Genomic DNA, 114391 nt, shown 5'->3' on the forward strand with positions numbered 1-114391 from the left:
GCCTGGGCGGGCTAACGCCCGCCGAGTTCCGTGATCAACATTAACCGCAGACCTCTAGTTTTGGCTGGCACTGAATTGCGGGGAGTCGACACACGTGCCTGCGCTACGCTAGATGTGGTCGCCACCCCGCTGCGGGGCGGCCTAACTCAGGCGGTGGGCCACATGACAGAATCCTCGACTTTGCCGCTCTCAACCTGGCTTCTCCAAGCCGTACCATCCAGCACTCCCGATGGAGTGGTGGCTTACAATTTCAATTTGGCGGAATGCGGCGACTGGATCGTGGAGTTGATCGGAGCCGGCACCTACGACCGAGATGATTCTGAGTGGGCTTGTCCGCCGGAGTTATGGTCATCTCAGCCACTTGAGCTCACACTTGAGCGCTCTGTTGCGGGCGCCGGGTGGGAACAAGCGCTGACGTACGTGACTGCAGAGGTAAGATCTTTTATCGAGAACTCACCTACCTTGCAGGCAAGTGTGCTTCGCGACGCTACGGCGGTATGTGTCGGCTTTGTCGACGGTGAATTGGTCGAAGTTTGGCCCGCAAATACGGCTGACAGGTAATTGGCGCAGAGCCATCTCACAGGTCGGCTTAGTTCAGGCCTTGGCGACCTGGAACGGTATGCGCGCACTCGTCATTCTTTGCCTTGCTTCGATCGTTGCTATGGCGGGATGCACCTCCATTCCGCTTGCAACGGCGCTTAGTCTTTCGTCGATGAGCCCGCGTTCGTTGGCCCAACTAGACCCAGCGCAGCTGTTGGTCCGCGTTTCCGTTCCGGTCGGCTTTGAGCTCAACGTCGCGGCAACGCGCCTCGACCTTCAACTGAAGGCCTCTGGCACCAGTAAAGCTGCCGCTATGGGTCTGACCGAAGTCGCGGTCTCGCACGCCGTGCGCTCAGGCGGCCTCTTCAACCGGGATGTACCGGTGTCGACGTATCTTCTGCGGCTGACGCCGGAGGGAAGCCGGCAGCTTCAGGAATTACAGCGCTTTATCCTCGCAAACGATGCGAAGCAGTTTGAATTTGTCCTGCATGTGCCCTTTGCTACCGTGCCCGCCTCGGCGCGCGAAGCGATCTTCTGGGCCGATCTCAAACGTTCACAGTCAGAGCCGTTCAAGCCTTTGGTCGATGGTACAACCATCAAGTTTACAATTGAGCAGGATGGTGGTTGAGAATGTCATTCAAAAGGTTCGCCGTCCGACGTCTACCCGTCAGTGCGTAAGCCCCCCACCTGCCCATCGACGTTGCAGAGCGAGTTTGCATAGCGACATCATCGAGAAGACATCCCGGTGTTGCAGAACTGCAGTTGCCTTCATCGAACCGCTACGCTTGGATCTTTAGGCTCACAGACTACGCACCAACGGTGTCGGCTCCTCCGATGTCCCGCGCCAGATGCGTTTGGCCACCCTGGCCCACGCCTGCATGCTTGGTTGCCTGCACCTGCGCCCCGAAGGCGAGCATCAAACATCGAGTTCGACGCGAATGCAGTAGGCCAATGAGCGCGTCGCCGGCTCCGTGACAGGTTGGCAAGACGATGCCGCGTCAGGCATGGTGAGCGCCCTGTGTCTGCGCGCCGCTCCATCACGCGTGCACTCGGCGCCCTGCCCTGCCACCCACACGTTGTTGCCAAGGACCGCATGTTCTCCATCTTCAAGAAGAAAGCCACAGCGTTGTTGATCGTTCGAGCCGATGGAAATGAGTTGTGTCGCGTGACAGAACAAGACCTCCCTTGTGAAATGACGCCTTCAGTGCGATTGAAGTCTGGCAGCGTGCTGGAATGTGTCGATTCGGCCGGAGCCGTGCGTACCCATGAGCTCGGTAGCGCGTCTGGATGGTTTCATTTTTCCGTGCGCGTCCATGCCAATCTGGGATGCCAGATGGATTGCGTCGTTTCCGAGGACCAGCAGCTCGCTTCGGATGCGTTTGCGACCGGCAAGGCATCCGGGATCAGGTTTCAGCCGTTCTTTTTGCCGGGCGCAGCCATCAGCAACTCCGCGCTTGCAGGCAAGGGGCTGTTTGCGCGCGGGCTGCACTATGGCGGTACGGTCACCAGTGGCAATGTGGTGCTGTCCTGTGTGTGCGACCATTGTCAGCGTTCATTCCTGATCCGCTCCTATCACGCAGGGTTTAGTAACGCGGGCTACTTCTATTCGGCATCCGGCGCGTACACCATGACGGTCGACAGCCATCTTCCTGGCAGCCCAGCAGCGCTATCCGAGCCCGATGCTGAGGCACTTGCTGCGTTGGAAAGCGCATTGCCTCTGGCGCCGGACGGGTCGAGCTACAGCTACCTCAACCCCTTCCGCTGCCCGCATTGCTCCGCGCCGTATATCGATTTCATCGCCAACCCCGGCTTGCGGAAGAGCGAGTACTACGGCAACTATTTTGATGGCTCCACGCTGCTGCGCTATGTCCCGGCAGATGCCTAGCGTTCGCCCTTGATGCGTGCAGGGCTGGATTGGTGCCGTTAGCCGGACGCGATGCCGTGACGCATAGTGCGCGCTGCGGCATGCGATGCCGATACCCGCACTATCTTGCAAGAGCGACGCTTCCGACCGTCTTGCACCATGAAGTGGGCCGAGCTCTTGATTGACTGTGGACAACCCTCGCCTGCATCGGCTGTTCTACCGGCTAACAGGGTGACGTCCTGCGTTACCATGCGGTCATGAACACTAAATTTCTTCTTGTTGCACTACTGCTGTGTGCCTCTGCTTCTGCACAAGGTGTTTCGCCCACCACCACACGTGAGGTGGGCCAGCTTTTCAAAGTACTTGAGCAATCCAACTGCGAATTTTCCCGCAACGGGTCGTGGTACGCAGCGCCGAAAGCCAGCGAACACCTGCAGCGTAAATACGAGTACCAGCAGAAAAAGGCATTGGTAACGTCTACCGAGTCTTTCATTGAACTCGCTGCGACCAAGAGCAGCATGTCGGGCAAGCCGTATCAGGTGCGCTGCGGGAACGCCGCGCCGGTATCGAGCCAGTCGTGGTTCATCGGCAAACTGCGGGAGTTGCGCAAGCGCGCTTCCAATAACGACGCCACGTCCGGCTAAACCGTGCGGGCGGATGTTGATCGGCCGATCAACATCCGGCGATCGATGAGCCTGAAGACGGCATGCGCCATCAGGCGACCAGCCGCTGCCTCGGCAACGTGGTGCCACGTGCCTGCGCATCGGCCACAAAGGCACTCACCGCATCTTCCAGCTGCGCGGCGTGATCGCCCATCGCGCGTGCGGCAGCACTGGCGTCCTGCATGCGGGTGACGCCGTCGCGCATGTCGGTATCCACGTCGTTAAGGGTGTGATGTACCTGCGCGATGCTGCCAGCTTCCTGTTGCGAGGCAACGGCAATCTTGCTGAGCGTGCTGCTGACCTGGCCGATGGTGGCCACAATGTGCTGCATGCCTTCGCCAGCGTCGCGCACCTGCTGCACGCCTGCCTGCATGTGCGTGACCGACTCGCCGATCAGCGTCTTGATCTGGCTGGCGGCGGTGGACGAGCGTAGCGCCAGCGCGCGCACTTCGCTGGCGACCACTGCAAAACCACGGCCTTCGTCGCCAGCGCGCGCGGCTTCGACTGCGGCGTTCAAGGCCAGGATATTGGTCTGGAACGCAAGGCCGTCGATCACCGAGATGATGTCCTGGATGCGACGCGATGCGTGCTCCATCTGCTGCATGGTGCCCATCGCCTGCTGCATGGTGTCGCCGCCACTGCGTGCGGCCTCCGATGCGGCGGCAGTGAGTTTGTCCGCATCCGCTGCCTGCGCGGTGTGTTGCTGCATGGTGCCGAGCACCGCCTGCATCTGGGCAGCGGTGTGGCCCAACGTGGCCGACTGGCGCTGCACCTGCTGCTCCAATGCATCGTTGCGGGTGAGGATGTGGCCGGCCGCATGATTGATCGCGCTGCTTGAGCTGCGGATCTGCGCAATGATGCGGGCCAGTTCATCGGCGGTGGCATTGGCATCGCGCTTCATCTGCTCGAACACGCCTTCGCACGGGCGATCGATGCGTTGCGACAGGTCGCCGCGCGACATCGCGGCCAGCATCTTGCGCATGTCCTGCAGGCTGCCGTCGGTGATGGCGAGGAAGCGGTTGACGCCGTCGGCCAGCTGGCCGAGCGTGCCGCCGTTGGCGTGCCCGTGCAGGCGCGCCCCCAGTTCGCCGCGCGTGGCCTGGGCGACGACCGTCGCCAGCTGCTCTTCCAGCATCAGATCCTGGGTGCGGTCCTGCCACTCCACCACCACGCCCAGCGAACTGCCGTCATGATCGTGCACAGGCGTGATGTTTTCCTGCAGCTGCAGCGCAGCGAGGGCGCGCGTTCTGCTGGTGCCGGTGGCATTCCCCAGCTGCACTGCATCGGCCAGCGCGGTCTCCAGCGCATCGGCATCGACATGCGTGCTCAGTTGCTGGAACGACTGATTGCGGTAGATGGCAGCGCCCTGCCCGTCGACGATGGCCACCGCCATCGCCGAGGCATCCAATGCCAGACGGATGCGGCGGTTTTCCAGCAGTAACTGTTGTTGCTGCGCGATGCGTTCTTCCACCTGTACGCTCATCCGCACCAGCGCTTGCGCCAGCGACCCGCTGCGGAAGGTCTGCTGCATGATCGCCGGCGGCAAGGTGGCACCGGTCGCCAGGGTGTCGGCCAGTTCCGCCAATGCGTCGGCTTCGTGATCCAACGCATCGACCTGACGTCGCAATTGAATGGCCATCACGCAGACGAAGGCGGTTTCCACGATCACGTAGCCGGCGTGCAACAGCACGATGCCGAAGCCGCTGCCGACAGTGAAGGCCTGCACCGGCATCCCGCGCGATTGCAGCCAATAGAACGCAAGATGGTGCACGGCGATGGCGCCGGCGGCGACCACCACCGGTAGCCAGTCGCGGTAATACAGCAGCAACGCCAGGATCACGAACACGCCGAAGTGCATTTCCACCAGGCCATGCGCTTGCTGGATGGTGGCGGCGACCAGTGCCATCAGCACCAGCGCGTTGGTGATGCGGGTCAGGCGCGTGCCGGGGTTTGCATGCACTTGCCAGGCCATCAATAGCACGCTGGGCAGCGTGACCGCAAGAAAGGTGGTCCATTGGCCCTGGCTCCAGGCCAACGCCAGCGAGCCGGCGCTCTGCAGCACCGCCAGCCACAGGAATAGCCGGTCGGCCTTGATGGCCAGACGCGTGGCGTAGTTGGAGGTCGGCGGCGCCGATGCGGACAGTTCCATCATGACATCGACTCCATGGCACACGGACAAGGGGACGCCACTGCGGCACTTGCCGCGCGGCTCAGGACATCGGGTAACCAACGCGACCACGCCGCTGCGCCGGCAGTGCCGCACACCGCGCCACCGTCTGCGGGGCCGGCATAGCGCGGCTGACCATCGGCGCCGAGCAGCCACACGGCGTAACCGCTGCCCTGCAGTGCCGGGCTGTCGAGCAGCCGCACCTGGCCGCCGCGGGCGCGCACGGCGGCGCTGAGCTCAGCCCAGGCGCGATCCGATGCGAGATCGGTGCAGGCGCAGGCGTCGACGACGCCGATCAACATCGGCGCCGGCTGCGCGGCCGGCAGGCTCGCCTGGACCTGTGCCCAGGCACTACCCAGATCACCTGCTTGCGCGCGTGGAGTTGTCCAGGCCACGGCAATCCAGCCGCACCACAGTGCGAGCAGGGCGATGCCCAGGGTACGTCGCGATGCACAAGACAGGCTGCCGAACACAGGCATAGAGGAGTGGCTTCGCGAGATAAGGTGAGCCCTTATCGGACGCGCTTGCGTGCGCTTGAGCCGGCTTGCGATTGAAGTTTGCGATGGGTGCGATAGCCAAAGGCATCGCCATTGCGCTGCAAGGGTTTGCTATCGAATTTGCCCATGCAGCGGCGATCAGGCATTTAGCTGAAGCGGGATTTTGTGAGCACGTGTTCACATCATTGCAGCTGCCCGCAGCAGCTCGTCAACGCCGCCGATTACGGGCGAGGCGGCATCGCCATGCCTCCGTGACTTGCCGGATCATCACAGCTCGGCCGTCGGGAGCGCATCGGCGCAACACTCCCGACCGCATCCTGCCGTGCGCCACCGGACGTCAGCGGTGGCAATACGGCGGGCAAATCGGAGCACGCCGGCGTGCCTGTGCAACCACACGGCCACTGGTGTGGTGGCAACCATCGTTTCCAAGCTGCGGACACCGCCCAGGCCGTCCGCGCTGGTTGACCGCGTTACGCCTGCGCCATCGCTTCGTCGGCATCCAGCGCGACCAGCGGCTGCTGCGCACGATCGAAGCGCTCGCGTGCGGCGCGGATACCGGCGTGGTTCTCGCCTGCCCAGTTGAGCAATTGCGAGACCGGGCCGAGCAGGGCGACACCGAGCTTGGACAGTGCGTATTCCACGCTGGGCGGCTTGGTGGCGTAGACCTTGCGGGTGATCATGCCGTTGCGCTCGAGGTTGCGCAGGGTCTGGGTCAGCATCCGCTTGGAGATGTCCGGCACGGCGCGCTGGATGGCGCTGAAGCGGGACGGGCCGGGGATCAGCGTCAACAGGATCAGCAAGGTCCACTTGTCGCCGATCTGATCGAGCACATCGCGCACGGGGCATTTAGTGGCATCGAAGGGGCCTTCCAGGGAGGGCGGCGGTGGGAACAAGGCAATCGCATTCACGGGGGTATCTCACAGTAACCAGGGGGAGTAAAACTGCCTCCTTGCGAAGGACCGGGCGGTCCTGACAATAGGCTCGCTGACCACAAGGTCTAGATACTAGACCAAACCTCTTCTCTAAACCTATTGGAGCACCACATGGCACATGCCTCCCCCCTGATCCTTGTCACCGGCGCCAGCGGGCAGCTGGGCGCGCTGGTCGTCGACGCACTGCTGAACCATGTGCCTGCCAGCCGCATCGTAGCAACGGCCCGTGATACTGCGTCACTCGCGGAGTTCGCAAAACGCGACATCACGGTGCGTCAGGCCGACTACGCCGACCCGCACAGCCTGGACCTGGCCTTTGCGGGCGTCGGCCGGGTGTTGCTGGTGTCGTCCAACGCGGTGGGCGCACGCGTGGAGCAGCACCGCAATGTGATCGACGCGGCCAAGCGCGCCGGGGTGGAGTTGCTCGCCTACACCAGCATCCTGCGCGCCGAGACCAGCACGCTGTCGCTGGCCGAAGAGCATCTGCTCACCGAGGCGCTGCTGCGCGAGAGCGGCCTACCGCATGTGCTGCTGCGCAATGGCTGGTACACCGAAAACTACACCGGCTCGATCGCGGCCGAAGTGGCGCACGGTGGGGCGATGGGCAGCTCGGGCGAGGGCAAGCTCAGCACCGCCACACGTGCCGACTATGCGGCGGCCGCCGCGGCGGTGCTGGCCTCGGATGCACCGCAGGCCGGGCAGGTCTATGAGCTGGCCGGCGATACCGCCTTCACGATGGCCGAGTACGCAGCCGCGCTATCGCAGTTGGCGGGCAAGCCGGTGGTGTACCACGACCTCCCGGAAGCCGACTACGCCGCAGCGCTGGTGCAGGTTGGCGTGCCGGCCGGGTTTGCGCAGGTGTTGGCGCAGTGCTCGGCGTCCTCGCGCGGCGGCAGTCTGTTCGACGACAGCCACACCCTGAGTCGTTTGATCGGCCGCCCCACCACGCCATGGCGCGACACCGTGGCGGCGGCGCTGGCGGCGGCACAGCCGGCAGCTTGAACCGGGCCGGCCGGTCGCAAGACGCAGCGATGCGTGTGGCGGCCGGTGGCCAAATCAAGCAACGCCATGCCCGGCGGGTGTGGCGTTTTAAGCGCTTACGCGGCATCCGTGCCGCGTCAGGTCCCGCGACGGTGCGCAGGCAAGGATCTGTGGAGAGTGTTGGTACGCATGGCTTTCAACACTACAGCCATCACACTGTCTGGCGCGGTGTTCTCGCCGATTGCGGGACCGTGTGGCGGCATGGATGCCATCACCGAGCCCCCAGGGACGCGTTCACGACGTGTCCCGCGAGCGGTGCGGCCACCGCACATTCGACCCTGCACTCACTGACAGGCGCTCGCTCGGTTCTGTTAGCCGCTGTCACTGGCGAGGTGCCACCAGCCCCGCTCGACGAGCGCATTCCTCAATCTGGCCGACTGTTCGACTGTTCGACTGTTCGACAGTCACGGTCAACGTGCGTGCCAGGCGTATCGCTGCACGTAGCGCCTGCTCAGGCGGGTGGGCCACGCAAGGATCAGTGCAGACGTTACGGCCGCCAGGGCCCCCGCCGTCGCAAGGCCACCACCGCTTCTCGACACAGCTCGCATCGCCGGACTGACATCTACCGGACACGTGGCTGACACAGTGGCCGGTCGGATAGCGGCGCGGATGTCACCAAACTGACATCAAACCTAAATATAACTGCACCCTACCGCTGCTACGGCAGCAGTGCGGAGCGCCATGACGGTACCCGGCGTCTGGCCGCACGCGCCCCTGCAAGGGCGCCCTGACTGGCCACGCCACCGCCGCCCAGTTTCCCTTGCCGAGCCGTGTCCATGAAAAAACGCAATCTCGCCACCGTCCTGTGCGCCCTCAGCGCGACCGCCAGCGGCAGCACGCTGGCCGCCGAGCTGGAGTTGTACGTCGACCGCAAGACCAAGCAGATCTTTGCCGAGCCGGCACCCGGGCGCGACAAGCTGGGCACCTTCGTGCAGGTGGACGAAAACGGCAAGCTGCCCGCCTCGGCGATGCCTGCCGCGCCGGCACAGGCCCTGCCACCGGCACCTGGCGCAACCGTGCCGGCCGACACCGCCATCGCACAGGCCGCCCCTGCACCGGCGCCAGCCGCCGCACCGGCCAAGGCCGGCGATGTCGGCAAGAAGTGGTACGACAAGCTGAGCCTGCGCGGCTACACCCAGATCCGCTACAACCAGGGCATTGGCGGCGATGCGCAAGACTTGCGTGCGCCGGGCGATCGCTTCATCGGCAACGACCAGAGCCTGGGCATCCGGCGTGCGCGCCTGGTGCTGAGCGGCGATCTCAACGAACACGTGTCGCTGTATTTCCAGCCGGATTTTGCGAGCACGCCGACCGGCTCCACCACCTCCAACTTCGCGCAGCTGCGCGATGCGTACGCCGATATCTTTTTCGACAAGAAGCGCGAATACCGCGTGCGTGTGGGCCAGTCGAAGATGCCGTACGGCTGGGAAAACCTGCAGTCCAGCCAGAACCGCCTCACCCTGGATCGCGCCGATGCGCTTAACTCCGGCCTGCGCGACGAACGCGATATCGGTGCGGTGTTTTATTACAGCCCCACCGTGGCCAAGGGCCGCTTCCAGGACCTGGTCAAATCCGGTCTGAAGGGCTCGGGCGATTACGGTGTATTGGGCGCAGGCGTGTACAACGGCCAGGGCGCCAACCGCGCCGAGCGTAACGACGGCATGCATGCGGTGGTGCATGCCACCTACCCGTTCAAGTTCGCCAACGGCCAGTATCTGGAAGTGGGTGCCGATGCCTACAGCGGGCGCTTCGTGCCGACCGCTGCGGCGGTGAATATCGGCGGCCGCAGTTTCACCCCGGCGATCACCGACCCCAATGGCTATACCGACCAGCGCGTTGCTGCGCACGTCATCTACTACCCGCAGCCGTTCGGCTTGCAGGCCGAGTGGACGGTGGGCCGCGGCCCGGAGCTGGATATGGCGCAGCGCCGCATCCGCACCCGCTCGCTGAGCGGCGGGTATGTGCAGGCGATGTTCAAGCACGACTTCACCTACGGCACCTTGCTGCCGTACCTGAAATGGCAGACCTACCGCGGCGGCTCCAAGTTCGACACCAATGCGCCGCGCATGCGTCTGGACGAAGTGGAAGCCGGCGTCGAATGGCAGCCGATGGACGCGCTGGAACTGGTGTTTGCTTATTCGAAGATGAAGCGCACCGACGTCACCACGGCGCCGTATCCGGTGGTGGAAGGCGATCTGCTGCGTCTGCAGTTACAGGTCAACTACTGAGGCACGCCACGCGGCCTGCATCGCGCGCAACACCGCAGCAGTGGGCGTGATGCAACGCTGCAGTACTACGACTGCAAACGCCCCGCCCTGTGCGGGGCGTTTGCATGACGACGCTGCGTGTTGTACGCCCCTGCAACGCGATGCCTGCACAACGTTGAGGGCAGTGGCGGTTGCTGCACGTCAAGGTATCGCGCTGCGCGCCCCTTCGTGCAGCAATGACAAGTCCATGCCACGGTGTAAGCCCTGTATTACTTTCGGCTGTCCGTTTCTGTCAGGCTGGTGCAAGCGCGGATCGTGCGCCATTGCATGCGCTGCGATGCCCGGCCGTCAAGGCATCGCGGCGTGCCTGTCTGCCACTGAGCTGCGCATCGCAGCCACGCCCTGTCGCCTATCGCCGGATTAGCAGCTACGCGGTCTCGCGGTCGAAGGTTTCCCGTGCTTTGGCGATGGCACGCTGATTGTCGAGCGTCCAGGCGCATAGCAATTGGATTGGCTCTTTCAGACGCAGGCCGAGCGGGGTGATGCGGTATTCCACCGCGATCGGCGAGCGCACGATCACCGTGCGCACGATGATGCCGTTGCGCTCCAGCCGACGCAGGCACTGGGTCAAGGCTTTTTGCGACACGCCTTCGAGATTGCGCTTGATCGCGTTGAAACGCAGCGGCGTCACCAGCAGGCAGGCCAACACCATCACCGACCATTTGTCCGCCAGTTGCTCCAACGTCTCACGGCCCGGGCAGTCGAATTTGAAGGCGGGTTGCGGCATCGCTGTGTGCATTGCAAGTGTCTCGCGGGATACCTAGTGGATGAGTGGTGCCTGATTGACATCAGGTTTACAGAATATACCTTGTGATGCGTCCCGCGACGACCGGCTGCACAGCCTCTCCCAGGGACAACATCTCCTGCCGACACTCTGGTTGCGGCAGGCGTCTCCGGCCACTCGGCCCCCTGACCCAGCGAGCATGCATCATGAAGGCAGTACGGTTTCACCAGCACGGCGGCACCGACGTGCTGGTCTATGAAGACGTTCCGCAGCCGCAGCCCGGCAATGGCGAAGTGCTGATCAAGATCGAAGCGGTCGGCCTGAACTTTGCCGACGTCATGCGTCGGCGCGGCGATTACATCGAGGCGTCGCCCCTGCCGTACACCCTCGGGATCGAGGTGGCCGGCACGATCGCCGCACTCGGCGAAGGTGTCACCGGGCTGGACGTGGGAATGGCGGTGCTGGCCACGCCGGGCGTGGGCGGCTATGCGCAGTACATCGCCTTCCCCGCCGCGCTGGTGGTGCCGTTGCCGCCGGGCGTGAGCGCGGTGCAGGCCGCCGCAGTGGTCGCGCACGGGCTCACTGCCGGTATCGCGTTGCGGCATGCTGCGCGGCTGGCACCGGGCGAGACGGTGTTGATCGAAGCGGCGGCCGGCGGCGTGGGTTCGTTCGCGGTACAACTGGCCAAGCTGTACGGCGCCGGCAAGGTCATCGCCGCGGCCAGTTCGCCGGAAAAACGCGCACTGGCCGAACGCCTGGGCGCCGATGCCTCCGTGGACTACACCGCACCCGGCTGGTCCGAGCAGGTGCTGGCATTGACCGATGGACGCGGCGTGGATGTCATTCTGGAAAGTGCCGGCGGCGACAATGTCGGCGAAGGGCTGGCGGCACTGGCACCGTTCGGGCGCATGGTGTTTCTGGGCCAGTCCAGCGGCAAGACCGCATTGATCGACCCGTGGCAGCTCACGCTGAAGAACCACACGGTGACCAGCTTCTACATCGGCGGCTATCAGACCCAGCCCGGGCTAATGCAGGAGGTGCTGGGCGAGATCATGGGCTTCATCATGACCGGCAAGCTGGCCCCGCAGATCGGCACGGTGTTGCCGCTGGCGCAGGCCGCGCAGGCGCACCAATTGCTGGAAAGCCGCCAGACCACCGGCAAGGTCGTGCTGGAGCCCTGGGCCGAGTAACCGCGGCGGGTACAACGACCGCCCCGTTGACCGGCTGCGGTCGCAGTCGATGGGCAGCGCATCAAACGACCTCCCCGAGGCGGCAGCCGGCCCTGGCATCGATTGCGCGCCTGGATGGAACTGAAGGAGGGGCGGCCACCACAGCGGCGGCCCGCCCCTGCGACACCGGCAGCGTCCGTCGATGGCAGTCGCTGCCGGTGTTGCGGATGACGACGAAGCAAAGACGCACGTTCGCATGCAGCGCCACGCGATAGCGCTGCGGCGAGTGCGGGATCATCGCGCTGCGGCCACGCATACCGTGCGCAACCCGGCTGCATCTACAGTGCAACGGTAGCCGTTGCGCGACCTCGCAGCAGACAACGACAGCCCGAGTGCTACGCGTCGTCGGCGCAGGCGGCGTGTGCCTTCAAAGCGACACGCACGCGCCTCAGTCGGCGGTGCCTGGCATCGTGTGTCGGCGTGCCGCTTCGGCACCCCTCCGGCGCCTTCGCAACCGGCTCTGCCACACCGTTTGTCAAAGCGGCCGCGACCGCCTTTTCATCCCTGACGCTCTTCCCGCCTCGCCCTCGCCCTGCGCTCCTGTGTCCATTGCCTGGGCGCCGCCGCGCGTCCACGATCACTGGTCAGAACCGCGTCACCGGTGCGTGTGGCATGCTCATACATCGCTGGTCTGGCGGTCGGCAACGATCCTGTGCCAACGGTCTATTGCACGGCCTTTTGATTCTTCATTCAGGCCGATCCGCTTCGCGGTGCGGCCTTGCTCGGGCCTCGGACTTCACGGCAGGCAGCATGGCGACCAACAAGACACTCGCAACGTTCGACGACATCTTGTCCATTGCAAAACCGGAGCCGCGCCTGGTTTGCGAGTCGTTGCGCAGCACGATCGTTTCGCTGCACAGCGAGGTTGTCGAGCTTGCATGGCCAAAACTCAAAATCATCAGCTTCGGCATTGGCCCCAGGAAGATGACCGATCACTATGCCTATATCTCGGTCCACGACGCCTACGTCAACCTGGGTTTCTATCATGGCACCTCGCTTGCGGATCCGCACGGCATCATGCAAGGGACCGGCAAGACACTACGCCATGTCAAGGTTCGAGCTGTCTCGACGAGCAACAGTGCGCCCGTCATCGAGCTACTGCAGTTGGCGATCGCCGATCGCAAGCGGCATGCACATCGCGCCTGACCAGCCGCATGGGCAGACGGGAGCGAATCGGCGCGGCACGGCTGCGCGCGAACACGCGGCAACGATCGCCTGGCCAGTGCTTGAGTTTTGCAGTTCATCCCTGCCAACCGCGGGACTGAGCACGCATTCAAGCCGGCGTCGCCTCGCGCGCAGGCTGACATCCGACGGCCGGTATACACAGGCATCTGAGAGGTGAAATCATGAGCAAGGTATTCGTCAGCATCGGCCTTAGCCTTGATGGCTACATGGCGCCGGAGGGCATGACCATGGACGACCCCGAGCACAAGAACTGGGGAGCCAAGTGGGGCGCGATGATGGGTTGGCTGATCACAACGCAGTACTTCCGCGAGAACGTACTCAAGCTTGCATCAGGTGGTGACACCGGCCCGGTCAACGACCTGGTCCGCAGCACCTTCGCGCGTATCGGCGCCAACATCATGGGCAAGCGGATGTTCGACCAAGGCGAGGTTGCCTGGCCAGAGGAGGCTCCGTTCCACACACCGGTCTACGTGCTGACCCACGAGAAACGCGAGCCCTGGGTGCGCCCCGGCGGCACGACCTTCCACTTCATCAACGACGGGCCGGAACATGCGCTGGAACTGGCTCGCGAATCGGCTGGCAGCCGTGATGTCCGGATTGCCGGTGGAGCGGATCTGATCCAGCAGTATCTGAGCTTGGGCGTTGTCGACGAGCTGGAGATTGCGTTGGCACCGGTCTTATTCGGCAGCGGACGACGTCTGTTCGAACACCTTGGCGAGCCCGCGACACAATTTCGTATCGACAAGGTTCTTAATGGGCCTGCGGCCACCCACCTGCGCTATGTGCGGCAGTGAGCTGAGGCCTACTCATCCATCAGGCAGGAGGCCAACGCGCGCCTTATGCCAAACATTCGACCTGCAGGAGTACGTTCATGGGTTGCTGGGGCATCGGTTCTTTTGACAACGACACTGCTGCGGATTGGGTATGCGACCTCACCGAGGCCGGCGACCTGTCGCTCGTTCGCGAGGCAATTGCAGCAGTCCTTGCCACCGATAGCGATGTGGATTCGACGGATGCAACCACTGCGCTGGCGGCCATTGAGGTGATCGTTGCGGCCTTGGGACGCCCCACCGCTGAGGCCCTGGATGAGCCGGATGTCGTGGAATGGATCGACAGGGTAAAGCCGCTACCCGACGCTCAATTGACCAGCGACGCTGCGCAGGCGATTGATCGCATTCTTGGACCAACCTCGGAGTTGCGCGAGCTGTGGGAGGACACCGATGACTTCAACGAGTGGCAAGCGGAAGTGCGTGGTTTACGATCACGGCTGCAGATCTGACGATTCATTCAATCCGATGCCGCCTCACAGCGCGACTTCATTCATTCTTTAAGCCGCCATGCGACATCTTCCCATCCTTGATATTCCAGCCACGTTTCGTCGAGGCAAGTCCGTTGAGCAGTTCCTTGGGCGCAGCCCTCTGCATCCGGACTACATTCGCCATATCGAGTTGCGGCCCGTTGATGGATCGGTGCAGATTTGGGTGTATGACGTCCAGGACATCGGCAGAGAGCAATACACCGATCTGTATGACTTTCCATATCTAGCGCCAGAGGATCTTGATGCTGCGGCAGCCACGTTCCAGGCTCCCAACGAAGCTATTGCATATGCAGAGACGTCACTGGTGGCCCATCCACACCGCTGGGTCAACCTGGGCGTTGCCGAGTCCGAGTATCTTGAATACATCCGGGCGGGTAGGCCGGCGGTTTGGCCGGAGATGGCATAAGAATTCATTCAAGCCGAAGCTGCTTAGCGAGTCCACCGGGTTCACCGGCTAGCCGCGCACATAGCGCAGACGCAAACGGGGTGAGCACACTGCCCACCACGTTTGCGTTTAAAAGCACGGCTTTATCGCTGTCACCGATAAGGCAGCCCCACGCGACCGCCGCTGCTACAGCGTGACCACGACCTTGCCTTTGACGCGGCCGCTGTCGACATGCGCCAGTGCTTCTTGCGCACGTGCGAGCGGATATACCGTATCGATCACCGGGCGTAGCACGCCGCTGTCGAGCAAGCCCGCCAACGTGCGCAGCTGCGGGCCATCGCCGCGCATGAACAGGAAGGTGTACGACACCTGCCGCTGCCTGGCCTGCGCGCGCACCTTGCGGCTGAGCAGGCGCATTACCAGCCTGAGCAGGAACGCCAGGCCGAGTTGCTGCGCAAATGCCGGCGTGGGCGGGCCGGTCAGCGAAATCAGTACACCGCCGGGCTTGAGCAGCTGCAGCGACTTGAGCAGCGTCGGCGTGTCCAGGTTGTGCAGCACCACATCGTAATCGCGCACCAGCGTCTGGAAATCCTGCTGTTTGTAGTCGATCACCAGATCGGCACCCAACGATTTGACCAGCTCCACATTGGCAGTACTGGTGGTGGCGGCCACGTACGCTCCCAGATGCTTGGCCAGCTGGATCGCGATGGTGCCCACGCCGCCGGAGCCGGCATGGATCAACACCTTCTGCCCCGGCTTGAGCGCAGCGGTTTCCACCAGCGCCTGCCAGGCGGTCAGGCCGACCAGCGGAAATGACGCGGCGTCTTCCATGCTCAGGCTGGCCGGTTTGGGTGCGACTACTGCCGCATCGATCGCCACATACTCGGCCAGGGTGCCGATGCGGCCCGGTTCGATCTTGGCGAACACCGCATCGCCAACCGCGATGTCGCGCACTGCGGTGCCGACCTGTGTCACCACACCGGCCACGTCGTTACCCAGCACGAATGGCGTCTTGAACGGCAGCAGCATCTTGAATTCGCCATCGCGCACCTTGGCGTCCAATGGATTCAGGCTGGCGGCGCTGACCTTGATCAACACATCGTTGGGGCGCAGCTGCGGCATCGGCATCTCGCCGATGCGCACCGGGCCATGTTTCTTGTACTGGTCGACAATGACGGCTTTCATGCGTGTCCCCACCAGGCGCGTACCGCTATCTTGGCATCGGTGCGATCAATCCTGTGCATCATGCGCGTGCTCCGGCAACATTCGAGCCGCGGGCTGGCGATGCGACCTGATCCAGCTTGAATTCCTTGCGCAGCGCATTGCCGAGCATGCGGTTGGGCAACAGGCGACGCAGCAGGCTCATCTGTTTGGCCACCTTGCCGGCGGTGTAGCGCGCCTTCGGTTGCGGATCCTGCGCTGCTTTGAGCACGACCTCGGCCACCACGCTGGGCGCATCGGCCTTTTGCATCACCTGCGCGACGTGCGCGGCTAGATGCGCGCGCATATCACGGTAGATCTCCAACGGTGCGTCGGGCTGCAGCGCATTGGCGTCGAACGGCGTCCTGGTGTAGGCCGGCTCGATTACCGAGACCCGGATACCCCAATCGCGCAGTTCGTGATCCAGCGATTCGCTGTAACCCTCAACGGCATGCTTGCTGGCCACATACAGCGCGGTGTACGGAACCGGCACCAGGCCCAACACCGAGCCGATATTGAGGATGCGTCCACCGCCTTGCTTGCGCATCTGGCCGATCACCGCATTGGTCATGCGCACGGTGCCGAAGAAGTTGGTGTCGAACACTGACTGCGCCTGCGCGATGGAGCTTTCTTCTGCCGCGGCAGGCGCGACGCTGAAGCCGGCATTGTTGACCAACAGATCCAGGCGACCTTCCTTGCGCAGCAAGGTATCGATGGCGGCGGCCACCGACGCGTCGCTGGTGACGTCCAGCGACAGCATCTGCACGCCGGGCGTGCTGGAGCGGCCACCGCGGCGGCTGGTGCCATAGACGGTGTAGCCGGCCTTGGCCAGGTGGGCGGCGGTGGCTTCGCCGATGCCGGAGGAGGCTCCGGTCACGAGTGCGATCTTGCTGTTCATAGGTGCCTCTTTCTCGGGTAGTGGGTGGCGGCAAGCCATTGAAGTGCTGCCGTCGCACGCGGTGATGGTGGAGAGCCGCGGCTGCGGCGGACTGCGATCTGTACGTCTAAAATATTACGATCATCATATTTTTGAACAACGATCAACTTGTGCGTTTTGCTCAGGCTGCGCCGAAGTGGTCGAGTGCCGCCTCACGCATCGCGGCCGACAGTGCGGGGTCGTCCACGGCACGCGCCAGCATCAAGGTGCCGGCCATGGCACAGACCGTCACCAGTGCCCGCGCATGCGCCTGCGGCGTTCCCCAGTCCGGCGATTGGCGGGCGGCCAGGTCGATCATTTCCTTGATGCGACGTGTTGCCGCCTGGCGCACCGCCGGTGCCTGACGCGGCATCTCCGAGCCTAGCGCAGCAATCGGGCAGCCGGATTCGACGTTGTTGACGTGCCCATCGGACAGATACGCCCGCATCAGTGCCTGCGCCGCCTGCTCCGGCGGCACGGCGGCCGCAATCTGCGCGGAGTTGGCCACCGTCTGCGCACCGGCATGGTCGGCAGCCTCGGCCAGCAACGCATCGCGCGATGAGAAGTGTGCGTAGAAGCCGCCGTGGGTCAGCCCGGCCTCTTTCATGATGTCGGCCACGCCGGTGCCGTCGTAGCCGGTGCGCCGGATCGCGCGCGCCGCGACTTCGACGATGCGTGCATGGCTGTCGGCCTTGCGGCCTGAGGATGCGCGAGAGCGTGGCGAGGCGTTTTTCATGATGGTCATCATACATAAGATCGGTTGCGATGGAAGCCGCATTGGCTGCTGTCCGACGAGCGGTAGGGCACGGCGCACCGCCTGCTTTCAGAACCCAGCGGCACCGCGACAGCACAGACAAGGGCACGGCAAGGGCAGTCGCATGCTTTCCACGACGCGATTGCCGTGCGGCACGCGGCTGTCTGATGGACCGAATGGCAAGGCTGGGTCCGCGCGTCGCGCTGCGCGGGCATGTCGTGCCATCACACAGTGCCGGCGCTGGCTACGGCTATTGCGCATCAGCGGCGTGATGCAATGGTGCCAGAATCTGTCACCACCGCTTCCTACACTGGGCACCCAACACGAGGAATGTCCTAGTGACCATCTTCACCCGCTCCCGCATGACCGCACCTGCAACCTCGCGCGCGTTCGATGCCCACGCGCCCACACGGATGCTCTGGCAGACAGCAACGCGCACGCTCTTCCGCGCTGGCCGGCCTCTCGTCGGTCGCAGAACCGAGTCTGCCGCCAAGCCCGGCAGCGCAGTCGACCGACTGCACGTGCTTCCCGCTTGCCAGGTCGCCTCCGCACGTGCCGTTGCCATCGGAGCACCGCGCCAATGAAGCGCCTTCAATACAACCGCTATGGCGGCCAGGACGTCATGCAGCTGGCCGAGTTCACGCTTGCTGCGCCGGCAAAGGGCCAGGTCGCGGTAAAGGTGAAGTACGCCGCGATCAATCCGGTCGACTGGAAGATGCGCAACGGCGTCATGAAGATCGTGACCGGGCGGACGTTTCCGCGTGCGATGGGCATGGATCTGTCGGGCGTGGTGCTCGCGGTGGGCGAAGGCGTCACCCGCTTCAAGCCCGGCGATGCGGTGTTCGGTCTGGCGCGCTTCAAGGAGTGCGGCGCACTGGCCGAGGCGGTGATCACCACCGAAGAGAATCTGTTCAAAAAACCCGATAACGTCTCCTATGAAAACGCCGCGTGCCTGGGCACGCCCGGGGTCACCGCGTGGAATGGTCTGGTCGACAAGGCGGCGCTGAAGAAAGGCCAGCATGTGTTCGTCAACGGCTGCGCCGGCGCGGTAGGCGAGGCGGCGGTGCAGCTGGCGCAGCGTTTGGGCGCAACCGTGTCCGGGAGTTGTAGCGCGGGATCGATGGAGCGGGCCAGATCGCTGGGCCTGAAACAGGTCTACGATTACAGGGTGACCCGACCGGAAGACATCCATGAGCGCTTCGACGTCATCTTCGACACCTCGGCGGTCATGAAAGCTGCTGCGGGATTGGCGTTGTTGCGCGACAAGCGCGGCAGCTTCCTGGATCTGGAACCCGACCTGGGAAAGTTCGTCCGCGCCGTGGTGGACCGCCGCTTCAAGCTGGTGATCGGCAAGCCGTCCAGTGCCATCCTGGCTTACCTCGCCAGCGCTGCGGAAGCGGGAACCTTCGGCCTGCCGATCGGCGAGATCGTTCCGCTGGAAGGTGCCATCGGCTTGATGAATACCCTTGAATCCGGCCAGAAGCGTCCGGGCAAGGGCCTGGTCAGAATGGACTGACATGTCGCGTAGCCAGCGCCTGTTCGATCTCTTGCAAGTGTTGCGTCGACACCGGGGAACCGTGTCCGGCAGCACGCTCGCACAAGAGCTTGGCGTCTCGTTGCGCACGATCCGGCGCGACATTGCGACCTTGCAGGCAATGGGTGCCGATGTCGAAGGCGAAGCGGGCGTGGGCTACATCCTGAGACCAGGCTTTGTGCTTCCGCCGCTCTCCTTCACCGAGGAAGAAATCCGCGCACTGGTCACCGGCGCGCAATGGGTCAGCAGCCAGAGCGACGATGCAATGACGCAGGCAGTGCAGAACGCACTGGCAAAACTCGACGGGGTGATCTCGCAGGAGGTGCGCCTGGCACTGGACGACAATGTTATGTACATCAGCCGGGCGCGGCGGCCAGAAGCAATCGTCGACCTTGGAAAAATCCGCAAGGCGCTGCATGCGCAACGCAAGTTGCGAATCGGCTATACGAGCAAGACCGGGGTGGTGTCGGAACGCACGATCTGGCCGATCATGCTGGGCCTGGTCGACGCACGGTGGCATATCGCCGCGTGGTGCGAAGCGTGCGGCGATTTCCGCATCTTCCACGCAGACTCTATCGACAGGATCGATTATCTGCAGGAGCAGTATCAACGCAATCGCCGCCAACTGGTGAAGCAATGGCGGGCTAGCGCTGGCAATCCATGCAAGCAGAGCGATTGCTGAGCGCTTGACCTGCAGCGGCGACACCAATCGCCATCGTGGCCAAGACCTCGCTGGTGGCGTTGTGCAACGACCACCAGTGACGTCACCCAACAACCTAGCGGTGATTCATCCGCTCGAACAAGGCTTCACCCAAGCGACGGGTGTCGGCCGAAATGCCGATCAGCACCTCGTCCTTGCCGGCCTCCAGCTGGGCAATGGCCTCTTGCGCAAACTGCTCGGCAGACATCATGTTGCGCGTTGCGGTCCCTGCACTGCGCGTGCCGCCGCCTAGCCCGGTATCGACGATTGGCGGGGCGATCTCGATCACGCGCACGGTACTGTCTTTCAACTGGTGACGCAGACTCAGGGTGAATGAGTGCAGCGCCGCCTTGCTGGCGCAGTACACCGGCACATCGGCCATCGGCGAGAACGCCAGCCCCGAGGTGATGTTGATGATGGCCGCGTGCTGTTGCTGCTTCAGCAACGGCAGCAGCTCGGCAATCAGCTGGATCGGCGCGGTCAGGTTGATGGCAATTTCCTGATCGAGATTGGCCACAGCATCGCTGCCGGTGAAGTCGCGATGCTGTTGCACGCCGGCGTTGTTGATCAGGACGTTGCAGTGCGGATGGTGTGCCCGCAACCAGTCCACCAGTGCATGGCGACTTGCCGTGTCGATGATATCGCAGACCTGGGTGATCAACGCAGGCAGCGTGTCCTTGGCCTGGCGTAACGCCGCGGCGTTGCGCCCGCAGATGATGACGGTGTTGCCCTGCTCCACCAGCGCGCGTGCGAGCGCAAAGCCAATACCGGTGGCACCGCCGGTGATCAAGATCGTGTTTGAGGTGAGATGCATGCGCAATATCCTTCCAGGGGTAGTGGAGGCGCGCCGATGATGGGTCGTGAGAGATCACCGGGCACACCTCGTTCCGGCAATGCCGGTCTCGGTGTCGCGGATACCCTCAACGGGAGAGCTTGCCACCCGGATTGGATGGATGACCGGGCTACCATCCGGCCTGCACTCTTTCGACTCCGCAAATGTAGCGAGGCCACGCGACAGAGGCAATTGCAAACGCCCGGCGAGACGTACGCAGGTTCAGCATCAGCGCTGCGTCGGCTGCACCGGAGGGCAGTGCGAACGCCTGAAACTGACGCCCACGATGTGCACCGTGTTCGTCGGCCCGATACAACGCCCTGCGAGTGATGCCACCAAGTGAGACAGCAGCACTGCTGTCTCAAGGATGCGGCTATGCCCAACGGTGGAGTTATGTGCGATCAGGGCGCGCTACGAAACCGCGCATGCGAAGCCTCGGTTCCCAACATCGCCCAAAAGAGCCTTCGAGCAACTGCATGCTTGGAAATCCATGCCAACGCGCCGGTTCATTGTGTGCATATCGGGTCGCCGCACCTCCATTGCGATGCCGAGCAGACGGCACCGATGTTCCGCTCACGCAGGTGGATAGAGATCACCCCCACTGCAGTTGAGTGCAACGTCATCGGCGACGTCCATCCCGGCCTGCACCACATCACCTAAGCCCCGCTCCGGGTGCAGCACGGAACGTTCGAGCATCGTCGCATCTGCCGCAGGCGCGGCTGCGATCACATCCTTCACCGTCCCCGCTTGACCTGCACCCCACAGCCCCCTACTCTGCGCACGCCACGGTTTCCATCGCTTCATTCGGATGAAGCGATGGAATTAAACGGGAATCCGGTGAAAGGTGCGATCTGCACCTCATTCCGGAGCTGCCCCGCAGCGGTGAATGGAAACGACCTCCGTCAACAGCACTGGGCCGGCAACGGCCTGGGAAGCGACGGACAGTAGGCACCCGTGCGTTTGCACGGCACGTCCATCAGCCCGAATACCGGCCCTGGCCGAAGGACACGACCGTCCTTCGTTTCGACCTGGCGCTCCGCGGGGAGCTGTCGGATCCGTGCGCTGCTTGAGCAGGAGCGTGCGTGTCTGTCGTTGCCCGTGGATTGCCGGCTCGCCCGCGGGGGCGAAGGTCGCTGGTGTGGCGGGCCTGCGTGCAAGCGTGGGGACGTTGCACGGTTCCTTCGTTCCTCAATGCCATCCATGCAATGAGGACATGCAACATGACCATCGTGACCAATCTCGGGTTTCCGCGCATCGGCGCGCGCCGCGAGCTGAAACAGGCACTCGAACGCCATTGGCGTGGCGACAGCGACGCCGCCGAGCTGCAGGACACCGCACGCACGCTGCGTGCACGCCACTGGCAGCTGCAACGCGATGCCGGGGTGGACGTACCGCCCAGCAACGACTTCAGCCTGTACGACCACGTGCTGGATACCGCGTTCCTGTTCGATGCGATTCCGCAGCGCTACCGCGCCTTGACAGAGCGCGATCCGTTGGCCGGCTATTTTGCGATGGCACGCGGCCATCAGGCCGACGGCGTGGACGTGCACGCGCTGGAAATGACCAAGTGGTTCGATACCAACTACCACTACATTGTGCCGGAGCTGCATGCAGGGCAGCATTTCGCGTTGCGCGGCGACAAGCCGGTGGCCGAGTTCCGCGAAGCGCTGGCGCAAGGCATCACCACCCGCCCGGTGCTGCTCGGCCCGGTGAGCCTGCTGCTGCTGTCCAAGACCACCGATGGCAGCGACAGGCTGGCCTTGCTCGAAGGTCTCCTGCCGGTCTACGCGCAGCTGCTGCGCCAGTTGCACGATGCCGGTGCCGAATGGGTGCAGATCGACGAACCGGCGCTGGTGCTGGATCTGGATGCCGCCGCGCAGGACGCCTATCTCAGCGCGTATGCGGCGCTGGCCACTGGCCCGCGCCCCAAACTGCTGTTGACCACCTACTTCGGCGCGCTGGGCGACAACCTGCGCCTAGCCGCTGCACTGCAGGTGGACGGCCTGCATATCGATCTGGTGCGCGGCCTGGAACAACTCGATGCGGTGCTCGGTGCATTGCCCAGCGAGCGCGTGTTGTCGCTCGGCCTGGTCAACGGCCGCAATGTGTGGCGCACGCCACTGGACAACGCCCTGACGCTGGCGCGCTACGCGCAAGGACACGTGGGGGCGGACAAGCTGTGGTTGGCGCCGTCGTGCTCGTTGCTGCATGTACCGGTGGATCTGGATGCGGAGAAAACCCTCGATGCCGACCTGCGCAGCTGGCTGTCGTTTGCCAAACAAAAACTCGGTGAACTGCGTACGCTGGCCGATGCGCTGGATGACAAACCGCATGCCGACGCCGCGTTGGAGCAAGCACGCACCGCCGTGGATGCACGCCGGTCCTCGCCCAAGGTGCATCGTCCCGACGTAAGCAAGCGGTTGGCTGCGCTGGATGCCGACAGCGCACGGCGCGCATCGCCGTATGCGCAGCGGCGCGGCGCGCAGCAACAGGCATTGCACCTGCCGGCCTACCCCACCACCACCATTGGCTCCTTCCCGCAGACGCATGAGGTGCGCGAAGCACGCGCACGCTACAAATCCGGCAAATTGTCGCAAGCCGACTACGATGCCTTCCTGCGTGCGCAGACCGAAGCCTGCGTGCGTTTTCAGGAAAGCATCGGGCTGGACGTACTGGTGCACGGCGAGTTCGAACGTAACGACATGGTGGAATATTTCGGCGAACAGCTGGAAGGCTTCGCCTTCACCAAGCTGGGCTGGGTGCAGAGCTACGGCTCGCGCTGCGTGAAGCCGCCGATCATCTACGGCGATGTGACACGCCCGGCACCGATGACGGTGTACTGGTCGCAGTACGCGCAATCGCTGACCGATCGGCCGATGAAGGGCATGCTCACCGGCCCGGTGACGGTGCTGCAATGGTCGTTCGTGCGCGACGACCAGGAGCGTGCACAAACCTGCCGGCAAATCGCACTGGCCTTGCGCGATGAAGTGCGCGATCTGGAAGCGGCCGGCATCGGCGTGATCCAGATCGACGAGCCGGCCATCCGCGAAGGCCTGCCATTGCGGCGTGGCGAGTGGGCGGCCTACCTGGACTGGGCGGTGGAAAGCTTCCGCATTTCCTCGTGCGGTGTGCGCGATGCCACGCAGATCCACACCCACATGTGCTACTCCGAATTCAACGACATCATCGCCGCGGTGGCAGCGATGGATGCGGACGTGATCTCGATCGAGACTTCACGTTCGCGCATGGAATTGCTGGATGCATTCGTGAAGTTCCAGTATCCCAACGAGATCGGGCCGGGCGTGTACGACATCCATTCGCCGCGTGTGCCGGACGCACGCGAGATGGTGCAGCTGCTGGAAAAGGCACGCGCGGTAATCCCACCCGCACAACTTTGGGTGAATCCCGATTGCGGCCTGAAGACGCGCGGCTGGGACGAAACGCGCGCGGCATTGCAGGCAATGGTGGATGCGGCACGCACGCTGCGCAGCGCGTTGGCCAAGGCGGCCTGACCGCCGAACGCATAGCTCTGAAGGTATAGGCGACATGGCAGCGCATGCGTGCGCTGCCTTTTTTATTGCCTGAAACTCTGCTCGTCCGCGATACGCATCACACTCTTGGACATGCACAGCACGCGAAGTATGTGTCTCGGGTGAGGTGTTGCAGCGCACAGCAGCCTTGTCACAAGTACGAGGTATAACCATCGACGAATCGCGGCGAGGGGGCGCTGCATCCGATGCCGCTGTCCTGCGCGGCGGCATCGCATCCGCAACGTCCAAGGAGAGATGTCGCCATGCCCAAGCCGTCGTTGTTATCGCTGATGTGCAGCCTGTCGCTCGTGTCCCTGCCGCTGGCCGCGGCCGAGTTGCAGCCCAAATTGCTTGCCGGCCCACCGGAGGAGTTCGCGCAGATGCGCGTGCCCGACCCGGCCGAGTCGGCGATCCTGTCAAAGAGTGCACTGCTGCCGGTGGAGCTGACGCCCACAGGCACTGCGGCGCGCTGGCACGGCACGCTGCCGGTGGAAAACGGCCAGCTGCGTTTCATGGTGCTGGCGGGCGAGCAGGCGTGGGATGCGGCGGTGAGCGCGCCACGCGTTGCCGGCGCACGCGCTGCTGCCGCACCCCAGGTGCAGGCACAACGCACGGTATTGGGCAGCGCAGAAAGCGGCACCAGCGGCATGCGCTATGCCGTGGATACTGCACAAAACGGCGATTGGTCGCTGACACTGCAATCGGCATCGCCGGTGGCGCAGCGTGGCTATGTGCTGATGGAAGGCGATGCGCGCACGCAGCTGGCTTCGTATCCGCGCGACCGCCAGCAACTGGTGGGCAAATCGCTCACGCTCAACGCCATGCTGAGTGGCAGTGACGCGCGTGGTGCGACCTTGCTGGCCGGCCAGGCCGGACAGATCGACCAAGCCAGCCTGCGCGTGATCGACCCGCAAGGCGGCGTGCGCATTCTGCCGATGGCCGACGATGGTGCGCACAACGATGGCGCCGCAGGCGACGGTGTGTATGGCGGCAACTTCCAGCCAACGCGCGAGGGCACCTGGATCGCGCAGGTGATCGTGCGTGGCCACGACCAGGCCGGGCAGGCGTTTGTCCGTACCAGCGAACACGTGCTGCCGGTGCTGGATACCGCGTTGCGATTGCTCGGCAATGCGCTCAGCGCACGTGCTGCCGAAGGCACGCGACTGACCGTGGCACTGCCGGTGGCCGCACGCGGCAATGCGCCGTCGCACTATCGCGTGTTCGGCCAGGTGTGGGGCACCGATGCCAAGGGCAAGGACGTGCCGGTAGCGTGGATCGGCGGCATGCTGACGCCGCAGCAGGGGCAGTTGCCACTGAGCCTGGACGAACGTTGGATCGCGCGTGCCGGCGCGCGTGCACCGTTCACGCTGCGTGGGTTGCGTATCGAAGACCCGGACCACTACATCCCGTTGGTGCAGGCAGATACGCTGCCCTTGCAGGTGCCCGCATTGCGACGCGCCAGCATTGCGCGGTCCAGCGCCGTAATAGACGAAAGCATGCGCATGGGTCCGCGCCCGTCGACGCTGGCCACCGCGATGGCACAGCCGCAGGCGGCTGGCTCGCAACTGGTGCTGGTGCACGGCTATTGCTCCAACGGCGTGTGGCCGCAGGCGCAGTTCACCAATGCCTCGACGTTTCTCGATGCCAAGCAGAATCGCAGCAACGACCAGTTCGCACAGCGCATCGCACAGTTCGCCAGCCAGTGGTCGTCGTTTTCCACCGTGGCGCACAGCCAGGGCGGCATGGCCGCATTGCATCTGTATGCGTATTACTGGAGCGGCCTGGATAACGCCACCGGTGGGCGCGTGATGCAGTCGGTGGGCACGCCCTACCAGGGCACCAATCTGTCGGGCGTGCTTGCTGCGGTGGGCTCGTGGTTCGGCGTGGGCTGCGGCACCAACACCGACCTCACCTACGATGGCGCCAAGGCCTGGTTGGCCGGTATTCCCGCCGACGCGCGCGCCAAGGTCAACTACTACACCACCTCGTTCGCCAAGACCAACTGGTACACCAACGACTATTGCAACGCCGCATCCGACCTGGTCTTGAACGACCCCGAAGACGGCACCGTGGAGCAGGTCAATGCGCAGCTGCCGGGCGGCGTGAACCGCGGCCACACCACCGGCATGCGCGACCCCGCGCAGTATCTGGATGCCAACCGCAATGCGGTGATGAACGCTAACGCGGCGCGGTGAGGCGTAACTGATGCGATCCGTGCAGCATTGGTAAGGGAGCCGGCCAGTGCTGCACGGGCGCTAGCTGATTGAATCGCTCAGTGCGCTAGGCGAATTGCTATTGCATGCCTATCGAAGCGCTGTATCAAAGCAGTGTGCGGCAAGACTCTTGCGTTGCTGTACATGCCTTGCCCGACGTCGCCGGGTTGAGTAGCTCGCCGGAAGCTCATTCGACATGCAGGGTCTCGACGATGCCGTCGCTGACGCGGCGTACATTGCCAAAGTTGGATAGATACCTCGAGCATCGCCCACGCGCACGCGCGCCCTCCCGTGCAGATGCCGGAGCAATGCACTCACCCTCGCACTGGGTGGAATCGGTACACCTGCGGCCTGAATTAGCGGCCTGAATCAGCGGCCTTCAGATCGCACACCTTCGGATTGTCCGGAGCCGGCAAGCCAAGCATTGTCCAGGCACCACCTCGGGCAATGTATTCGCTTTCCGTCTGAGGAATCATCGGCTTGACTGCCGCAACCGCTGAACATGCGCAGCCTGCCAACGCCAAACAGAGGGTTAGCTGCCGCAATTGCTTCCAGGTGTACATAGGGTGAGACCCAATCCTTGTTGTATTCGAACCGTCAGCATCCAGATCCACGACTGACTGCATTACCGGTGAGGGAATAGCACTTGTAAATCTCCCTCTGCTGAACATCGAACTTCCCGGTAAATACAAGAAAACTTGTTCTGCCATCCGGCTGCAGATGTATTTGACTAGGTGCTCCAGGAAGGCGATTGACCAGCTGCGCTCCGACAACACCGTGTGTATCACGTTTGACCGCATAGAGCGCACCCTCGTTGAGACCCACGTGGAGCAGGCCGGTGAACACAAAGATTCCTTGTTCGTTCTTGACAATATCGAGCACGTTTTCTTCAAGAAGCGAGTGGGTTTTTCCAGCAGCATCGGTGAATTGGAGACGGCCGATCCACTCCCCGCGATCAGTACCGGTCAGCAAGCCGCCAAACGCGGCCACGGCATACTCCGGCTTAGGCGCCTGTGCAAACACGACGGATGTACCGATCGCCGCCAGGGTGACAGCCAATATCCAGTTGAAAATGGATTTCATCCGAGCCTCAAAATGCGTTGATCCTGCATGCAGAGATCCTGACACGGACCAACGATGCTAGGTGGCATCGTTGTGGGGCCCAAACCCCACAAGCGATAAGCAAGCCGCTACAACACCTGCAAGGATCTACATAGACCGGACCAATGCGTAGCCCACTTCATCCATACAGCCACTGCCTCTCAGCGAAACACCACCGTGCGATGGCCGTTGAGCAAGATGCGATGCTCGACATGGCGCCGCACTGCACGCGCCAGCACCAGCGATTCGGTGTCGCTGCCCAGGCGCACCAGATCGCGCGGGGTCATGGCGTGATCCACGCGAGCGACGTCCTGTTCGATGATCGGGCCTTCGTCCAGATCTTCGGTGACGTAATGCGCGGTGGCGCCGATGATCTTGACCCCGCGCGCGTGCGCTTGGTGGTACGGCTGCGCGCCCTTGAAGCTGGGCAGGAAGCTGTGATGGATATTGATCGCGCGTCCGGCCAGCGCGCGGCACAGGCCGGGCGAAAGAATTTGCATGTAGCGCGCCAGCACCACCAGATCGATATGCAGGTCCTCGACCAGGGCGAGCAGCTGCGCTTCCTGCTCGGCGCGCGTGTCTGCGGTCACCGGCAGATGATGAAAGTCGACGCCGTAGGACGCGGCCAGCGGTGCGAAATCGGCGTGGTTGGACACCACCGCGACGATATCCACCGGCAACTGCCGGCTATGGGTGCGGAACAGCAGGTCGTTGAGGCAATGACCCTGCTTGCTCACCAGCACCAGCAGCCGCGCGCGACGGCGCGCGTCGTGCAACTGCCAGTCCATCTCAAACGCGTTGGCCAACACCGAAAACTGCTGCTCCAGGGTGGCGATGTCGGTTGATGGCGGTTTGTCGAAATGGACGCGCAAGAAAAAGCGGCCGCTTTCGTCGTCACCGAATTGCTGGGCGTCGAGGATGTTGCAGGCCAGATCGAACAGCAGCCCGGTGACGCGGTACACGATACCGGTGCGGTCGGGGCAGGACAGCGTAAGAATGTAGTCGGAGCGCATCGGCGCAATGATAGCCAATGGATGACACCGCTGGCGCAGTGCTTGCGTCGGTAACTTTTACGCTGCGACGCGCTGCAAACGTTGAGCCAGCGGCACTGCGGCTGTGCGCGATGGCATGGAGCCTGCGTTGCGTGCAGATCGGCCGATCAGCGCACTGCAGGCGTTGCGCTGGTGGCATGCCTCGCCAGACGCGATGCGCATGCCGCTCCCGATGAAGGTCAGCGCGGCGGCAGCCGCAACATCAGTCGCCGATTGATCTCGTCCAGTTGCGCCATCGAGGCCTCCACCGAGGTCTCCATCGCTTCCTGGGTGGTGATGTGCGCACGCAGATGCGCGGGGTCGGAGAGTTCGCCACGCACCAGAAACACGTTCTCGCCCACCTCGCCGACGTGCCGGCTGAGCACCACGTAATCCACCTGATCGAAGCCATGCTGCTTGGCCAGCGGCAGCAAGCGTGCGGCCATGCGGACGCTGGCTTCGTCGGTGGGTTTGTTCAACTCGGCATCGAGCACGCCCACCGCTTCGCGGATCTGCGCGAACAGAGAGTGGTCCGGATGTTCGGGATGGTCCGGACCCACCGGGCCCTGGTTGACGAACGGCTCGGCGGTCATCGTGTGCCACCGGCGCAGGTCAGTGCGCGCGGTGTGCGCTCGGTCGAACCGAGCGTGATATGCAGGTGTCGCATCGCATCCTCCCTGGAGCGGCGGCTGTAACGAGCCGCCATTTTAGAAGGTCTGCTGCATGTTGAGGTGAGCAAGACGCGCCGCGCCGCGCTTTCAAGCGAAGCGCGCGACACGCGCGCGCCTCTGCTTGGCCATCAGGCCTGCCCTGCCCGCCGCGCCGACACCTCTGCCAGCACGGCCCAGTCTGCATTGCCATCGCCATGCGCGATGGCGTCGTCCAGGCTGGCGCGCAGCAGTTCGCCCAACGGCATCGGCACCTGTTTGTCGGCGCCGGCCTGGATGGCCAGGTCCACATCCTTGCGCCCCAGCGTGGCGGTGAAGCCGGCCGGTGTGTATTGGCGCTGCATGATCAGCTTGCCGTAGCCCTGGTACGCGGGTGCGGCAAACAAGGTAGTGGTAAGCATGCCCAGGAATTGGGTGGCGTCCACGCCGTGCCCGCGTGCCAGTGCGCTGGCCTCGGCCATGGCGCCGATGGCGCTGGCAAGGCAGAAGTTGGCCGCCAGTTTCACCGCGTTGGCCTGCTCCGGGGCATTACCGATGTGCCAGGTCTTTTGCCCCAGCACATCGAACATCGGCTGCACCCGCGCCAGCGCTGCAGCGTCGCCGGCCGCCAGGATATTGAGCTTGCCTGCCTCGGCCACGTCGACGCGGCCCAGCACCGGTGCGGCAACATAGGCGATGCCGCGCTCGGCGTGCAGTGCGGTCAGCTCGTGCGCCAGCGCCACCGAGATGGTGGCCATGTTGACGTGCACGCTGCCTGCCGGCAGTGCGTCCAGCACGCCGCCGTCCAGCACGGTCTGACGGACCGCGGTGTCGTCTGCAAGCATCGAGAACAACAGCGGGCCGTGTGCGGCGCCCACCGGCGCATCCACCACCGTTGCCCCGGCATCACGCAAGGTCTGCGCGCGCTCTGGCGAGCGGTTCCAGACGCTCACTTCGAAGCCGCCGCGCAGCAGGTTGTGCGCCATCGGCAGGCCCATCGTGCCCAGCCCCAGAAATCCTATCGGCATGCGTGTGCTTCCTCTTCGGTATGACGTCGGTGACGTGGGTCAGCTGGCGAACACGCCGCGTGCATCGCGCGGTTCGCAGCGCAGATATTGCGGCGCCGGTGTGACCGATGCACCCAGCGCAGCGGCGGCATGCCACGGCCAGCGCGGGTCGTACAAGATGCCGCGTGCGAGCGCGATTGCGTCGGCCTGGCCGTCTTGCACAATCGCCTCGGCCTGCGCCGGCTCGGTGATCAGGCCCACGCCGATCACCGGCATCGTGACCTGCGCACGGATCTCCTGCGCAAACGGAATCTGATAGCCGGCCTGTACCGGAATCTGCTGACGCGGGTCCAGCCCGCCACTGGAGACATGGATGTACTGCGCGCCACGTGCATCCAGCGCCTTGGACAAGGCGATGCTCTGCTCCAGATCCCAGCCGCCTTCCACCCAATCGGTGGCCGAAATGCGCACGCCGACCGCGATGCGCTCGGACACTGCCGCACGTACCGCCTCGAAGATGCGCAGCGTCAGGCGCATGCGGTTTTCCAGCGAGCCGCCATACGCGTCGCTGCGCTGATTGCTCAGCGGCGACAGGAACTGATGCATCAGATAGCCATGCGCGGCATGCAGTTCGATCAGCTCCAGACCCAGGCGTTCGGCGCGGGTGGCCGCGGTGACGAACGCGGCAACCACCGCATCGATCCCGGCCTCGTCCAACGCCTGCGGCGACGGTTTGCCCGGATTGAACGGCTGCGCCGAGGCAGACACGGTCTGCCAGCCATGCGCGTGATCGGGGGCGATGGCCTTGCCACCCTTCCACGGCAGATCGGTGGAGGCCTTGCGACCGGCATGCGCCAGCTGGATGCCCACCGGCATCGGCGACCAGCGTCGCACCGACTGCAGCACCTCATCCAGCGCTTGCTCGGTGGCGTCGTCGTACAAGCCGAGATCGGCGTAACTGATGCGCCCTTCCGGCAGCACCGCAGCGGCCTCCAGGATCAACAGCCCCGCACCCGATTGCGACAGCGTGCCCAGATGGATGCGGTGCCAATCGCTGGCGCGGCCGTCCTGTGCGGAGTACTGGCACATCGGCGCGATGACGATACGGTTGGCGAGCGCGAGCGGGCCGAAGGCGATGGGGGTGAACAACTGGCTCAAGGCAGCATCCAGACGCGACATGGGGACGCCCATTGCACTGCGCCACGCGTCGCCGCACAACCGCTGCAATGGATCACTGCGTCATGCAGAGCGCGTACTGTCGTACCTGGCCGGCGCGCTGTGCAGCGGGTCCGGTGGCTGCTGCAGGAAAGCCAGCGCCTGCGCGCACGACTGCTCCACCTTCAGGCTGAGCAAGTCGTCGGCGCGGGTACGCCCGAAGTTCAGCGCGGCAATCGGCAGGCCGTTGCGCGCGGCAGTCTGCACGAAGCGAAAGCCCGAATACACCATCAGCGACGAGCCCACCACCAGCACCGCATCGGCGGCCTGCAAATGCGCAAACGCACGCTCCACACGCTCGCGCGGCACGTTCTCGCCGAAGAACACCACATCCGGCTTGAGCACACCGCCACACTCCGGGCACGGCGGCACCACGAAGGTCTCGAAGGCGACATCGTCCAGATCCGCATCGCCATCAGGCGCCTGCGCCGCGTCCAGCGTGGCCCATCCGGGATTGTCACGCTCCAGCAGCAGCTGAAACTCGGTGCGCGGCATGCGCCGCTCGCAGCCCATGCACCGCACCACATCGAGCCGGCCGTGCAGGTCGATCACCGCGGCGCTGCCGGCGGCCTGATGCAGGCGGTCCACGTTCTGGGTGAGCAACACTTCCAGTTGCCCGCGCGCTTCCAACGCGGCCAATGCGTGATGGGTGGCATTGGGTTGTGCCAGCCCGAAGCGCGGCCAGCCGACCAGGCTGCGCGCCCAATAGCGTTGCCGCGTGGACAGCTCGCCCATGAAGGCCTGAAACGTCACCGGTTGCGGACGCTTCCAGCCGCCCTGCAGATCGCGGTAATCGGGGATGCCCGAGTCGGTGCTGCAACCGGCGCCGGTGAGCACGAACAGGCGCTGGTGGCGCTCGATGAACGCCTGCAGCGCATCGCCGGTGTGGTCGGTCAGGCCCGTCATCATGCAACTCCGTTAGCGGTGAGATCACTGTGCAACACCTTGGCGTGACGCGCTTGCAGCGGTGCAACATGTTCAGCCGGTGCACTGCTGGCAGTGGGCGTCGTGCAAGACGCGCGCAGCATGCCATCGTGGTGTCTGCAGCACAGGGTACGACCGGTCGGTTGCGGTGGATGCAGATGCAGGTGCATCGGCAGGCAACACGCGGGTCTGTCGCACACGATGGGGCCGTGCAGGCCAATTCCAAGCCGACGCCTGCGGCGGACTCAGGCGCCGCATCTGCGACAAGGCAGTATGCAGTTGCGGGTTTGCGCCTGTCGCTCGTTGTGTGCCTGCAGGCAGGGGACCGCGCGTGTACAGCGTGGCCCGGTGATTGCGTGCAGCGCCATATGGCGACCATGCCACACATCCAAAGCGCAGCGATGTCAGGGTGGGCGACGGCCATCGTTTCAAGATGCTTTGCATCGCGAAATCTGCCATCGCGCGGTGCACACATGGCCCGCAATCGGCCGTTACAGCAAGCTGCTGACCTCGATCAGGTCGGCATCCGGGTCGCAGCGGGGATCGATAACACCGCGCAGGTTGCGTCGCTGCGCTGGATCGGGCCCTGCTCGATGGTGACGCCGGCAGCGACGATGTGGTCCTGCGCCTGCTGCTGCTGCGCAGTTGCGATGATCAGGCCCAGATCGGCCGATCAGGGCGTCGGCACGCGTGCCTTGGGGTCGAACGCGCGCCCGGCAGCGTGCAGATTGATCTTCTGCTGCCCGAAGGCCAGCGCAGGCCAGCGCAGGCCAGCCTTCGCCAAACTCACCACCTGCATACCGGGCACGCGCGCATCAAAGTCGCAGGTGGCCTGCACGTCGGCAACGGTAAGCAACAAGTGGTCGAGCCGCGCGATCCGCCTGTCATTCGCCACGCGCAGGATGCGGCGCAAAGCGGCCATACGGGCGTGCGTCGTCCGCGCGTTGGCGCAACACATGCGCGGCGGCAAACGCCAGCACCAGCAACGTCAGGCACATGCCGACCAACCCGGGCCAACCGCCGTGCTGCCAGAACCAGCCACCAAGCGCGCCGATCACGCTGGAGCCGGCGTAATACGCCAGCAGATACAGCGACGCAGCATGACTGCGGTGCGCGCCGCCGAGCCGGCTCACCCAGGCGCTGGCCGCCGAATGCGCGATAAAAAAACCGATCGTCAGCAACACGATGCCGCCCACCACCAGCGCCAGCGCATGCGCCAGCGTCAGCGCCACGCCGAGCACGCACAGCACGATGCCGGCACTGACCACCGGCCCGCGACCGAACCGATCCGACGCCGCCCCTGCCACCGACGAGCTGACGATGCCGAACACGTAGGCACTGAAGATCATGCCGATCTGGCTCTGGCTCAGGCCGAATTCCGGCCCGCCCAACCGGAACCCGGCTTAGTTGTAGAGACTGACGAACACGCCCATCAACAGGAACGGCAACGCGAACAACCACGGCAGATTGCGATCGCGCAGATGCCCGGCCCAGGCACGCAGATGGAACTGCAGGTTGACCCCATGCCGACGCACGAAATGCCGCGACGGCGGCAGCAACCACACAAACGCGACGGCACACAGCAGGTCGAACCCACTCAACAGCGCCAGCGCGGTGCGCCAGTCGGTGTGGTCGGTCAGTACGCTCATCATGATGCGCCCGCTCATGCCGCCGAATGCATTGCCGGCCACATACAGGCCGGTGGCCGCGCCAAGTTTGTTGGCCGGCAGTTCTTCGCCCAGATACACCATCGCTACCGCCGGCACGCCGCCCAACGCGATGCCGGACAGGGTACGTACTGCCACCAGCGCGCCCCAGTGCGGCAGGAACGCTGCGATGAGGTTCAGCACCGCGGCCAGCGCGATGGAAGCGAACATCAGCCCGCGCCGGCCCAGGTTTTCCGAAACCGCACCGGCGCAGAAGATCGCCACGGCCAGCCCGCCGGTGGCCAGCGACAGCGGCAGCGAGGCGGTGGCCGCATCCACACCGAAGGCGCGTGCGAACTCCGGCAGCACCGGCTGCACGCTGTAAAGCAGCGAGAAGGTGGCAAAGCCGGCCAGAAACAATGCCAGCCGGATGCGGCCAGTGGCGGGCGCCGCGATCTGGGGGACGGCGGCACTGGCCGGTAGGGCGCTGGAGCGAGAATCGGGAGCAGGCACGGGTATCTGGATGAGACCGGGGACGGGGAGTATTCGCCCGCCACCACCCCCTGTCCAATATATGATGCTGGCAGTTGCCATATATGAAACAGATACCATGGAGCTGCGTCACCTGCGCTATTTCCTGGCGGTTGCCGAGGAAGGCAACTTCACCCGCGCTGCGGCACGGGTCGGCATCGGCCAGCCGCCGCTGAGCCAGCAGATCCAGACACTGGAGCGCGAGCTGGGTACGCCACTGTTCCGCCGCACGCACAGCGGCGCGGAACTGACGCCGGCCGGCGAGGCCTTTCTGGGCGAAGTGCGCCGGGTGCTGGCCGATGTGGAGCGCGCCGCCGAAACCGCCCGGCGTGTGGCGCGCGGCGAATCCGGCCGGCTGCGCATGGGCTTCACCGCCTCGGCCGCCTTCAGCCCCGTGGTGCCGCGCCTGATCCGCGACTTCCGCCGGCAATGGCCGCAGGTCGAACTGCTGCTGGAAGAAACCAACACCGCCAGCCTGCTGGTAGGCCTGGCCGATGGCCGCCTGGATGCGGCGTTCGTCCGCTACGGACTGAGCACGCCACCGGACCTGCAGCTACTGCGCTTTGCCGATGAGCCGATGAAGATCGCGGTGCCGGCCGCGCATCCGCTGGCCGCCCACCACAGCGCGCCGTTGGCGGCGTTGGCCGGCGAGCCGTTCATCCTGTTTCCGCGCAGCTTCGGTTCGAGCCTGTACGACGAAATCCTCGCCGCCTGCCGCGAGTCCGGCGTGACCTTGCGTATCACCCAGGAGGCGCCGCAGATGTCATCGATCATCAACCTGGTCGCCGCCGAACTGGGCGTGTCGGTGGTGCCCGCCTCCACCGCGCAACTGCAGCGTCCCGGGGTGCGCTACCTGGATATCGAAGGGCGCATGCCGCTGGCGCGCCTGGCCCTGGCGGTTGCACCGGGCGCGCTGGACAGCGCTCCGCTGGTGCGCCATCTATGGGCGCTGGCAGAACTGCTTTGAGCGATGGCCTCGGGCGCAGCTTGCGTCAGCCTGGGGAGCGAGGATCAACGTCGTGCTCGAACAGACGTGAGCGCTCCTCGCCTGTGCCCGACATCAACTGCGACAGATCACCTTCAGACCTGGTCAGATTCAGCGTCGGACACGGGGTTCACCTAACCTCAAGGTGGCAAGCAATGCCGGGCGTATCGAATCAAAGCCTCCGGGATTCTTATTTTCAAACATTCTCTTAAGCGTATCCGCTTGCATTTGCATGAGTTCCAGCTCCTCTTCCCATCTTTCAGAACTCGGATCGGCAGTGAGGTTGGGATCCATCTCGCGAATCAACTCCTTTTGAATTTGCTCCAGGCGTGGCTGCTTTTCTTCAAATTTACGTGCCAGCTCCGCATCTCCTCTCTGCAACAAGGCACTTTGCAGTTCCCCCCAACGACTGATAAGCAAAGTTGCGTCCTCCTTCAGCTCGCCCAGCCGTTTATGTTCCTTTTGCCGCATCCGCTCCAGCCGCTCTCTTGCCGTGGCGATGGCTGGAGTAGACGGGCTGGATCGCCTAGATACGGGGGGGCGACGCAACGCTACGAACCGGTGATCCGCCTCTACGCTACCGTCGGCACCAGAGGACACGGTTGAGCTGCCGCCAGGAATCTCCAGTGGCGGGTTTGTACGTGCTGAAGAGGCAGGCTTTATGGAATTTTCCATCTCGATTCTCCGCAATGACCTTGGGGAAAATAGATGTTTTCCGGCGACCCTCGCGTCCCACCCTGGAAGACGCGTTTACACGAGCGAACTCACCATAGCCTTTGCGTGCCTGCATTTTCGTCCGTCGGCATTGCGCTCCATCTTGCTTGGAGCGGTCGCCGGAGACCCTTTCACATTGCACAAGCGGGCTCGATCACCCGTCTGGATTGGGTGCCAAGGCCTCGCGCATCGGCCAGGTGCATCGCGGTTAAGGCGTTTCTGAGCGCCGCGGCTCGGAAGCCGGGCATCGTCATGTCTGGCGCATCGAATGCTTGACCTCAACTGCGATTGAGGTTGTTCAATGCAGTCCTCTTCCATCGATCTGAGTGCCATGCATCTCCGTCATCTCTTGCTGCCCTGTCTGGACCCCGCACTGACCCGGCGCTTTTATCGCGATGTGCTGCAGCTTCCGCTGCAGGGCAACACCGTGCACATCGGCTGGACCACGCTGGACTGCGTGCAGGCACACCATCCGGTCGGCAGCGTGCATCTGGCTTTCAACGTCGCGCCGGCGCGCTTCGAGGCCGCAGCGCAATGGATCGGCGCGCGCAGCACGCTGCTTGCCGACCCACAAGGTCGCCAGCGCTTTGCGCTGGACGGGGTGTGGCAATCGCAATCGGTGTATTTCGCCGGCCCCGATGGTGCGGTGCTGGAGCTGATCGCGCGCGATGCGCTGCAGGATGTGGCCACCGGCGAGGGCGAGTTCCACGGCGAAGAATTGCTGTGCCTGAGCGAGATCGGCTTGCCCAGCAACAATGTCGAGGCAGTGACCAGCAGCGTGGCTCATCATTTTGGCGTGCAGCCGTTTGCGCCGGCCGTGGAAGGCTTTGTCGCGCTAGGCGACGATCAAGGTTTATTGATCGTGGTGGACCAGCGCCGGCGCTGGTTCCCGCAACAGCGCCAACTGCCGTGGGCCGACGGCTTGCGCGTCAGTGTGGATGCGCCACAGCCGGGCCTGCGCCTGCGCGATGCGCAGGGCTGGGAATTGCTGGCCGCATGAGCCAATGACTCATGCGGTGGCAGCAGGCACAGGCAAACGGAAAAACGCACGCGCCGCAGCAGTGCTGTTGGCAGCGGTGACGGCCACATCTTCGCCACGGTCGCGCGCCAGCTCTTCAACGATATGCGACAGAAACATCGGCTCGTTGCGGCGGTCCTTGGGCATGGGCTTGAGCGTGCGCGGCAACAGGTAGGGCGCGTCGGTTTCGATCATCAGGCGGTTGGCCGGGATGTTGCGTACCAGCTCGCGCAGATGCGCGCCACGGCGCTCGTCGCACAGCCAACCGGTGATGCCGATGTAATAGTCGCAGTCCAGATAGGCGAACAGCTCTTCGCGCGTGCCGGTGAAGCAATGCACCACGGCCGCACCCAGCTTGCCGTCGAAGCTGCGCATGATGGACAGGAAGTCGTCGTGCGCATCGCGCTGATGCAGAAACAGCGGCTTGCCATTGTTGGCGGCCAGTTGCAGCTGCCGCTCGAAGGCCTTGTGCTGGGCCGGGCGCGGTGCGAAATCGCGGAAGTAATCCAGCCCGCACTCGCCCACCGCCACCACCTGCGGATGCGCCTGCAGCGTGCGCATTTCGGCCTCGCATTCGGCAGTGAATTCCACGGCGTGATGCGGGTGGACGCCGGCGGTGGCGTACAAGACTCCGGGATGTTGCTGCGCCAGTTGCAGGGCCAACGGCGAATGCTCGCGGCTGGCGCCGGTAATCACCAGCTGCGCCACGCCCGCCTCGCGTGCACGTTGCAGCACGGCGTCGCGGTCGCGGTCGAAGGAATCGTGGGTGAGGTTGGCGCCGATATCGATCAACTGCATGGTGCGGGTGTGGCCTGAAAGAGCAGATGCGATTGTACTGGGTGAGCGTTGCCCTCATCCGCCCTGCGGGCACCTTCTCCCGCAGGCGGGAGAAGCGACGCACTGCGGCATCTGCATGCCATCAGCCCTTACAAACGCGTTGCCGTTCCCCTCTCCCGCCTGCGGGAGAGGGGCAGGGGTGAGGGCCGCTTGCGCAACACGCTCACCCCACCACGGGTACCGCCATCGCATCGATCTTCGCCGCCAGCGCCTGGATCGCCAGCTGCGCCGAGCGCGAGAGCTGTCGCTGCGGGGCCACGCACAAGGCCAGCGTCATCGGCTTGGTCAGGTGCTGGCGGAACGGCACGAACGCCAGTCGCCCGTCGGCCACATCGGGGGCGGCGTCCAGCCACGACATCAGACCCACGCCCGCACCCGCGCGCACCAGTCCACGCAGGGTGCGCACATCGTTGCAGTGGGTGAGCCGCTTCACGTCGATGTGCTGGCGCTGGTACAGCACCTTGGCGTGCTCGCCCACGATCAGCGGCGCGGCCGGCAGCAGCAACCGGTGCTCCAGCGTCTCGCTCAGCTGCAGCTCGGTGCGCGTGCTCAACGGGTGCCCGACCGGCATCGCAATGCCCAACGGGATATCCGCAAACGCGCGCACCTCCAGGTCCACGCTGCTCACCGGGTCCAGCAACAGGCCGATATCCACGTCGGCGGAGGTCACCATTTCCATCACCCGCTGGTTGCGCGCAGTGGACAGGTTGAAGGTGATGCCCGGATAGTCCTGCACCAGCGCGGCCACCGCTGCCGGCACCACGCCTTCGCTGAGCGCGTCGATCATGGCGATCTCCACATGCCCGCGGCGCAGCCCCTTGAGCTCGTCGAAGCGCTCCAGGGTGCGCGCGTAGGCCTTCTCCCAGCCGCGTACATCCACCAGCAGCAACTCGCCGGCGGCGGTCAGCCGCAACCGGCCCGGCAGGCGTTCGAACAGCTGCGCGCCCAGCTCTTCCTCGGCCTTGAGGATCTGCCGGTCGATCGCCGAGGCGGACACGTGCAACACGTCGGACGCCTTGCGGATGCTGCCGCAGCGGGCCACTTCGATGAAGTAACGGGTGAAGCGGGAGAAGGTCAGCATGCGGCGGGGCTCGGTTGGCGTTGCATTTTTTGCAATGGCTTGGCGGAAAAACGATGTTTGATCACACACCCCCGGCTTCCTAGAGTCAATCGGGCACCGCTCCCGCCTCACGCCAGAGACCGCCCCATGGATGTCGCCGTCCCCGCCCTGCCGCTGCACTGCACCTTCGACGCCGCCGACTGGCAGCGCCTGGCCCAGCATTGGCACGCGGTGGCGCTGAGCAGCGAGGTGGGGCAGGCGCCGTTCAAGGCCACCCTGCTGGACGAGCCGCTGGTGCTGTACCGGCTGGGCGAGGAGCTGGTGGCCGCGCGCGATGTCTGCCCGCACCGCGGCGTGCCGCTGAGCATGGGCACCGCCGACGGCGGCGGCGTGGTCTGCGCGTACCACGGTCTGCGCTTCGGCGCGGGCGGGCGCTGCAATCACATCCCGGCCAGCCCAAACCAGAAGATCCCGGCCAAGATGCGCCTGCACACCTATGCGGTGGCCGAGCGCTACGGCTTGATCTGGGTGTGCCTGGCCAAACCGGCCGACGTGAGCGCGGCCGAGGTGCAGATCCCGCCGATGCCGGGTTGGGACGAGGATGGCTTCCAGCAGATCGTGTGCCCGGCGTTCGACATCGGCGGCAGCGCCGCGCGGCAACTGGAAGGCTTCATCGACGTGGCGCATTTCGCCTTCGTGCACACCGCTACCTTCGCCCAGCCGGACAAGCGCGAGGTACCGGCCTACACCACCACCGAAACGCCGACCGGTTTCAACGCCGATTACCTCAGCAGCGTGGCCAATTATTCGGTGGACATGCCGCTGCCGGAGGTGGACCCCAGCTTCCAGTGGCTGCGGCACTTCGAAATCCATCTGCCGTTTACCGCCACGCTCACCATCCACTTCCCGGTGCCGGGCAAGCGGCTGGTAATCATGAATGCCGCCAGCCCGGTGTCCAAGCACAAGACACGTCTGCTGGTGCCGATCGCGCGCAACTTCGACACCCATTTGCCGGTGGAAGACGTGCACGCCTTCAACCTGCGCGTATTCGAAGAGGACCGCGCCATGGTCGAGGCGCAGCGCCCCGAATACCTGCCGCTGGACCCGCTGCTGGAGGTGCACATCCCGGCCGACCGCAGTTCGATCGCCTATCGCCGTGGCCTGCGCAGCCAGGGCTATAGCGACTTTTTTCTGCGTTGACCGCCGAGGATCACGCCATGCAACTGCACGAGGTCCGCGTCGCCGACGTCTTCGACCAGGGCCATCGCCAACGCGCGATCCGGCTGGAGCCGATCGATGCCGAACTGCCTGCTTTCGAGGCCGGCGCGCACGTGGACCTGCATCTGCCGGATGGGTTGATCCGCCAGTATTCGATCGCCAGCGCACCGCATGCGCGCGATCACTATTTGCTGTGCGTCAAATTGGCCGACGCTTCGCGCGGCGGTTCGCGGCATCTGTGCGAGCAGCTCAGCGCCGGCGACCGCCTGCAGATTTCCAGCCCGCGCAATCTGTTCCCGCTGCATCCGGGCGAGCGGCATGTGCTGCTGGCCGCCGGTATCGGCATCACCCCGCTGCTGTCGATGGCCGAAGCACTGGAAGTGCGTGGCGAGCCGTTCGTGCTGCATTACTACGCGCGCCGGCATGCCGATGTGGCCTTCGTGCAGCGGCTGCAACAGGGCTTCACCCATGGGCAGGTGCACGTGCATCTGAGCGATGGCGGGCAAAGCCCGCGCGTGCATGTGCCCGACGCGATCGTGCAGGCAGGCGCGCACGATCAACTGTATCTGTGCGGGCCGGCCGCGTTCATGGACCACTTCACCCAATTGGCCAGGACGTATGGATGGACGGCGGCGCAGTTGCATCGCGAACACTTTGCCGCCGTCGATACCGGCCTTGCGCATGATGCCCACAGCGCCTTCGAAGTGGAGCTGGCCGCCAGTGGCCGCGTGGTGCAGGTGCCGGCCGATTGCAGCATCGCCAGCGCCTTGCTCGATGCCGGTATCGCGGTGCCGCTGTCTTGCGAACAAGGCATGTGCGGTGCCTGCCTGACTGGCGTCATCGCCGGCACGCCGGATCACCGCGACAGCGTGCTCAGCGACGGCGAACATGCCGCCAATACCCAGATCACGCTGTGCTGCTCGCGCAGCCGCTCGCCACGCTTGGTGCTGGATCTTTGAGCGCTTTGTGTGTCATGCGTTTGCGCAGACGTGACGACAGCGATAGCGCAGGTGGCTGACGACGTTCACGCTGCAGCGCAAAGCAGCCGCAAAGGTTGCAGGACACCTGTGGATGGAGGTGCGCCCCGCGTCGTCTTGCACGGTGCGATTGATCGTTGCACAAGACAACGCCGGCGCAGAGACAGACAACTGCCTGCGGCTATGCCATTGCAGTGCGTAACGCACATAGCACTTGCAGCGCATTCCGTGCCCAAGGTCCGTGGCAATCGTCCTGCCACGGTGCAAGATATTCGGCCCGCGCGTGCCCCCCCTGTGTCGATGAGATGTCTGCCGATGGTTGTTTGTGTGATCGCCTTCGCCCGCCCTTGCCGGGGCGCACGCTGATGCGCTGGCCCGGATTCGCGTTGGCCGCCAATGGCAGCAGCGTGCGCACGGAGGTCCTGGCCGGCGCCACCACCTTCCTGACGATGGCTTACATCGTCTTCGTCAACCCCGACATTCTGGCCACCACCGGCATGGACCACGGCGAGGTGTTCGTCGCGACCTGTCTGGCCGCCGCGCTTGGCTCGCTGCTGATGGGCGTGCTGGCCAACTATCCCATCGGCATGGCGCCGGGCATGGGCTTGAATGCGTTTTTTGCCTTCTCGGTGGTGGGCACGCTGGGCTACAGCTGGCAGCAGACGTTGGGGCTGGTGTTCGTCTCCGGCTGCGTGTTCCTGCTGCTCAGCGTCACCGGCGCGCGGCGCTGGCTGGTGGATGGCATCCCGCCCGCGTTGCGCAGTGCGATTGCGGCAGGTATTGGACTGTTTTTGGCATTGATCGGCCTGCAAAAAGCCAGGCTGGTGGTGGCGCATCCGCAGACGCTGGTGACCCTGGGCGATCTGCATCGTCCCGAACCACTGCTTGCGCTGGCGGGGCTGCTGCTGATCGGCGTACTGGAAGTCCGCCGCGTGCGTGGGGCGATGTTGCTGGGCATCCTGGCGGTCACTGTGGCGGCGCTGGCGCTGGGTCTGGTGCACTACCAGGGCGTGCTGTCGCTGCCGCCGAGCCTGGCGCCTACCCTGCTGCAGCTCGATATTGCCGGCGCCTTGCAAGGCCATGGCGGCAGCGGCGCATTGACCGCCGTGCTGCACGTGGTGCTGGTGTTCGTGCTGGTGGAAATGTTCGATGCCACCGGCACCTTGATGGGCGTGGCCCAGCGCGCCGGCCTGTTGCATACCCAGGCGCACCGTCGTCAGTTCGACCGCGCCCTGCTCGCCGACAGCACCGCCATCCTGGCCGGCTCGCTGCTTGGCACCTCCAGCACCACCGCCTACGTGGAAAGCGCTGCCGGCGTGCAGGCAGGCGGGCGCACCGGCCTCACCGCGCTGGTGGTGGCAGCGCTGTTTCTGCTGGCGCTGTTGTTTTCGCCATTGGCGGCGATGGTGCCGGCGTATGCCACCGCACCGGCGCTGATCTACCTGGCGTCGGTGATGCTGCGCGAGTGCACGCAGATCCAGTGGGACGATGTCGGCGACGCACTACCGGCCGCGATCTGCATGCTGGCGATGCCGCTCACCTACTCGATCGCCACCGGCCTGGCCTTCGGCTTCATCACCTACGCAGCACTCAGGCTGGGCAGTGGCTGCTGGCGCGCGGTGCATCCGGCTACTTGGGTAATCGCCAGCCTGTTCGTGCTGCGCTATGCGTTGGAATGAGCGGATCGCCACGGCTGTTTCATCTCACGCCCCACTGGTCACCCGCCGCGTCGCGCGGCAAGCTGCATCGCAATCGGCAGCACCACGACGGTGCTGTCTCATTACCAGAGCTCACCGCATGCCACCTCGTTATCGCTGTCTGATTCTTGCCTTGTGCGCCTTGTTACCGGGCATGACGCTCGCACGTCCTGCGCAAGCGCCCGCGCAACACCGCGAGCAGCAGGTGGCGCAGTTGTTTCACGACGCGGCCGCGCAACCTGCGCAGTTGCGCGCGTGGCTGCAGGCCATGCCCAAGGGCGGCGACCTGCACAATCATCTCTCCGGGTCGGTGTATGCCGAGGACTATCTGCAATGGGCCAGCGAAGACGGTGCCTGCGTGCAGCTGGACGACCTGAGCCTGCGCGCTGCGCCGTGCGGTCAGTGGCAGGAGCCCGCACGTGGTCTGGCCGCGCGCAATGCGGCGCTGTACGGGCGGGTGGTCGATGCATTGTCGATGCGCAAGTTTCTTCCCAATACTGCTCAGCCCAGCGGGCATGACCAGTTTTTCAGCACCTTCGGCAAGTTCGACGCGGTAGTGCGAGCGCGCGTGGCAGACACCGTCGCTGCGGTGCTCGACCAGGCCGCGCGCGACCGCGTGCCGTATGTGGAGATCATCGCCAACCCGCCACAGATGGATCAGGCAGCACAACGTATGCAGTCGCTGCCGTGGAGCGGCGATGACGATGCCGCCAACCTGCGCGCGCTGCAGGGTGACTTGCCGCCGCTGGTGCAGGCCGCGCAACGCGCGCTGGCGGCCACCGACGCGCAGGTGCGCAGCGTGCTGCGTTGCGACCAGGCCGATGCACGCCCCGGCTGCCAGGTGAGCTACCGCTACGTGCCCTATGTGCTGCGCGTGTTGCCGCAACCGATGGTGTTCGGGCAGATGGCGCTGGCGCATGCCCTGATCGCCGCCGGCGGCAGTCGCGCGGTGGCGGTGAATATCGTCGCGCCCGAGGACAACCCGGTGGCATTGGCCGATTACACCCGGCATATGGCGATGTTCCGCTTCTTCGCTACCCGCTATCCGGGGGTGCCGCTGTCCTTGCATGCCGGCGAGCTGACGCTGGGGTTGGTGCCGCCGGCGCAGCTGCGCTCGCATATCCGCCAGGCGGTGGAGGCTGGTGCGCAGCGCATCGGCCATGGGGTGGACCTGCCATACGAAGACGATGCCAACGGGCTGCTGCAACAGATGCGCAGCAAACAGGTTGCGGTGGAGATCAACCTCACCAGCAACGATGTGATTCTTGGCGTCAAAAGCGCCGCGCACCCGCTGGCGATGTATCTGCGTGCCGGTGTTCCGGTGGTGCTGTCCACCGACGATGCCGGCGTCGCGCGCGCGGACATGACCCACGAATATCAGCGTGCCATGCAGGAGCAAGCCATCGATTACCCGACCCTCAAGCAACTGGCACGCAATGGCCTGAGCTACAGCTTTCTGCCCGGTGCCAGCCTGTGGACCGCCGAAGGCGCCGCCGTGCCGGCCTGTGCCGCAGCGATGCAGCGCGAAACCGACGATGCGGCCTGCGCCGAGTTCCGCAAGGCCAGCGAGAAGGCACGCTTGCAATGGCAGCTGGAAACCGACCTGGCGCAGTACGAGCGCACGTTGCTGGCAGAACGAAAATAGGGCTGAGACCATCCATATGAAACGCACCACTCAGGCACGCGGTCGCGCGCGATGGGCTTCATCGATACAGCGTCATCGCACGCAGGCACGCTCCTACGCATGCGAGGTCCGCTCCATCGTCGCCGCACTGCCGTCCTTTTCCCCGCCCCAAGCGCAATGACCCACTTGCGCGCTACCAGTGACCCACGCATCCCCAACCTATCGGGCACCATCACCTAACGCATCACCCGCAGAAAGGGGCTAGCGTCCAGAGCGCAACACGCTGAGACAAAATCGCCGCACTTTCCCGCCGCATCGTGCTTTGATCGCGCATCCGCAGCGTCGTCTGGCACCACAGCCGCAGGCGCCGTGGTCCGGCAACGCACCACACACCCGCACCACTCCCAGCAACCCAAGGTGACCCATGCAACTCCCAGCGCAGTGGCAGGTCGGCATCGATCGCAATAGCGAGGTCCTGCGCGGCCACGCGCAGCTCCTGGCCACCTTCATCGCTCCGCGTCCCGCATCGCCGGACACAGCCACCCCGCGCGGCCAGATCGCCGCGATCGTCAGCACCACGCGTAGTCAGCCCACGCTGGCCGCACGGCATGCCACCCAGACGCTGACGCGCATCAACCAGGCCAACGACCGCCTGTGTGCGATCACCCGCCTGCTGCCCGCACGCGCCGCTGCCGATGCTGCGCGCGTGCAGGCCGCGCTGGCCGGCGGCAGCGATGGCGGTGCGTTGGCCGGGGTGCCGTTCGTGGTCAAGGATCTGTTCGACGTCGCCGGCCAGGTCACCACCGCTGGCGCCGTGGTCCGCGCGCAGTGCGCGCCCGCCAGCCGCGATGCGGCGGTGGTGCAACGCCTGTGCGATGCCGGTGCGGTGCTGGTGGGCACCGCCAACATGGACGAATTCGCCTACGGCTTTGCCACCGTCAACGCGCATTACGGCACCACCGCCAATCCGCACGATCACCGGCATCTGGCCGGTGGTTCGTCCGGCGGCTCGGCGGCAGCGGTGGCGGCCGGGCTGGTGCCGTTTGCACTCGGCTCGGACACCAACGGTTCCATCCGCGTGCCGGCCGCGTTATGCGGTGTGTACGGCCTGCGCCCCACTCACGGCACGTTGCAGCTGGAGGGCGTGTTCCCATTCGTCGATGCACTGGATGTGGTCGGCCCGTTCGCTAACTCGGTGGCCGATCTGCGCCGCGTGTACGAGGTCATGCACGGCCATGCGCTGCGCAGCTGCAACGTCGCCAACCTGCGTATCGCCCGGCTCGGCGGCTGGTTTCAACGCAATCTCGATCCCGAGCTGGATGCTGGCATCGGCGCATTGCTGACCGCGTGCAACAGCAGCACGCTCGTCGAATTGCCGGAAGCAGAGCGCGCCCGCGCCGCTGCCTTCGTACTCACCGCGGCCGAGGGCGGCCACCGCCATCGCGCAGCACTCAGCACGCACGGCGATCAGTTCGACCCGGCCACGCGCGACCGCCTGTTCGCCGGTCTGCAGCTGCCGGCCAGCGCGGTGGCCGATGCACACCGCTTCGCGCACTGGTTTGGCGCAGCCATGCAACAGCTGTGGGACGACGTGGATGTACTGATCGCCCCGGCTACGCCCTGCGTTGCGCCGCGCATCGATCAGGACACCATCGTGATCGATGGCCTGCCCGTGTCTGCACGCGCCAACCTCGGCATCTTCACCCAACCGCTCGGCCTGGCCGCCTGCCCGGTGCTGGCCGCGCCGTTGTCGCGCCCGGGGCGGCTGCCGCTGGGGGTGCAATTGATCGCCGCACCCGGCCGCGAAGACCGCCTGTTCGCACTCGCCGCACAACTCGAGCGCGACGGCTTGCTCGCCTTCAGCGCGCCGCCGGAGACACCCTGATGCTGCATACCTTGCGCGCACGTCGCGGCATGGTCGTCGCCCCGCACCATCTGGCTGCACAGGCCGGGCGCGACATCCTGCGCGCCGGCGGCAACGCCATCGAAGCGGCCGTCGCCACCGCCGCCTGCCTGGCCGTGGTGTATCCGCACATGACCGGCATCGGCGGCGATGGCTTCTGGCTGATCCATGAGCCCGACGGCCGCGTACACGCCATCGATGCCTGCGGCCGCGCCGCGCAGGCGGCCACGCTGGACTTCTATCGCGGCCACGCGCAGATCCCCTGGCGCGGCCCCGGCGCAGCCAACACCGTGGCCGGCACCGTCTCCGGCTGGGCGATGGCGCTGCAACAAGCCGGTGGCGCACTGCCCTTGCCGCAGCTGCTGCAAGAGGCCATCCATCACGCCGACGCAGGCGTGGCCATCACCCTCGGCGGTGCGCAGGTCGCCGCCAGCAAGGGCGATGCACTGCGCTGCCTGCCCGGCGCGTATGCGCGCATCTTCGAGCCGCGTGGCGCGCCCCTGCACGAAGGCGCAGTGCTGCAGCAGCCGCAACTCGCCCGCACCCTGCAGCGGCTGGCAAACGATGGGCTGGACAGCTTCTACCGCGGCGCCCTGGCCGACGATATCGCTGCCGATCTGCGTGCGCTCGGCAGCCCACTGAAGGCCGACGACCTGGCCGCACATACCGCCGAAGTCAGCGTGCCGCTGTCGGTCGCCATCGCCGGGGCGCGCTTGTACAACCATGCACCGCCCACGCAAGGGTTGGCCTCGCTGCTGATCCTGGCCTTGTTCGATCGCCTGCATGCCGACCAGCCGGATAGCTACGCGCATCTGCACAGCCTGATCGAAGCCACCAAACAGGCCTTCCTGATCCGCGATGCGCATATCGGCGACCCGGCCTGGATGTCGCTCGACGCACAGGCGCTGCTCGACGATAGCGCCGCGCTCGACGCATTGGCCGCACGCATCGACATGACCACCGCGTTGCCGTGGCCGCAACCCTCGCAGGCTGGCGACACTGTCTGGTTCGGCGCCATCGACGCGCACGGCCGCGCAGTCAGCTGTATCCAGTCCACCTATTTCGAATTCGGCTCAGGCTTGGTCCTGCCACGCACCGGCATCACCTGGCAAAACCGCGGTTGCAGCTTTCGTCTCGCACCCGATGGCTGGAACGCCCTCGCCCCAGGGCGCAAGCCGTTCCACACGCTCAACCCCGCACTGGCCACCTTCGACGACGGCCGCGTCATGACCTACGGCACCATGGGCGGCGAAGGCCAACCGCAAACCCAGGCGGCGATGTTCTCGCGCTACGCCCGCTACGGCATGCCGCTGCAACAGGCCATCACCGCACCGCGCTGGCTGCTCGGCCGCACCTGGGGCGAAGACAGCACCTCGCTGAAGCTGGAAGACCGCTTCGATCCGGCCGTGGTGCAAGCACTGTGCGACGCCGGACATGCAGTGGAACTCTTGCCCGCCTATACCTCGGTGATGGGCCATGCCGGCGCATTGGTGCGCGAGGTGGATGGCGTGATCAGCGGCGCCAGTGACCCGCGCTCCGATGGCGCAGTGGCTGGGTGGTGAGGGTTAGGGCGTGTTCGCCGCCGGTTATCTACGCGCTTCAAAAAAGTCGTGGCGTATCTGGGCCAATCCTACCTCCTTCGATTACCGGCCTTGATCGTGTCATCGATATGCACTAGCAATTTACTATTTTTCTGCCCTGTTTGGCAGTATGTGACTAAGAGCGGCTAAAAAACGTAACGAGCGCTCGCCAGGCAGATATGGATAGCGCGATAGCGCGCTGGAACCTGAGCCCACGAGTAGTGCATGTCGATTCCGAGCACCGGCCGCGCCCGTCTGGGCTGGCGCAGTATTTTTTAGCTTCTGCCTGAAAGTGCATAAGATTTTCTAATATTTTATATGCCGGAAAATAATATTATATTTACCATGCGAAAGCGGCATACTAATTTTACTATTTTTTGTAAAATTTAGATTTACATCACTTTTTTTAGAAGATTTTTCAAAAAAATTCGTGTGCGGACCATCCCGCAAAACGAGAGAAGGAAGATAGAGTGAACAGGATTCACTATAAAGGATTACTCGTACCGATGGTTGTTTCGATGGCGATATTATCGACAGGCTGCTCTGCCACTTTCACAAAAGCAAGAGTTTATGGCGAGTGCTCAAATAGAGCTGGCGGTGGAGGAGAATGCAAAGTTGGCGCAGAAGCAACATGGGAGCGAGGTGGCCACATGTTTGCAGCTGCGCTGGAAGCCATGAATATCAGCGCCGATGCTCAAAGTTATGAGTTGGACACATCGGGATCCACCATTCCCTATCCCGCCCAGGGAGATTTCGTTGTCACTTTATCCGACTCTGCAACAGGTACGGTACAAGCAGCTCGGACCTTCCGGTGGGTAAAGGTGGGGATGGTATTGAAGGCAGAAGACCCAAATGCAATAAATGATTGGGCATATGCCAATTCTGGTAGCTCAGACAAAATCACTTACGAGGTAGTGAAATTTCGCTCCAGTTATTCGTCTGGGCAGCAAGTGATTGCAGGGCAATCGAGGTATGAAGGCAATACTCAAGCCACGTATTCTGTTGCATTCGATGGAACCTCCTGCCCACGTGTTCCAACGCCCACGCCCTGTAATCCCAACTGAGCCTGGATCTACGCGCGATATGGAAATGATGCCACCGCGGAAGAAATCGAGAGCATTTTTTTCACGGCCTTGGACTGCATGCTTTTACACGCTGGTGCTTGCACCAGTTATTTCCCTGGTGGGCTGCGCATCATTGAGAGAAGTGCCACAAGACGTCAGTCCCGAGGGCATGAATCTGATCTCCATAAGACGTTTTTCCGCTTTCACTTATGTCGTGAGCGATATGTATCTACCGGAGGAGAAGAAAATGGAGCGCCGTCGAGGCGCTCCACATCTTCAGCGCCTGCGGTGCCCTGATACCCACATGAGTATCACCCTACTGACCGTCAGAGAGACCGAGGATGTCGGGAAATACTGCGCGGCAGTCGAAGGCGCACTCGGACAGGTCATGGGCGTCTACAGAAAGACTGCGATCGGCATCAATCTTTACCTGCTTCCCCCCGGATCCGGCTTCCATAAGCGAACGGCCTCACTAGGACTCAATGATGCCACTCTTAACCTGGCGGCCCCATTATTTGCGGACAATCCGAGGACGCTGGGAAATCTCGTTGATCTCGTCTCTCATGAGAGCTTCCATCTGGCGGGATACCTAGCGGGTGATGGCCGAGCAGCTGATGAACGCTCAGCCTATTGGATGGGGTTGTGTTCTCAACTCACGGTGCTCGGCCTAGTGCGGGGCGACAATTTGCCAGGCGGCATCATCCGCACTGGGAACGAGGCCATTGCAGAGTCCTCTGAGCAAGCCTTTGCCGTCAGGCGTGATGTTCAGGCCTACATGATAGACGGAGAAATTCGGATAGATAGTGTGGCAGGCAAGGCCATGCTTGAGACCTGCCGAAACACATTCCCCGCCGTTGACGCCGCAAATACACCAGGCCACTGACGAAACCTCGTTTTTCGAACGCTACCGCCATACAAAAAGCCGGCTACTTTGCGCTTCTCGCTGTCTTACGTGCAGCTCGAGCGATTTCCAGATGGAAGTAACAGGCAACCCACCACGGCCATTGATTGCTTCGGCACCTGTCAAAGGCTGGGCACGCCGAAAGTACGGTAGCCGCCTGGCAACTGGGTACCTGCGGAGCGCATGGACATGACGAACCACCATGACAAGCCGCCTCGCGGGAGTTAAGGAAGGCAGGCGTGGTCGCGACTGGACGTCGGATCAATCATCTGAGGCAGGACGGTTCAAGGTAAGGAACATGCCATAGACTCACCCCATGCTCTTCCACGTGGCACTGGCGGCCCCAACCGCAGCGATCACCTGACAGAACGCACCCGCGTTCTTGGGCATGCAAGGCGATGCGTGGGCAGGTCGCCGCGCTGATTCCGACACACATCACACCTTCAATCAGGGAGAGCCACATGACAGATCAACAAGACAATCAACCGAGCCTGGAAGACGTCAAGCTGGCGTTCGACGGCCAGAGCCTGGATTGGTATCTGCAGAAGCTGGTCGCGACCGTCAACACCTCGAACGTGCAGTTCGGCATCACGCTGTTTGTGGAAGGCATCATTGTTTCCGGCCAGCTGGTTAGCGGGAAGCAGTACTTCGAAGCGTTTGCGCAGGAATTCTCCGCTGCCTATCCCGGCGATGCCGAGGAAAAAGAGGATATCCGCCGCGCGTTCGCCAGCCATGCCAGCATCTACGACACCGAGGACGATGCGCAGCAAAGCAGCAGGCCGCCGCAGTTCATTCACCTGATCGAGTCACGTTGCTTCTCGCCCGGTGGACAGCCGCTGCCCAGCAACCGCGGCGTGCTCTGGCGCGGCAAGGTCAATGCCGTGTCCGGCTTTACGCTGGGATCGCTGTCGGCGGATTAAGCCCGATAGGCTCGGTGTTGGTGTGAGGTGCTCGCCACCTCACACCGCACGGTTGGACAGATCGCCAAGCGTGCTAAAGCGCTGCGCAACAGCGAAAGCCACTTGCGTTGCGGCCTTCGTTACAACCAGCGCCAGGAGTACCTGATTTACCGCGCGGGCTTGTTGGCCGTCTCACGCGGCGGCGCGTTTTTCACGTAGCGGTCGAACCAGTCCAGCATCTCGGCGACCACATCCTCAGTGGATTCGCGTGCGGTATACCAGTGCGGTTCGAACGGCAGCAGCACCAGCCGCGCGGTGCCGCCGTTGCCGCGGATGGCCTGAAACAAGCGCGGTGCCTGGGTGGTTTCGGTGCCGGGGTTGGCGTCGTCCATGCCGTGCACGATCAACAACGGCTCGTTGATCTTGTCGGCGTGGAAGAATGCCGACGCTTGCGCGTAGATCTCCGGCGCGGCCCAGAACGAGCGGCGCTCGCTCTGGAAACCGAACGGCGTCAGCGTCTTGTTGTAGCTGCCGCTGGTGGCGGCACCAGCGCGGAACAGGTCGGTGTGGGCCAACAGGTTGGCCGTCATCAGAGCACCGTGGCTATGCCCGGTGACGCCGATACGTTGGCGGTCGACCACACCCAGCTCCACTGCCTTGTCCACCGCGGCGGTGGCGTCGTCCACCAGCTGCTGCAGGTAGGTGTCGTACGCGGTCTTGGGGTCGCCGACGATGGGGAAGGCGGCATCGTCGATGATCGCGTAGCCGGCCAGGAGCAGCACTTGGTAGTAGCTGAGGCGGGTGAAGTCGCGCTCGCTGGCACCGCTGACCTGGCCGGCCTTCGAAGGGTCGGCGTAGTCGAGCGGGTAGGCGTACAGGATCGCCGGTACGCGCGTGCCTTCCTGATAGCCGGGCGGCGTGTACAGGGTGAACGACAGCTCCACGCCGTCCTTGCGCTTGTAGGTCACCAGGCGCTTCTTGATCTGCCGCACCAGCGGGGTCGGATCCGGGAAGTGGGTGACCGGCGTGGCAGTGGAGGCAAGGATCGCCTCACCTGTCGCCGCCGTCGGCAATGGCTGGCCCAGCGTGCGCAAGTACACGTTGGGCGGGTCGGTCGGCGACTGGTGCCAGGTCAGCAGGCGCGACACGTCGTCGCCGGCAAAGCCGAAGAACAGTTCGTCCACACTGGCGTCGCTGCGGAACAGTCGCTGGGTCGTGCCACTGGCCAGCGCATAGCGATCCAGAAATGGCCGGTCGCCCGCGGGGGAAGCGCCCTGCCCGCTCAGGAACAAGGCACCCTGTTCTTCGCGCAGCACGGCCCGGCCGTTGGCCAGCAGATGCGTTTCCGGCACGCCGGGATCGGCATACAGGTCGTCGGCGGACAAGTCGAACAACACCCGCCCGGCAGTACCGGGGCGGTCGGCATCCAGCAGCGTGGTGCGACGCCAATGGCGGTTTTCGTCGTACTCGTCCAACAGCGCCCGGCCGCCTTCGGCAAACCACGACAGGCCGGCATAGCGCTGCTGCACGCGCGTGAGTTCACGCGGCTTGGCGGTGAACGGTGCAGCCAGCGTCATCAGCTTGTCGCGCGCGGGCACGCTGGTTTTCCAGTCGCCCCCATCCAGCGCCTCGGCCCAGACCAGCGTGGCCGGTTGATTGGCACGCCAGGAATAGGCGCGCGGGCCGATCGCAACCCCTTGCACCGGCACCCGGTCGGCAACCGGCAGATCGGCCAGCCTGCGCTCGCTGCCGTTGGCCAGATCCAGCACCGCCACCTCGTGGGCGAAGCGCGCATAAGTAGTGACGTAGGAATACGGCTGTTTCAACCGCTCCACCAGCACGTGGCGGCCATCGGGCGCGCCATCCACGGTGGTGTAGACCGCAGGCGTGCCGAGCTTGCGCTGCTTGCCGGTGGCCGCATCCACCGTGAGCAGCTGGGAGGTGGCGTAGTAGCTAAACAAGGCCTCGTCTTCTGGACTGGAGAGTGTGTCGCGCGCCTCGTAGGTGCTGCTTTCGCCCTTGCCCTGGATGGTTTCCTTGACCTCCGGGCCCGGCGGCACCGCCGCCTTGCGCGGCGCGGCACCCAGCTCGTGCGGCACCGTCTTCAGCAGCAAGGTGTCGCTGCCGCCCAACCACTGGATTTCGCCACCCAGCACCGGGTTGAGTTGCACACCGTCGATCTTGCGCACGCTGCCGGTGGCCACCTCGCCCACCCAGAGCTCGACGCGATCGGTGGCCGTGTTGTTGAAGGCGAAGCGGCGCCCGTCCGGCGACCACACCGGCGCTGCCGGGCAGGCCCCTGCCGGCAGGGTCACCGCGGTCTGCTTGCCGGTGGCGACCTCGACCAGGCTGAAGCCTTCCAGGCAGGAACGAATGCCGTAGCCGCTGGACATGTCGTGACGGCTATGCGTGCGCGGCTCCACCCGCACGCCGGCCAGCTTCAGGTACGGCTCGGCCACGCGCGCGATCGGTGGATACTGCGTGCGCTGCACCAACAACAGGGTCTTGCCGGTGGGATCCAGACGCGGCGATGGATTGAGCGGCGCGCGCAACACGCTCAAGAGCGGCTCCGGCGGCTGCCGGTAACCGCCCTCAGGCGTACCGGCAAGGGCAGACGCCGACAACAGGCTGGCAAGCACCAGCCACCCGCTCCATCGGTACGCGCTGAGCATCTCGGCAATCTCTGGGGGAGTGATCGCAGCAAATTAACATGCGCCTGCAGCCTCCACCCGCAGGCGGACGCAGCCCTGTCGCCGCGCCCGCAATCCCCGCGTTAACGCAGCAACGACGTCGACGCTGCAAGCGTGCGCTGCAGGAACTCACCGATGTACTGCGCGATCTCCGGCGCATGCGTTTCCAGCGCGAAGTGCCCGGTGTCCAGCAGATGGATTTCGGCTTTCGGCAGGTCCTTGGCATACGCCTGCGCGCCCGCCGGAATAAAGGCGGGATCGTGCTTGCCCCACACCGCCAGCAACGGCGGCTGATGCTTGCGGAAATACGCGTGGAATGCCGGATAGGCCGCCACATTGCTGCGGTAATCCAGGATCAGATCCAGCTGGATGTCTTCCGCACCTGGGCGCGCCATGTACGCGATGTCCAACGTGTAGCCATCGGGCGAGCGCCTGCTCGGGTCGGCACCGGTACCGTATTGCCAGTCGCGGATAGTCTGCGGCGACAGCGAGGCGCGGCACGCCTGGCGATTGGCGTCAGTCGGCTCGCGCCAATACGCTTGCCACGCACCCCACTGGTCGCTGAAGCCGTCCAGGTACGCATTGCCGTTCTGGCTGATGATGGCGCTCACCTTGTGCGGGTTTGCCGCAGCCAGGCGAAACCCGACCGGCGCGCCGTAATCGAACACATACAAAGCGTAACGGCGCAGTTCCAGTGCTTCGGTAAAGCCCTCGATCACCTTGTAAAGCTGTTCGAAGGTGTACTCGAACTGCCCGCGTGGCGGCGCCGTGGTATTGCCGAAGCCCGGCAGGTCCGGTGCAATCAAGCGGCACTGGCGTGCCAGCAACGGCATCAGATCGCGGAACATGTGGCTGGCGCTGGGGAAGCCATGCAGCAACAGCAACACAGGCGCATCCGCGCGCCCGGCTTCGCGATAGAACACCTCGACATCGCCGACGCGCTGGGTCTTGTAGGTCACGCCGATGATCGGATCATGGGACATAGCTGCTCCTTTAGTGGTCTGCGTGTTGCCGGGACGTTCGCCCGCACGCAACCCACAAGCGCCCAGCGCGAATGCCGTTGCGATGCATGAGGCAAGCATCAGTCGGCGGCCGGGTTCATTGGCGTGATCGGCGTTGAGCGCGACAGGCGAATCGGACTGCGTCATGGCACGTCGAAGATCGGATGAAGTGATCGACATGCTAGGCGTCGCTTCGCACCAGCAGAACCACCGCGCCCATCAATTGACCATTGCGGCGCTCGCAATGCTGCGGCGCTCCCTGCACACGCCCTGCCCTGCACCGTGCATCGGCGGCGCACTGCTACTCTGTGGCGGTAACCAAGCGTGAGGCGCCGGTGGACCGCATCCAGGAAATGACGCTGTTTGCCGCACTTGCGGAGCAAGCGAGCTTTGCCGGCGTCGCGCGTCGCCTTGGCATTTCCACCGCCACGGTGACACGCACCATCGCGCAGCTGGAAAAACGCCTCGGCGTGCTGTTGGTGGTGCGCACCACCCGCACCATGCGGCTCACCGAGGCCGGCCACCAGTACGCCATCGACTGCCGACGGCTGCTGGCCGACCTGGAGGATGTCGAAAACACAGCAGCCGGGTTGCACGCACTCCCCAGCGGATCGCTGACGGTGACGGCTCCGCAGATGTTCGGCGCGTTGCATGTCATGCCGGTGTTGACGCGCTTTCTCAGTCGTTATCCAAAGGTCACCGCACGCGCCATTCTGGCCGACCGCGTGCTACCACTGCTGGACGAGGGCATCGACGTCGCGGTGCGCATCGGCGCACTCCCCGATTCATCGTTGACCGCGATCCCGGTGGGCAGCGTGCGTCGCATGGTCTGCGCGTCGCCGGGCTATCTGGCAGAACACGGCATTGCGCAGCACCCAGACGATCTATCGCAGCACCGCACCCTCTCGGTGGCATCTTCGGAGCGCGCACCCAAGTGGCCGTTTCGCATCGATGGGCGTGAGTCTGTGGTCGAGGTTGGCTCACGCCTCAGCGTAACTTCGTCCAAGGCCGCCATCGGTGCCGCAGTGCAGGGCTGGGGACTGACGCAAGTGCCGTCTTACCAGATCCGCGAACACCTCCAGAACGGCACACTCACGTGCATCCTCGAAACCTTCGAGATCGCACCGGAACCGGTGCATGTGGTCTATGTGGAAGGCCGTCGGGGCTCATCCAAGGTGCGCACGTTTGTCGATGACTGCGTGGATGCCCTGCGGCAGGATCTGATTTCTGCAGCATCGCTGAGCTAGACGTTTCGCCGCCACTGTTTTCGGGTTGTTCCCTCATGCAGCGGCTAGCCAGTCAGACCATGTCGACGGGATTGCTGCATTGCGCCTGCTCGATGAGTGCACTGGAATCACGGCCCAACAGTGCTGGCTTAGCCGGCCGCGACTGCATTGCCGAGACAGCCGATGCCCGGCGATGTAGGCGTGGCATGCGCACGCAGGACGCGCATGCCAAGGCGTTAAACAGCGCCCGTCACCGATCACGTTGACGCAGCGGACTTCGCAAGTCCCCAGGCAGCCGTTCGGATTGTCGATGCAACGCCAGTCTGGCTAACGCGCTGCACGGGGTTCCACCGCGCCCACCCAATAACACCCTGCCCGGCCGATTGCCCGAGCACGCGCGGCGCCCATCCAGCCAGTCCTTGGCAGGACCCGATATCGAGCATCAGCAAACGCTTGCTTTTTTAGATGATGATAATCATCATAAATTCCATCTCAACCCGAAGACCTGTCATGACCACGCGTCCCACTGTTCTGATCACCGGCGCTTCCAGTGGCATTGGCGCCATCCCGCCGCTGCACGCGGCCGAACGCTGGGACGCACTGGACGGCGCCCGCCAGGGCCTGCTGTCGAACCTGCGCCAGGCGCATGCGGCCGAGCGGTATCACACCAGCACCTAAGCGCAATCCACAACACGGCTGCGCGGGCGAGGCGACACAGTCCTGCACGCCGCGCGTCAGCCGGCTGCACAGCCACACAGACGCGCATTACCGCACGCTCCACGTGTGGCAACGCGTTCCTTCTTCCCCGTGACCATCGAGAATATTCCATGACATCCAAGCATCCCGTGGCGCTGGTCACCGGCGCTTCTTCAGGTATCGGCCTTGCCGCAGCCACGCAACTGGCCGCTGCCGGCTACACCGTCTATGGCACCAGCCGCCGCGGCGCCGATGCAGGGCAGCGCGGCTTTCCGTTGCTGGCTCTGGACGTCACCGACGATGCGTCGGTGCAGGCCGCCATCGCCACGCTACAGACGCGCGAAGGACGCATCGACCTGTTGGTCAACAACGCCGGCATCGGCATCACCGGAGCCGCCGAGGAAAGCTCGATCGAGCAGGTGCGTGCGCTGTTCGACACCAACGTGCATGGTGTGGTGCGGGTGACCAACGCGGTGCTGCCGATCATGCGTGCGCAACGCAGCGGACGCATCCTCAACGTGGGCTCGGGTCTGGGCTTGCTGCCGGCACCCTTCAGTGCGTACTACTCGGCCACCAAGCACGCGCTGGAGGGCTATTCCGAATCGCTCGATCATGAAGTGCGCGGCTTCGGTATTCGCGTGGCGGTCATCGAGCCGGGCGCCACCAAGACCGGTTTCGAGTCGAGCACCGCAACGGCGGACCGCCTGCTGCCCGCCTACGATGCGCTACGCGCCAGCTACCAGCGCGCCTACGACACGGCGATGGCGGTTGCCGACAGCGCCGACAGCGTGGCCGAGACCATCGTGCGGGCGGCCCGCGACCAGCACCCCAAGCTGCGCTATCCCTCGGGTAAGTCGGCACGGCAAGGCGCATTCGCCCGACGCTTTTTGCCACGCGCGTTGCTGGACAAGGTGCTGCACAAGCAATTCGGCATGGGCTGATTCCAGCCCTGGCCTACGCGCCGCGCGAAGCTCAGCTGGCGCGGCGCTTAAGGCAACGCGCTTTGCGTGTTGCTGCGTCCGTGCCGGCGAGGGCGCTGGCATCACGGCTGCAGCCGCGCGCCGTTGCTCGCCACCAGCGAGGAGGCCAGCAGCAACACGCTTGCCCCAATGAATGTGGCGCCGATCGACAGGTGATCCAGCAGCACACCGCCCAGCGCGCCACCGAGCATGATGGACAGCTGGATCGCAGCCACCATCAGGCCGCCGCCGCTTTCCGGCGCATCCTTGATGCAGCGGCTCAGCCAGGTGGACCACGCCACCGGGACCGCTGCGTTGAGCGTGCCCCAGGCGATCATCGCCACCGCCACTGCCCACAGCACATGACCGCCCAGCAACATGCCAAGCGTGACGATGCCCAGTGCGGCCGGCAACACGGTGAGCAGGGTAAACAGCCGCTTGGCGACCAGCGCGGTGGCCGCATAGGTGCCAACGAAGCCGGCAAGGCCCAGGCCAAGCAGCAGCAATGACAGCTGCGACACATCGACCTGCGTAACGGTTTCCAGGAACGGGCGGAAGTAGGTGAACGCGGAGAATGCGCCAGCAAAGCCAAGCATCACCGCGAGCATTGCGCGAGCGACGTAGCGGCGCTTCAACAAGCCAACGATGTCGCCCAGCGAACTGGTGCCTTGCGCCGGCATCGACGGCAGGCTGCGCCATTGCCAGGCGATGGCCAGCGCCACCAACGGCACCATGCCCCAGAACACACCACGCCAGCCGATGATGGCGCCGAGATAACTGCCCAGCGGCGCGGCAAACGCGGTTGCCACGGCATTGCCGATAAACACGATGCCCAATGCCTTGGGCACGGCATGCTCGGGCATGATGCGCATCACCGTGGCGGTGGACAGCGCCCAGAACCCACCGATGGTGATGCCGAGCAAGGCACGGGCGACCATCAACATGCCAAAGCTGTGCGCGCTGGCAATCAACAACAACGACAGCAACATCACCGCGCTCAGGCCCAGCAATACATGGCGCCGGTTCAAACGCGACGACAGCGGCGCGATCAGCAGGCTGGCAATCACCGCAAACAGGCCGGAGATGGAGATCGCCTGCCCGGCCATGCCGGCGCTTGCGTGCAGGTCCGCAGCAATCGGCGTCAGCAGGCTCACCGGCATGAATTCCGATGCGATCAGCAACGCGACGCACAGCGACATCGAGCCGACCGCACTCCAGGCCTGGCGGGTCGCAACGACGGTATCGGGTTGGGCTGTGTCGGTGGTCAAGGTGTTGGCTGGCATGGGGAAGCCTTAGGTAGGAGACAGGACACACGGCGCATCGCGAGGGCGCGATGCGCGTGTGCTGTTCGGGATGGGAGCGCCACGGGCGGCGATGGACTGCATCGGCCCGCGCCTGCTTCGGCCGCACGACAAACGTGATGCAGCGCATGATTGCGGCGCTGGCATGCGCGTGTCTGGAGGTTGCGCAGGTTACGTGGTCTGCCTGCGCCGAGTAAGACACCTGCGCAGCACGGGCTTATGAGGTGCACTCATGAGCGTGGCCGCAGGCTGATCGTGGCGCGGCGCGCGATGCGCTGCAGTTCGACGGCGCAATTATGCGGGTACAGATCGGAATACCGAATGCGCATGAGGGTGGCGGATCCGTGCAGACATCATCTTGTAGACGCTATCCGCCGGCGGGAGCTTTTTTGGGGTCTGCGCGCTGTTCGTAGCACGGGGTGCGACTCATCTCAGCAACGCCTCGCCGATCCAAGCAGGCCCAACCATTCGCACGACAACTGCGCACGTTCAACCACCACGCATACCCATCAGCCTTTGTAACGCAATGCATCCAGCACCAGATTGAACGCTGGCGAAGAATGCCTGCGGCTGGGATAGAACGCATGCAGGCCCGGCCAGGTGGGCGACCAATCCTTCATGATCCAGCGCAGGCGCCCGGCCTTGATATGCGGGCGGGCAAGATCCTCCTGCACGAACGCGATGCCGAAACCATCGACGGCCGCGTCCACCGCTTCATAGGTGCCGTTGAAGGTCAGCTGGCCCTGCACGCGCACGATGACTTCGCGGCCGTCCTTCTCCAGCTCCCAGGCATAGATGCCACCGGCGGTTTTCATGCGCAGATTGATGCAGCGATGCGCGGTGAGGTCCTGCGGCGTTTTCGGCAGTGGCCGGCGCGCCAGATACGACGGCGATGCAACAAGCGCCATGCGCATGTCCGGCGCGATGCGCGCGGCGATCATGTCCTTTTCGACCTGGTCGCCCAGGCGCACGCCCAGATCGTAGCGATCGGCAACGATGTCGGTCAGTCCATTGTCGATGAACATTTCAACGTTGATGTCGGGGTATTGCTGCAGCAGCTTGGACAGCTTGGGCCACAGGATCGCGCGCGCGGCATAGTCGGTGGCGGTGATGCGCACGTTGCCGGCGGGGGTGTCGCGCATTTCGCTCAACGCCGACAGTGCTTCTTCGATCTCGGCAAAGCGCGGCGCCACGGTCTGGATCAGACGCTCGCCGGCCTCGGTCGGTGCCACGCTGCGGGTGGTGCGCGTCAGCAGGCGCAAGCCGAGGGAGGCCTCCAGCCCGCGGATGGTATGGCTGAGCGCCGATTGCGAAACACCCAACTTGGCCGCTGCCCGGGTGAAGCTGCCTTCGCGAACGATGGCGATCAACGCCAACAGGTCCTTGAAATTGTCGCGGGCCATTGGTGAATCTCTTTCATGGGATGTGCCGACTGTAGCAGCCGTTCGGATGCGAGGCGGCGCGGTTGTTGCCCGCTCCTGCAGGGCTCCAAGGCACGGCTTACGCGCCACTGGCGTGCGTGCATTGGTGCGCTCGCGCCGCAAGCGCAGGCCGCGACGCAGAGCGAGGGCTGGGGTGAGGGGGCTTGCCGAAGCAGGCGGTGCCTCACTTCTGAAGGCGCGTGGCGAGGCGTTTGTCTTGGCAAGGACTGACAGCTCTCTGCGGCGCCCTTCATCCGGCCTTCGGGCCCCTTCTCCCGATGGGGAAGGGACGCATGGCCACGGTGCCTGTCGCATTTTTTGCAACGCATGACCCTAAAAAAACCGCTTTGGGGTGACGGGGGCGGTTCGTATAGTCGCTCAAGGCGCGGCCCGCTTGGCATGCGCCTGTCGCCACGACAGCACGGGCACTCCATCGCCCGGCGATGCCTTGCCCTTCCCCCCACCGCCTGCGGAGGCTCCATGCATCAGTCGCTATCGCATCGCGGTCCCTACAGCGCCGGTGGAACAGCGCACCCGCACGGCGCCCGATGCTGAGCACCCAGCGCCTCTCACCGGACAGCGGCTCCGGCGCACGCGCGGTGGCGCGTTGCGATGCGCTGGGCGTCGCGCCCTATAGCGACACACCCGAGGGACTATTCCGCGCCTGGCTCAGCCCGGCGCACCGCGCCGCCATCGCGCAGGTGAGCGCGTGGATGCACAAGGCCGGTATGCAGGTGCGCCTGGACGCAGCGGCAAACCTGATCGGCCGCTACGACGGCACGCAGGCCGACGCACCGGCGCTGCTGATCGGCAGCCACCTGGACAGCGTGCGCGATGCCGGCCGCTACGACGGCCCGCTCGGCATCCTGCTCGGCATCGAATGCGTCGCCGCACTGCACGCACAAGCGCGGCGCCTGCCATTCGCCATCGAAGTGATCGCGTTCGGCGACGAAGAAGGCTCGCGCTTTCCGGTCTCGATGTTCTGCAGCCGTGCGGTGGCCGGCACGCTCGACCCGACCACGTTGGCGGTGACCGACGCTGCCGGCATCGACGTCGCCACCGCGTTGGCAGACTGGGATCTGGATATCGCACACATCCACCACGCCGCACGCGCGCCGGGCAGCGTGTTGGCGTATCTGGAAACCCATATCGAACAAGGCCCGGTGCTCGAAGCCGCCGGCCTGCCGGTGGGCATCGTCACCGCGATCGCCGCGCAACGCCGCTTTGCGCTGCGCTTCGACGGCCGCGCCGGGCATGCCGGCACCACCACGATGGCATTGCGTCGTGATGCCTTGAGTGCTGCAGCCGAAGCGCTGCTGGCCATCGAGCGCATCGCGCGCGAGGGCAGCAACGATCTGGTCGCCACCGTTGGCAAGCTGCAGCTCGCACCGGGCGCCACCAACGTAGTGCCCGGCCGCGTGGACTGCACGCTGGATGTGCGCGCCGGCGACGACGCCACCCGCGATGCCGCGGTGCGCGCCATCTCACAGGCACTGGCGCGCATCGGCGCAGCGCGCGGCATCGCCATCGCTATCACCCCGCTGCAAACCCTCGCCGCCAGCCCATGCGCAGCGACGCTGATGACCCGGCTCGACCACGCCGTCGCCGCGCAAGGCATCGCCCCGCGGCGGTTGGTCTCCGGTGCCGGCCACGATGCGATGACGATGGCCGCGCTCTGCCCAACCGCAATGCTGTTCGTGCGCTGCGCTGGCGGCATCAGCCATCATCCGGACGAACACGTCGACCCGGCCGATGCCGAGGTCGCCCTGGCGGTCATGCGCCACTTCATCGAACACCTGGGAGACCCCCTTGTCACCTGATCTGCGCCACCTGCATACCTTTGGCGAACTCGATCCGCCACAACGCCTGTTGATGGGCCCCGGCCCGGTCAATGCGCATCCGCGCGTGCTGCGCGCGATGGCGGCCGATCTGCTGGGCCAGTTCGACCCGGAAATGACCACCTACATGAACGAGGTGATGGCGCTGTACCGGCCGTTGTTCGGTACCGAAAACCGCTGGACGTTTCTGGTCGACGGCACCGCGCGTGCCGGTATCGAAGCGGCGCTGGTATCGCTGGTGCAACCGGGCGACCGCGTGTTGGTGATCAACTTCGGCCGCTTCGGCTTGTTGCTTACCGAAATCCTGCAGCGCCTGGGCGCCGACGTGCACAGCGTGGATGCGCCATGGGGCGAGGTGGTGCCGCTCAGCGCGATTGCCGAAGCGATCGAGCGCGTGGCACCCAAACTGGTGGCCACCGTGCACGGCGACACCTCCACCACCATGGCGCAGCCGCTCGATGGTCTGGGCGCACTGTGCCGCGCGGCCGGCGCGCTGAGTTACGTGGATGCCACCGCCACCATCGGCGGCATGGAGATCGCCAGCGACCGCTGGGGCGTGGACGTGGTCACCGCCGGCCTGCAGAAATGCCTGGGCGGGCCGTCCGGCTCGGCACCGATCAGCGTGTCCGAGCGCGCGGCCGAGGCGATCTTTGCGCGCCGGCATGTCGAACGCGGCATCGTGCGCGAGGACATCGTCAACGGCCGCGGGCCGCGCATCGCCTCGAATTATTTCGACCTGGCGATGATCATGGATTACTGGTCGGACAAGCGCCTAAACCATCACACCGAAGCCACCACCATGCTGTACGGCGCACGCGAATGCGCACGCGTCGCGCTGCAGGAAGGCCTGCACGCGCGGTTCGCGCGCCACACCGCCGCCGGCCGTGCGGTGAGCGCCGGCATCGCCGCGATGGGTCTGGAGGTATTCGGCGACGCGGCGCATCGCATGACCAACGTGACCGGCGTGGTGATCCCGGCGGGCATCGACAACGACGCGGTGCGGCGGCGCATGCGCGAGGATTTCGAGATCGAGATCGGCACCGCCTTCGGCCCGCTGCAAGGCAAGATCTGGCGCATCGGCGCGATGGGCTACAACGCGATGAAGCACAAGGTGCTGCTCACCCTGGCCGCGCTGGAAGCGGTGCTGCGTGCCGAGGGCTACATCTGCACGCCGGGCCTGGCAGTGGAAGCCGCCTTGGCGGCCTGGCATGCGGAGCCGGCTGCATGAGCGCGGCGCGCGACCTGGTCGGCTACGGCGCCACCCCGCCGGATGCGCAGTGGCCGGGTGGCGCGCGCATCGCCGTGCAGTTCGTCATCAATTACGAAGAAGGCGCGGAAAACTGCGTGCTCAACGGCGATGCCGGCTCGGAGGCGTTTCTGTCGGAAATGGTCGGCGCACACGCCCAGGCCGGCGCACGCGCCATGGCCATGGAAAGCCTGTACGAGTACGGCAGCCGCGCCGGTTTCTGGCGGCTGCATCGGCTGTTCACTGCGCGCGCGGTGCCGGTGACCGTGTTCGGCGTGGCGAATGCGCTGGCCGCCAATCCCGACGCGGTGGCCGCGATGCAGGCCGCCGACTGGGAAATCGCCAGCCACGGGCTGCGCTGGATCGACTACCAACATATCGACGAGGCCACCGAGCGCGCGCATATCGCGCAAGCGATCGCGGTGCACACCCGCGTCACCGGCAGCCGTCCGCTGGGCTGGTACCAGGGCCGCACCAGCCCCAACACCGCGCGCCTGGTTGCCGAAGAAGGCGGCTTTATCTACGACGCCGACAGCTATGCCGACGATGTGCCGTATTACGACACCCGCCACGGCCGCGCGCAGTTGATCGTGCCGTACACGCTGGATGCCAACGACATGAAGTTCGTCGCCTATAACGGGTTTGCCGATGGCGAATCGTTCTTTCGCTATCTGCGCGATAGCTTCGAGCAGTTGCGCAGCGAAGGCGGGCGCATGCTCTCGATCGGCCTGCACGGGCGCATCGTCGGCAAGCCCGCACGCGCGGCCGCACTGGCGCGCTTTGTCGATCACGTGCTGGCCAGCGGCGATGCCTGGGTGGCGCGGCGCATCGATATCGCGCACCACTGGCTGCAGGTGCATCCGGCATGAGCATTGTCACTGCCGACATCGATCTGCCCGAGGTGATCGCGCAGGTGACCGCCGCCTTCCACGCTTACGAAAGCGCATTGATGCGCGATGACATCGCCGCGATGGATGCGCTGTTTCATGCAGCGCCCAGCACCGTGCGGTATGGCGTGGGCGAGGTGCTGTACGGCATCGACGCGATCCGCGCGTTTCGCAGCGGCCGCGGCGGCTCGCCGCAACGCCAGCTCATGCACGTGGAAGTGCACAGCTATGGCCAGGACTGCGCGACCACGCATGCCGAATTCGTCCGCGAGGGCAGCAGCGCGCGCGGTCGCCAGAGTCAGAGCTGGGTGCGCTTTGCCGATGGCTGGAAAGTGGTGGCCGCGCACGTGTCGCTGCAAGGGACTCACGCATGAACGCGCTCGACGACCGTATGCTGGACGATGCCGCCTTCGTCGCGCGGTATCGCGAGGTGTTCGAACATTCGCCGTGGGTGGTGGAGCGCGCCGCGCGCCGTCGCCCGTTCGAGGATGTGTATCGCGGCTTGATGCAGGTGGTGTTCGATGCATCGCCGCAAGATCAGGTCGCGTTGATTCGCGCGCATCCGGAGCTGGCCGGCAAGGCGGCCATCGACCGCACGCTCACCGCCGCCTCGGCGGCCGAGCAGGCCTCGGCCGGTCTTGATCGGTTGAGCGAGGACGAATTCACCCGCTTCCATGCGCTTAATCAGGCCTATCGCCAGCGCTTCGGTTTCCCGTTCGTGATCTGCGTGCGGCTGCACGACAAGGCCGGCATTCTGGCCGCGCTGGAGCAGCGCCTGGATGCCTCGCGCGACGCCGAGATCGCCACCGCCCTCGCCGAGATCGGCAAGATCGTCCACTTGCGCCTGGAGGTACTGCCATGAGCCTGGCCCAACTCGAACGCGAGCTCGCCCGCGACCTGCAACGTCTGGCCCACGGCGGCGATGCCTGGGTGCAACCGCGCGTGCATCCGGCCGGGCATGTCTACGACGTGGTGATTGTGGGCGCCGGCCAGAGCGGTCTGGGCGCGGCGTTCGCACTGCAACGCGAGCGCGTGCACAACGTGCTGGTCATCGACGAAAACCCCGCCGGCCAGGAAGGCCCCTGGGTGACCTATGCACGCATGCAAACCTTGCGCACGCCCAAGCAGATCACCTCGATCGACCTCGGCGTGCCGTCGCTGACCTTCCGCGCCTGGTGGGAGGCGCAACACGGCAGCGCCGCCTGGGACACGCTGGACAAGATTCCGCGCGCCCGCTGGATGGACTACCTGCGCTGGTACCGCGCGGCGCTGCGGCTGCCGGTGCGCAACGCCACGCAACTGGCACGCGTCGAACCCGAGGTCGCACCCGGCATCCACCGTTTGCATCTGACAATGGGCGCGCCGCTGCTGACGCGCAAGCTGATCCTGGCCACCGGCATCCAGGGCGGTGGCCAATGGATGGTGCCGGACTGGATCGGCCGTGCCCTGCCCAGCCACCGCTACGCACACACCTCCAGCCATATCGACTTCGCCGCATTGGCCGGTAAGCGCGTGGGCATTCTGGGCGGCGGCGCCTCCGCATTCGACAACGCCTGTTTTGCGCTGGACCAGGGCGTCGCCAGTGCCGAAGTGTTCGTGCGCCGCAATGAGCTGCCGCGCATTAATCCGTTCCGCCACATGGAGCAGGCCGGCATCATTCCGCGGTTTCTGACCCTGCCCGATGCGGACAAGTACCGGATGATGGCCAGCTTCTTCGCACACAACCAACCGCCCACAAACGACACCTTCCAGCGCGCCTGCGCGCACCCTGGCTTTGCGCTGCACCTGGGCGCGCCGTGGCTGGAGGTGGCCGAGCGCGATGGCGCGGTGGTGGTGCGTACCCCGCACGGCGAACACCGCTTCGATTTCCTGGCCGTGGCCACTGGCCTGGTCACCGACCCGCAGCTGCGCCCGGAGCTGGCCGCGCTATCCGGCCGCATCGCCTGTTGGGCAGACCGCTATCAAGTACCGCCGGGCCAGGCCAACCCGGTGCTCGATGCACACCCGTACCTGGGGCCGGGCTTCGAACTGCTGCCACGCACGCCGGACGACGCCGCACTGCTGCACGGGTTGTTCGCCTTCAACTATTCGGCGCTGATCAACCACGGTCCCTCGGCCGCAGCGCTGTCCGGGCTCAAGGTCGCCTTGCCGCGGCTGGCCCGCGCGGTGGCAGACCAGCTGTTCCTGGACGACCGCCAGGCCATCGTCGACAGCTATCTGGCCTACGACCAACCCGAATTCCTCGGCCAGTGGCCGCAACCGTCCCAGGCAGTGGCATGAGCAGCCTGTCCACCCATGTGCTCGACACCGCCAATGGCCGGCCTGCCGCTGGCGTCCCGCTGCGCCTGTTCGCCGGCGACACACTGCAGCTGGAAGCGATCACCAACCAGGACGGGCGTTGCCCGGCGCTGGCCGCCCTGACCCTGCCACCCGGCCGCTACCGGCTGGAATTCGACGTGGCCGGCTACTGGCGCGCCACCGGCACGGCACTGGCCGCCCCCCCGTTCCTGGAACAGGTGCCCATCGCCTTCGGCATTGCCGACGACGGCCATTACCATGTGCCGCTGCTGCTGTCGCCGTACGGGTATTCCACTTATCGCGGCAGCTGAGGAGCGCTCAGACCAACTGCGCTCCCCCGCCAGGCGGCGCGATCGGTCCGTGGGCCGGCGATACCGCTCGACCTGCAACTGCCGCGCACCGACCGCATTGCATACAACGACTGCTCGCAAGGCCTTGTCAGCCGCTTCCGAGCAGCCTCGGAGCGGCGCGACACACGCCGCGTTCCGCCCCGGCCCCGTAGAATGACGCCTTTCCGGCGACAGGCCGGGGCCCCGGAATTGTCATGATCCACAACGATGTACTGCGCAGCATCCGCTACATGCTCGACCTCAGCGACGACAAGGTGGTGGAAATCACTCACCTGGCCGACCCCGAGTTCGCGCTCGACAAGCCGCAGGTACAGGCCTGGCTGAAGAAGGAAGACGAGCCCGGTTTCGAGCCCTGCACCGATGCGATGCTGGCGCGCTTTCTCGACGGCCTGGTGCTGCGCTTCCGCGGCCGCGACGAAAGCCAGCCGGTCCGCCCGCTGGAAACCCGCGTCGGCAACAACCTGGTGCTGAAAAAACTGCGTGTGGCCTTCGAACTGAAGGATGTGGACATGCACGCCATCTTCGCCGGCGCCGGCTTCCCGTTGTCCAAGCCGGAGTTGTCGGCCCTGTTCCGCCAGCCCGGCCACAAGAACTTCCGCCCGTGCGGCGACCAACTGTTGCGCGCCTTCCTCAAAGGCCTCACCGCCCGGGTACGCGAAGCGGGGTGATCTTCAGCGCACGGGCTTGGCCGCTGGCGCTTGTCCAGCGGATGCCCGTTGTCGGCACAAGAGCACTGTCGAGAACGGCATGCACGACCTGCCTCACCACTACGGTGCGGATGACCATGCGCCATCCGTCCCGTAGTGGTCAGATCACGCGTGAGCGCGCCGAAAACGCAGCAGGTGCGATCAGCTGAAACGTCTGTGGCGGATCTGCTCGCGTTCTTGTTCGGTCAAATCATCCATGTGGATGTAGTGGACGCCTTGTCCGCGCGGGGCACTGAGAAGCTGCGACTCGACGTCCTCCTGGCCGCCGTCGGGCGAGGAGATCAGACCCACGATGTTGCCGTGCGGGGCAACCCGCCATAGCGCCACACGTTGGAAGACGCGCACCTCGTTGGTATCGGTCACTTGGGGATAGGTGGCGTACCAACCATCGGCAGGCAGGTAGCGATAAGAACCGTAGTCGTTCATAGCGTCTCTGGATTGGCGGAGTGGCCTGCTGATTGTGGAGAGACGCTGACCGAAGTGGGATGCGGGGATTTCTGATTTAGCGCTGCGATTACGCATCTCGCACCCGACGCTTCGCTGCGGCGTGGAGCGTTTCGTGCGCTGTAAGCGATAAGCCAGAACGCAGCGGGCTGCCGACAGTCGCGCACAGGTCTCTGTCGCACTCCATGCAGCAGAAACGTCTCCTTGCCGCGCATGACCGAGCCTGCCTTCCCCATCGCCCCGCTGCGGCCGCAGATCCGCGATAGCCTTGCCGCCCATCCGCGTCTCACGCCGGTGATCGCCGCACGCAGCCAGCGCCTGCTCACGCCGCCGGATGCATTGCCGGTGGACACCACGCGCTTCAACCAGGCCTGGGCACCGGATGGTGGCGAAGTGCAGCAGACCTGGGCCTTCCGCTCCGGCGTGGCGCGCGCAGCGTTATCCATGACCGGGGCCTTACGCCAGCCCTGCAACCAGCGCGAGCGCGATCAACGCCTGGAAAAATGCTTCGGCAGGCAGTACCCGGGCGATGTGGAGCCGCCCGCATCGCCAGGCCGCTGAAACAGGCGACGCAGCTGCGGCGATCCATCGCCACTACCGCGCCATGATGCAACCCACACCACCCAGCAAGCCGTGATCAGGCGGCAATGCGCGGCGCGCAGAAACCGGCGTGCAGACGTCGCCCTTCTTGCCGGCACCGCAACCCCACCGCGCACCTGTCGGCGACGCAGCGGCTGTGCGCCGCCCTCATGCAGCCGCCACCAACCGCGGCTTGCGTGCATCCAGGCGGAATACCGACACCGCTTCGCTCAGCTCCACTGCCTGTTCTTCCATCGCACGTGCAGCGGCCGAGGCTTCTTCCACCAGCGCGGCATTGCGCTGGGTGGTTTCGTCCATGTCGTTGACGGTGCGCGCCACCTGTTCGATGCCCGACGATTGCTCGCGCGAGGCAGCGGAAATCTCGGCGATCAGCGTGGTGACCTGCTGCACCGATTGCACGATGTCCTGCATCGTGCGTCCGGCCTGATCCACGCGTGCGCTCCCGCGCGCCACGCTCTCCACCGATGCATCGATCAACTGCTTGACCTCCTTGGCGGCCCCGGCCGAGCGCTGCGCCAGCGCGCGCACTTCCGAAGCAACTACGGCAAAGCCGCGGCCCTGTTCGCCGGCGCGCGCCGCTTCCACCGCCGCGTTCAACGCCAGGATATTGGTCTGGAACGCGATGCCGTCGATGACGCTGATGATCTCGGCGATCTTCCTGGACGACACTTCGATCTCGCCCATGGTATCGACCACGCTGGCGACCATCTCGCCGCCACGGCCGGCGATCTCGGCAGCGGCCTGCGCACCCCGGCTGGCCTGCTGCGCGGTGTCGGAGTTCTGGCGCACGGTCGAGGTGAGCTCTTCCATCGAGGCGGCGGTTTCTTCCAGATTCGCGGCCTGTTGTTCGGTGCGTTGCGCCAGATCGCTGTTGCCGGCGGCGATTTCTGCCGAGGCGGTGCGGATGGTCTGCGCGGCCAGCGTGATATCGCCAACGATATCGGTGAGGCGTTGCACGGTGGCGTTGGCATCGTCGCGCATCCGCGCGAACACGCCCTGCTGGTTGCCGCGCATGCGCGCGGTCAGATCGCCATCGGCAATGGCCTTGAGCAGCTGCGACAACTCGCCCAGATTCTGGTCCACGTTCTGCATCAGGCCATTGAGGCCCTCGACCATGCCGCGGAATTCGAACTTGTAGGCAGCGGCATTGCCGCGGGTGGCAAAATCGCCGGCCGCAGCGGCGTCCACCAGGCCACGAATTTCGCCATTGATGGCAGCCAGGTTGCGCTTGGTGGTGTCCATCGCATCGGTGATCTGCGCCTTTTCGCCGGGCAGGCGCGGCATGTCCACCGACATGTCGCCCACCGCATAATGCTGCATCACCTGCAGCATGGTGCCGATCAGGCCCACTTGCGCGCCGATCAACCCGTTGGTGTCATCGACCATGCGGCCGTAAGCGCCGGGAAACGCCTGCGCGTCCATGCGGTAGCTCATCTGCCCGGCGTCGTGGCGCTGCGCCATGTCCGCCTGCGCACTGGAGACATCGGTGAGCGTGTTGACCACCTGCCCCATTGCCTGGCCGAGCAGGCCGATTTCATCGCGGTTGCTGACCGCAGCGTGCGCGGATAGATCGCCGGCCGCCACCAGGCGTGCCGCACGCGCGACGTTTTCGATGGGCCGCACGATCGAGCGCCGGATCCACCACCCCAACACCGCCACAAGACAGAGTGCGGCGGCAATGGTGGCCAGTGCCGAATACACCAGCATGCGCTGCGCCGATTGCGAACTTGCCAGCACGGCCGCATCGGCCAACGCCTTACTGCGCGCGACCAACGCCTCCAGCGTCTGGCTGGGCGCGCGGTCCTTGCCCTTGACCAGCTGATCGCCCACCTGGGTGTCGTAACCGGACTCGGCAAACTTGCCCAACGCCGCTTCGTAGCTGACCTGCAGTTCCAGATGCGCCTTGGCAAAGTCCTGCGCCAGCGCACGCGCCTGCGGATCGGCCAGCGCGCCTGCCAGTGAGGCGACCGTGCCCTGCACGCTCTTGCCCTTGTCGCGGAAGGCAGTCAGATGTTTTTCGAGCTGTGCGGGGTCGCGGCCACGGATCAGCACGTTCTTCCATTCCTGCACCTGCAGGCGGAAATCGCGGGTGAGTGCTTCGCTGGCCGAAGCCTGCGCCACTTCCACCGGCACCTTGCCGGACAGGCTCAGCCAGGCAGAGCCCAAGCCGCCGAGTGCGCATAACAGGATGATCGACAGGCCAAGCGCAAGGGCGCCCAACAGCTTGCTTTGCAGACTGACAAAACGCGGGGAGGGGGTGGACATGGTCGATCCAGTGACGGGTTCAACCGGGGTATCGACGCCGGCCATGCACTCTGAAGCAGAAAAGCCCCCTGCATTTGCACGCGTCTGGCCCACCGCGCAGCAGACCGAGCAGACGCTGCCGGAGCGGCCGAGTGGCGCACATCTTTGTGCACGCAGGCTCTTGGTCCGCCGCACGTTGCCGGGCAGCGAGCGCTGGCGGCAAGCCCAAACAGTTGCGTTGCCGACAGGCCCTACGCCACTCCCTGACAGGCTTCACCTGCCTCCCCGACCATCGCACCGGCGCGAGCAGGCCCGTATCCTTGCCGCGCATGACCGAACCTGCCTTCCCCATCGCCCCGCTTCTGCCGCAGATCCGCGATAGCCTTGCCGCCCATCCGCGGTTGGTGCTCGAAGCCCCGCCCGGTGCCGGCAAGACCACCCAGGTGCCGTTGGCGTTACTGGATGCGCCATGGCTGGCCGGCCGCCGCATCGTGATGCTGGAACCGCGCCGGGTGGCCGCACGTAGCGCTGCGCTGTTCATGGCACGCCAGGTGGGCGAGCCGGTCGGCGAGACGGTGGGTTACCGCATCCGCTTCGAAAACAAGACCTCCGCGCGTACCCGGATCGAAGTGGTCACCGAAGGCATCCTGACCCGGATGATCCAGGACGACCCGATGCTGGAACGCGTGGGCGCGCTGCTGTTCGACGAATTCCACGAACGCCATCTGGCCGGCGACCTCGGCCTGGCATTGGCGCTGGACGTGCAGGCACAGGTGCGCGAGGACCTGCGCATCGTGGCGATGTCGGCCACGTTGGATGGCGAGCGGCTGGCCGGCTTTCTGGATGCGCCGCGCCTGAGCAGCGCCGGGCGCAGTTTTCCGGTGGAGATCGCACATTTCCCCGCGCGCCGCGACGAAGCGCTGGAACCACAGACGCGGCGCGCCGTGGAGCATGCCCTGCTCACCCATCCCGGCGATGTGCTGGTGTTTTTGCCCGGCCAACGCGAGATCGCGCGCGTGCAAGGCGCCTTGCAGGACGCACTGGACCCGGCGATCCAGGTATTGCCGCTGCACGGCGAGTTGTCGGTGGAGGCGCAAAGCCAGGTGCTGCAGCCGGATGCGCAGGGCCGCCGCCGCGTGGTGCTGGCCACCAACGTGGCCGAGTCGTCGGTGACCTTGCCCGGCGTGCGCGCGGTGATCGACAGCGGCCAGGCGCGCGAGCCGCACTACGACCCCAACAGCGGCTTTTCGCGGCTGGATGTAGCCACCATTTCGCAGGCGTCGGCCGACCAGCGCGCCGGCCGTGCCGGACGCGTGGCCAGCGGCTGGGCGTACCGGCTGTGGCCGCAATCGCAGCGCCTGGAACCGCAACGGCGCGCCGAGATCACCCAGGTGGAACTGGCCGGCCTGGCCCTGGAACTGGCCGCCTGGGGCAGCGATGCGCTGCGCTTTGTCGATGCCCCGCCCACCGGCGCGCTGGCGGCCGCGCGCGAATTGCTGCAACGGCTGGGCGCGCTCAGCGACAGCGGCGGCATCACCGCGCTGGGCCGCCGCATGCTGGCGCTGGGCACGCATCCGCGTCTGGCCGCGATGCTGGCGCAGGCCGGCGCTGCATCGCGCCTGGCACTGGCCTGCGACCTGGCCGCATTGCTGGAAGCGCGCGACCCGCTGCGGCAGGGCGGCGATGGATTGGCCGCACGCTGGCGCGCGTTGGCGGCATTTCGCCAGGGCCGTAGCGCGCCCGATGCCAACCGCGGTGGCCTGGCCGCGATCGACAGTGCCGCCAAACAATGGCGCCGCCGACTGCGCTGCGACACCGCCCCACCCACCAGCGTGGAGGCGCACGCGCTGGGCGACCTGCTCGCGCATGCCTTCCCCGACCGCATCGCCGCACGCCACCCGACCGACCCGTTGCGCTATCTGCTCGCCAACGGCCGCAGCGCGCGTCTGTTCGACCACAGCGACCTGCGCGGCGAACCGTGGCTGGTCGCCAGCGAGCTGCGTTACGAGGCCAAGGACGCCCTGCTGCTGCGTGCTGCGCCGATCGACGAGGCTTATCTGCGCCGCAGCCTGCCCGAGCGCTTCGTGCAGCAGGACGTGGTGCAGTGGGACGCCGACAAACGCGCCTTGGTCGCGCGCCGGCAATCCAGCTTCGACCGCATCGTGCTCGACAGCCGCCCCGCCGGCCGCGTCGATCCCGCCCAGGCCGCTGGCGCCCTGACCGAGGCGGTGCGTCAGCTCGGCCTGGATGCCCTGCCCTGGACCGAGACCCTGCAGCAATGGCGCGCCCGCGTGCTGTCGCTGCGGGTGTGGATGCCCGAGCTGGAGCTGCCCGATCTCTCCGATACCGCACTGCTCGCCTCGTTGGACCGTTGGCTGCGCCCGGCCTTCGCCGGCAAGACCCGGCTCGACGCGCTGGATGAGTCCAGCCTGGGCGAGGCGCTCAAGGCCGCACTGCCGTGGGAACGCCGCCAGGCCATCGACCGCCACGCTCCCACCCGCATCAGCGTGCCGTCGGGCATGGAACGCCAGATCAGCTACGCACTCGACCACACCCAGCAACCGCTGCCGCCGGTGCTGGCGGTCAAGCTGCAGGAACTGTTCGGCCTGGCCGAAACCCCGCGCATTGCCGATGGCCGCATCCCGCTGACCCTGCACCTGCTCTCGCCCGGCGGACGCCCACTGCAGGTCACCCAGGATCTGAAAAGCTTCTGGGCCACCACCTATCCGGACGTCAAAAAAGAAATGAAGGGGCGGTATCCCAGGCATCCATGGCCAGACGACCCCTGGACAGCCGCCGCAACCCATCGCGCAAAACCCCGCGGCACCTGATCCGCCTTGCTGTAGCCCCTCGCCCGCCAGGAGCGCGGCTGGGGTGAGGGGACGGCCGCGCGTTGGTCGTGCAATGCGAAGCGGCATCTCTCTTGCACGCAGGCAACAGCGCTTTTTAACCGTTAGCCAAACGGCGCTTACTGCCGCTAACGCCGCCTATACGCGATTGGCCACAGACTGCAGGTCACGTACTCGGAAAGGAAACGCCTTCAATGAGCAAGCTGACTGTGATCACCGAACGCGCCCTGGAGCGTGCCCTGGAACTGGCCGGCACCGCCGGCGACCAACTGCGTCATGCCGCATCCACTGCGGGCGAACAGGCACGTAGCGCCGGCAGCAGCCTGCGTCATTTCGGTCCAGGCGCCAGCGAATGGCTGAAGACCGGCGTGGCCCTGGGGGCAGTGCGCAGCGGCGGCAAGGCAGCCAGCAAGCTGGTCAAGCGCAACCCGGCCATCACGGTGGCAGCGGCCGTCGCCGGCCTTGGCCTGATCGGCTATGCGGTGTATCGCAAGCGTCAGCGTGATCAGCAGGTGCTGGGTGGCAGCGTGCATCGTCTGGATCGCGAACACGCCAGCAATGCCAATGCACGTCGCGCCGCCTACCAGCGCCGCGCTGCAGTGACGCCGAGCGACGGCGTCGAATAAGACACCGAGTCCGCCGAACAGGCGGATTGCACTCCAGAACGCCACGGCCTCTCGCCGTGGCGTTTTCGTTTGTGGGCAGGCATTGCACAGCGCCGTGTGGCACGCAGCCGCACAGCAACCCACTGCGTTGCCGGATCGCTACGCCGCTTTAGAGCAGCCAAGAAAACGACTGCGCTCACCGCCGGGCGGGCGCGGCCGGTGCTCGGTGCAGCATGGACTATGCGTACACGTATACGCCGGATACGAATGCGGCATCCACACCCACGTGAGAGCTGCTCGCTACGTGTCGTCAGCCGCTCGTTGAACGACGCACGCAATCGCCGCCGTTCGATCGCATCACTGGCGATTGCAGCCATCGCGCCATCGACGTGATCGCAACAGCCCAGCGCTATCTACGCGACCCACGCCCCTGTCGCGGGCCAGGCGTGTCATCCGCACGCCACTGGCCAGGCGCGAGCGCATCCAGTCTCCAATCGCCGATCGCCACCCGCACCAGACGCAAGGTGGGCAGACCGACCGATGCGGTCATCCGACGCACCTGACGGTTGCGGCCTTCGGTAATCTGCAGTTCCAGCCAGGCATCGGGCACGGTCTTGCGCGCACGCACCGGGGGATTGCGCGGCCACAGCTCCGGCGCGGGGTCGAGCTTGCGCACGGTTGCAGGCCGGGTCGGGCCATCGTTGAGCAGCACGCCATCGCGCAGGGCTTGCAGCTGTGCCTCCTGCGGCTCGCCTTCCACCTGCACCCAGTACGTCTTGGGCTGCTTGTGCCGCGGGTCGGTGAGCCGATGCGCCAATGCACCATCGTCGGTAAGCAACAACAGTCCTTCGCTATCGTGATCCAGGCGGCCCGCCGCGTACACGTCCGGCGGCAGGCCGAACTCGCCCAATGTGCGCTTTGGCGGCTGCGAGCGGTCGCTGAATTGCGACAGCACGCCATAGGGTTTGTTCAACAGCACCAACATGGACAGCCCTGTGACAAGGAGAACGCTGCGCATGGCGATCGCCGCGCGTGGCTGTGTAGCGTAGGCAAGATGCGCGCAGCCAGCAGTGCGATCGCTGGCGTGCCATGACAGGGAAAGAACAGGTCTCTCAGGTGTGCACATCGACCATGATCAGCGGCAACGGTTTGCCACGCATCGGGGACCGGATTTTTGAAAACCGCGCAAGAGACCTGCGTTGCGTTCTTGCGCAGCCGGTCATGCATACGTAACCGCAAGCCACAGACAGCTGTTATGCGTAGCAACCACTGCATGCCGGCCACCTCGCCGGCATGCAGACACGTGCTTACTGCTTGACGAACTTCAACGTCATGCGGTCGCTCTCGCCGATGGCCTTGTACTTGGCATCGTCGGCCTTGTCGTGGCTGTTGCTTGGCGGCAACGTCCATACGCCACCGGCGTAGTCCTTGGTATCGCGCGGGTTGGCGTTGAGCTCGCTTTTGCCTGCCAGCTTGAAGCCCGCCGCTTCGGCCATCGCGATCACCTGCGCCTGACCGACATAGCCGCTCTTGTCGTCGGCCGGCACATCGGTCTTGGCGCGGTGCTCGACCACGCCCAGCACGCCGCCGGGCTTGAGCACCTTGTAGAAGCCGGCGAACATCGCCTCGGCACTGCCGGCCATGCGCCAGTTGTGCACGTTGCGGAAGGTCAGCACCAGATCGGCCGAGTTGTCCACGCCGAACGACGGCGACTTGGGCACATACGACACGAACGCCGGCTTGCCATACACCTCGGGCTTGGCCTTGAACTTCTTTTCCAGCTCGTCGCGCGCACGCTGGGCGTAATCGCGGTTACGGCCTTCGGGCGCCGACGCCGGGTCGACCACCGCTGCCACGTACTTGCCCTTCTCGCGCAGATACGGCGCCAGGATTTCCGAATACCAACCGCCGCCGGGCGTGATCTCGATAACGGTCTGGGTCGGCTTGATGCCGAAGAACGCCAGCGTCTGGCCCGGGTGACGGTACTGATCGCGCTGCACGTACACACGGTCGCGCCAGTTGCCGTTGATGGCCGCCTGCAACGCAGCATCGGGCGCCGGCAGGCTTGCGCTGTCGGCCGGCTTCATGGCCATCGCCAGCGGCGCACTCATCGCCACCATGACACTCATCACACACGCACAGGCCAGCTTGTTGCGGATCATCGCAGCGCCCTCTTCCGGGTAAAAGTAGCGCGAGCCTAGCACGCGGCCCGGGGCCTGCCATGTGCCCGAATCGCTGCGCTCAGCCGTGGTTCGTATCGCTGTGCATACGCGAGATGTTCATATCCTGTGAGCCGATGCACACGATCGACGGAACGCTGAATCCACATCGATGTCACACGCATGATCGGTGCGCATGACTATCCTGTCGGCAGTTCGCATCAGGAGCTTGAACGATGACTCACCCCCGCGCACTGGGCCGCTCCGGCCTGCAGGTTCAACCGATCGTCTTTGGCGGCAATGTGTTCGGCTGGAGCGCCGATGAGGCGACCTCGTTCGCCTTGCTGGATGCATTCGTCGATGCCGGCTTCAATCTGATCGACACCGCCGATGCGTACTCCGGCTGGGTGCCGGGCAATCGCGGCGGCGAGTCGGAAACCATCATCGGGCGTTGGCTTGCACGCAGCGGCAAGCGCGACAAGGTGCTGATTGCGACCAAGGTCGCCAAGTGGAGCGAACATCCCGGCCTGTCGCCGGAGAACATCGCAGCGGCGGTGGAAGATTCGCTGACGCGTCTGCAGACCGATGTGATCGATCTGTACCAGGCGCACGAAGACGATGAGTCGGTTCCGCTGGAAGCCACGCTGGCCGCGTTCGGCCGTTTGATCGAACAAGGCAAGGTGCGCGCGATCGGCGCGTCCAATTACAGCGCGTCGCGCCTGCGCGATGCGCTGGATACTTCCGAGCAGTACTCGCTGCCGCGCTACGAAAGCCTGCAGCCCGAATACAACCTCTACGACCGCGCCGGCTACGAAGCCGAACTGGAACCGCTGGTGCGCGAGCGCGGCCTGGGCGTGATCAGTTACTACTCGCTGGCCAGCGGCTTTCTGACCGGCAAGTACCGCAGCAATGAGGATGCCGGCAAGAGCAGCGCGCGCGGCGCCTCGGTGGTCAAGCAATACGTCAACCCGCGCGGCCTGCGCATCTTGCAGGCGTTGGACGATCTGGCCGCCACCCACAAGGCAACGCCGGCGCAGATCGCGCTGGCCTGGTTGATCGCACGCCCCGGCCTCACTGCGCCGATCGTCAGCGCCACCAGCGTGAGCCAGCTGCACGATGTGCTGGCTGCGGCGCAGCTGTCGCTGAGCGCCGAGCAGATTGCGCAACTGGACGCGGCAAGCGCGCCGGAACCGGCTGCCGCGTAACGCCGCCGCAGCGCGAGATCGGCCTGTTTATTCATTCGCGCAGCCACTGCGGTGGCTGTGCTCCCTCGGCCGCGCACGCGCGGCTCCCCTGCGAGGATCTTCCGCATGACATCGATCACCAACCGCCGCATCGTGCTGGCGTCGCGCCCGCACGGCGAACCCAACGCAGGCAACTTCCGTCTCGAAGAAGTCGCCCTGCCGCCCACCGGACACGACCAGATTCTGGTGCGCAACCGCTTCCTGTCGCTCGACCCGTACATGCGTGGCCGCATGGACGATGGCCCGTCGTATGCGGCGCCCGTGGCCATCGATGCGGTGATGGAAGGCGGCACCATCGGCGAAGTCGTCGAGTCGCATCATGCCGACTATCAGCCCGGCGACCTGCTGGTGCTGCACGGCGGTTGGCAGACCTATAGCCTGCTCACCCCGACAACGCCGCTGCGCAAGTTGCCCAAGGACGACAGCCTGCCGCTGAGCACCGCGCTTGGCGTCTACGGCATGCCCGGTTTTACCGCCTACGCCGGCCTGCACGAGATCGGCAAGCCGCAGCCCGGCGAGACGCTGGTGGTGGCCGCCGCCAGCGGGCCGGTTGGCGCCACGGTGGCGCAGTTGGCGCGCCTGCAAGGCTTGCGCGTGGTGGGCATTGCCGGTGGCGAAGAAAAGGTGCGCTACCTGCACGAGTCGTTGCAGGTGGATGTGGCACTGGATCACCGTGCCGACGACTTTGCCGCGCAGTTGCGCGCTGCCACGCCCGACGGCATCGATATCTATTTCGAAAATGTCGGCGGCAAGGTGTTCGATGCGGTGCTGCCGCAACTCAACGACTTTGCGCGCATTCCGGTCTGCGGCGTGATCGCCACCTACAACAGCCGTGGTCAGGTACTACCAGGGCCCGATCGCCTGCCGGACTTCATGGGCCAGGTGCTGCGCAAGCGGCTGACCGTGCGCGGCTTCATCCAGCACGATTTCATCCGCCTGATGCCAGCATTTCTGCGCGAAATGGGCCAGTGGCTACGCGAAGGCCGCATCCAGTACCGCGAGCATGTGCTGCATGGCCTGGATGCCGCACCGCAGGGGCTGATCAGCCTGTTGCGTGGCGAAAACTTCGGCAAAGCGGTCGTCGCACTCGACTGATCAATGCGCAGCGCTCTACCGGCTCTTACGATTCCCCATTCCCCATTCCCCATTCCCAAAAGGAACACAATGACTGTCCCCGCATTCGGCCTCGGCACCTTCCGTCTCAAAGATCAGGTCGTCATCGACTCGGTGCGCAACGCGCTGGCGTTGGGATATCGCGCGATCGATACCGCACAGATCTACGACAACGAAGCCCAGGTTGGTCAGGCGATCAGCGAATCCGGCGTGCCGCGCGACCAGCTGTACGTGACCACCAAGATCTGGGTCGACCGATTCAGCCGCGACACGCTGCAGCCCAGCCTGCAGGAAAGCCTGCGCAAACTCGGCACCGACCATGTCGACCTCACCCTGATCCATTGGCCATCGCCAAAGGATCAGGTACCGATGCGCGAGTATCTGGAAGCCTTGGCGCAGGCCAAGCAGCAGGGCCTGACACGTGCGATTGGTGTGTCCAACTTCACCATTGCCCTGATCAAGCAGGCGATCGAGATCCTGGGCGCCGAGGCGATTGCCACCAACCAGATCGAGGTGCACCCGTACCTGCAGAACCGCACGTTGATCGCCTTCTTGCGCGAGCAAGGCATCCACGTCACGTCCTACATGACGCTGGCGGTGGGCGAGGTGCTGAAAGATCCGGTGATCCTGGCCATTGCCGCGCGCCACGACGCCACCCCGGCGCAAGTCACGCTGGCCTGGGCACTGCAACAGGGATATTCGGTGATTCCATCGTCGACCAAGCGGGCGAATCTGGAAAGCAATCTCAAGGCGCAAGCGCTGCGTTTGAGCGAGCAGGACATGGGCGAAATCGCCGCGCTCGACCGCGGGCAGCGGCTGGCCAACCCGCACGCCATCGCGCCCGACTGGGATTGATGCCGCACCGACGCATGCAGCGGGCTGAGAGCGGCTGACAAAACCGCTGCGCTCGCCGCCAGGCGGGCGCAGCCGGTGCTCGGTGTGGCAGGTAACACGCGTCCACGCCGATCTGCGAGCGCCGTCCACACCTACCTGGTGACTGCTCGCCATGTTCTAGCCACGCCTATCGCTGCACGCCTGACCAGCCCGCGACGACCGCTCGTCGTCGCGGGCTGGTGAGCGACAGGCGGCGCTGCTACGGTGCCCGCACAGGGGGGTAGCCCGGTCACGGAGTCCTACCCATGCACAGCGCAGCCGTTCTGACCCGCAACACCGTCAATGTCGACGCAGAGATCGCCTACTGGCGCGACGTCCATGCCGAAGGGCATCTGGGCGGCTATGCGTTTGCCGATTAGGCCCGCGTGCTGATGCTGGGTTACGACATCTACCTGGCGTATCCGCGTGCCACCGAAGCGCAGCTGTACCGGGTACTGCAGGATGCGTACTACCAGGACCAACCGCTACTGTCGGTGCCGTGGGACCAGGCGCGCTGGATCGTGCGACATGCCTGGCAACATCTGCAGGATACGAGCGTGCGGCACTGAAGGTACCGGTGGTTCGGCACAACACGAGAATTTTGCGGGCTGGACGGTCAGCGTGTTTCGATCAAGAAGCGCGTGCTGCGTGTTGTGCTTGAGCGCCATGTGCCCGCGATGAACTGCACACCGCCACGTTGTTTGATTTGGAAAAAGATATTTTTCGCGAGCCGCATCAAATCAGGCCGGGCCCGTAAGCGCGAATCAGCCGCCGTTTTAAGCGCGCGTGACGCTACAAACATCGAACACACGCTGGCGCGATAAGGCTGCTGACCACACCAATCGCACGCACCACACGGTGACACAGACGCACGGCCTGGCCCAGCGCACTACTCCGCAGCGTCATCAACCCGGTGACAGCTGGCCGCGCAGCAGCGCGCGGCATCTTGGGCAGCGATCAGTTCAACTGCCCCATCGCCATCGCCTGCCGATCGATACGGTGCTTTTCGGCCAACGCCTGCATGCCTTGCAGCGTCGAGGCGATCAGGCTTGCGTAACGCAGCCGCCACAGGTTGGCGCGGTCGTTGTCGTCCTGTGTGCTGCCCAGCCCATCCAGCACCTGCGGCAAGCGGCGGTCTGCCAAGGCGGACGCGGCCAGATAAGGCTTCGGCGGTGCGATCACATCCACCGGCGCGCGCCAGTCGTTGGCGACGTGGCGGGCGATGCCGGCCAGGTGCGACAACTGATGCATGCCGATCAGGGTTTCGTGCAGCATCTCGCGGCACGCCCATTGCCACAGCGCCACCTTTTCCGATGGGTCCTGGGCGATTTCGGTCAGCGCCAGGTCAACCTTTTCGATACGTGTGTCGAGCATTGCCGAGCTCCGATGCTGCTATGCAACATAATTCACACCATACGCCGTGAGAATCAAGTGAGCCAGTCGTTTGGATACCGTCATCGCGCCGATGCTCGACCCGGTTCACGCTTTGCGACGACCGCCGGTCGGAGCGGCACCGCCGGCACCCTGACTTCCTGCCCATGCAGCCCAGGCGACGCTGCGGGATGCTGCAAACCCCAGCCAGCGGTCACTCCCATGCGCCTTGCCATCCTTGTGCCGCTGCTTGTGTTGGCGACCTGCGCTGCGCAGGCCGAGACCGCCAAGCCGCAACTGTCTTCGCGGCAATGCGAAGTCAGCACCTCCTACGACGTGCTGGCCGACAGCGGCGGCATCTGGCTGCGTCGCAAGCAGGGCGCGCCACGCGAAATTTTCTTTCACGGTGGCGAGCTCAATGTCGACCGTCAGGCGCAACCGGTCAGCACAGCGGATGCGCAACGGCTGCGCGAACTCGAACAACGCACCCGCGCGATGATGCCGGCGGTGACCTCCATCGCCCACTCGGTGGTCGACATCACCTTCGATGCGCTCGGCGGTGTGGTGCATGTGCTGTCCGGAAGCGCACGTCAGCAACGCAAGGTCGAGCAGTTGCGCACCGGCGCACTGGCGCAGGTGGATGGCAGCCTGGGGCGTGGGCGCTGGGAGCAGCAACTATTCGACGAGCGCTTCGAGGCCAGCGTCGAAGCCGCAGCCGAGGATCTGGCCGGCAGCCTCACCCGCAGCGTGATGTGGACGGTGATGACCGGCCGCGCTGCGCAGCTGGAACGCCGTGGCGCGGAACTGGATGCGCGGCTGGAGCAGACCATGCAACAGCGCAATCAGGTGCTTGAGACACAGGCCCAGGCGGTGTGCGTGCATGCGCAGGCGCTGTATGCCATCCAGCAGGCGCTGGAATACCGCTTCCAGGGCGAACAGTTGCAGATGCTGGAACTCAACACGCCCGCGCCCAAGGGCGACGCACCGGTCTCTGTCAGCGTGGTTGCCGCCGCGGCGCATTGAACGCGTCACCCGTGTGCTGGGTTTGCTCGTCCAGGACCATCGCCTGATGCGCCGTGTCTTCATTCGGAAGAGTCACGCGCTAGCGGAAAGTCGCGTGGCGATCGACCGCGTTTGACCCATTGCTGCCTGGCGCAGAAGCCAGTTGCGTCACGCATCCGACACCGCCTGCGGCTGTTCCAGCTCCAGCACGGCACGCAAGACGACGCACACACATACGCCCGATGCGGCCGCACCGGGCGTATCTGCTGTGGCAATCCACACTCACACGAGGGCACCGAGCCGCGGGCACACACCTCCACCCGGCTCACCGTGAAGTGACCGCGGCAGTTCTCTTTAAGGGTGTACTTTCGGCTGCCGAACGCGCCGTCAACAGGGGCTGACGAACACCGAGCGGTCAACGACCACGGTTACTTGGCCAGATGCTGCTGCAACTCATCGCCCGCCTGACGGATGGCGGTGCGCACTGCCGGCACCTCGCTGAGCGCGTTGAGCAGGCCGTAATCGTGGATCAAGCCGTTGTAGCGGGTCACGGTGACGTCCACACCGGCCTGGTCCAGCTTGCGGCCGTAGGCTTCGCCTTCATCCCGCAACACATCCAGCTCGGCGGTCTGGATCAAGGTCGGCGGCAAGCCCTTGAGCTGCTCCACGCTGGCCTGCAACGGCGAGGCATAGATCTCGCGGCGCTGCTTCGGGTCGGTGGTGTAGCTGTCCCAGAACCAACGCATCATGTTGCGGCTGAGGAAATAGCCCTGCTGATACTGCTGGTAGGAGCCGTTGTCGAACGCGGCATCGGTCACCGGCCACAACAGCACTTGATAGCGGAGTGCCGGCGTGCCGGCCGCCTTCGCCTGCAAGGCCACCGAGGTCGCCATGTTGCCACCCACGCTGTTGCCGACCACCGCCAGGCGCGTGCCGTCCACGCCAAGCTCGGCGCCGTGCTCGGCAACCCACTTGGTGGCCGCATAAGCCTGGTGGATGGCGACCGGATAACGCGCTTCCGGCGACGGGCTGTAGTCCACGTAGACCGCTGCCGCGCCCGAGGCGCGCGCCAGATCGCGGATCAGCCGCTCATGGGTGGGGAAATCTCCCAATACCCAGCCGCCGCCGTGGAAGAACATGAACACCGGCAAGGTCTTGCCGGCGCTGCCCGGCGGCTTGATCACCACCAGGCCGAGCGGCTTGCCGTCGACGGTGATGGTCTTGCGGGTGACCTCGGCGGCCGGCAGCGTGGCGCCGGCCTGCGCGTCCACCAGTATCTTGCGGGCCTGCTGCGGGGTGAGCTGCTCCATCGGCTTGCCGCCGGAGGAGTTGAGCGCGTCCAGGAAGGCCTGGACCTTGGGTGAGGCGGCCGGTGCGCTGGAATCGGTCGGCGCGGCAAGCGCGCCGCCGATTGCCGACGCCAACGTGCCAACCAACAGCAACGATGCGTAGGGTTTCATGGGGATGTCCGGGGTGGAATCAGGCCAACGTCAGGGTGACGTCGATGTTGCCGCGGGTGGCATTGGAGTACGGGCAGACCTGGTGGGCCTTGTCGACCAACGCCTGCAGTTCGGCCTTGTCCATGCCCGGCACGGCAACGCGCAGTTCGACCGCGATGCCGAAGCCGCCAGGAATCTGGCCGATGCCGACGCTGCTGTCGATGCTGACTTCGCCCGGCAGCTTGAGCTTGTCCTGCGCGGCCACGGCCTTCATCGCACCGATGAAGCAGGCGGCGTAACCGGCAGCGAACAGCTGCTCCGGGTTGGTGCCGTCGCCGCCAGCGCCGCCGAGTTCGCGCGGGGTGGACAGCTTGGCGTCCAGTGCATTGTCCGAAGACACGGCACGGCCTTCGCGGCCGCCGGTGGCAGTGGCGTGGGCGGTGTAGAGGATCTTTTCGGGTGAGGCCATGGTGGTTCTCCTGAGTGAGCGCAGTGCGCGGTTAACAAATTGTTAGCGATTAAATAGTGTGCTATTTAACGAATCAAGCGATTGGATGCGAGGACAGGCTTATCCCGCACCCAGGCTGGAGCGTAGCTTTTCCAGTTCCTGCTTGAGTTGACGCAGTTCGTCCAACGAGCAGGCCGAGGCGCAAAACACCTGCTCCGGCACGCGGCCGGCCTTGCTGCGCAGCGCGCGCCCGGCATCGGTCAGCGCAATGATGACCTGGCGCTCGTCGCTGACGGCGCGCGTACGGGTGACCAGGCCCGCGCTCTGTAGCCGCTTGAGCAGCGGCGTCAGCGTGGCCGAATCCAGATACAGCCGCTCGCCAATTTCCGACACGCTGCGGCTATCGGTCTCCCACAGCACCAGCATCACCAGGTACTGCGGATAGGTCAGGTCCAGATCCTTCAGCAGCCCGCGGTAGAGCTTGTGCATCGCCAGGTTGGCCGAATACAGCGCGAAGCACAGCTGGTTATCCAGCTGCAGCAGGGCATTGGTGCGGTCGTTGGTGGCGGTGACAGTGTCCATGGGCTGCAATTTACATAGCGCACTATTTAATTGCAAGCGATTTTTTGAAATTAGTTTGCCATGGATTGCTGGAGCCTTGTCGCCATACGTTCGTCTGGCCCCTACCGGCGCCTGTCGACACCGGCAGGCCAGGTCTTGGCATGGCTCGACGCGATGGCGTGGCGTTCGTTCTGCCGATGGATGGCGAACGTGCCCAGCGCAACCTGGCTGTCGCCGTCGTTGCGCCGTTCGATCGCTGCAGACAGCGTCACGGCCATGCCGTCATGCAGCCAGTGGCTGGCAGGAACAGGTCATCCGGCATGACAGGCGGCAGCATCGGCTGGCGGGTCACAGGTCACGGGTCACGGGTCACGGGTCACGGGTAGATAGGCAACCATGGCATCTCGTTCAACAACGCGCCGCCGCCAAACTGGCTCTACCCGCACACTTCTTCGATGGCGCCGATCTTGTAGCGCCCCGGCGCAGGACGCGCGTGCGCGCTCACGCCCGATGCGCAGTGGCCAGATACTCGGCGCTCTGCATTTCGATCAAACGCGAGGCGGTGCGCTCGAAGGCACCGGCCAGGCGCTGGCCGCTGTACAACGCTGGCGGTGCATCCTGCGCGGTGCAGACCAGATTGACGTGGCGGTCGTATAGCTCGTCGATCAGGTTGACGAAGCGCCGCGCGGCATCCTCGTTCATGCGATCGAAATGCGGAATGCCACCCAGCAACACGGTGGTGAATTCGCGGGCGATCTCGATGTAATCGGCCGGGCCGCGCGGGCCTTCGCACAGCGCAGCAAAGTCGAACCAGGCGATGCTCTTGCCGCGCGCGCGCACCGGGATCTTGCGCGCTTCGATTTCGATATTGCCGCCGCGTGCCTCGGCATTGCCGCTCAACTCGCTCCAGCGCTGCAGCAGCCAGTCGTCGGCCTGCACATCCAGCGGCGCGCGATACACCGGTGAGCGCGTGAGTGCGCGCATGCGGTAATCCTCGGTGCCTTCGGCGTAGAGCTCCACGCAGAATTTCTGCAGCAGCCCGATCGCCGGCATGAAGCTGTCGCGCTGCAGGCCGTTGGCGTAGAGGTTTTCCGGTGCGGTGTTGGAGGTGGTCACCAGGGTCACGCCTTCGGCGAACAGGCGCTCCAGCAGGCGCGCCAGCAACATCGCATCGCCGATGTCGGTGACGAAGAATTCGTCCAGCACCAGCACGCGCAGATTCTCGCGCCATTGCTGGGCGATCTTGGCCAATGGATCGCTTTGCCCGGCGTGTTCGCGCAACTGCTCGTGCACGCCGCGCATGAAACGGTGGAAGTGCGTGCGGTATTTCTGTTTGATCGGCAGGCCGTCGTAGAACAGATCGACCAGGAAGGTCTTGCCGCGCCCCACGCCACCCCAGAAATACAGGCCGCGCACCGGCTCGGGCTTTTTCCAGAACGCCGACAGCCGGTCCAGCCAGCCGTCCTGCGCGCTGTCCACCAAGGCCTCGTGGATCCGGTCCAGCTCCGCCAGTGCCGCCTGCTGCGCAGGATCGGCGCGCCAGTCGCCGCGTTGTACGCCGGCGGCGTAGCGCTGCGACGGGGTCATCTCACTCATTACCTTCTCCGCGGGCCGGCTGCTGCCCTGCCCGCTCAACGGCGCATCGCCAGGCGATACGCGTGGTCCATGCCGCGGTCAGACAGCGGCCGGCAACCAGCGCCGGACACCATGCTGGATCGCACCGCGCAGGTCGATCAATTTGCGGTGGAAGAAGTGGCTGGTGTCGGGCATGCGCACCAGCTCGGGCTGCTGCTCCAGGGTGTCCAGCCAGGCGTACACCGCCTGCGGGTCGACGATTTCGTCGGCATCGCCCTGCACCACCAACCACTGCGCCGGCGGTTGCACGTCGCTGAAATCCCAGCGTCCGGCCGGCGGTGCGATCGAGATCAGCACCTGCGGCGCCAGCGCGCGGGCAGCACGCAACGACACATACGCACCGAAGCTGAAGCCGCCCAGCCAGAGCGTGTCGCCGGGCCGCTGCGCACGCACCCAATCGGCCACCGCGCGCAGATCGTCCTGCTCGCCGTCGCCGTGATCGAAGCTGCCGGCCGAGGTGCCCACGCTGCGGAAATTGAAACGCACCACGGCGATGCCAAGCTCGCGCAGCGCGCGCGCGGCCATGGTGACGACCTTGTTGTGCATGCTGCCGCCCTCGGTGGAGAGCGGGTGGCAGAAAATAGCGGTGACCGGCTGGGCGACAACGTCCGGCTCGGGCAGGTCGACCGCGACATCGAGCGGACCGACCGGCCCGTCCAGCGTCAACGCTGCCGATTCGGTGGGAAATGGAGGATTGGACATGCCCTCATAATAGCCGCCCCGCCGGCCGCGTTCATCGCCCTGCCTGCACACTTCGTTGCGTTGCCCATGCATTTTCTGCTGTTTGCCGTTGTCTGCAGTGTTTTGGTGTCGGTGGTTCTCAAGCTGCTGCCGCACTATCGCGTGGACGCTGCGCAGGCGATCACCTGGAACTACGCCACCGCCGCGCTGCTGGCATGGCTGACCCTGCATCCGGCACTGGACACGCTGCGCGCCCCGACCATGCCCTGGCTGGCATTGTTTGCATTGGCGGGGGCATTGCCTTCGATTTTCATGCTGCTGGCACGCGCGGTGGCCACCGCCGGCATCGTACGTACCGATATTGCACAACGGCTGTCGCTCCTGCTCTCGCTGGCAGCGGCTTTCACCCTGTTTGGCGAGCCGGTCAACGGCTGGAAGCTGGCTGGACTGGGCCTTGGACTGCTGGCCATCGTCTGCATCCTGCAACGGCCACGTCACGACGGCGGTGCAGATGCGGCGCCGCCGTCGATCGGCTGGCCGTGGCTGGCGGGGGTGTGGATGGGCTTTGCCCTCATCGATCTGCTGCTCAAGCACATCGCACAGGCCGGTACGCCGTCGTTGACGTCATTGACGCTGTGCTTTGCGCTGGCATTTGTGCTGATGCTTGGCGTTCAATGCATCCGCCGCGATCGTGTTGCGCGTCTGAGCTTTCGAAACCTGCTCGCCGGCGTACTCATCGGCGCGCTCAATTTCGGCAACATCCTGTGTTACGTGCGCGCCCATCAGCTGCTGCCGCATAGCCCGGCCACCGTCTTCGCCAGCATGAATCTGGGCGTGGTCATCCTGGGAGCGCTCGTGGGCAACTTGGGGTTTGGCGAGCGGATCGGCCGGCGTGGGTGGATGGGGCTGCTGTTGGCGGCCCCGGCGATTGCTGCCATTGCCTGGGGGATGCATTTGAGCTGATAAGCGCTTTCGGCTGGCGCGACGCTGGTTCGCAACTCGCCTCTGCGGGAGGTTGCAGCACTGGCTATTCTGAGAGCAGGTCCAGCAAAGGGAGTGTGTGATGCGCGTGAATCCATTCTCGAGCAGCCGTTATCGAGTCGCCCCTGAACCGCACGGCCCAGCCTCACCCGATACGCCAACGTCAAAGGCCAGCACGTCCCCCAAGCACGCGCTCTCTCAAGCCCCCAAGTCCGCAGCAGCGCAAGGCGTATCGAAATCTCAACGCGGCATGCTCGCCTCAGCGCGTAAATCGCTGACATTGCTGCGCAAGCAGCTGTCTCTGACATGCATGGGCTCCCCGACACTTGAAACAGCAGAGAGTCCGTCACCGCGCACCACCCCCATGTCGCCCAACGCAATGCCCGGTCGCACCAAGCAGATGCAGGGGAGGCAAGACCGCGTCGATGAACGTTTTCAATCACCCATCCCCGAAACAATGCGCCGCGACAAGGAGCAACCGCCGCCGCAGCGCATGCCAGCATCGCATTCGATGCCGATCACGCCCAAGCCTTCGTCGGCGCCTTCGTCAGCCCTGCCGCCCAATCGGCAGCCCTCACTGCGCAGCCTGGATCGGGAGCTGGCAGAGATCACCCAGCACTGCCACGCAATTAGAAATCAGCTGTTACAGGAAGGCCGGAGGGCAACGCCGCACGAGCTGCGGCTGCTCGATGAGCGTCAGGCCCTGATCGCCCAGCGCAAGGAGGTCAGCGATAGTCAGCTCAATGCAATGTTGGTAGCGCTCGCACCGATGGAAGATATCCGTGCACCGCGAGCCACGACCAGCGGTCACTCCAGGGTCCAGATGGACGTCATGCAGCACAATCGACGCGAGTTACGCAAGATAAGAGAAAAATTCAGCGACAAAGAAGAAAGAAGCGTCGTGGACAGAAACTATGCGCGCGCACAACGGCGGCTGGAGTCTCTGAAGAAAGGCAACGCACCCGACGACCAGATAGCGCGGCTGGAACGCATGATGCAGGGCTATGAAAACATGCTTGCGCTGGAACGGATGGCTGAAAGCACCGACAATCAGCTGGAGCAAGCCCCACCTACAAGACATTCCTTGGCGATTCCACCCAAGCCAGCGCCGATGCCTTCTCCGGCCCCACAGCTCAGTCGGCAACGCTCGCTGCGCAGCCTGGATCGGCAGTTGCTAGAGATCAACCAGCACTGCAGAGCAGTTAAAAATCAGCTGCTGAAGGAACGCCGGAAGGCAACTCCAGAAGAGCAGCAGCTGCTCGTTGAGTTTGCGACCCTGATTGCCGAGCGCAATGAAGTCCGCAAGAGTCAGCTCGATGCATTGTTGGTCGCACTTGCACCGATGCAAGACATCCGTGCACCGCGAACCACGACCAGCGGTTATTCCATGGTCCAGGGGGACGTCATGCAGCACAATCGACGCGAATTAATCAAACTGCGACAAATGTTCGCCGACAATAAAATCGAAAGAAGCGTCTTGGACGCAAACTACGCGCGCGCAGAACGCCGGCTGGAGTCTCTGAAGAAAGGAAACACAGACGACCGCCAGATAGAGCGTCTGGAACGCATGATGCACGGCTACCAAAACATGCTTGCGTTGGAACAGATCGTCAAAAGCACAGACGATCAACTGGAAAGGCTGGGAGCGCCACGCCTGATGGCAAGCATCCCAACCACTGCCGAAGAGCGTCGACAGTCCCTCGAGAAAGAAAGAGATGCCCATCAGGAGGCACTCGACAACGGCTACTACTGAAGATCCAAACGTCGGTTCAGCGCAAATTCACCCCGCCCGGATGCCGCACATCCGGCATCCGACACCACGGCACGTGGCGGCGCATTCCGCACGCCACGCCGGGAGCCGCCAGCCCGCGTCCGGGCGACGAGCACACAGATGGCGATGGCGTGATTGACGCCGCCATCAACGCTCCCACTGCGGGAACGGATCCTCCAGCAGTTGCCATTGCGCCGGGCCCTGGCGCAGTTCGTGATCGCTGAGCAGGCACGCGTCCAGCGCAGCGCGCGTGCGCGTCGTATCCATCTCCACACCGATCACGGCGAGCTCCTGGCGACGATCTCCCCATAGCGGGTGCCAGAGCCGCTGCATGGCGACGTACTCGATGGCATCGCCCACTTCATGCAGCTGCGGCAGCGGCGCGGTCCAGCATTGGGTCTGCTGCCGCTGCCAACCGATGTCGGTGTACGGCAGCGGCGTGATGCTGGTCTGCAGCCGCTCGCCGATCGATTGCGCATCCACGCGATGACGTGCGGCAAACCAGAAGCCGGCGGCATTGGTCTGGGTGGCGCCACCCACGCTGGACAACTCGCCTACCCAATCCATGCGGCTGGCCAACCAGAAAAATCCCTTGCTGCGGATCACCTGCGGCAGCCCGTTGTGCACCATGCGCGCAAACCGCTGCGGGTGGAACGGCCGACGTGCGCGATACACGAAACTGCTGATGCCGTATTCCTCGGTCTCCGGCGTGTGCTCACCGCGCAGTTCCTGCATCCAGCCCGGCGCCAGCTGCGCACGGGTGAAATCGAACCGCTTGGTATCGAGCAACTGATGCAAGGGCACATCCCCGTGCGCCGCATCCACCATCGCCGCCTCGCGATTGAGCGCACGCAGCACCGCGCGCAGACGTTGCAGCTGCGATGCATCGATACGGTCGCACTTGCTGATCACCAGCACATCGGCGAACTCGACTTGTTCGCCCAGCAGTTGGACAACGCCGCGCGTATCGTCCGGCCCGGCTTGCTGACCCAGCTCGGCCAGCGTGGCGGCCGAGCCAAAATCCTCCAAGAACCGGCTGCCGTCCACCACCGTCACCATGGTGTCCAGGCGCGCGACATCCGACAGGCTGAAGCCGTCCGCATCGCGTACTGCAAAGGTGGCCGCCACCGGCATCGGTTCGGCGATGCCGGTCGATTCGATCAGCAGATAGTCGTAGCGGCGCTGCTCGGCCAGCCTGCGCACTTCCTGCAGCAGGTCGTCGCGCAGCGTGCAGCAGATGCAGCCGTTACTGAACTCCACCAGCGTCTCTTCGGTCCGCCGCAATGCGGCGCCGCCGTCGCGCACCAGCTGCGCATCGATGTTGATCTCGCTCATGTCGTTGACGATCACCGCCACCCGCAGGCCCTGTCGGTTGTGGAGGATGCGGTTGAGCAAGGTGGTCTTGCCGGCACCCAGAAAACCGGACAACACGGTGACGGGAAGACGCGGATCGCGGGCGGGGGACAGGGACATCCGGACAACCTCGGGAGAGTGAAGTGTTACTATATAACAATTACTCAACGAGACCGTGTCCATGCGTGCAACCGCTTCGTTACTGGATACCTCGGCCATCGCCTTGTCCGGCCTGTGCCTGCTGCATTGCCTGGCACTGCCTCTGCTGGCCGTTGCGCTGCCACTGCTGGGTGCCTGGAGCCGGGCCGAATGGGTGCACGTGGTGTTTGCCGCTGCGGCGGTGCCGCTGAGCGGTTTCGCGCTGTGGAGCACGCATCGACGCCACGCGCTACCGGCGCCGGTGTGGGTGTTGGCGGGACTTGGACTGGCCGGCCTGGCGTTGGGCGCCAGCGGCATTGCAGGCGGTACCCTGGAAACCCCCATCACGGTCACCGGCAGCCTGCTGCTGGCCAGCGCGCATCTGCTCAATCTGCGGCTGCGCCGCCGCGTGGGGCGGTGTGAGAGCTAAACCTGCTGCGGCCCGGCCCGGCCTAGACAGCGTTGTAGACGATGGCGTTCAAACTGCGCGCAGGCGGTGCAATCACACGCGCTGATGGCCGTTTTGGCGAAGACTCGCCGCTGCGATCGCTGCACCGGCTATCGGCGCGATGGCGTTTGCCGGCGTCGCTGCTGCACACGCGCCTGATCGCAGGCATCGGCGACAACATGCCTTCGTGATCCGGCAACACGGCGACGTATGTAGTTGGCCGCTGCATGCGCGCACCAGCACCGCCGCGATCACCGCGCCCCGGCGTCGCCTACAACGAAAAGCCCAACAACACCGGGTCGTGATCGGAGCTGCGCCACGGGCCGGGAAGGTTGCGCTTGGCGTAGCCGGCGGCGTCCATCGCATCGGCATTGACGTGCCATTCCACTGCGCCGCGCAGTTGCTTGGCCATCGCCGGGCTGAGCAGCGCATGGTCCAGGCGCCCGCTCATGCCGTCGTAGACGTAACTGTAGGGCTGCTTCACCCCAGCCACCGCAAAGGCGTCCTGCCAGCCGCTGGCGCGCAGGCTGCGCATCGGCGTTTCCATTGCGTAGGCGTTGAAGTCGCCCAGCAACACGGCCAGCTTGGTCTGCGCGCCGGTCGGGTCGGTCTGCAGCCATTGGTGCAGGCGCTTGGCCGATTCGGTGCGCGTGGCATTCCAGCACGCTTGGCCGTCCTGCTGGTCGGCATCGGCGCCGCTGGCGTTGCCGCAGCCCTTGGACTTGAAGTGGTTGGCGACCACCACGAAGGTGGCGCCGCGGCTGCTGCGGAACGCCTGCGCCAGCGGCACACGGCTGTGGTTGTCGAACGGCCCGCCGGTTAGCGTGGCCGGCTTGCCCACCGGGGTAACCTGCGCGCTGCGATAGAGCATGCCGACCCGGATCGCGTCTTCGCCCGGGCCGCTGGCGGTATCGACAAACTGCCAGTCCTTGTCCTTGCCGGCGGCGTTGAGCGCGGCCACCAGCTGCGCGATGGCCGCATCGGCGCCGTTGCCGTCGTTTTCCAGCTCCATCAGCGCAGCCACGTCGGCCTGCAGCGGCACGATGGTGGCAACCAGCTTGGTCAGCTGGGCCTGGAATTGCTCGTGCGTGCGCGCGCCGCGCTTGGTCGGGAAACCGCCGCCGCGGCCATTGCCGTTGAAGAAGTTCTCCAGATTGAATGAGGCAATGCGCAGATCGCCGCCGACCTGCGGCGCCACCGCCGTCGGCATGGCCGGCAGCGTGAGCGGGTTCAGCACCTGGATGCGGTATTGGCCGTCGTAGCGCTGGTCGACGATGCCGTCGACCGACTTGAGCAGGCTGCCGCTGCGCAGCACCGCCTCGGGTTGCAGATACGACACCGTCTTGGGGCTGCGTCCATTGCGCGCATCGTCCAGCAGCACGCGGCGGCGCGCGTTCTCGGTTTCGACCTGGGCAAAGGCCGGGGTGCCGGCGGCGGCCACTTCGCTCGGCTGCCACAGCCGCCCGCCGAATGCGGCGACCAGCTCGCCGTAGGTGTCCAGACGGTCGCTGCCGTTGAGCGTCAGCGCGGCGATGCGCACGTGCTCGCCTTCCAGCGCTTCCCAGTTGGCCGGCGGCCCGCTGAGCATCCGCACCGGCACCGGCTGGCCGCTGGCGAGCCGTTCGATGCTGCTGGCATCCACCGACGTCAGACTCGCCTCGCCGCCTGCCGAGACCTCGCGCACTGTGCCGACGATGCGGACGCGATCGCCCACCGCCACCTCGACATTGCCGGCACCGGTGACGAACAGCCCATGCGAGCGCCGCGGCTCGAAGCCGGGCTGCTGCACGAACAGGCCGGCCAGCCCGGCACGCGTATCGGCGGTGACGATGCCTTCCACGTCGACCACGCGGCCGTCGTAGGGGCTGCGGGTGTCCTCGCCCTGTACATCGGCAATCGACAAACGCTGCGGCGCGCTACCTGCCGCGCTGCATAGCAGCGGCGCCAGCACACCGATCACACCGAGCACAAGCAGCGGGCAACGCGACATCGAAACACTCCAGAAAATGGATCAAACGCAAACGCCGCCCCAAAGGCGGCGCGTGATGGCAGGGGCGCAGAGGCAGGCTAACAAACCGCAGTGAAGTGCCGCCAGATCATCCGTCGGCAGATGATGCAGAACAGATGGTGCAAACCAATGGCCGCGGGTGAGCGCGGTTGTCGTGCGGCGCTGACTGGCCGACCGTGCAACGAAGCGCAATCGACCCGACAAGCCGCCTCAGCAGACTCCCCCACCGCAGTGGACACGGGCCGGCCTTCAGCCAGGCCCGATCCCGCAACGACTTGAAGCGGTTAGCAAAACGTAGCGAACAGTCGTCAGCTGGGCGTGGACGGCGTGGAGGAACCGGAGTGGACGCGTAGTCCATGCCGCACCCAGCACCGGCCGCGCTCGCCTGGCGATGAGCACGGTCGGTTTGTTAGCCGCTCTTATTTCAGATTGCCCAGCATCCAGTCGACAGTGGCGCGCACCTGTTCTTCGGTCAGCCCCGGGTTGCCACCCTTGGCCGGCATGATGCCGCCATCCGGGCCGGTGTAGCCCTCGATCGCGTGCTTGTACAAGGTGTCCTTGCCCTGGGCGATACGCGCGTCCCAATGCGAATGGTCCAGCGTCGGCGCCTTGCCCACGCCGGTGGTGTGGCAGGCGGTGCACAGGTTGTTGAAGATGGTCTTGCCGTCGGTGGTGCCACCGTAGGCGGACTGCGAGGATGCCTTGGCCAGCGCGGCCGCCTGGGCCGCAGCCTGTGCGGCTGCACCGGTGGTGCCGGCATACACCGCGCCAGCCGGTGCGATGCGCTGCTGTACGCGCTTGGCGGCAGTCGGCGAGACCTCATCGGGAATGGCACGTTGCAAATAGGCTGCCAGGGCGATCAAGCCCAGGGTGATCACCACCAGTAAACCGATCACCATCGAGAATTTTTTCAGGAACTCGAGGTCGTAATTCCGCACGCGCTCACCCCTGGCTGTTGGTCGAAGACCTCTGCTAGCGCCGGAGTATAGAGCACATTTCATGCCAGTCTGACCAGCGTGCATGACAGTTTTTGCCGCGATGTGCGCTGCGCCCTGACGGGCTGTCGCTCCCGTGCGCGGCCACGCTCGCGCCCGCCGACGAATTGCCGCAATGCCGCATGACACGTTGGTCTCTGCGAAGGGAATTGCGTATCATTCCCATCAACCCACGGTGACGCGCCTGCTGCCTCGCCCGGTCCCGTCTACGAGGAGTCGCCGCCATGAAGTCCTTCCTGCTGTCCTGCCTGGCTTTGGCCAGCATCAGTGTGTCCGCCCAGGCCCACGAAATCTGGATCGAACGCGATGGCAGCGGCCCGGTCCGCATCTTCTTCGGCGAGCCCGCGCAGGAGACCCTCGACCACGGCCAGGACGAGATCAAGCGCGTGGTCAAGCCGAGCGTGTTCGGCACCGCCGGCAAGGCTGGCGCCCTGACGCGCGGCAACGACGTCCTGACCGCGCCGCTGGCTGGCGCCGGCGATGCATGGCTGCGCGATGACAGCGTGTTCGAGCCGTGGAAGGGCGAAGCCGGCGGGTTCGAGACGGTGAGCTATTACGCTCGTGCCGGGCGCAGCACGCCGGCGGGCAAGCTCGATCTGGAGCTAGTGCCCACCGCCGCCAACGGCAGCACGCTGACCGTGCTCTATCGCAACAAGCCGCTGCCCAAGGCCGAGGTCACCGTGATCGACCCGCAGAAGTGGCAAAAGACCCTGACCTCCGACGACAACGGCCAGGTCACCCTGCCCGCGCTGCGCGCCGGTCGCCACATCCTGGTGGTCAACAACAAGGAGCCGGTGACGCGTGAGATCGCCGGCAAGCAGGTGTCGATGGTGCATCACATCAGCACACTCACCTTCGTCGCCGAATAAGCATCGCTCCCGCTCATCCACGTCTGCCGCCCGCCTGATGTCCAGCTCATCGCCCCTGTCGCTTCCGTGGTTCCGGCGCCCGTGGCTGGGCGTGCTTGCGCGCACGCTGGCGGCGATTTTCGGCGGCTACGCGCTGGCCAGCGCGACCAATCTCTTGCTTGCACTGGTCTTGCCGTTGCCGCGTAGCGAAGCGGTGCTGACCAGCATGCTGGTGGGCATCGTGGTGTGCGCGTGCGCGCCGCTGTGGGCATTCGCCACCGCCAGCGTCTGGCGTGCCTGGGCCGGCATTGCAGTGCCGGCAGCGCTGATGTTTGCGCTGGCGGGCTGGCTGCAACGGGGTATGGCATGAAGCAGGGATTCCGCCAGTCGATGGCTTGGTTGCATACCTGGACCGGGCTGCTGGTCGGCTGGGTGTTGCTGCTGATCTTCATGGGCGGCACGGCCAGTTATTACCGCGACGAAATCAGCCGCTGGATGCGCCCGGAGCTGCCCACCACCACGGTGAGCACAGAGATCGCACTGCGCAGCGCCGAACGCTATCTGCAAACGCATGCGGCCGATGCGTTGAGCTGGAACATCACCTTGCCGGAAACGCGCAACCCGGTGGTGAGCATGTACTGGCAAAACCCTGCGCCCGCCGACGGCAAACCGGCAGGCCGTGGGCAGCTGTACGGCAATGCCATCATCGACCCGACCACCGGCCAGGAGATCGCCGCGCGCGGCACGCTCGGCGGCGAGTTCTTCTACCGGCTGCATTTCGATCTGCATTATCTGCCGGTGCTGTGGGCGCGCTATATCGTGGGGTTCTGCGCGATGTTCATGCTGGTGGCGATCATCAGCGGCGTAATCACGCACAAGAAGATCTTCAAGGACTTCTTTACCTTCCGCCCGGGCAAAGGCCTGCGCTCGTGGCTGGATTTCCATAACGTCAGCGCGGTGACCGCGTTGCCGTACCACGCGATGATCACCTACACCGGCATCGTGACCTTGATGTTCATGTACCTGCCGTGGGGCATCAAGGCACGCTATGCCGACGACCAAATGCGCTTCTACGACGAGTCGGCCAACCGCGTGGCCGATACGCGCAAGGCGGCTGGTACGCCAGCGCGCATGCGGCCGCTGGCGCAGTTTGTGGAGCGTGCGCGCCGTGACCTGCGCGGGGCCGACATCGGCAACGTGGCGGTGTCGCTGCCCAACGATGCGCATGCCGCCGTTGGCGTGAGTCAGTTGGCAGCCAAGCTGTCCACCACTGCGCCGTCGATGCTGTACGACGCGGTCAGCGGCGAGCGCCTGCAACGCAGTCGCGTGCCCGGCGGCGCGAGCGAAACACGCGGCGTGATGGTCGGCCTGCATATCGCGCACTTCGCCGGCCCCTGGTTACGCGTGCTGTTTTTCAGTTCCGGACTGCTGGGCTGTTTGATGGTGGCCAGCGGCGTGGTGATGTGGGCGGTGAAAGAACGGCCCAAGCATCTGAAGGCCGGCCGTATCGGGTTTGGATTGCGCCTGGTCGATGCACTCAATATCGGCACGGTAGCCGGCTTGCCGATCGCCTTTGCCAGTTTCTTCTGGGCCAACCGACTGTTGCCGGTGACGCTGGAATCGCGCGCGGCGATGGAAGCGAACCTGTTCTTCGTCGCCTGGGGCACTGCGTTGCTGGCCGCCTTTGTGTGGCCGCGTCGCGCGATGTGGAGCTGGCAGCTGTACATAGGCGCCGCCTTGTTCGCGCTAGTGCCGCTAGTCAACGCAGTGACCACCGACGTGCATCTGGGCGTGACGCTGCCGGCCGGGCAATGGGCGCTGGCCGGTGTCGATCTGGTCTGCCTGGGCCTGGGCGTGTGCCTGGGTATCGCCGGCTGGCGCCTGCAACGGTGGAAGGCGCCGCAATCGGCAGCCGCGCGCCGCGCACGCACCAAGACTGCGACTGCGGTGCAAAACAACGTCCCCGTGCAGGAAGGCGCATGAGCGTGCTGCTGTTGCTGACGCTGAATTTTTCCGGATTCGCCGCGCTATGCCTGTCCATGGAAAAACATCAGCACGAGGTGCGCGGCCGCAACCTGGACGCGGCCCGCACGCGGCAGCTGCGCATCGTTGGTTGGGTGCTGTTGCTGTGCACGTTTGGCCTGGCGGTGCGTGCGCAGGGCTGGGGCATCGGGCCGGTGCTGTGGCTGGGGACATTGACCGCTGCAGCGGCACCGTTATCGCTGTGGCTGCTGCCGTATCGACGTGGAGCGATCCTGCCTGCCGCGCTCGTCGCACCAATGCTGGCCGGCATGGCACAGCTGCTGGCTGGTTGAAGTAGGGCGCGATGTGGTCGCGGTGGCAGTACGCTGATTCGTGATGGTTGCCGATGCCATTCGCGCACGCGTCATTGCTGGATCCGTGTGCAATACCAGGCAATCTGCAGGACATTGATGGGCCGCGTATTCGCAGCAGCGCAACCACAAGTACACCCGGTGAGCTCGATGCAGGGTCTGCACCTGCCGCGCATCTCGCCGCTACGCCGATGTAGGCGGGTCGCCCCAACTGCGGCCATCGCGCGGCAGGCGCCCATCGTCGAGCACGCGCAGCACCTCATCGGGCTGCAGCATGTCCAGGAACAGCACCACGTTGACGCCGTTGGGCGCCGCCATGCTGGGGAAGATCACGCCGGGAATCAGCGCCTCGCGCAGCATGTCGCCAAGCACCCAGCTGACCGGCTCGACCTTGTTGACCAGGGCCTTGCGCCAGTCGTCGGTCCAGTCGGCCCATAGCGCGTCCCAGCTTGCGTCGAGCAGGCGCAGGTCGGCCAGCGCAGGCAACGCGGCCGCATAACTGACCAGCGTAAACGGCGGCAGAAACGGCGCCGCCTGCGCATATTCGGCAGCGGCGGTGTCCAGTTCCATGGCCAGATACAGCGCCGGCTGACCGAAGCGGTTGAAGCGCCCGCCGGATCGCGCGGCGCCCGCACCACTCAGCGGTTCGGCGGCCCAGCGCGGAGTGAAGGCGCGATACAGCGTGCAGTGCGCCGGGGCGCTCAGCCTCAACCCGCGGCCCCGGCGGCGACCGTGCGCAGATACGTCAGCGCGTCGTCGGTGCGGCCCTGCTTGACCACTTCCAGCAGCGTGGCGAATTCGAACGCCGGGATCGGCGTGTTTTTGAGATGGAACACCACTTGGTGCTCGTCCGGCTGGATCTGCGCCATCGCCACCAACAGGCGCGACAGGTTGCGCAGCAGATCCTGCACGCGCGGACTCTCCGGGTGCACGCGCAGACTGTTGCGATGCACGCCGGCAAGCTCGGCCAGCTCCTGCTGCGACAACTCCAGCAGGCCCGCCATGGCCGACGGCGAGAGGATGGTGCGATCGGGCGCGCGCAGCCGCTCGGTCAGGGACAGCGGATTGAGGACGGCGACCATGATATGTGCTTCGATACGGAGTGCGCACAGTATATGCACAGTAATCCGCCTCCATCCAGCACAGCCGGACACATGGTCAGTGCATGCTCAGGCGGGCGCGGCTGCGCCCACGGCGCGCAGGCAGAAGCCGCAGATCGCCGCCACCAAGTGCTCGCCCTGCTGCGGGTCGCCCCGGCTGGGGGCAATCGGTCCGACCAGGGCTTCGGTAAAGGCGCCGACGATGCAGGCCGCGGCCGCATCCAGCGACTGCTCGGGGAACTCTCCGGCCGCCACGCCTTCGGCGAGCAACTGACGAAACACCTCGCCAAACAGGCGACGGCCACGGATACGTTCGGCATCCACCTCGCTCTCCACCGGCTCGGCGATGAAGGCGTACGCGAGCGCCGGGCCGGCCAGCGCACGCCGAACAAAGGTGGCGATGGCGCTGCGCAGGCGCTCGGCCGCGCTGGCATCGGTGGTGGCGATGGTGCGCAGGATGGCCATCTCGCGCTGCACCGCCGCGTCGAGAACTTCGACGAAAAGCTCGGCCTTGGAGGGAAAATGCCGATAAATCTGCCCGGTCGAGACCCCGGCGGCGGCTGCGACGGCGGTGATCGGGGCATTGCGATAGCCGCCTTCGGCGATCAGGGCGCGGGCCGCGTGCAGGATGCGTTCGCGATTGCCGGCCAGGCGTTCTTCCATCAGGGCGGAGCGTCGATAAGCCATGGTGTGATTCTGGGTTCAATAGTTGAATTTTAGTTCACTTTTTTGTCGCGGACCGCTAGGCTGCCCCACATACGCCGTGCGGCCCGCCCGCTCCCACCCGGCACGTCCCGATCCTTGTGGAGTCGCTCCATGCATGTGCCGTCCTTGAACTTCGAGCTTGGCGAAGAGATCGATCTGCTGCGCGAAAGCGTCGCGGCGTTCGCCAGCCACCATATCGCCCCGCTCGCCGCCGCGGCCGATCACGACAATGTGTTTCCGTCGCAGCTATGGCGCCTGTTCGGCGAACAGGGCCTGCTCGGGCTCACCGTGGAAGAAGCATACGGCGGCAGCGGCATGGGCTACTTGGCGCATGTGGTGGCGATGGAAGAAATCTCGCGCGCCGGCGGCGCCATCGGGCTGTCCTACGGCGCGCATTCCAACCTGTGCCTCAACCAGCTGCGCAAGAACGCCAGTGACGAACAGAAGCAGCGCTACCTGCCCAAGTTGTGCACTGGCGAACACGTGGGCGCGCTGGCGATGAGCGAGGCCGGCTCCGGCTCGGACGTGGTGTCGATGAAGCTGCGCGCCGACGCGCGCGGCGACCGCTTCGTGCTCAACGGCAGCAAGATGTGGATCACCAACGGCCCCGATGCCGACGTGCTGGTGGTGTACGCCAAGACCGACCCGGATGCCGGCGCACGCGGCATCACTGCGTTCATCGTCGAAAAGGGCATGCCCGGGTTTTCGACCGCGCAGAAACTCGACAAGTTGGGCATGCGTGGCTCCAACACTTGCGAATTGGTGTTCACCGACTGCGAGGTGCCCGCCGAAAACGTGCTGGGCACGCTCAACGGTGGCGTGCGCGTGCTGATGTCCGGGCTGGATTTCGAACGCGTGGTGCTGGCCGGTGGCCCGCTTGGACTGATGGCCGCCGCGATGGATGTGGTGTTTCCGTATGTGCATGAGCGCAAGCAGTTCGGCGAGCCGATCGGTACCTTCCAGTTGATGCAGGCCAAGCTGGCCGACATGTACGTCGGGCTCAATGCCTGCCGCGCGTACGTGTATGCGGTGGCGCGCGCCTGCGATGCGGGGCGCACCACGCGCCAGGATGCAGCCGGGGCGATCTTGTACGCTGCCGAAAAGGCGACCTGGCTCACCGGCCAGGCGATCCAGGTGCTGGGCGGCAACGGCTACATCAACGACTATCCCACCGGGCGCTTGTGGCGCGATGCGAAACTGTACGAGATCGGCGCGGGCACCTCGGAGATCCGCCGTATGTTGATCGGCCGCGAGCTGTTCGAACGCACCGCCTGACGGAGCCACCATGAGCGTGATCACCAGCCAGCTGCAGATCAGCAGCGACAGCTTTCAGGCCAATGCCGCTGCGATGCGCGTCGTCGTGGATGACTTACGCCGCACCTTGGCGCACACAGCGCTCGGCGGCAGCGAGGCCGCGCGGGCAAAGCACGTCGCACGCGGCAAGCTGCTGGTGCGCGCACGCATCGACGCGCTGCTCGACCCCGGCAGCGCCCTGCTGGAAATCGCGCCGTTGGCGGCGCATGGACTGTACGACGATCAGGTGCCGTGTGCGGGCGTGGTGGCCGGCATTGGCCGCGTGTCCGGCGTGGAATGCGTGATCGTGGCCAACGATGCCACCGTCAAGGGCGGAACGTATTACCCGATGACGGTAAAAAAGCATCTGCGCGCGCAGGAAATCGCGCAACAGAATCGCCTGCCGTGCATCTATCTGGTCGATTCCGGCGGCGCATTCTTGCCACTGCAGGATGAAGTGTTCCCCGATCGCGATCACTTCGGGCGCATCTTCTACAACCAGGCCAACCTGTCGGCGCAGGGCATCCCGCAGATCGCCTGCGTGATGGGGTCATGCACCGCCGGCGGTGCGTATGTGCCGGCCATGAGCGATGAAACAGTGATCGTGCGCGAACAGGGCACGATCTTTCTCGGTGGCCCGCCGTTGGTCAAGGCCGCCACCGGCGAAGAAGTCAGCGCCGAAGAGTTGGGCGGTGCTGATGTGCATACGCGCATCTCCGGAGTAGCCGATCATTTTGCCGACAACGATCTGCAGGCGCTAGCGCGCGTGCGCGCGATCATTGCGCAGCTCAACTGGCGCAAGCCGGCTGCATCGTTGGCGCTGCAGCCGCCGTTGCCGCCGCGGCATGCCGCCGACGAGTTGTATGGCGTGATCCCTGCCGATACGCGCAAGCCGTTCGATGTGCGCGAAGTGATCGCGCGCATCGTCGACGACTCGCAATTCGACGAATTCAAACCGCGCTATGGCAGCACCCTGGTCACCGGTTTTGCGCATCTGCACGGCTACCCGGTGGGCATCATCGCCAATAACGGCATCCTGTTTTCCGAGTCGGCGCTCAAGGGCGCGCATTTCATCGCGTTGTGCACGCAACGTGGCATTCCGCTGGTATTCCTGCAGAACATCACCGGCTTCATGGTGGGCCGCAAATACGAACATGGCGGCATCGCCAAAGACGGCGCAAAGCTGGTGATGGCGGTGGCCTGCGCCAAGGTGCCCAAGTTCACCGTGGTGATCGGCGGCTCGTTCGGTGCCGGCAATTACGGCATGTGCGGCCGCGCATATTCGCCCAATTTCCTGTGGATGTGGCCGAACGCGCGCATTGGCGTGATGGGTGGCGAGCAAGCCGCAAGCGTGTTGGCCACGGTGCGCCGCGACGGCATCGAAGCCAAGGGCGGAGCGTGGTCGGGCGACGACGAAGATGCCTTCAAGGCGCCGATCCGCGCGCAGTTCGAGCAGCAGGGCCATCCGTACTACGCCAGCGCACGGCTGTGGGACGACGGCATCATCGACCCGGCCGATACGCGCCGTGTGCTGGGCCTGGGTTTGTCGGCGGCGTTGAATGCGCCGATCGAGCCAACCCGTTTCGGCGTGTTTCGCATGTAAGCGGCAGCGCGTGCCGGCAGGCACTGCAGGTGTTGCCGGCTGCGCGCTGCGCTTGCTCCATCGCCAGACAGGTAGCGTGTTCGACCAGATATCAGCGTCACCCGTCCGTCTCCAACGCATGCATCGCACCTGCTGTCTTCGCACAACGACACATCCGCGCTTTTAATCGCACGACTTTAATCGCACGACCGCCGGCCACGCTGGCGATGTGCAGAGACCGACCCGATGACACAGCATGACTCCATCGCCACCGCACCGCAGCGGCCGTTCGACAAGATCCTGATCGCCAATCGCGGCGAGATCGCGTGCCGGATCATGGCGACCTGCAGCAAGCTCGGTATTGCCACGGTGGCGGTGTACTCGGATGCCGATCGCGATGCGCGGCATGTGCGTCTGGCCGACGAAGCGATCCATCTCGGCCCGGCACCGGCGCAACAGAGCTATCTGCGCGGCGATGCGATTATCGATGCTGCACGCGTCAGCGGCGCCCAGGCGATTCACCCCGGTTACGGATTTCTTTCTGAAAACGCCGCGTTTGCCGAGGCCTGCGCGCGGGCCGGCATAGTGTTCATCGGCCCGCCTGCGAGCGCGATTCGTGCGATGGGCGACAAGAGCGCGGCCAAGGCGTTGATGGAACGTGCGGGCGTGCCGTTGACGCCGGGCTATCACGGCGACGAACAAGCGCCTGCGTTTTTGCGTTCGCAAGCCGATGCCATCGGCTACCCGGTCTTGATCAAGGCCAGCGCCGGCGGTGGCGGCAAGGGCATGCGGCGGGTCGATACCAGCGTCGCGTTCGACGAGGCATTGGCCAGCTGCCAGCGTGAGGCGCAATCGGCGTTCGGCAATGCGCACGTGCTGGTGGAGAAATATGTCGAGCGTCCGCGGCATATCGAGATCCAGGTGTTCGGCGATACGCAGGGCGAGGTGGTGTATCTGTTCGAACGCGATTGCTCGGTGCAACGCCGGCACCAGAAGGTGCTGGAAGAAGCACCGGCACCCGGCATGACCGAAGATCGCCGCGCGGCGATGGGCAAGGCAGCGGTGGATGCGGCGCGCGCGGTGGGATACGTCGGCGCAGGCACGGTGGAATTCATCGCCGGGCCGGATGGCGATTTTTACTTCATGGAAATGAATACCCGGCTGCAGGTGGAGCACCCGGTGACCGAGTTGATCACCGGCACCGACCTGGTCGAATGGCAACTGCGCGTGGCCGCAGGCGGACCACTACCGCAACGCCAGGATGCGCTGCGTATCCACGGCCATGCACTGGAAGCGCGCCTGTATGCCGAAGATGCCGACCGCGGTTTTCTGCCGTCCACCGGTACCCTGCGCCAGCTGCAGTTGCCGGCTGCCAGCGCGCATGTGCGCATCGATGCAGGCGTGGAGCAAGGCGACACCATCAGCCCGTATTACGACCCGATGATCGCCAAACTCATCGTCTGGGATGTCGACCGCCCCGCCGCACTGGCGCGTATGCGCGAGGCGCTGGCACAGGTGCATGCAGTGGGCGTCACCACCAACAGCGCCTTCCTTGCGCGGCTGGTCGGCACCCACGCATTTGCGACGGCCGATCTGGATACCGCGCTGATCGAACGCGAACATGCAGCGCTGTTCGCCGATGCGGTGGTCCCGGACACCGCCTGGTGGTGTCTGGCGGCGGTGTTGATGACACACGCGTTGCCCAAGGCGACGCCGGACCCGGCCGACCCCTTTTCGCCGTGGCAGGACAGCGATGGCTGGCGCATCGGCGCGCATGCAGCGCACACCGTGCGATTGGAAGCCGCTGACGAGCATCGCGAACTGGGCGTGCGTCGCCTCGCCGATGCGTGGCAGGTCACGCACTCAGGTACCACACACACGCTGCGCTACCACGCACACGACAACGCACTGCGCGTGGAATTGGATGGTCGCCAGTGGCGTGCGCACGCATTGCGTGATGGCACCGCGCTGATCGTCAGTGATTCCACCCAACGCGCGATCTTCCATCACCACGACGCGTTGCTGGAGGCGGACCAGCCAGCGCACGACGCCGGCGGACTCACTGCACCGATGCCCGGCCGCATCGTGGCGTTGGTCGCGAGAGTGGGGCAACCGGTCACTCGCGGGCAGGCGTTGGTCGTGCTGGAGGCGATGAAGATGGAGCACACCTTGCACGCCCCCAGCGACGGCACGGTGCAGGCTTATCTGGTGGCCGAAGGCGATCTGGTCGCCGATGGCACCTTGCTGGTGGAATTCGTGTCCGCGAAAGCGTAGCCCCACCCGGCAGGGTGACCAACGGCACGTCCGCGCGCGTCGGTCCTGGTCTTAGCGTGGCAGTATCGGCTGGATTGGCCGCGATCCCCACCGGAGACTTTCATGCAACGCCTGCTTCTTGTTTCCAGCATGCTGCTGGCCTTGTCCGCCTGCAGCGACAAGACCGCACCGGCCGACAGCACTGCGGCGACCCCGACGCCGGCTGCCACGCCTGCACCAGCGGCGCCGCCGGAACTGATCACCCGCGACGCGCTGTTCGGCAATCCCGAGCGGGCAAACGTCAGCATCAGCCCGGATGGCAAGTACCTGAGCTGGGTGGCGCCGCTGAACGGCGTGCTCAACGTCTGGGTCGCGCCGGTGGATGCGCCGGATCAGGCACGCGCGATCACCAAGGACACCGCACGCGGCATCCGCAGCTATTTCTGGACCCATCACACCGACACATTGTTGTACCTGCGCGATAACGGCGGCGACGAGGATTTCCATCTGTTCTCGGTCAACCTGAGCGATGGCAGCAGCAAGGACCTCACCCCGTTCCAGAAAACCAATGCCGAGGTGTTCGGGATCAGCGCACACCACCCGGAATCGATCATGGTCGGCATGAACGACCGCGACGCCAAGTGGCACGACCTGTACCGGGTCGATCTGGCATCGGGGAAGCGCACCCTGGTGCAGAAGAATACCGACAATCTGGACACCTATCTGCTCGACGGCGATTACCAGCTGCGCTACGCCACCCGTGCCACCGACGATGCCGGCAGGGAGTTGCTGGTGGCCGATGGCAAGGCGTGGAAGAGCGTGGATCGCATTCCATTCGAGGATGTCACCAACACCTCGCCACAAGGACTGACCGACGACGGCAAGACGCTGTACATGCAGGATTCGCGCAACCGCGATACGTCCGCGTTGTACGCCATCGACACCGCCAGCAATGCACGTACGCTGCTGTTCGAGAACCCGAAGGTCGACGTCGGCAACACCTTGAGCGACCCCAAGACCGGCGTGGTACAGGCGGTGTCCACCGATTATCTGCGCGAAGAATGGAAGGCGCTGGATACCGGGATCGCTGGCGACCTGCAGAAGCTCAAATCGCTCGGGTCCGGCGATGCCGCGGTGGCCGCACGCACGCTCGATGATCGCACCTGGATCGTCGCCTACTCGGCCGCGGAAACGCCGACCACGTACTACCGCTACGACCGCTACGACCGTGGCGACGGCGGCAAGCTGAGCAAGCTGTTCTCTGCCCGCCCCGCGCTCGAGGGCAAGCCGCTGGTGCCGATGTGGCCGCAGGCACTGACCGCGCGCGATGGTCTCACCCTGGTCAGCTACCTCACTCTCCCCGCCGAAGCCGACGCCAACCACGACGGCAAGGCCGACAAACCGGTGCCGTTGGTGCTGTTCGTGCATGGCGGGCCTTGGGCGCGCGACAGCTATGGCTACGGTCCTTACGAACAATGGCTGGCCAATCGCGGCTACGCGGTGCTGTCGGTGAATTTCCGCGGCTCCACCGGCTTCGGCAAGGCCTTTACCAATGCCGGTAACGGCGAGTGGGCCGCCAAGATGCACGACGACCTGCTCGACGCGGTGCAGTGGGCGGTCAAGCAGGGCGTCACCAAGCCCGACCAGGTCGCCATCATGGGCGGCAGCTACGGCGGCTACGCCACGCTGGTGGGCATGACCTTCACGCCGGACGCATTCAAGTGCGGCGTGGACATCGTCGGGCCTGCCAACCTCAATACCCTGCTCGGCACCGTGCCACCGTACTGGGCCAGCTTCTACAAACAGCTGACCAAGCGCATGGGCGACCCCGCCACCGAAGCCGGCAAACAATGGCTGACCGAACGCTCACCGCTGACCCATGTCGACAAGATCAGCAAGCCGTTGCTGATCGGCCAGGGCGCCAACGACCCACGCGTCAAACAGGCCGAGAGCGACCAGATCGTCAACGCCATGAAGGCCAAGAATATCCCGGTGACCTACGTGCTGTTCCCCGACGAAGGCCACGGCTTCAGGCGCCCGGAAAACAGCAAGGCCTTCAACGCGGTGACCGAAGCGTTCCTGAGCCAATGCCTGGGCGGCCGCGCGCAACCGATCGGCGCCGACTTCGAAGGCTCCAGCATCACCGTCCCGGAAGGCGCCGACAAGGTCACCGGCCTGAGCGACGCGTTGAAGACGCATACGCAGGCGATTCGGAAGTAGGCCGGAACGTCACTCTTACGTCACGCTTTGCATCTGTGAGAGCGCTCGCCTGTACGGCGGGCGCCGATCGCAGCCTCCGGCAGAACCGGTGAATCATGGCCCGAATTGCGTGATCGTCGAATGGAACATCAACAGGCGATCCCGGCAGCACATGCATGTGAAAGACGACCAGCTCAAAGCCTTGCGCTCTCACCGCCCGCCATGTCGATGCCATGCAGATCAACCCTCCGTTTGATCGCGACTGGTCGACCAAACCACACCAGCGGGATCCAGCTCGGTGTGCTTCATCTGCTCGGTGCGCCAACCGAATCCACAGATGGCCAACGGGCCATCTTGCAGGCCATCCAAGCCAAGCGCCTGTTCGATGTCCACTTCGTTGATTGCCGAGGTGACAAATGCGCCAAGTCCCAGATCGGTCGCGCTTAAATAGAGTGTTTGTGCGATGTGGCCGACATCCAGAATCATTGCGCGATACGCCTTGGCGTGATTTCGATATTTCCAGAAGCTACGTAGAAAACGCGGCGCAAGAATTAGCAGGACCGGCGCATCGGCGAACCAGTGCTGCCCAGACAGCGCTTGGCGTGCGATATCTGCCAGTGGCTGCGAAGGCAACGGCAGTGGCTGCAATGCATGCTCCATCGGACGGTAGTGATAGAGGCCACTCGCAACGCCCTCGACACGCTGTACCAGCAAATAGGTTTCGGTGGGATGCAGACTCCCTCCCGAAGGCACCGGCTTCTTCAAGAATGCGGTGCCGTGCCCAACCTCGACTCGTCCACTCGCCATGACGCTACGTTCAAGCATCTGCGCCAATAAAGCACGCGACAGTGAGCGATCGACATCGAAATTACGGCACGTGACGCGGCGGGACAGCAGGTCATCAAACACACCGGGAACCGCGCGCGGCAGCATAATGCGCGCTTGCATGCCTCCCTCACCGCGATCGATCACCTCCGCCGGCGGCGCTCCCAGCCGCTCGGCCATGCCTTCTGCTGTCGTCAGGCCCTGCGCCTCCATCGTTGCGACGCTGTCTTCGCCGTTCCAGCGTGCGAACCGGTGCCACAGCGCAGCCAAAGGCCACCATCGCTGTTGCTTGACCTGCTCGTCATTCTCGCGATGCAACGCGTGCTCTGGCTGATCGCTGATGACAAGGCCCTGCTCGATCAGACGATCGAGCAGGGCTGGTGGCGGCTGCGCCTGATCGATGGATTGCCAATGTGTTGGACTCAGCTCGCTCAGCCACTCGCGCTCAGCGCTCGCCACACCCACTTCTGCATCAAGATGAGGTGCAAGTGCCAACCATCGTGTACGTCGGTTCAAGCCGTCGCCGCCGACAAGCAATTTCGCTAGATCAAACACTGCATCGTCGCGAAGTTCAAAGAACAGCGTGCTACACCGACGGATCTGCATGGAACATCTCAAGGACGGATGAGTACGGTCGATATTGTGTCAGTTCACCTGTCACATCACATTCCCTCACTTCGCAGACAAGACAGACCATGACCGTTTCAGCCGACAACGCCCACCCCTCGTTTGATGCATCGACTGCCGACAGACTTCTGGAGCTATTGTCTACCGATGACGATTTCCGCGATTGTTTTCAGTGCAATCCGGCACAGGCGCTCGCCCAGATTGGTGCAGCTGGAGCAAGTGCCGACAACGCCGTGCCCGCTGCTGGAGACGCTTATTACTGCATGACCACCAATCAGCTTGCTTCGAAGGAAGACATTGCATTGGCGCGCACAGAGTTACAGAGCTATCTGACCGAGAAAACCAATCACACCGTGGTTTTCGCCTTAGACTCTGACAGTATCCGCTCTACCCTGCTACGCAGATAAGCGGGCAGGCGCGAAAGAGGCCACGCGCGAACAAACGTTTGCGCGTGCTCGCGCGCCTCCTTGCTGCGCCCCAATGCGTATAACGATTCGGCCACCCAAAGCTGGGCAAGACGTGTATCTGCGACGTTTAGCGGCTGCAGTGTCTGAGATGCATTTGCCTCGATATAGGCGCGCCCTCTATGAAGAGATAGCCAGCGTGCTTGCTCGATCGCTTCGGCATGCCGCCCAGCACCGCTCAGCAGGTGGTACAGCGCGACCCGCTTTTGAAACAGGTCGCCGTTGTTGGGTGATAGGCGCGCCACCGCCGCCGCGCGATCCCCCGACAACGCTAGGTGCTGGGCTTCGACAATGGCTCGCAGATCCGCGAGCACAGGCGTTTCGTGCTTGAGCGCTGGCGCAATTGCCTTCAGTGCCCGCACAGTCAGGCTGTCGTCTCCATTGCGCTGCGCCTGGCTGGCGATGATCAAGATCATCGCAGCACTATCTTGCAGGTTTGCAACCGCCGCGCCGTCGGGCGCAAGCGCTGAAATCAACCGGTCCAACACTGGCTGCAACATCGCTGCCGTCGATCTGGAAGGATCGCTCAACGCTTGCGTCGTTGCTGCAATGACGGCGAACTGACGAAGGTTGAAGTCATCGCCCTGCTTGCTGCGCTCAAGACCCTGGGCGATCGCAGCATGCATGGCAGTCCAATCGGCGCGATCGATCGCGATACTGGTACGGTCGATCAACGGCACGACATCGTCGTTGGTGTAGCCATTTGGCACGATCCTGTCGAGCGCCTGCTGCGCTTCGGCATAACGGTTCAACACCGCGAGCGCATTCGCTTGCCGTCGTAACGGACCCGCACGATCGGCATCGCCGGACCTTGCAAAAAACTGCAAGGCGGCCTGGGGATTTTCTTGCGCAAGCATAATGCGCCCTACCCGATCGGTAGCAATCGAGCGTAGTGGGTCCTGTGCGACATCGGCTGCCTGTGCATAGGGCAAGGCATCGGCAAAACGATTGGCCACGAATAGATGCCAGGATGCATTGGCAGTTCCGGCGAAGTTATCCGGATACAGCGAGGCCAAGGTTCTCCAGAGCGGTAGCGCCTTGTCGGGCGCAAGCAATTCGGCGGACCAAGCGTCCAGATAAAGCTGGTCGCGCTCTGGTAGACGCTGGCGGAATTGAACGGCTTTCTCAAGATAGGGAAGCGCACCGCTGCGGTCGGAGATCGCCACCTTGATCCGCGCCGCCCCCAGATAGGCGAGCGCAAATTCCGGATCGATGCGCACAGCGCGTTCGAACAACTCCAGACCTTCTCGCCATTGGCCTTTCACAGTGGCATCCACGCCCAGGGCGTAGGCACGCAGCGCATCCAGGCTCGCTGTGGTAACGGAGGGAAGTGGCGCCGAATGCTTGTCGATCGAGGCCACCACCTCGCCTAATCCACGACGCAAATTGCGAGTGATCTGATCCACCGAAGACAGCGCGGACGGCAAACCATCGCCCTGGACGAATTCCGAATAGACCGTCGTCTGAGTCCGCGGATCCACCAACTCGACGCTGAAACGCAGCTTGCCACCGATTTCTGCCACGGTCGGGAGCAACACGACAGAAGCACCGTCGCGCAGGGCAACCTCCGAGGCGATTGCACGATCGACAACGATCCGATCGGGATTCCGTTTCATACGCTTGACGGTGTCACGCACTTTCATGTCGCTCAGCACATTCACGTACCGCGACTGCTCCAGGCTGATGCGCAGCGCTTGCCCCAGAGAATTATCGAGCAGCGTATTGCCGGTGAGATTTCGCAGATCTCCCATGACGACCCAGCCGCGTTCCGCGAACGCGATCGCTGGTTCGGAACGGGTGAAGAACCATAACGAAAGACAGGCAACGGCAATCAGCAGCGACTCCGCCAGTAACGCCGCCGGCCGACGCCACAACGGCACATCGCGCCACGCCTTGGCCGAGTTTTTCGGGGTGCGCAGCGGGGTCAGGCCGACTTCGCCGACTTCGTAGATTTCCATCGGCGTGGGCACGCCTTTGAAGCGCCAGCGGCCGTGGGATTTCCACAGGATGCGCTCGACCCGGTCGCCCAGTTCGCGTGCGGCGCGGTGGGTCAACGATTCGGCCACGGCCGAGATCAGGATCTGCCCGGGCCGTGCCATCGACATGAGGCGTGCGGCCGTCGGTTTGGCCAGGCCTTCGACTTCCAGCGGTTTGGCGCCGATGCTCACCGCCTCGTCGCTGTTGCGCCAGGTCAGCACTTCGCCGACGTGCAGGCCTTGGCGCGCACACAGGGTGAGCGCATGGGCATCGCTCATCGTCTTGAGCCCGCGCGCGTAATCCAGTGCAAACCCCAACCCGTCGATCGGGCGGTCGAACAACAGCAGCAAACCGTCGGAGCGGTCGATCAGGCGGCCGCGCCACTGCTGCTGCAGCTTGACCACCAAGCGGTCGTGTTCGCGAAACAGCGCGGCGGCGGCGTTGTCGCCGATGCGTTCGACCAGTGCGGTCGAATCGCACAGGTCGGTGAGCAACAGGGTCCGCAGACGGGGCGCCTGCATCGCTTCCGACGACGCGTCCTTGCGTGCGTGGGTGCGGGCGCTCATGCCTCAGCGATGCTCCGGTGCAGGCGGGGCGGCAGAGGGCGGCGGGGCGAGCGCTTCATGCATCGCTAACACATTGCCGCCCTGGCGCTTGGCTTCGTACAGCGCGCTGTCGGCGAGCGTGTACCAATCGTTCCACGCGGCATCGGCATCGATCATGCACAGACCAACACTGACCGAGCAGCCCTGCTCGCTCTGGCCGTTGCACAGGCGGGCCTCCACCGCGCGCACGATGCACTCGCCGATGTGGTGCACCAGTTCCGGGGTGCCTTGTGCGACCAGCACGCAGAATTCGTCACCGCCGAGACGGCAGGCAAGGTCACCTTCGGCGATGACCGAACGCAACGCATGCGCCACGTTCTGCAACACGCGGTCGCCGGCAAGATGACCGAACTCGTCGTTGATGCGCTTGAAGCGGTCGCAGTCGATCAGGATCAGGCCAACGCCCGGCACGTTGCCGGCACGTCGGCATTCCTGCAGGTACAGCGTCAGACCGCGCCGGTTGTGCAACCCGGTCAGCTCGTCGGTACGGCTGAGTTCTTCGGTGTGGTTGAGTTGATGCGAGGTGACGTAGAGATTGTCCAGCGCCGCTTCCAGATCGTGGTTGCGACGGCGCAGCTGGCGGATCAGCAACTGCTCGTTGTTGACTACGCGCACGATGGAGCGGCGCAGGAAATGCGCCACCATCGACGGGTCGTGGTCGACCAGGCGCTGAAAATCGTCGTGCGCCAGTTCGATCAGGCGGCTGTCCATGGATGCGCTGGCACCGGCACTGCGCGCGTGATCGCCGATCAGCAGGCCCAGCTCGCCAAAAAATTCGCCCGGACCCAGATGCTTGAGCATCAGATCCTCGCCGAAATCCAGGTCGATCTGGCCGCTGACCACGATGAACATCTGCGTGCCGATCGCACCGCGCTCGAACAGCGCCTGGCCTGCGGCAAGCGCACGGGTACGGCCGAAACGGGCGAAAAACGCCAGCTCGTCAGCGGTCATCAAAGCATGCAGCCCGTCCGAGAGCGTCTTGGCGACGCTTCCCGTCGGCTCGACTGCGCCTGCGGTGTTGTGGCAAGTCATCCTGTTTCCTTAGGCCGGCCTGCAACGTTAGCCTAGTGATAAATCCTACAGGACCCCCTTGTTCCGCACCAGGTCACACTGCTTCTCACGGGCAAAGAGACAAAATGTCGGGTAGTGCCGCAAAAAAAAGGGCCCGGTGTCCCGAGCCCTCTCCCCCTCCCGGGGTGGCGAAACGTGGACAGCCCGCTGCAGGCTAGGCCGCCTTCTCGCCGTGAAACTGTTCTTCTTCGGTGGAGCCGCGCAGCGCGGTGGTGGACGACTGCCCCTGCTGGATCGCCTGCGTCACCGCATCGAAGTAGCCGGTGCCCACTTCGCGTTGATGCTTGACCGCGGTGAAGCCCATCTCCGCCGCCTCGAATTCGGCTTGCTGCAACTCGACGAAGGCGCTCATCTGGCGGCGCGCATAGCCGTGCGCCAGGTGGAACATGCCGTAGTTGAGCGCGTGGAAACCGGCCAGGGTGATGAACTGGAATTTGTAGCCATAGCTCGCCAGCTCGGTCTGGAATTTGGCAATGGTGGCATCGTCGAGATTCTTCTTCCAGTTGAAGCTGGGCGAGCAGTTATAGGCCAGCAACTTGCCTGGAAACTTGGCATGGATGGCCTGTGCAAATGCACGCGCGAATTCCAGATCCGGCTTGCCGGTTTCGCACCAGATCAGATCCGCATACGGTGCGTACGCCAGCCCGCGGCTGATGGCCTGATCCAACCCGTTGCGGGTCTTGAAGAAACCTTCGACCGTGCGCTCGCCGGTGGTGAATGGCTGATCGTTGGCATCCACGTCGCTGGTGATCAGATCGGCCGCTTCGGCGTCGGTGCGCGCAATCAGCAGCGTCGGCACACCCAAGACATCGGCGGCCAGGCGCGCGGCGTTCAATTTTTCGATGGCTTCGCGCGTGGGCACCAGTACCTTGCCACCCATGTGGCCGCACTTCTTGACTGATGCCAGCTGATCTTCGAAATGCACGCCGGCAGCGCCAGCTTCGATCATCGCCTTCATCAGTTCGAAGGCATTGAGCACGCCGCCAAAACCGGCTTCTGCATCGGCCACGATGGGCTGCAGGAAGTCGATGGCGTCGTTGCCTTCAGCATGATGCAGTTGATCGGCGCGCAGCAAGGTGTTGTTGATGCGCTTGACCACCGCAGGCACCGAATCGGCCGGATATAACGACTGATCCGGATACATCTGCCCGGCCAGATTGGCATCGGCTGCCACCTGCCAGCCGCTCAGATAGATCGCCTTCAAGCCGGCCTTGACCTGCTGCATCGCCTGGTTGCCGGTCAATGCGCCCAGCGCATTGACGAACGGGGTGGCGTGCAACGAGGTCCATAACTTGTCCGCGCCCAAGCGCGCCAGCGAGTGCTCCACATGCACGGTGCCGCGCAGGCGCACCACATCGGCGGCGGTATAGTTGCGGGTGATGCCGGTCCAGCGCGGGTTGCTGGTCCAGTCCTGCTGCAGTTGTTCGGCGCTTTGCAGTGCGGTGCTCATCTTGCGTTCTCCTGAAGAGGGACGACGGATGGAACGAGGAAACAAGGCCGTGCATGACACGGCATGCGGCATGGCGAGGCCGTCGTTGCGCATGCGCGCAACAGGCGGTGTGCTGCGTGGAGGTGAGGCGTGCAGCGACCCGTGCGAGGTGTCGCTGCAGCGATGTGCTTAGTCGATCAAGCGGTACGCCGGCACGGTAAGAAAGTCCGCCAGTTCATCGGCGCGGCTGAGTTCTTCCAGCAATGCAATGGCTTCATCGATTCGCGCTGCGCCGGGGAGCGCTGTGGTTGTGCCCAAGCGTGCCGGCAATGCGCGCAAGGTTGCCTGCAGCAGCTGTTGATCGATGGCGGTGCCGTCGTCCAGATGCTGGCCGTGATGCAGCCACTGCCACAGCTGCGCGCGGCTGAT

Annotated in this window: 98 protein-coding genes, 1 other RNA gene, 4 pseudogenes and 1 riboswitch (1 of these 104 cut by a window edge); of the genes and pseudogenes, 56 read left to right on the plus strand and 47 right to left on the minus strand. The window is 64.9% G+C overall.

Annotated elements, in window-relative coordinates; translation table 11 throughout:
• Positions 1-619 precede the first annotated feature (619 nt).
• The 3 genes from XdyCFBP7245_RS08240 to XdyCFBP7245_RS08250 all read left to right on the plus strand — a co-directional run bounded on the left by XdyCFBP7245_RS08240 (position 620) and on the right by XdyCFBP7245_RS08250 (position 3048).
• On the plus strand, positions 620-1168 hold the full coding sequence (locus XdyCFBP7245_RS08240) for a hypothetical protein (protein WP_146091658.1): 549 nt from the start codon (positions 620-622) through the stop codon (positions 1166-1168).
• Positions 1169-1633: 465 nt separating this feature from the next.
• Entirely contained in the window at positions 1634-2425 is a 792-nt protein-coding gene (locus XdyCFBP7245_RS08245; RefSeq protein WP_104615221.1) for a hypothetical protein, read from the plus strand.
• Between the two features lie 236 nt (positions 2426-2661).
• Positions 2662-3048: a YfeK family protein gene (locus XdyCFBP7245_RS08250; RefSeq protein WP_104615222.1), complete on the plus strand. Its 387-nt coding sequence runs from the start codon at positions 2662-2664 to the stop codon at positions 3046-3048.
• A 70-nt stretch (positions 3049-3118) separates the two neighbouring features.
• On the opposite strand, the gene XdyCFBP7245_RS08255 is transcribed toward XdyCFBP7245_RS08250, so the two are convergent.
• The 3 genes from XdyCFBP7245_RS08255 to XdyCFBP7245_RS08265 form a co-directional block, all read right to left on the minus strand.
• The gene (locus XdyCFBP7245_RS08255; RefSeq protein WP_244907783.1) at positions 3119-5218 is read right to left on the minus strand and encodes a methyl-accepting chemotaxis protein; all 2100 of its coding nucleotides are present in this window, start codon (positions 5216-5218) and stop codon (positions 3119-3121) included.
• On the minus strand, positions 5215-5712 hold the full coding sequence (locus XdyCFBP7245_RS08260; RefSeq protein WP_104615223.1) for a hypothetical protein: 498 nt from the start codon (positions 5710-5712) through the stop codon (positions 5215-5217). The genes XdyCFBP7245_RS08255 and XdyCFBP7245_RS08260 overlap by 4 nt, the downstream gene beginning before the upstream one ends.
• Before the next feature lie 488 nt (positions 5713-6200).
• A complete protein-coding gene (locus tag XdyCFBP7245_RS08265; RefSeq protein ID WP_104615224.1) occupies positions 6201-6638 on the minus strand; it encodes a winged helix-turn-helix transcriptional regulator in 438 nt (145 codons plus the stop codon).
• Positions 6639-6773: 135 nt separating this feature from the next.
• On the opposite strand from XdyCFBP7245_RS08265, the gene XdyCFBP7245_RS08270 reads away from it, so the two are divergent.
• Together XdyCFBP7245_RS08270 and XdyCFBP7245_RS08280 are read left to right on the plus strand one after the other, a co-directional pair.
• Positions 6774-7664: an SDR family oxidoreductase gene (locus XdyCFBP7245_RS08270; protein WP_104615225.1), complete on the plus strand. Its 891-nt coding sequence runs from the start codon at positions 6774-6776 to the stop codon at positions 7662-7664.
• An 815-nt stretch (positions 7665-8479) separates the two neighbouring features.
• Positions 8480-9931 (plus strand): OprO/OprP family phosphate-selective porin, encoded by a 1452-nt coding sequence (locus XdyCFBP7245_RS08280; RefSeq protein ID WP_104615227.1) that lies wholly within the window; start codon positions 8480-8482, stop codon positions 9929-9931.
• 406 nt (positions 9932-10337) lie between these two features.
• On the opposite strand, the gene XdyCFBP7245_RS08285 is transcribed toward XdyCFBP7245_RS08280, so the two are convergent.
• Positions 10338-10697: a winged helix-turn-helix transcriptional regulator gene (locus XdyCFBP7245_RS08285; protein ID WP_228322828.1), complete on the minus strand. Its 360-nt coding sequence runs from the start codon at positions 10695-10697 to the stop codon at positions 10338-10340.
• 203 nt (positions 10698-10900) lie between these two features.
• Here XdyCFBP7245_RS08285 and XdyCFBP7245_RS08290 point away from each other — a divergent pair, with 203 nt between their 5' ends.
• The 5 genes from XdyCFBP7245_RS08290 to XdyCFBP7245_RS08310 all read left to right on the plus strand — a co-directional run bounded on the left by XdyCFBP7245_RS08290 (position 10901) and on the right by XdyCFBP7245_RS08310 (position 14832).
• Complete coding sequence (locus tag XdyCFBP7245_RS08290) at positions 10901-11884, plus strand: quinone oxidoreductase family protein (protein WP_104615229.1); 984 nt, start codon at positions 10901-10903, stop codon at positions 11882-11884.
• A 789-nt stretch (positions 11885-12673) separates the two neighbouring features.
• Positions 12674-13069, plus strand: a complete 396-nt coding sequence (locus tag XdyCFBP7245_RS08295; RefSeq protein ID WP_104615230.1) for a hypothetical protein — start codon at positions 12674-12676, stop codon at positions 13067-13069.
• 200 nt (positions 13070-13269) lie between these two features.
• Positions 13270-13902: a dihydrofolate reductase family protein gene (locus XdyCFBP7245_RS08300; protein ID WP_104615231.1), complete on the plus strand. Its 633-nt coding sequence runs from the start codon at positions 13270-13272 to the stop codon at positions 13900-13902.
• Between the two features lie 77 nt (positions 13903-13979).
• Positions 13980-14387 carry a DUF4259 domain-containing protein gene (locus XdyCFBP7245_RS08305; RefSeq protein WP_104615232.1) on the plus strand — a complete coding sequence of 136 codons (408 nt, stop codon included), beginning with the start codon at positions 13980-13982 and terminating at the stop codon, positions 14385-14387.
• A 58-nt stretch (positions 14388-14445) separates the two neighbouring features.
• On the plus strand, positions 14446-14832 hold the full coding sequence (locus XdyCFBP7245_RS08310) for a hypothetical protein (protein ID WP_104615233.1): 387 nt from the start codon (positions 14446-14448) through the stop codon (positions 14830-14832).
• 165 nt (positions 14833-14997) lie between these two features.
• On the opposite strand, the gene XdyCFBP7245_RS08315 is transcribed toward XdyCFBP7245_RS08310, so the two are convergent.
• From XdyCFBP7245_RS08315 to XdyCFBP7245_RS08325, 3 genes are all read right to left on the minus strand, one after another.
• Positions 14998-15996 (minus strand): NADP-dependent oxidoreductase, encoded by a 999-nt coding sequence (locus tag XdyCFBP7245_RS08315; protein WP_104615234.1) that lies wholly within the window; start codon positions 15994-15996, stop codon positions 14998-15000.
• Positions 15997-16054: 58 nt separating this feature from the next.
• The gene (locus tag XdyCFBP7245_RS08320) at positions 16055-16909 is read right to left on the minus strand and encodes an oxidoreductase (protein WP_104615235.1); all 855 of its coding nucleotides are present in this window, start codon (positions 16907-16909) and stop codon (positions 16055-16057) included.
• Between the two features lie 160 nt (positions 16910-17069).
• Positions 17070-17672 carry a TetR/AcrR family transcriptional regulator gene (locus tag XdyCFBP7245_RS08325; RefSeq protein WP_244907784.1) on the minus strand — a complete coding sequence of 201 codons (603 nt, stop codon included), beginning with the start codon at positions 17670-17672 and terminating at the stop codon, positions 17070-17072.
• Positions 17673-18261: 589 nt separating this feature from the next.
• Between XdyCFBP7245_RS08325 and XdyCFBP7245_RS08330 the strand changes: the two genes are divergently transcribed.
• Together XdyCFBP7245_RS08330 and XdyCFBP7245_RS08335 are read left to right on the plus strand one after the other, a co-directional pair.
• A complete protein-coding gene (locus tag XdyCFBP7245_RS08330) occupies positions 18262-19197 on the plus strand; it encodes an NAD(P)-dependent alcohol dehydrogenase (protein ID WP_104615237.1) in 936 nt (311 codons plus the stop codon).
• A 1-nt stretch (position 19198) separates the two neighbouring features.
• On the plus strand, positions 19199-19897 hold the full coding sequence (locus tag XdyCFBP7245_RS08335; RefSeq protein WP_104615238.1) for a helix-turn-helix transcriptional regulator: 699 nt from the start codon (positions 19199-19201) through the stop codon (positions 19895-19897).
• Positions 19898-19991: 94 nt separating this feature from the next.
• Here the strand turns inward: XdyCFBP7245_RS08335 and XdyCFBP7245_RS08340 are convergent, their stop codons facing one another.
• Positions 19992-20729 (minus strand): SDR family oxidoreductase, encoded by a 738-nt coding sequence (locus tag XdyCFBP7245_RS08340; RefSeq protein WP_104615239.1) that lies wholly within the window; start codon positions 20727-20729, stop codon positions 19992-19994.
• 591 nt (positions 20730-21320) lie between these two features.
• Positions 21321-21485 carry a hypothetical protein gene (locus XdyCFBP7245_RS24020; RefSeq protein ID WP_158255503.1) on the minus strand — a complete coding sequence of 55 codons (165 nt, stop codon included), beginning with the start codon at positions 21483-21485 and terminating at the stop codon, positions 21321-21323.
• A 31-nt stretch (positions 21486-21516) separates the two neighbouring features.
• A riboswitch (cobalamin riboswitch) is annotated at positions 21517-21758 on the plus strand.
• A 209-nt stretch (positions 21759-21967) separates the two neighbouring features.
• On the opposite strand from XdyCFBP7245_RS24020, the gene metE reads away from it, so the two are divergent.
• Entirely contained in the window at positions 21968-24259 is a 2292-nt protein-coding gene (metE, locus tag XdyCFBP7245_RS08345) for a 5-methyltetrahydropteroyltriglutamate--homocysteine S-methyltransferase (RefSeq protein ID WP_104615240.1), read from the plus strand.
• Between the two features lie 281 nt (positions 24260-24540).
• A complete protein-coding gene (locus XdyCFBP7245_RS08350; protein ID WP_104615241.1) occupies positions 24541-26472 on the plus strand; it encodes a choice-of-anchor X domain-containing protein in 1932 nt (643 codons plus the stop codon).
• Positions 26473-27087: 615 nt separating this feature from the next.
• On the opposite strand, the gene XdyCFBP7245_RS23750 is transcribed toward XdyCFBP7245_RS08350, so the two are convergent.
• The 8 genes and pseudogenes from XdyCFBP7245_RS23750 to XdyCFBP7245_RS08390 form a co-directional block, all read right to left on the minus strand.
• Entirely contained in the window at positions 27088-27573 is a 486-nt protein-coding gene (locus tag XdyCFBP7245_RS23750) for a hypothetical protein (protein WP_146091659.1), read from the minus strand.
• A 179-nt stretch (positions 27574-27752) separates the two neighbouring features.
• A complete protein-coding gene (purU, locus tag XdyCFBP7245_RS08360) occupies positions 27753-28604 on the minus strand; it encodes a formyltetrahydrofolate deformylase (RefSeq protein WP_170068570.1) in 852 nt (283 codons plus the stop codon).
• A 218-nt stretch (positions 28605-28822) separates the two neighbouring features.
• Positions 28823-29215 carry an XVIPCD domain-containing protein gene (locus XdyCFBP7245_RS08365; protein WP_104615244.1) on the minus strand — a complete coding sequence of 131 codons (393 nt, stop codon included), beginning with the start codon at positions 29213-29215 and terminating at the stop codon, positions 28823-28825.
• A gap of 206 nt (positions 29216-29421) precedes the next feature.
• Positions 29422-30297, minus strand: a complete 876-nt coding sequence (locus XdyCFBP7245_RS08370; RefSeq protein ID WP_104615245.1) for an NAD(P)-dependent oxidoreductase — start codon at positions 30295-30297, stop codon at positions 29422-29424.
• A gap of 39 nt (positions 30298-30336) precedes the next feature.
• Positions 30337-31455 carry an NADH:flavin oxidoreductase/NADH oxidase gene (locus XdyCFBP7245_RS08375; RefSeq protein WP_170068571.1) on the minus strand — a complete coding sequence of 373 codons (1119 nt, stop codon included), beginning with the start codon at positions 31453-31455 and terminating at the stop codon, positions 30337-30339.
• Positions 31456-31515: 60 nt separating this feature from the next.
• Complete coding sequence (locus tag XdyCFBP7245_RS08380; protein WP_104615319.1) at positions 31516-32397, minus strand: NAD-dependent protein deacetylase; 882 nt, start codon at positions 32395-32397, stop codon at positions 31516-31518.
• Positions 32398-32906: 509 nt separating this feature from the next.
• Positions 32907-33337: pseudogene (locus XdyCFBP7245_RS08385) on the minus strand (VOC family protein).
• Positions 33300-34574: pseudogene (locus tag XdyCFBP7245_RS08390) on the minus strand (MFS transporter). Before XdyCFBP7245_RS08390 ends, XdyCFBP7245_RS08385 begins: the two co-directional pseudogenes overlap by 38 nt.
• Positions 34575-34671: 97 nt before the next feature.
• Between XdyCFBP7245_RS08390 and XdyCFBP7245_RS08395 the strand changes: the two are divergent.
• The gene (locus XdyCFBP7245_RS08395; RefSeq protein WP_104615246.1) at positions 34672-35559 is read left to right on the plus strand and encodes a LysR family transcriptional regulator; all 888 of its coding nucleotides are present in this window, start codon (positions 34672-34674) and stop codon (positions 35557-35559) included.
• A gap of 129 nt (positions 35560-35688) precedes the next feature.
• Here the strand turns inward: XdyCFBP7245_RS08395 and XdyCFBP7245_RS23755 are convergent, their stop codons facing one another.
• Complete coding sequence (locus XdyCFBP7245_RS23755) at positions 35689-36252, minus strand: hypothetical protein (protein ID WP_146091660.1); 564 nt, start codon at positions 36250-36252, stop codon at positions 35689-35691.
• Positions 36253-36622: 370 nt separating this feature from the next.
• On the opposite strand from XdyCFBP7245_RS23755, the gene XdyCFBP7245_RS08405 reads away from it, so the two are divergent.
• Positions 36623-37291 carry a VOC family protein gene (locus XdyCFBP7245_RS08405; RefSeq protein ID WP_170068572.1) on the plus strand — a complete coding sequence of 223 codons (669 nt, stop codon included), beginning with the start codon at positions 36623-36625 and terminating at the stop codon, positions 37289-37291.
• Between the two features lie 9 nt (positions 37292-37300).
• On the opposite strand, the gene XdyCFBP7245_RS08410 is transcribed toward XdyCFBP7245_RS08405, so the two are convergent.
• Positions 37301-38107: a TatD family hydrolase gene (locus XdyCFBP7245_RS08410; protein WP_104615248.1), complete on the minus strand. Its 807-nt coding sequence runs from the start codon at positions 38105-38107 to the stop codon at positions 37301-37303.
• Between the two features lie 202 nt (positions 38108-38309).
• Positions 38310-39227: a LysR family transcriptional regulator gene (locus tag XdyCFBP7245_RS08415; protein WP_104615249.1), complete on the minus strand. Its 918-nt coding sequence runs from the start codon at positions 39225-39227 to the stop codon at positions 38310-38312.
• Between the two features lie 126 nt (positions 39228-39353).
• On the opposite strand from XdyCFBP7245_RS08415, the gene XdyCFBP7245_RS08420 reads away from it, so the two are divergent.
• The 9 genes from XdyCFBP7245_RS08420 (at position 39354) to gvpU (ending at position 51090) form a co-directional block, all read left to right on the plus strand.
• A complete protein-coding gene (locus XdyCFBP7245_RS08420) occupies positions 39354-40406 on the plus strand; it encodes an aromatic ring-hydroxylating dioxygenase subunit alpha (RefSeq protein ID WP_104615250.1) in 1053 nt (350 codons plus the stop codon).
• Between the two features lie 17 nt (positions 40407-40423).
• Positions 40424-41383, plus strand: a complete 960-nt coding sequence (locus tag XdyCFBP7245_RS08425; RefSeq protein WP_170068573.1) for a PDR/VanB family oxidoreductase — start codon at positions 40424-40426, stop codon at positions 41381-41383.
• Positions 41384-41766: 383 nt separating this feature from the next.
• Positions 41767-43080: an NCS2 family permease gene (locus XdyCFBP7245_RS08430; RefSeq protein WP_104615252.1), complete on the plus strand. Its 1314-nt coding sequence runs from the start codon at positions 41767-41769 to the stop codon at positions 43078-43080.
• Between the two features lie 118 nt (positions 43081-43198).
• Positions 43199-44743 carry an adenosine deaminase family protein gene (locus tag XdyCFBP7245_RS08435; protein ID WP_104615253.1) on the plus strand — a complete coding sequence of 515 codons (1545 nt, stop codon included), beginning with the start codon at positions 43199-43201 and terminating at the stop codon, positions 44741-44743.
• Between the two features lie 403 nt (positions 44744-45146).
• Positions 45147-46607 (plus strand): AtzE family amidohydrolase, encoded by a 1461-nt coding sequence (locus XdyCFBP7245_RS08440; protein WP_104615254.1) that lies wholly within the window; start codon positions 45147-45149, stop codon positions 46605-46607.
• Complete coding sequence (ggt, locus tag XdyCFBP7245_RS08445; RefSeq protein ID WP_104615255.1) at positions 46607-48187, plus strand: gamma-glutamyltransferase; 1581 nt, start codon at positions 46607-46609, stop codon at positions 48185-48187. The genes XdyCFBP7245_RS08440 and ggt overlap by 1 nt, the downstream gene beginning before the upstream one ends.
• 488 nt (positions 48188-48675) lie before the next feature.
• Positions 48676-49269, plus strand: a complete 594-nt coding sequence (locus XdyCFBP7245_RS23760) for a hypothetical protein (protein WP_146091661.1) — start codon at positions 48676-48678, stop codon at positions 49267-49269.
• 169 nt (positions 49270-49438) lie between these two features.
• Complete coding sequence (locus tag XdyCFBP7245_RS08450; RefSeq protein ID WP_104615256.1) at positions 49439-50152, plus strand: hypothetical protein; 714 nt, start codon at positions 49439-49441, stop codon at positions 50150-50152.
• A 479-nt stretch (positions 50153-50631) separates the two neighbouring features.
• Positions 50632-51090, plus strand: coding sequence for a gas vesicle accessory protein GvpU (gene gvpU, locus XdyCFBP7245_RS08455; protein ID WP_104615257.1), 459 nt, complete (start codon positions 50632-50634; stop codon positions 51088-51090).
• A 146-nt stretch (positions 51091-51236) separates the two neighbouring features.
• Here the strand turns inward: gvpU and XdyCFBP7245_RS08460 are convergent, their stop codons facing one another.
• Together XdyCFBP7245_RS08460 and XdyCFBP7245_RS08465 are read right to left on the minus strand one after the other, a co-directional pair.
• Complete coding sequence (locus tag XdyCFBP7245_RS08460; RefSeq protein ID WP_104615258.1) at positions 51237-53741, minus strand: S9 family peptidase; 2505 nt, start codon at positions 53739-53741, stop codon at positions 51237-51239.
• A 101-nt stretch (positions 53742-53842) separates the two neighbouring features.
• On the minus strand, positions 53843-54841 hold the full coding sequence (locus XdyCFBP7245_RS08465) for an alpha/beta fold hydrolase (protein ID WP_170068579.1): 999 nt from the start codon (positions 54839-54841) through the stop codon (positions 53843-53845).
• Positions 54842-55113: 272 nt separating this feature from the next.
• On the opposite strand from XdyCFBP7245_RS08465, the gene XdyCFBP7245_RS08470 reads away from it, so the two are divergent.
• The 3 genes from XdyCFBP7245_RS08470 to XdyCFBP7245_RS08480 all read left to right on the plus strand — a co-directional run bounded on the left by XdyCFBP7245_RS08470 (position 55114) and on the right by XdyCFBP7245_RS08480 (position 57623).
• Positions 55114-56007: a LysR family transcriptional regulator gene (locus tag XdyCFBP7245_RS08470; protein WP_104615321.1), complete on the plus strand. Its 894-nt coding sequence runs from the start codon at positions 55114-55116 to the stop codon at positions 56005-56007.
• 489 nt (positions 56008-56496) lie between these two features.
• On the plus strand, positions 56497-56664 hold the full coding sequence (locus tag XdyCFBP7245_RS08475; protein WP_228322798.1) for a hypothetical protein: 168 nt from the start codon (positions 56497-56499) through the stop codon (positions 56662-56664).
• A gap of 149 nt (positions 56665-56813) precedes the next feature.
• Positions 56814-57623, plus strand: a complete 810-nt coding sequence (locus tag XdyCFBP7245_RS08480; protein WP_104615260.1) for an oxidoreductase — start codon at positions 56814-56816, stop codon at positions 57621-57623.
• A 101-nt stretch (positions 57624-57724) separates the two neighbouring features.
• Here the strand turns inward: XdyCFBP7245_RS08480 and XdyCFBP7245_RS08485 are convergent, their stop codons facing one another.
• Both XdyCFBP7245_RS08485 and XdyCFBP7245_RS08490 read right to left on the minus strand, forming a co-directional pair.
• Positions 57725-58924: an MFS transporter gene (locus tag XdyCFBP7245_RS08485; RefSeq protein WP_104615261.1), complete on the minus strand. Its 1200-nt coding sequence runs from the start codon at positions 58922-58924 to the stop codon at positions 57725-57727.
• A gap of 527 nt (positions 58925-59451) precedes the next feature.
• Positions 59452-60345 carry a LysR family transcriptional regulator gene (locus XdyCFBP7245_RS08490; protein WP_104615262.1) on the minus strand — a complete coding sequence of 298 codons (894 nt, stop codon included), beginning with the start codon at positions 60343-60345 and terminating at the stop codon, positions 59452-59454.
• Between the two features lie 617 nt (positions 60346-60962).
• On the opposite strand from XdyCFBP7245_RS08490, the gene XdyCFBP7245_RS08495 reads away from it, so the two are divergent.
• The 8 genes from XdyCFBP7245_RS08495 to XdyCFBP7245_RS08530 all read left to right on the plus strand — a co-directional run bounded on the left by XdyCFBP7245_RS08495 (position 60963) and on the right by XdyCFBP7245_RS08530 (position 67650).
• A complete protein-coding gene (locus XdyCFBP7245_RS08495) occupies positions 60963-62183 on the plus strand; it encodes an allantoate amidohydrolase (RefSeq protein WP_244907787.1) in 1221 nt (406 codons plus the stop codon).
• Entirely contained in the window at positions 62173-63429 is a 1257-nt protein-coding gene (locus XdyCFBP7245_RS08500; RefSeq protein WP_104615264.1) for a pyridoxal-phosphate-dependent aminotransferase family protein, read from the plus strand. The genes XdyCFBP7245_RS08495 and XdyCFBP7245_RS08500 overlap by 11 nt, the downstream gene beginning before the upstream one ends.
• Positions 63426-64316, plus strand: coding sequence for an allantoinase PuuE (puuE, locus tag XdyCFBP7245_RS08505; RefSeq protein ID WP_104615265.1), 891 nt, complete (start codon positions 63426-63428; stop codon positions 64314-64316). The genes XdyCFBP7245_RS08500 and puuE overlap by 4 nt, the downstream gene beginning before the upstream one ends.
• On the plus strand, positions 64313-64708 hold the full coding sequence (gene hpxZ / locus XdyCFBP7245_RS08510; protein ID WP_104615266.1) for an oxalurate catabolism protein HpxZ: 396 nt from the start codon (positions 64313-64315) through the stop codon (positions 64706-64708). Before puuE ends, hpxZ begins: the two co-directional genes overlap by 4 nt.
• A complete protein-coding gene (gene uraD, locus XdyCFBP7245_RS08515; protein WP_104615267.1) occupies positions 64705-65196 on the plus strand; it encodes a 2-oxo-4-hydroxy-4-carboxy-5-ureidoimidazoline decarboxylase in 492 nt (163 codons plus the stop codon). Before hpxZ ends, uraD begins: the two co-directional genes overlap by 4 nt.
• Positions 65193-66614 (plus strand): FAD-dependent urate hydroxylase HpyO, encoded by a 1422-nt coding sequence (hpyO, locus tag XdyCFBP7245_RS08520; protein WP_104615268.1) that lies wholly within the window; start codon positions 65193-65195, stop codon positions 66612-66614. The genes uraD and hpyO overlap by 4 nt, the downstream gene beginning before the upstream one ends.
• Complete coding sequence (uraH, locus tag XdyCFBP7245_RS08525) at positions 66611-66943, plus strand: hydroxyisourate hydrolase (protein ID WP_104615269.1); 333 nt, start codon at positions 66611-66613, stop codon at positions 66941-66943. Before hpyO ends, uraH begins: the two co-directional genes overlap by 4 nt.
• Before the next feature lie 233 nt (positions 66944-67176).
• Positions 67177-67650: a YehS family protein gene (locus XdyCFBP7245_RS08530; protein ID WP_104615270.1), complete on the plus strand. Its 474-nt coding sequence runs from the start codon at positions 67177-67179 to the stop codon at positions 67648-67650.
• A 180-nt stretch (positions 67651-67830) separates the two neighbouring features.
• Here XdyCFBP7245_RS08530 and XdyCFBP7245_RS08535 read toward each other — a convergent pair whose 3' ends face one another.
• Positions 67831-68115 (minus strand): hypothetical protein, encoded by a 285-nt coding sequence (locus tag XdyCFBP7245_RS08535; RefSeq protein WP_104615271.1) that lies wholly within the window; start codon positions 68113-68115, stop codon positions 67831-67833.
• Positions 68116-68346: 231 nt separating this feature from the next.
• Here XdyCFBP7245_RS08535 and XdyCFBP7245_RS08540 point away from each other — a divergent pair, with 231 nt between their 5' ends.
• A complete protein-coding gene (locus tag XdyCFBP7245_RS08540) occupies positions 68347-68694 on the plus strand; it encodes a hypothetical protein (RefSeq protein WP_104615272.1) in 348 nt (115 codons plus the stop codon).
• 186 nt (positions 68695-68880) lie between these two features.
• Here the strand turns inward: XdyCFBP7245_RS08540 and XdyCFBP7245_RS08545 are convergent, their stop codons facing one another.
• On the minus strand, positions 68881-70998 hold the full coding sequence (locus XdyCFBP7245_RS08545; RefSeq protein ID WP_170068574.1) for a methyl-accepting chemotaxis protein: 2118 nt from the start codon (positions 70996-70998) through the stop codon (positions 68881-68883).
• Between the two features lie 308 nt (positions 70999-71306).
• Between XdyCFBP7245_RS08545 and hrpB the strand changes: the two genes are divergently transcribed.
• Together hrpB and XdyCFBP7245_RS08555 are read left to right on the plus strand one after the other, a co-directional pair.
• Positions 71307-73808, plus strand: a complete 2502-nt coding sequence (gene hrpB / locus XdyCFBP7245_RS08550) for an ATP-dependent helicase HrpB (RefSeq protein ID WP_170068575.1) — start codon at positions 71307-71309, stop codon at positions 73806-73808.
• A 212-nt stretch (positions 73809-74020) separates the two neighbouring features.
• Positions 74021-74452 (plus strand): hypothetical protein, encoded by a 432-nt coding sequence (locus XdyCFBP7245_RS08555; RefSeq protein ID WP_104615274.1) that lies wholly within the window; start codon positions 74021-74023, stop codon positions 74450-74452.
• 388 nt (positions 74453-74840) lie between these two features.
• Here the strand turns inward: XdyCFBP7245_RS08555 and XdyCFBP7245_RS08560 are convergent, their stop codons facing one another.
• Positions 74841-75416 carry a pseudouridine synthase gene (locus XdyCFBP7245_RS08560; protein WP_104615275.1) on the minus strand — a complete coding sequence of 192 codons (576 nt, stop codon included), beginning with the start codon at positions 75414-75416 and terminating at the stop codon, positions 74841-74843.
• 322 nt (positions 75417-75738) lie between these two features.
• Positions 75739-76593 carry a class I SAM-dependent methyltransferase gene (locus XdyCFBP7245_RS08565; RefSeq protein ID WP_104615323.1) on the minus strand — a complete coding sequence of 285 codons (855 nt, stop codon included), beginning with the start codon at positions 76591-76593 and terminating at the stop codon, positions 75739-75741.
• 233 nt (positions 76594-76826) lie between these two features.
• Here XdyCFBP7245_RS08565 and XdyCFBP7245_RS08570 point away from each other — a divergent pair, with 233 nt between their 5' ends.
• From XdyCFBP7245_RS08570 to XdyCFBP7245_RS24795, 4 genes and pseudogenes are all read left to right on the plus strand, one after another.
• Positions 76827-77795 (plus strand): aldo/keto reductase, encoded by a 969-nt coding sequence (locus tag XdyCFBP7245_RS08570; protein WP_104615276.1) that lies wholly within the window; start codon positions 76827-76829, stop codon positions 77793-77795.
• Positions 77796-77900: 105 nt separating this feature from the next.
• Positions 77901-78929, plus strand: coding sequence for an NADP-dependent oxidoreductase (locus XdyCFBP7245_RS08575; protein ID WP_104615277.1), 1029 nt, complete (start codon positions 77901-77903; stop codon positions 78927-78929).
• Between the two features lie 69 nt (positions 78930-78998).
• Positions 78999-79802: a 2,5-didehydrogluconate reductase DkgB gene (gene dkgB / locus XdyCFBP7245_RS08580; protein WP_104615278.1), complete on the plus strand. Its 804-nt coding sequence runs from the start codon at positions 78999-79001 to the stop codon at positions 79800-79802.
• Between the two features lie 284 nt (positions 79803-80086).
• Positions 80087-80389: pseudogene (locus XdyCFBP7245_RS24795) on the plus strand (hypothetical protein).
• A 388-nt stretch (positions 80390-80777) separates the two neighbouring features.
• Here XdyCFBP7245_RS24795 and XdyCFBP7245_RS08590 read toward each other — a convergent pair.
• On the minus strand, positions 80778-81194 hold the full coding sequence (locus tag XdyCFBP7245_RS08590; RefSeq protein WP_104615279.1) for a hypothetical protein: 417 nt from the start codon (positions 81192-81194) through the stop codon (positions 80778-80780).
• Between the two features lie 181 nt (positions 81195-81375).
• Here XdyCFBP7245_RS08590 and XdyCFBP7245_RS08595 point away from each other — a divergent pair.
• A pseudogene (locus XdyCFBP7245_RS08595) lies at positions 81376-82214 on the plus strand (DUF2884 family protein).
• A gap of 407 nt (positions 82215-82621) precedes the next feature.
• On the opposite strand, the gene XdyCFBP7245_RS08600 reads toward XdyCFBP7245_RS08595, so the two are convergent.
• From XdyCFBP7245_RS08600 to XdyCFBP7245_RS08620, 6 genes are all read right to left on the minus strand, one after another.
• Entirely contained in the window at positions 82622-83653 is a 1032-nt protein-coding gene (locus XdyCFBP7245_RS08600; RefSeq protein WP_104615281.1) for an alpha/beta hydrolase, read from the minus strand.
• A gap of 19 nt (positions 83654-83672) precedes the next feature.
• The gene (locus tag XdyCFBP7245_RS08605; protein ID WP_055853607.1) at positions 83673-84101 is read right to left on the minus strand and encodes an organic hydroperoxide resistance protein; all 429 of its coding nucleotides are present in this window, start codon (positions 84099-84101) and stop codon (positions 83673-83675) included.
• 99 nt (positions 84102-84200) lie between these two features.
• Positions 84201-84662: a MarR family winged helix-turn-helix transcriptional regulator gene (locus tag XdyCFBP7245_RS08610; protein ID WP_055853609.1), complete on the minus strand. Its 462-nt coding sequence runs from the start codon at positions 84660-84662 to the stop codon at positions 84201-84203.
• A gap of 101 nt (positions 84663-84763) precedes the next feature.
• Positions 84764-84919, minus strand: coding sequence for a hypothetical protein (locus XdyCFBP7245_RS24025; RefSeq protein ID WP_158255504.1), 156 nt, complete (start codon positions 84917-84919; stop codon positions 84764-84766).
• 223 nt (positions 84920-85142) lie between these two features.
• The gene (gene zapE, locus XdyCFBP7245_RS08615) at positions 85143-86237 is read right to left on the minus strand and encodes a cell division protein ZapE (protein WP_104615282.1); all 1095 of its coding nucleotides are present in this window, start codon (positions 86235-86237) and stop codon (positions 85143-85145) included.
• 78 nt (positions 86238-86315) lie between these two features.
• Entirely contained in the window at positions 86316-86978 is a 663-nt protein-coding gene (locus XdyCFBP7245_RS08620) for an alpha/beta hydrolase (protein ID WP_104615283.1), read from the minus strand.
• A gap of 66 nt (positions 86979-87044) precedes the next feature.
• On the opposite strand from XdyCFBP7245_RS08620, the gene XdyCFBP7245_RS08625 reads away from it, so the two are divergent.
• Positions 87045-87920, plus strand: a complete 876-nt coding sequence (locus tag XdyCFBP7245_RS08625) for an EamA/RhaT family transporter (protein ID WP_170068576.1) — start codon at positions 87045-87047, stop codon at positions 87918-87920.
• A gap of 1177 nt (positions 87921-89097) precedes the next feature.
• Positions 89098-89691 (plus strand): type III secretion protein, encoded by a 594-nt coding sequence (locus XdyCFBP7245_RS24885; RefSeq protein WP_104615324.1) that lies wholly within the window; start codon positions 89098-89100, stop codon positions 89689-89691.
• Between the two features lie 165 nt (positions 89692-89856).
• Here the strand turns inward: XdyCFBP7245_RS24885 and XdyCFBP7245_RS08635 are convergent, their stop codons facing one another.
• On the minus strand, positions 89857-91182 hold the full coding sequence (locus XdyCFBP7245_RS08635) for a GTP-binding protein (RefSeq protein ID WP_104615285.1): 1326 nt from the start codon (positions 91180-91182) through the stop codon (positions 89857-89859).
• A 61-nt stretch (positions 91183-91243) separates the two neighbouring features.
• On the opposite strand from XdyCFBP7245_RS08635, the gene XdyCFBP7245_RS08640 reads away from it, so the two are divergent.
• Positions 91244-91630, plus strand: coding sequence for a MerC family mercury resistance protein (locus XdyCFBP7245_RS08640; protein ID WP_104615286.1), 387 nt, complete (start codon positions 91244-91246; stop codon positions 91628-91630).
• Between the two features lie 289 nt (positions 91631-91919).
• On the opposite strand, the gene XdyCFBP7245_RS08645 is transcribed toward XdyCFBP7245_RS08640, so the two are convergent.
• The 3 genes from XdyCFBP7245_RS08645 to XdyCFBP7245_RS08655 form a co-directional block, all read right to left on the minus strand.
• Positions 91920-93638 carry an ExeM/NucH family extracellular endonuclease gene (locus tag XdyCFBP7245_RS08645; protein WP_104615287.1) on the minus strand — a complete coding sequence of 573 codons (1719 nt, stop codon included), beginning with the start codon at positions 93636-93638 and terminating at the stop codon, positions 91920-91922.
• 300 nt (positions 93639-93938) lie between these two features.
• Positions 93939-94014: non-coding RNA, sX9 sRNA (locus tag XdyCFBP7245_RS08650), on the minus strand.
• A 61-nt stretch (positions 94015-94075) separates the two neighbouring features.
• The gene (locus tag XdyCFBP7245_RS08655; protein ID WP_104615288.1) at positions 94076-94594 is read right to left on the minus strand and encodes a c-type cytochrome; all 519 of its coding nucleotides are present in this window, start codon (positions 94592-94594) and stop codon (positions 94076-94078) included.
• Between the two features lie 281 nt (positions 94595-94875).
• On the opposite strand from XdyCFBP7245_RS08655, the gene XdyCFBP7245_RS08660 reads away from it, so the two are divergent.
• Genes XdyCFBP7245_RS08660 through XdyCFBP7245_RS08675 form a run of 4 tightly spaced genes read left to right on the plus strand, consistent with a single transcriptional unit; the run spans position 94876 to position 97814 of the window.
• A complete protein-coding gene (locus XdyCFBP7245_RS08660; RefSeq protein ID WP_104615289.1) occupies positions 94876-95520 on the plus strand; it encodes a DUF4198 domain-containing protein in 645 nt (214 codons plus the stop codon).
• 37 nt (positions 95521-95557) lie between these two features.
• Entirely contained in the window at positions 95558-95869 is a 312-nt protein-coding gene (locus tag XdyCFBP7245_RS08665) for a DUF3649 domain-containing protein (RefSeq protein ID WP_104615290.1), read from the plus strand.
• The gene (locus XdyCFBP7245_RS08670) at positions 95866-97482 is read left to right on the plus strand and encodes a PepSY-associated TM helix domain-containing protein (RefSeq protein ID WP_104615291.1); all 1617 of its coding nucleotides are present in this window, start codon (positions 95866-95868) and stop codon (positions 97480-97482) included. Before XdyCFBP7245_RS08665 ends, XdyCFBP7245_RS08670 begins: the two co-directional genes overlap by 4 nt.
• Complete coding sequence (locus XdyCFBP7245_RS08675) at positions 97479-97814, plus strand: DUF3325 domain-containing protein (RefSeq protein WP_104615292.1); 336 nt, start codon at positions 97479-97481, stop codon at positions 97812-97814. Before XdyCFBP7245_RS08670 ends, XdyCFBP7245_RS08675 begins: the two co-directional genes overlap by 4 nt.
• Before the next feature lie 201 nt (positions 97815-98015).
• On the opposite strand, the gene XdyCFBP7245_RS08680 is transcribed toward XdyCFBP7245_RS08675, so the two are convergent.
• The 3 genes from XdyCFBP7245_RS08680 to XdyCFBP7245_RS08690 all read right to left on the minus strand — a co-directional run bounded on the left by XdyCFBP7245_RS08680 (position 98016) and on the right by XdyCFBP7245_RS08690 (position 99619).
• Entirely contained in the window at positions 98016-98543 is a 528-nt protein-coding gene (locus tag XdyCFBP7245_RS08680; protein WP_104615293.1) for an RES family NAD+ phosphorylase, read from the minus strand.
• Entirely contained in the window at positions 98540-98914 is a 375-nt protein-coding gene (locus XdyCFBP7245_RS08685; RefSeq protein WP_039424385.1) for a hypothetical protein, read from the minus strand. The genes XdyCFBP7245_RS08680 and XdyCFBP7245_RS08685 overlap by 4 nt, the downstream gene beginning before the upstream one ends.
• A gap of 87 nt (positions 98915-99001) precedes the next feature.
• Entirely contained in the window at positions 99002-99619 is a 618-nt protein-coding gene (locus XdyCFBP7245_RS08690; RefSeq protein WP_104615294.1) for a TetR/AcrR family transcriptional regulator, read from the minus strand.
• A 129-nt stretch (positions 99620-99748) separates the two neighbouring features.
• Here XdyCFBP7245_RS08690 and XdyCFBP7245_RS08695 point away from each other — a divergent pair, with 129 nt between their 5' ends.
• From XdyCFBP7245_RS08695 to XdyCFBP7245_RS08710, 4 genes are all read left to right on the plus strand, one after another.
• Positions 99749-100912: an isovaleryl-CoA dehydrogenase gene (locus tag XdyCFBP7245_RS08695; protein ID WP_104615295.1), complete on the plus strand. Its 1164-nt coding sequence runs from the start codon at positions 99749-99751 to the stop codon at positions 100910-100912.
• A 10-nt stretch (positions 100913-100922) separates the two neighbouring features.
• A complete protein-coding gene (locus XdyCFBP7245_RS08700; protein ID WP_104615296.1) occupies positions 100923-102533 on the plus strand; it encodes a carboxyl transferase domain-containing protein in 1611 nt (536 codons plus the stop codon).
• A 225-nt stretch (positions 102534-102758) separates the two neighbouring features.
• A complete protein-coding gene (locus tag XdyCFBP7245_RS08705) occupies positions 102759-104786 on the plus strand; it encodes an acetyl/propionyl/methylcrotonyl-CoA carboxylase subunit alpha (RefSeq protein WP_104615297.1) in 2028 nt (675 codons plus the stop codon).
• Between the two features lie 102 nt (positions 104787-104888).
• Positions 104889-106985: a S9 family peptidase gene (locus XdyCFBP7245_RS08710; protein ID WP_104615298.1), complete on the plus strand. Its 2097-nt coding sequence runs from the start codon at positions 104889-104891 to the stop codon at positions 106983-106985.
• Positions 106986-107204: 219 nt separating this feature from the next.
• On the opposite strand, the gene XdyCFBP7245_RS08715 is transcribed toward XdyCFBP7245_RS08710, so the two are convergent.
• Positions 107205-108395, minus strand: coding sequence for a putative peptide maturation dehydrogenase (locus XdyCFBP7245_RS08715; protein WP_104615299.1), 1191 nt, complete (start codon positions 108393-108395; stop codon positions 107205-107207).
• Positions 108396-108484: 89 nt separating this feature from the next.
• Between XdyCFBP7245_RS08715 and XdyCFBP7245_RS08720 the strand changes: the two genes are divergently transcribed.
• A complete protein-coding gene (locus tag XdyCFBP7245_RS08720) occupies positions 108485-108823 on the plus strand; it encodes an NHLP-related RiPP peptide (protein ID WP_104615300.1) in 339 nt (112 codons plus the stop codon).
• Here the strand turns inward: XdyCFBP7245_RS08720 and XdyCFBP7245_RS08725 are convergent.
• From XdyCFBP7245_RS08725 to aceB, 4 genes are all read right to left on the minus strand, one after another.
• Positions 108763-111423 (minus strand): putative peptide modification system cyclase, encoded by a 2661-nt coding sequence (locus XdyCFBP7245_RS08725; protein ID WP_104615301.1) that lies wholly within the window; start codon positions 111421-111423, stop codon positions 108763-108765. The two genes, XdyCFBP7245_RS08720 and XdyCFBP7245_RS08725, sit on opposite strands and share 61 nt — an antisense overlap.
• Before the next feature lie 3 nt (positions 111424-111426).
• Complete coding sequence (locus XdyCFBP7245_RS08730; RefSeq protein ID WP_104615302.1) at positions 111427-112494, minus strand: GGDEF domain-containing protein; 1068 nt, start codon at positions 112492-112494, stop codon at positions 111427-111429.
• Between the two features lie 193 nt (positions 112495-112687).
• Complete coding sequence (aceA, locus tag XdyCFBP7245_RS08735) at positions 112688-113983, minus strand: isocitrate lyase (RefSeq protein ID WP_104615303.1); 1296 nt, start codon at positions 113981-113983, stop codon at positions 112688-112690.
• A 168-nt stretch (positions 113984-114151) separates the two neighbouring features.
• Positions 114152-114391, minus strand: partial view of a malate synthase A gene (aceB, locus tag XdyCFBP7245_RS08740; RefSeq protein ID WP_104615304.1) — the 3' portion only. 1377 nt of this gene lie beyond the right edge of the window; 240 of the gene's 1617 nt are visible here — the last part of the coding sequence; its start codon lies off the right edge, out of view; the stop codon is at positions 114152-114154.

The organism is Xanthomonas dyei (genome assembly GCF_002939865.1).
Classification (GTDB): domain Bacteria; phylum Pseudomonadota; class Gammaproteobacteria; order Xanthomonadales; family Xanthomonadaceae; genus Xanthomonas; species Xanthomonas dyei.

Coding starts and splice junctions, on each gene's coding strand:
- XdyCFBP7245_RS08660 (WP_104615289.1), top strand. CDS start 94,876: ATGAAGTCCTTCCTGCTGTCCTGCCTGGCTTTGGCCAGCATCAGTGTG.
- XdyCFBP7245_RS08715 (WP_104615299.1), bottom strand. CDS start 108,395: ATGCAGATCCGTCGGTGTAGCACGCTGTTCTTTGAACTTCGCGACGAT.
- XdyCFBP7245_RS08535 (WP_104615271.1), bottom strand. CDS start 68,115: ATGAACGACTACGGTTCTTATCGCTACCTGCCTGCCGATGGTTGGTAC.
- XdyCFBP7245_RS08685 (WP_039424385.1), bottom strand. CDS start 98,914: ATGGTCGCCGTCCTCAATCCGCTGTCCCTGACCGAGCGGCTGCGCGCG.
- XdyCFBP7245_RS08635 (WP_104615285.1), bottom strand. CDS start 91,182: ATGTCCCTGTCCCCCGCCCGCGATCCGCGTCTTCCCGTCACCGTGTTG.
- XdyCFBP7245_RS24025 (WP_158255504.1), bottom strand. CDS start 84,919: ATGGCCGTGACGCTGTCTGCAGCGATCGAACGGCGCAACGACGGCGAC.
- XdyCFBP7245_RS08415 (WP_104615249.1), bottom strand. CDS start 39,227: ATGCTGACCTTCTCCCGCTTCACCCGTTACTTCATCGAAGTGGCCCGC.
- XdyCFBP7245_RS23750 (WP_146091659.1), bottom strand. CDS start 27,573: ATGAAATCCATTTTCAACTGGATATTGGCTGTCACCCTGGCGGCGATC.
- XdyCFBP7245_RS08560 (WP_104615275.1), bottom strand. CDS start 75,416: ATGTTGGTGCTGTTGAACAAACCCTATGGCGTGCTGTCGCAATTCAGC.
- XdyCFBP7245_RS08335 (WP_104615238.1), top strand. CDS start 19,199: ATGTCGCGTAGCCAGCGCCTGTTCGATCTCTTGCAAGTGTTGCGTCGA.
- XdyCFBP7245_RS08605 (WP_055853607.1), bottom strand. CDS start 84,101: ATGGCCTCACCCGAAAAGATCCTCTACACCGCCCACGCCACTGCCACC.
- XdyCFBP7245_RS08420 (WP_104615250.1), top strand. CDS start 39,354: ATGGATGTCGCCGTCCCCGCCCTGCCGCTGCACTGCACCTTCGACGCC.
- metE (WP_104615240.1), top strand. CDS start 21,968: ATGACCATCGTGACCAATCTCGGGTTTCCGCGCATCGGCGCGCGCCGC.
- puuE (WP_104615265.1), top strand. CDS start 63,426: ATGAGCGCGGCGCGCGACCTGGTCGGCTACGGCGCCACCCCGCCGGAT.
- XdyCFBP7245_RS08725 (WP_104615301.1), bottom strand. CDS start 111,423: ATGAGCGCCCGCACCCACGCACGCAAGGACGCGTCGTCGGAAGCGATG.
- XdyCFBP7245_RS08675 (WP_104615292.1), top strand. CDS start 97,479: ATGAGCGTGCTGCTGTTGCTGACGCTGAATTTTTCCGGATTCGCCGCG.
- zapE (WP_104615282.1), bottom strand. CDS start 86,237: ATGAGTGAGATGACCCCGTCGCAGCGCTACGCCGCCGGCGTACAACGC.
- XdyCFBP7245_RS08405 (WP_170068572.1), top strand. CDS start 36,623: ATGCATCTCCGTCATCTCTTGCTGCCCTGTCTGGACCCCGCACTGACC.
- XdyCFBP7245_RS08590 (WP_104615279.1), bottom strand. CDS start 81,194: ATGCTCGACACACGTATCGAAAAGGTTGACCTGGCGCTGACCGAAATC.
- XdyCFBP7245_RS08555 (WP_104615274.1), top strand. CDS start 74,021: ATGAGCAAGCTGACTGTGATCACCGAACGCGCCCTGGAGCGTGCCCTG.
- XdyCFBP7245_RS08425 (WP_170068573.1), top strand. CDS start 40,424: ATGCAACTGCACGAGGTCCGCGTCGCCGACGTCTTCGACCAGGGCCAT.
- XdyCFBP7245_RS08665 (WP_104615290.1), top strand. CDS start 95,558: ATGTCCAGCTCATCGCCCCTGTCGCTTCCGTGGTTCCGGCGCCCGTGG.
- XdyCFBP7245_RS08440 (WP_104615254.1), top strand. CDS start 45,147: ATGCAACTCCCAGCGCAGTGGCAGGTCGGCATCGATCGCAATAGCGAG.
- XdyCFBP7245_RS08325 (WP_244907784.1), bottom strand. CDS start 17,672: ATGACCATCATGAAAAACGCCTCGCCACGCTCTCGCGCATCCTCAGGC.
- uraH (WP_104615269.1), top strand. CDS start 66,611: ATGAGCAGCCTGTCCACCCATGTGCTCGACACCGCCAATGGCCGGCCT.
- hpxZ (WP_104615266.1), top strand. CDS start 64,313: ATGAGCATTGTCACTGCCGACATCGATCTGCCCGAGGTGATCGCGCAG.
- XdyCFBP7245_RS08380 (WP_104615319.1), bottom strand. CDS start 32,397: ATGACGGGCCTGACCGACCACACCGGCGATGCGCTGCAGGCGTTCATC.
- XdyCFBP7245_RS08240 (WP_146091658.1), top strand. CDS start 620: ATGCGCGCACTCGTCATTCTTTGCCTTGCTTCGATCGTTGCTATGGCG.
- XdyCFBP7245_RS08695 (WP_104615295.1), top strand. CDS start 99,749: ATGCATGTGCCGTCCTTGAACTTCGAGCTTGGCGAAGAGATCGATCTG.
- ggt (WP_104615255.1), top strand. CDS start 46,607: ATGCTGCATACCTTGCGCGCACGTCGCGGCATGGTCGTCGCCCCGCAC.
- XdyCFBP7245_RS08610 (WP_055853609.1), bottom strand. CDS start 84,662: ATGGACACTGTCACCGCCACCAACGACCGCACCAATGCCCTGCTGCAG.
- XdyCFBP7245_RS08260 (WP_104615223.1), bottom strand. CDS start 5,712: ATGCCTGTGTTCGGCAGCCTGTCTTGTGCATCGCGACGTACCCTGGGC.
- XdyCFBP7245_RS08480 (WP_104615260.1), top strand. CDS start 56,814: ATGACATCCAAGCATCCCGTGGCGCTGGTCACCGGCGCTTCTTCAGGT.
- XdyCFBP7245_RS08575 (WP_104615277.1), top strand. CDS start 77,901: ATGACATCGATCACCAACCGCCGCATCGTGCTGGCGTCGCGCCCGCAC.
- purU (WP_170068570.1), bottom strand. CDS start 28,604: ATGCGCTCCGACTACATTCTTACGCTGTCCTGCCCCGACCGCACCGGT.
- XdyCFBP7245_RS08730 (WP_104615302.1), bottom strand. CDS start 112,494: ATGACTTGCCACAACACCGCAGGCGCAGTCGAGCCGACGGGAAGCGTC.
- XdyCFBP7245_RS08250 (WP_104615222.1), top strand. CDS start 2,662: ATGAACACTAAATTTCTTCTTGTTGCACTACTGCTGTGTGCCTCTGCT.
- XdyCFBP7245_RS08545 (WP_170068574.1), bottom strand. CDS start 70,998: ATGTCCACCCCCTCCCCGCGTTTTGTCAGTCTGCAAAGCAAGCTGTTG.
- XdyCFBP7245_RS08350 (WP_104615241.1), top strand. CDS start 24,541: ATGCCCAAGCCGTCGTTGTTATCGCTGATGTGCAGCCTGTCGCTCGTG.
- XdyCFBP7245_RS08305 (WP_104615232.1), top strand. CDS start 13,980: ATGGGTTGCTGGGGCATCGGTTCTTTTGACAACGACACTGCTGCGGAT.
- XdyCFBP7245_RS08710 (WP_104615298.1), top strand. CDS start 104,889: ATGCAACGCCTGCTTCTTGTTTCCAGCATGCTGCTGGCCTTGTCCGCC.
- XdyCFBP7245_RS08310 (WP_104615233.1), top strand. CDS start 14,446: ATGCGACATCTTCCCATCCTTGATATTCCAGCCACGTTTCGTCGAGGC.
- XdyCFBP7245_RS08245 (WP_104615221.1), top strand. CDS start 1,634: ATGTTCTCCATCTTCAAGAAGAAAGCCACAGCGTTGTTGATCGTTCGA.
- XdyCFBP7245_RS08395 (WP_104615246.1), top strand. CDS start 34,672: ATGGAGCTGCGTCACCTGCGCTATTTCCTGGCGGTTGCCGAGGAAGGC.
- XdyCFBP7245_RS08600 (WP_104615281.1), bottom strand. CDS start 83,653: ATGAAACCCTACGCATCGTTGCTGTTGGTTGGCACGTTGGCGTCGGCA.
- XdyCFBP7245_RS08640 (WP_104615286.1), top strand. CDS start 91,244: ATGCGTGCAACCGCTTCGTTACTGGATACCTCGGCCATCGCCTTGTCC.
- XdyCFBP7245_RS08255 (WP_244907783.1), bottom strand. CDS start 5,218: ATGATGGAACTGTCCGCATCGGCGCCGCCGACCTCCAACTACGCCACG.
- aceA (WP_104615303.1), bottom strand. CDS start 113,983: ATGAGCACCGCACTGCAAAGCGCCGAACAACTGCAGCAGGACTGGACC.
- XdyCFBP7245_RS08530 (WP_104615270.1), top strand. CDS start 67,177: ATGATCCACAACGATGTACTGCGCAGCATCCGCTACATGCTCGACCTC.
- XdyCFBP7245_RS08370 (WP_104615245.1), bottom strand. CDS start 30,297: ATGCCGATAGGATTTCTGGGGCTGGGCACGATGGGCCTGCCGATGGCG.
- XdyCFBP7245_RS08465 (WP_170068579.1), bottom strand. CDS start 54,841: ATGCTTGCCTCATGCATCGCAACGGCATTCGCGCTGGGCGCTTGTGGG.
- gvpU (WP_104615257.1), top strand. CDS start 50,632: ATGACAGATCAACAAGACAATCAACCGAGCCTGGAAGACGTCAAGCTG.
- XdyCFBP7245_RS08460 (WP_104615258.1), bottom strand. CDS start 53,741: ATGCTCAGCGCGTACCGATGGAGCGGGTGGCTGGTGCTTGCCAGCCTG.
- XdyCFBP7245_RS08295 (WP_104615230.1), top strand. CDS start 12,674: ATGGCGACCAACAAGACACTCGCAACGTTCGACGACATCTTGTCCATT.
- XdyCFBP7245_RS08540 (WP_104615272.1), top strand. CDS start 68,347: ATGACCGAGCCTGCCTTCCCCATCGCCCCGCTGCGGCCGCAGATCCGC.
- XdyCFBP7245_RS08330 (WP_104615237.1), top strand. CDS start 18,262: ATGAAGCGCCTTCAATACAACCGCTATGGCGGCCAGGACGTCATGCAG.
- XdyCFBP7245_RS08315 (WP_104615234.1), bottom strand. CDS start 15,996: ATGAAAGCCGTCATTGTCGACCAGTACAAGAAACATGGCCCGGTGCGC.
- XdyCFBP7245_RS08565 (WP_104615323.1), bottom strand. CDS start 76,593: ATGATCCGCAACAAGCTGGCCTGTGCGTGTGTGATGAGTGTCATGGTG.
- XdyCFBP7245_RS08690 (WP_104615294.1), bottom strand. CDS start 99,619: ATGGCTTATCGACGCTCCGCCCTGATGGAAGAACGCCTGGCCGGCAAT.
- XdyCFBP7245_RS08570 (WP_104615276.1), top strand. CDS start 76,827: ATGACTCACCCCCGCGCACTGGGCCGCTCCGGCCTGCAGGTTCAACCG.
- XdyCFBP7245_RS08300 (WP_104615231.1), top strand. CDS start 13,270: ATGAGCAAGGTATTCGTCAGCATCGGCCTTAGCCTTGATGGCTACATG.
- XdyCFBP7245_RS08485 (WP_104615261.1), bottom strand. CDS start 58,924: ATGCCAGCCAACACCTTGACCACCGACACAGCCCAACCCGATACCGTC.
- XdyCFBP7245_RS08375 (WP_170068571.1), bottom strand. CDS start 31,455: ATGTCGCGTCTGGATGCTGCCTTGAGCCAGTTGTTCACCCCCATCGCC.
- XdyCFBP7245_RS08720 (WP_104615300.1), top strand. CDS start 108,485: ATGACCGTTTCAGCCGACAACGCCCACCCCTCGTTTGATGCATCGACT.
- XdyCFBP7245_RS23755 (WP_146091660.1), bottom strand. CDS start 36,252: ATGGAAAATTCCATAAAGCCTGCCTCTTCAGCACGTACAAACCCGCCA.
- XdyCFBP7245_RS08625 (WP_170068576.1), top strand. CDS start 87,045: ATGCATTTTCTGCTGTTTGCCGTTGTCTGCAGTGTTTTGGTGTCGGTG.
- XdyCFBP7245_RS08620 (WP_104615283.1), bottom strand. CDS start 86,978: ATGTCCAATCCTCCATTTCCCACCGAATCGGCAGCGTTGACGCTGGAC.
- hrpB (WP_170068575.1), top strand. CDS start 71,307: ATGACCGAACCTGCCTTCCCCATCGCCCCGCTTCTGCCGCAGATCCGC.
- dkgB (WP_104615278.1), top strand. CDS start 78,999: ATGACTGTCCCCGCATTCGGCCTCGGCACCTTCCGTCTCAAAGATCAG.
- XdyCFBP7245_RS08670 (WP_104615291.1), top strand. CDS start 95,866: ATGAAGCAGGGATTCCGCCAGTCGATGGCTTGGTTGCATACCTGGACC.
- XdyCFBP7245_RS08450 (WP_104615256.1), top strand. CDS start 49,439: ATGAATCTGATCTCCATAAGACGTTTTTCCGCTTTCACTTATGTCGTG.
- XdyCFBP7245_RS08700 (WP_104615296.1), top strand. CDS start 100,923: ATGAGCGTGATCACCAGCCAGCTGCAGATCAGCAGCGACAGCTTTCAG.
- XdyCFBP7245_RS08320 (WP_104615235.1), bottom strand. CDS start 16,909: ATGAACAGCAAGATCGCACTCGTGACCGGAGCCTCCTCCGGCATCGGC.
- hpyO (WP_104615268.1), top strand. CDS start 65,193: ATGAGCCTGGCCCAACTCGAACGCGAGCTCGCCCGCGACCTGCAACGT.
- XdyCFBP7245_RS08470 (WP_104615321.1), top strand. CDS start 55,114: ATGACGCTGTTTGCCGCACTTGCGGAGCAAGCGAGCTTTGCCGGCGTC.
- XdyCFBP7245_RS08340 (WP_104615239.1), bottom strand. CDS start 20,729: ATGCATCTCACCTCAAACACGATCTTGATCACCGGCGGTGCCACCGGT.
- XdyCFBP7245_RS08435 (WP_104615253.1), top strand. CDS start 43,199: ATGCCACCTCGTTATCGCTGTCTGATTCTTGCCTTGTGCGCCTTGTTA.
- XdyCFBP7245_RS08270 (WP_104615225.1), top strand. CDS start 6,774: ATGGCACATGCCTCCCCCCTGATCCTTGTCACCGGCGCCAGCGGGCAG.
- XdyCFBP7245_RS08410 (WP_104615248.1), bottom strand. CDS start 38,107: ATGCAGTTGATCGATATCGGCGCCAACCTCACCCACGATTCCTTCGAC.
- XdyCFBP7245_RS08490 (WP_104615262.1), bottom strand. CDS start 60,345: ATGGCCCGCGACAATTTCAAGGACCTGTTGGCGTTGATCGCCATCGTT.
- XdyCFBP7245_RS08365 (WP_104615244.1), bottom strand. CDS start 29,215: ATGACCGCCGAGCCGTTCGTCAACCAGGGCCCGGTGGGTCCGGACCAT.
- XdyCFBP7245_RS08475 (WP_228322798.1), top strand. CDS start 56,497: ATGACCACGCGTCCCACTGTTCTGATCACCGGCGCTTCCAGTGGCATT.
- XdyCFBP7245_RS08705 (WP_104615297.1), top strand. CDS start 102,759: ATGACACAGCATGACTCCATCGCCACCGCACCGCAGCGGCCGTTCGAC.
- XdyCFBP7245_RS08280 (WP_104615227.1), top strand. CDS start 8,480: ATGAAAAAACGCAATCTCGCCACCGTCCTGTGCGCCCTCAGCGCGACC.
- uraD (WP_104615267.1), top strand. CDS start 64,705: ATGAACGCGCTCGACGACCGTATGCTGGACGATGCCGCCTTCGTCGCG.
- XdyCFBP7245_RS08430 (WP_104615252.1), top strand. CDS start 41,767: ATGCGCTGGCCCGGATTCGCGTTGGCCGCCAATGGCAGCAGCGTGCGC.
- XdyCFBP7245_RS08645 (WP_104615287.1), bottom strand. CDS start 93,638: ATGTCGCGTTGCCCGCTGCTTGTGCTCGGTGTGATCGGTGTGCTGGCG.
- XdyCFBP7245_RS08285 (WP_228322828.1), bottom strand. CDS start 10,697: ATGCCGCAACCCGCCTTCAAATTCGACTGCCCGGGCCGTGAGACGTTG.
- XdyCFBP7245_RS08290 (WP_104615229.1), top strand. CDS start 10,901: ATGAAGGCAGTACGGTTTCACCAGCACGGCGGCACCGACGTGCTGGTC.